This is a genomic window from Phycisphaerae bacterium, assembly GCA_041652575.1.
GTDB lineage: Bacteria > Planctomycetota > Phycisphaerae > Sedimentisphaerales > UBA12454 > UBA12454.
Genome location: JBAZHC010000004.1, coordinates 1 through 115,343 on the forward strand (window position 1 = coordinate 1; position 115,343 = coordinate 115,343).

Here is a 115,343-nt window from a genome sequence, read left to right on the forward strand (position 1 = left end):
TATGATGATTACCAGCAGATATTCGATGCTGCTTCGATGGCATGGAACAAAATCTCATCAAATCAATTCCAAACAATCTGCAATGCCACGTGGTTAAAGCACGAAAATTAAATGGAAAGCGTATTAGACCTGCTTAGTGAGTTTATAAAGAAGGCGGTAGATAAGAATATCGAGAAGAATGGATGAGGAAAATTTGTGGGCAGGTCAGAGAAGTTATTAATGTTAAATAAAATTATATAGATTAACTATTCACAACCTTTCAACTGGTCATTCCATCCAATTCGCTGCCATTTGTGAAAAGTCAATAAAGGTATAATCGTTGAGCCAGTCTTCAGCCAATATCTTTAAATCATTCATATCAACGTGACAGTCCTGGCTAATATCGCCGGCTAAATTACACCTGAACAATTTGTTAACAGGTATTTGCTTTTTGGGGATACTCAAATTTGAATAGCTCACAACTAAATCCCGCAGACCATCGCTATTAAAATAAGTAACAACAATCGTGTGTCTGCCCGCCAGAAGATATTTATAGCCGCTTCTTTCCTGAACCGAATGCTGACCATCGTTGTTAACAACAAGAACGCCATCGACATATAACTTACTGCCATCATCCGAATAGGTATAAAAAGTATAACCGGCATTTGACACCACATCGAGATAGCCTGTAAAACGAAAGGCAAAATTGTCGTCTCGCTGGCGCAGGCCTATGTCAAAGTTATGTGCCGTCCCGACAACTGTCGGCGTAAGCAAATCAAAATCCGGCAGTGAAGTCCACGTACCTTCGTAATACTCGTAATTCAGGCCGTTATCTGCTCTCGTCGCCCAGCCGATACTCTCGAGCATTGGCGATATTTCCGGGTTGGACATAAACAGATTCCAGCAAAGGCCGGTTCGATAGTTTTCAATCATGGGAACAATTGTTCCCTGGTCGATTGCTAAATAATCATCGGCGAACCAATTCGGGTCAGTATCAAGATTGAACGCGTCATAGAAGCCGAGCGACCCCCATAACTGACTGCCGTAAGTATAATAAAAATGCTTCAATGTCGCGATTGATTCTGAAGGGGTGTACGGCATTGAGCTTATTGCAGCGGTCGGAGTAATAGTGCCGTTATCGGAAGCTCCCGGAGCGTGAGCAACATAACCCCATGGACTATAACTGGCCGTTAATCCCCATACTAAATCGCTATAACCTGAAAAACCTTTAGGATTAGCAATGCAATAAGCACGGTCTATCAAAGCAATATTTCGGCTGTTCTCGAAGTAGTTACAGTAATTATCGTTTTTATTACGAGGGTCGAAACCGAGAAACGGATAATGAGTCCAGAACATCGGCGTTTCGAACCCGCTTACCCATTGAATATAATTATAATATCTATTGCCGTTTTTATAACCGCCGCTGTCGCCAAAGCCGTCATAATAACAACTTGCCGGTATAGAATGAGTCGGCGAAGCTATCGCTAAAATGTAGGCATTCATAGATTCACAACCGCCAAAGGCAAAACTATACTGCCAGCTTGAATCCGGCGACCATAACCACCACAGATGTTTGCCGTCAGTATCAGACGCTCTGCGGTACCAATCCCACTCCACATCCTCATAAAGCTGCGTCGCACGGCTGCGAATTTCATTTTCCACAGGGGTGTTGGCGTCAAAGTACTGGCGACAGGTAAGAATGCCGACTATCATATCGGCAGTTTCGATGATATCGCCGGCTATAATAGGGTCGCCATTCGCATCATAATCGGCGGCTTTAGTCGCACCTGTTGTTCCATCCATCCAGTGTGACCAGACGCCATGATAACGCGGCGCAACATCCTGAAGAAAAGTAAGCACCGTCAAAACCCTCTGGGACGCCTGCGCTCTTGTAATAAATCCCCGCTCTGCACCGACTACAATAGTCATCAGCCCCATACCTGAACCGCCCGTAGTAACAGTCTGGCGGTCATATAACGCAAATCTTTCTCTTGCCATTCCGCTTACAGGATGAGCGAAATCCCAGAAATATCTGAATGTCGCCTGCTGAATCGAAGTCAAAAGCTGCTCGTCAGTCATTGCGTAAGGAGTTGCTGTTACTTTACTCGAAGCTTCGCCTTCTGTTCCGTTTATAACCGGTTTGACGTAATACCAGTAAGGTCTGACATTATCGCCGATAAAATTACTATAAACAGATACGGTGTGAACTGAACTGTTTAATTTTTCGTAGGTTCCATTTTCATATCTGCTGCGATAGATATTATACCCATCCAGACCTGAAACCGTAACCGGGGTCCATGTTAAATCTATTCTGCAATCGTGGCCTGAAGCCGCCAGGCCGACAATCAGACTTTGCGCACAAAGGGGTGAAATAACAAATAATACAGCAAACAAAATTATTGAAAGGGGTTTTCGCATTTTATCCTATTATACAAAAAACAAGGGCGCTTAGTCAAATAATCCAAGCGCCCTTTTAAATCACGCAAACTTAATTATTGACAATTTGAATTAGCAACATCGTTGCATTTGAGCCAGTTTTCGGCCATTTGAGCAAAATCTGCAAAGTCGATATAACAATCTTTGTTTATATCTCCGACCAGATATGTCGTGCCGCAGCTATGACTTCCGCCATCAGCTATAAACTGTTCGAGGACCTTATCAGCAGGCAGACCTATTTCATAAAGCCGTACTTCATCGATAAGGCCGTTGAATTCTCGCTGGCCATCGAACTGTTCATCGGAACCAATGCGAACGTTGTAATTATTGAGGTCTATTAAAGCTCCTTCCGGAATTTCTCGAGAAGCTGCCAAAATACCGTCAACATAAACACATTCACTTAAACCATCAAAAGTTCCGACAACCTGATGCCACTGGTTATCCCCTACGGGACCAGTGCTGCCGGAAACAACAGGACCGATGCCGTTAAGAATGAGACTAATGTTATCATCCGGGGTCGGATCGGAGTTCCTGAGCAATCTCCAGCTCGAATCGCCTTTATTGACAATCGCCTGCCACCATTTATCGAAGGTGCCTTTTACCCATGCAGAGACCGTAATCTCATCTCTCAGGTCAGCCCATGTCGGCGGTTCGTGAGTTGTACTTCCGCCGCCGCAATCGATATAATCGCCGTCACCATCAAGAAGAATAGCACCGTTTACCTTACCTGCGGCCCATGTTGCATTACCGACAAGAGTACCATTATGACCGCCTACGCTGTCAACCGCTGTGGTGCCGGATGTCTCATCAAGAGCCCAATGCGCCACAAGACCGGTATAACCTTCGGCATAGACTTTTACCAAAACAGTATCATTGGCATCTTTATCGCTATCATCGACAGTAAGCCGCAATACATAATCCCCTGCTGTATTGAATATAACATCAGGATTCTCAACTGTATTGCTCGGACTGAATGCCGGGGTCGCAGGACCACTGACAACTGTCCATTCGTACGTCAAAGAAGCCGGAGGACTTGGCAAACCATCGTCAGTAACAGTTACATCCATTGCTGCCGTAGCAGTGCCTGAAGAGAGCCAAACCGCCTGCTTTAGACCTGCATCGACTGTCGGCGGAGCATTTTGCGTATTAAAGGTCCAGGTATAGCCTTCGGTTTTGATTTCCGGGCCTGAACCATCCGGGTCGTAACAATCGACTTTCCAATAATAATTCTTATTCCCATCAAGAGCCCCGACAACTACAGAATCGGCATCCTGCTTGTCGAGTATCTTTGTATTTGTTCCGGGCATATTGCCGTCTGCGCCAAACCATACATCGCAAAGGATCGTATCGCCGGTTTGACGTGGAGCGGGACGAGTCCAGCTAAGAGTTGTGGAAACAGTCGGGTCAACCGTACTGTTATTTGCCGGGCTTGGGTCTTCAGCGGCATAAGCAAGACCGACATATGCTTCATCCCAACTAACAACACCGCCGGTGCTCGAACCTCCATTGCCGACCAGGTGCAGAAAAACTCTACAACGGGTGGCGGGTATCGGCGCCACAACATTAGCCGAGATAACTTTCCATGTATCATACGGATCGATTGGTACATCTATATCCATAGCGCCATAAAAACGTCCAATTTCTTCGGCATATATCAAATAATTATCAACGTCATACCACTCAACCTGAAAAACGCCATCCATGCCGTGAAGACCATGGTTATCGCTCACAGGAGAATAAGTACTGACGCTGAAAGTGTACTCCCGGTCCTCAGTAACTGCAAAGTCCTGAATTATACCGGGTGCATCCGACCAAATCAGCATGGCTCTCGTATCAATGTACGCACCGGCATTATTGTGAATCCAGCCGTCTGTACCCCAGAATACCCAGCCGGGAATTGTAAATCCCGGATCGCCGAACCAGCCGATATTACCACCCTCAAAGCCGGGATTCTGCAAATCATTGGCAAGAATATTACTGCTGCCAATCAGGCTTATAATTAAAGCCGTTAATAATAGAAAATTTTTCTTCATAACGTCCATCCTTTCGAAACAACTTATTTTCTTCGCCTGATGAAGAACAAACCGCCAAGTCCCAGCAAGGCCATTGTAGCCGGCTCAGGAACGAGAACTACAGAAGCATTATCGAAACAAACTGAACCGCCGGTATATCCCCAGTCTGCTCCAACTCCATCATGAGTGAGCTGGAAATATATTTTCCCATGCGCTGCGCCTTCAGGTGCAACCGCCGTACCGGAGATAAGTTTCCATGTATCAGTACCGTCTCCGGGGTTTGATTCACTTTTTGCGCCTATGAACCGGCCGATTTCAGAGGAGCCAATCGTTGCCCAATTCTCGGCTGTCCACTCAGCTTTGACCATCAAATCCCAACCTCTGAGTTTGTCAGCAGCTTTGGTAATTGCGGAAACACTGAATTCATATTCCTGTCCCACTACTACACCAAAAACATCCTGATACATACCAACAGAATCCCACCAAACAAGCATACCCTTACTGTCCATTACATAACCTGCATCATTCATATGCCAGCCATCGGTTCCCCAGTAAGTCCAGCCGGGAATAGACGGGCTGTCGCCAAGCCAGGCACAGTCACCATCTTCAAAGCCGCCGTTGGTCAGCAGATTCGCCTGAGCAGTTCCACACAGAACAAGGCCCAGACATACACATAAAACATACTTAGTTAACTTCGACATTTCTTTTCCTCCTAATCTTAAAAAATCTTAACTTTCTCTTTAACAACCAAATACCAGATTTTGGTACTTTTGTCCGATAATGTCATAACGTTTTCACATCTTAATTCTAATCCCATTTCATATCTTAAAGAACACCATTTTGCGGATGTCTTCAACCATTTTGCGACCAATAACTTACAATCTTTAATACCTTTCGAGATTCATAGGATTAAACTTGTTTTTTGCAATAATATACCAGGCACAAACGGAGATAAAACCCCTGTCGCTGCGGACCCAGTTATAACCGCCGGTTTTATTAGCTGTATAAGGCAATGCGTGAGTTTTTACGCCATTTATTGTCTGGTTTATCATAAAATTGTCCATCTGGTCGGCATAGAAATAGCCTCTCGTTCTATCGCCATACGCGATATAAGCACAGGCAATATGTCCGGTGCCATCAAGCCAGACATTATCGATTTCGATATTCGGGCAATGATAAAACCCCATAGCCTCTTTGCCGTTGAAGGTCAGAATCTTTCGATATCTTAAATCATAATCGGGAATATTGAGCAGGTCGGCATCTTTGCCATAGGCAAGAACCCGCCAGGTATATAAATCAAGCGGTAAATCTTTCTTGTCTTTAAGCTGCATATCCAGCCATTGTTTAATCTTTTCAGCAATCTGCAAATCGCCGGTAAGTTTGAAAAGAGCGAAGCAGTCGATATTGCCTTCGTGATGGCCGCCGTCTTCGTGGAGTCTGATATCGCCTTTTCTCCAGCCTGACTGGATAAAGCCTCCGCCTGCCGGGTCATCTTTATACCAGGAAATAAGCAGATTTTTTATAAGAGACGTAATTTCATCGTATCTGTGAGAATTATATTCTTTTTCATAACACTTATACGCGAACATCAGCCATGCCATATCTCCCATCCAGCGGTCGGACTTGCCGGTATGATGCCAGGCTTTTGCTTTTACATTGCCTGAATGTAATTCGCCGTCGCTTGGTCCGTTGTAGTCTCTGATTGAAACCCACTGGAAAAATCCGCGAGCCTGGCCGTTGTAATAAAAGTTTTGAAGTGTCGGGTCAGTATTGCTCTTGTCGGTTGCTTTGGCATAGAAATCCAGTATCCGCTCTGCTCGCTCTCTTTCGCCATGGAGCATAAACGCCATCGCGACCAGTGAATTATTAAATGTCTGCGCCTCGATGTCTTCAAGCCCCATAGAAGGAAGAAGCTGCTTTTCATTTGAGCCGGCATCCTGCAGTTGTTTGAGATATTCCAAAACAAGTTTATCTTCAGGCTGCATCTGCTCATGTCTTCTCTGTGCAAGTCCGAAACCTTCCAGTTCTCTATTTGGGTCAAGCACCGCTCCTGCCAGATAAAAACTCGATTTATCATTAGCTGAACCGAATTTTACATCTTTAATCCAGACCGTACCGCTTCCGCCGCCGGAAACTGCGAGATTAAAACCGGCAAGAGTGTCAAAGGATGAATCTTTGCCGCCCCAGCCGTATTCTGTCGAACTGAGTCTGAGAACAAGTTTTGTCCAGTCTTTGTATTTATCTTTCAGGCTGATTTTGCGCCAAAAGATTGTACCGTCTTTGTCGATGAATTTTATTTCAAGAAAAGCATCCGAATCGGCTTTGACATCAAAGACGACAGGAATATCAGCGGCAGGAAAATCAGAGCAGGCCGTTTCAATCATTACCCAGTCTTCGGGAGCCTTCATATTGTATTCGATTGTCAGCGTGTTGTCTGCCTGACTGAAATTTATACTGCTGCCGCTGCTCTGTGAAGTATGCCACGAATCAAAGCCAGCACCAAAGGTAGTGATACTCAAGCTCAAAACAATCAACAATATTTCGATATTAACAAATTTCATCATTTTTGCTGTCCTGTTGCTAAATAATAACTTTTGCTTGATGAGCGGTTTTTAAGGTCAACATTATCATAAGCTTTCCGCTCGTCCACATGACCATCAACGAAAAGTATATTACTGACACCTTTGTTCAACTTTGAATCGGATGCTTTGTGAAAAGTAGCAATACTATCAGACCTGGTGCCATACATAGCTGTTCCAAAATACATATCATTCCATGCGTGTTCGCTCACCTGGATTCCATCCCTGGTCCTGGTTATAGTCCATATATTCTCTTCGGTCATAAAAAGTGTCGCATAAGGATGTTTCACATCTGTTAGCTTAGGCATCTGCAATTTACCATTTTGGGCCACCAAATTTTCTACTTCGTCTCCTGCGCTAAGAAATCCGTTCATACTATAAGAAAGCCGCGGTCTAATAGGAAGAGTTCTGCAAAGAGCTACATCAGCTCCTATACTGGTTAAATAATCTTCATGAAGACTTCTTTTGCTTCTCGTTATTGTCGAAAAAGTTGGACAGATATGCACACCCTTGGCTAACAAGTAAGGCCAGAAAGGTCCCTGCGGTTCAACACCGGAATCATGCCAGCGACATTCTTTGGGATGCTGCGATAGATATGCAGTCGTAAAAGTTGCTCTACCGTCGATACAAATAATAGGATGAGGAAACGCATTGTTGTTTGCCTGGAGGTACATAGCGCCAGCCAGACCGTAATTCCGTAAATTGCTTTTACATACGATGCAATTAGCCTGTTCCTTCGCTTTTCGCAATGTGGGTATTAAAACCGCAAGCAGCAAGGCGATGATGGAAATAACCACCAGCAGTTCAACTAATGTAAATCCCTTTTTATTTTTCATAATATCACCTGTCAATTATTGCATCCAATTTTCTGCCATTTTTGAAAAATCAACAAAACTATAATTATTAAGCCAATTCGCAGTCAACATCTTTAAATCATACATATCGATGCGGCAGTCCTGATTAAAATCGCCGGCTAAATTGCACCTGAACAATACATTTACAGGAACCCGCTTTTTGGATATGTCCGGCCCTTCATAACTTACCGACAATTCTTCTGAGCCGTCTTTCTCAAAACAGGTAACCGTAATAGAATGTTTACCGGCCAAAAGATAAATATAGCCGCTTTGTTCCTGCATCCCGTGCAGGCCGTCATTACTAACAACAAGATTTTCGTCTATATATAATTTGCTGCCGTCATCTGAACTTGTATAAAAAGTATAGCCGCCATTGGCCGGCACTTCTATGAAACCTGTGAAACGAAACGCGAAATTATCGTCCTGTTGACGCAGCCCGATATCAAAGTTATCAGCCCTGCCTTTAGCTATCGGAGTCAGCGAATCGAAATCGGGCAGAAAATCCCATGTGCCCTGGTAGTATTCGTAATTCAGGCCGTTATCCGCTCTTGTCGCCCAGCCGATATTTTCGAGCATTTGAGGAATTTCTGCATTCGACATAAATAAATTCCAGCAGAGACCTGTGCGGTAATTTTCAATCATAACTATAATCGGTCCCTGGTCGATTGAGATATAGCCGCGGGGATACCAGTTCTCCGTCGGATTAAAGGCGTCAACAAAACCAAAGGCATTCCACACTTTGCTTCCATAATTATGATAGAAATATTTCATAGTTGCGATTGATTCGGCAGGCGTGTAAGGCGTCGAACTCAAAGCGGCAGTCGGAGAAATAGTGCCGTTGTCAGCGGCACCGGGCGCGTGAGCTCCATAACCCCACGGATTCCAGCTTGCCGTCAGACCCCAGACCATTTCATTGTAGTCAGCAAAACCTTTAGGATTGTCGCTGCAATATGCACGGTCGATAAGAGAGATGCTTCTGCTGTTATCGAAGTAATTGCAGAAGTTGTCATACTTATTGCGAGGGTCAAATCCGAGATGAGTATAATGAACGAAGAACATCGGCGAATCAAATCCGCCTGCCCATTGTTTAATGCCGTAATAAGTATTGCCGTTTCTGTACCATCCGCCTGCCCAGCCGTTGTAATAACAGGACGCCGGTATCGGATGAGTCGGCGAAGCAATAGCCAACAGATATGTAATCATACATTCATTATAGCCGTAAATAGGCATATTCATAATCCAGCCGTAATTGGACGACCAGTGCCAGAAAAGCGATTCGTTATTTTCGTATCCGGATTCTGAACGGCGAAGGAACCAATACCAATCAATTTCTTCCCATAAAGTCGTGGCCTTACTGCGAATCGCCGTCTCTACAGGGTCGTTAGAATCAAAATACTGCCGAACTGTGAGAAGTCCCTGTGCCACATAAGAAGTTTCAACAAGGTCTGCTCCGTCATCATATTGATTAATGACCGGAAGAGCCTGGCCGGTAGTGCCGTCGGCAAAATGCGACCACGCCCCATGGAAACGAACAGCTTTATCCTGAAGGAAAGTCAGGATTTTCAAAATTCGTTTTGCGGCGTCTTCTCTGCCGACAAATTCGCGTTCGGCGCCGACACAAATCGCCATTAAACCCATACCGGTACCACCGATGGCGCAGGTATTGGTAACATCGCCGGGATTATAGTAATCTCTTGTCAATCCGCCAACCGGATGTGCAAAATCCCAGAAATATCTGAATGTCGCCTGCTCTACAGAATTCAAAAGCTGCTCGTCCGTCATAGCGAAAGTCGCAGCAGTAACAACTTCAGAGCCGGAAGATTCCTGACTATCGACAATCGAAGTTACATAATAATATTTCGTTTGACCATTTGTCCCGATAAAATCGCTATAGGCACTTAAGTCATAAACAGAAGCGTTCATCTTTGCGAAAGGACCGGTTGCAGAATTACTGCGATATATATTGTAACTCTGTGCTCCTGCAATAGGATTCCAGCATAAATCTATCCTGCTGTCATGGCCGACGGCGGAAACCTGCGGAATATTATTAACAAGCCTTATGTTGTCAACGTATATTGTGCCGCTGCTGCCGCCGTAATTTTCAAAAACAAGAGCAGATATATAATTTAATAATCCGGGATTAAATGAGCTTACATTCATTTCAATAGTAAACCACTTGTTATTTTCAGTCGGAACGATATTGCCGCCGGCCCAGTTGCCGGGCAGCCAGTTATTGCTCCAGATTCCTATAATGCCGCCTGACTGAAATAAAGCCGCTCCGTCAGGTATAAACACGTCGACAAGAACTTTGTTAAAACCTGCCAAATCATAGTCCAGGCCGTATTGGGATATTTCTACTTTATAATCGCTTTGTCCTGTCCATTGAAGTTTGAGCACATATTGTCCGTCCGTGGCAAATGGTACACTTTCGACTCCGCCGAGAACTTTTTCTATGGTCTGGATGTCCGGCGATGAAACAATAAGGTTTGTTTCTGACGGTTCATAACTGACAATGGCAACCTCAGAGGCCGATACCATCGCGACAGCCGTTAACATAACCACAGCAAACAGATATTTTTTCATTAAACGGTACACAAATTTTTCTTTCTGTACTCAACCGGGCTGATACCTTCAATATCCCTGAAATACCGCCCGATATGATTTACATCCACAAAACCCAGCTTTGCCGCAATTTCCGAAATACTATCCGATGTTTCCAGAAGCATTTTTGTAATTAACTGCACCCTGGCCAATTTAATTTCCTGATGAATAGAACTGTTCAGACGTTTCTTAAATCTTCTTTCAAGCTCTCTTCTGGAGACCGAAACCGATTCAGCGACATCGTTTACCTGAATCTGTATTTTTACGTTGTTCCTTATAAAATCGAGGGCCTTTGCCACTATAATGTCGGACACGGCGAGAACGTTTGTCGACTGACGCGGCACTATGTGAGTAGGCTCTACTATTACTTTTTCATATCCGCAACATACACCTTTCCGCATCATCCGGTCCAGAATTCTGGCAGCTTCGAAGCCCGCCTTAACGGTATTCAGAGCGATACTCGAAAGCGGCGGCATCGCAAGCTCGCAGTTTGCAATATCATTATCCACACCAAGCACAGCAACCTGACCGGGAACATCAACTCCCAAAGCCTTGCAGGCTTCCAAAACCGCAAATCCCCTGTCGTCGTTACTTGCCATTATTCCGATTGGTTTCGGCAGCGATTCAATCCACTGTGCCATTGTTGTTAATTCTCTTGCAAAATCAGTCTTTGATTTGTCCGGGCAGGAGTAATAATTGACATTAAAACCGGCATCCTGAATAGCCATAGTAAAACTTTCCGCTCTTTCACACGACCAGACAGCGTGATTGGTTCCGCAGAACCCAAAATCCTTAAATCCTAAAGAGAGAAGATACTCAGCCGCCATTTGTCCCATTTTTTCGAAATTTCCTATAACGTTTATACGACCGTCGCAAACACTGCCCGAACCTAAAACAATACACGGCAGAAAATCCGGTATTTTCTCCAGAACTCTTCCATTTTTTGAAATACGCACAACTATGCCGTCAGGCTTAATTTTTTCGATATCGGACAAAGACTTGAAGACATCGTCAGTCTCATGGAAAAGCAGCCATGGGCCGTTCTGCTTGGCATATTGGGAAATGCCTTTCAGAAGTTCTCTGTCGTAAGCACGATAGCTTTCAATTGCCAGAATTATTTTCGGTAAATTGCTCATATCAAAATTTCTACATATTACTCCGCATTCACAGAGGCGACTTCAGCCGCTGCGAGCTTTCGCTCTTCAAGCAATTTTTTAATTTCGTACGCCCGTTCCTCAGTAAGAGGATATTTAATCAGCAGTAAGACGCTGAAAAGACACATAACCGATGGCAGACCTATTTCCCATACCCTGAGCCAAAACAGCGTGGAATCAGACTGCGCCGCAAGTTTTTCATTAAAGCCGGTCGCCCTAAGAAGAAGACCCGATACAAGAAGGCCGGCAGATATTCCGATTTTCCACCACCATCCATAAACAGCCTGGTAGCTTCCTTCTCTGCGTTTGCCCGTTTTCAATTCGTCTTCATCGCAAATATCGGCAAGCATAGAATATACAAGCGAAAACAGAACGAGCATTCCCAAAGACAAAGATGCCGTAGGAATCAATATCAGCCATGGATGTGTTTTGCTGTAACAGACGACTTTGAGAGAATTTCCGACAGCCATAACTATAAGAAATATCATAACAGTTTTTGATTTGCCGAGCCGTGTCGCCACATAAGTCATCAGGAAAACGCCTGGCAGAGACAGTGTCGCCCATAATGTTCCGACCCATCCCATAAGAATCGAAGCGGTGGACTTGTCGCCGTCATAAACATAATACAGCATTATGTATTGGCTGAAACCGTTGACGAAATAAAAACCTATTGTTACCGGCAGAACTATCGCCAGCAGCCAGACAAACGTTCGGTTCTTACAGGTCATAGCAAAACCATCCCAGAAATTTACCCTGACCTGATGTTTAACCTGCTCGCCCTTGCGTTCCTTGCAAACCAGCGCACAGATAATGCCTCCTAAAAGCATCAGGCCTCCCATAATAAAACCGACATACTTCATACCTTCTATCTCATCTTTGAACATTTTCCTTGTCGCAAAAAAGTAGAGCCATGGAGTAGTCAGGGCACCGACATTAATCAAAAAGCTGCAATAGGCAAAAAGCCGGGTCCGCTCATGATAATCGTCGGTCATTTCAAAACCTAACGCACCGCGCGGAACATCATATATAGTAGTGGCGGTGAAGAAAAATAAAGACACTGCCAGGATAGCGCCGAATGTAACATACTCATTCCAGCCTTTGGGTATCATCCATAACAGCGCAAAAGCAAGACCAAGTGCAAAAGCTCCGACAAATATAAACGGTATTCTTCTGCCAAATCTCGAACGTGTATTATCCGAATAATTGCCTATCAGAGGATCGGTAAAAGCATCCCAGAGTCTGGGAACAAATTGGGCAACACCCAGAAGAATTGGACTGACGCCGAGACCGGAGTTATAAATAAGCAGAGTCATATTACTGAACGAATTTACCGCTACGTTGGTTGACATCGCTCCAAGACCGTAAGCTACTTTCTGCTTGACAGGAATCCTGTCTTTTTCAGCAGTAATGTGATGTTTCTTTTCAGTCATATTTTCTCGCTATTAATCCTTTAAAGGCTAATCTGTATCGTATTGCTGTTTTTATTAAGAACCGTTTTAAATTTGGCATCCTCAATGACGGCGCCTCCCAAACGGTACGGATTCGGCTCTCTGCCGAATTCAAATTCGACATCGTTAATTTCAATTCTTCTTACTCCTCTTTCATTACCGCTAACGCTGTAAATAAACTTAACGTCGCAGCCGCGGAATTCCATCTGCGCGGTAAAACCGTCAAGCTCTTTCGGCATCACAGGGTCAAAAATAGTATGCCCGTCACGATGACGAACTCCGAGGAGATGTGATATTACATACCTGACAAACATTCCCGGACCGCTCGAATAAATTCTCCAGCCGCCCTTCAAGGCGATTCTGCCGGATATTAATTCGTCATATCGTTTATTGGCTTCGTAACGGCTCGCGAATCCCGCGTCCGAACTGCTGTAGTAGCAATTGGACTGCCGTATGTCCGCCTGGGGAATTATTTTCTGTATGTCAATCGGCACCACTTGTCGTAACGCTTTGACAAATGCTTCTGCATTACCTAATAGCGCCATCGCTTCTGCATAACGTAAATGAGCGTGCGTATACATAAGACCTATTTCGCGTCCGAAGAATGGACAGCTTTCCGCCCGTTTGAATAAACACTGCAGACCGCCGTTATATTCAGGACTACGGTCCATTAATCGCGCGCCATCGGGACCTTTTAATTGCTGTTCGATTATTTCAGAATGTATTTTCGCCTGGGCAGGAGTGAATATCCCGCTTATTATCCCGCGAGTCATCGGTAAAAGGCTGTAATAAATTCCGGTTGTTAAATCTGATGGATGAAGCAGCAGTTCAATCCCGTCTTTTCTATTTACAAAACCGAATCCTGCAACAACATCGTCTTTAATCAGGTAACGATTAAAATCGTTCTGAATTGACACGTAAAGTTTTTCAAGTTCATCGGCTGTTTTGATATGCCCTGCCTTGCGGCAGATATCCGCAAATTCTCTGAAAGACTGATAACTTAAGACTGCCGTCCATGAACTAATCAACTGTTTTTTCAGTTCATTACCGGCAGGCTGCATCGCATCATTCCAGTCGCCTCCATCATAGTTCACCAGTTTTGTTCCGCCGGCAAAACGATTATTTTTAACGTGTTCAATTGCCCGAAGAATATGTCCTAAAACAGAAACACTTTCCTGCTCACCATAGAAAGGCAAATTTTCGTTCAGGAAATCGTAATCGCCGCTGCTGTTAATATACTCGCTGACTGCCAGAATCGGCCAAAAAACAATATCGCCGTGCGATTCGGGATATCGGATATGTTTATATCTGTCATGCATCCACCACTGCGGCCAATTACCATCTATATTTTGATTTGAAAAAACGATAGAAAGAATATTTCTCACTGAAGAATACTGCTCCATACTCAGCAGCATCTCTAACGGCCCCTGGCATATATCGCGTGTGCCCCAGGCCGCCCCGCCGTACTGTTCGAGACCGCGAGGCGTAAGATAATGGATTTGCGAATTATGAATAAACCACGGCAAAATCTCGGTTATTTCACTTATTTTCGAATTTCCACTATTCGACAGGAGTTTTATATTGTGGTTTATCTTTTGTGATTTAGTCTGCTCGACAAGCCCGCCGCGAATTCTCATCACAAATTCTTTTGCCGCTGTCAGTTCGATTGTTAAAAAGTTCAGTCCCCTGCTTTTGCCATCGGCAAAAAGCAATTCGTCTGAACCTGTTTGTTTAATAACCGCCGTATTCTCCAGTCTGACCTCGTAATAACCTTCGGGATACATACGGGCCAGTTTGGTTTTTTTGCCCGGAACGAATTTCAGGATTTTCTGGCCGTTACTCTGCTGCTGCTCGATACTCCATTTATGTTCGTCCGCAAGCTGATTTGAGATAATCCAGTCCGCCGGATTGCCATTAAGAACTCGAATGTTTAATGTAATTTCCGCTTTATCAACTGCAGCTTCGGAAATAATTTCAAAAATATAATCGCCCTGTTTGTAAATCCATCTGCATCCGTTAATCGACATTTCAAAAGCTGATGGTATTCCCAGTTGATAATACTCGCCATTCTGCCGAATAAAAATCCGCTGGCCTGTATGACGCGGAATATTCAATGAGTTCGTGTTTAGACTTAAAAAACGATTAAAATTAACATTACCCTGGGCAACATGCGACAGGAAAACGCCGAACATATAAGTCGAAAAGCTCATCATCGCCTCGTCAGGCGTCAAACCGGTGCCGGTTTTCATAATATGGCCGTGAGGACGTTCGGTCAGAAGTTCTTTGGCCCGCAATACTACATGCCGGTTTTCACCATAAAAGAAAGAAAGCAGCCGGTCTTTGGAAAATTCACTGTGCCTTCGATTATTGCCGAACAAATTATTCAATTCATTTTCTGTAAGGTCTTCGGAAACAAATAATCCGGATTCGGAGAACAAACTCTTTGTCGGCTCATCATAATCATATCCATCGACCCATGGCGTATCGGAAAGCTCTTTAAGCTGTGCAATTCCTGAATCAATTAACTCTATATCGTCCTGACTCGTAGGAACGGTATGGTTTTCGCAGAAAATGCCGAAGAATCCGAGATTACTGATTTGCCCCGGCTCTAAAACAAACGGCTCTTCCTGCAATGCGACAACCGCAAACTCCTGCTGGCGCAGGCCCGGCAATTCCGATGCCGACAGGCATTGAGCGATTCCTGTTCCTTTGCAGGCCGGAGCGAAAAACTGCATTCCGTCCGTTGAAAAACTATTTGTTTTGGAAATCGAACCCAATGCCAGCCATGGAAAACTATCCGGCCCATGTTCATTCTGCCTGCAGCAGATAATATGGCCGTGCTCGCTATGCAAAAGCGGCGTATAATCAATGTACTGGCTTATATATAATTCGTTCTTTTCGTTCCCATCGGCACAGGATAAACCGACATCCTGCACATATAACAGGTCGAGTTCCAGTTGTTTTCCGCTTGTATTCGTCAGTTGTACATCCCACAGCCACGAAGTGTCATTTTTTGCAAGCAGCAACCTGCAGGAAAATAATATACCTTCGAATTTACCCTTAATTTCATAAATATTTTTATTAATAATATGATTTCCGCAGGTTTTTGGCCCTGACAGCGGAACAGCAATAATTTTATTTCCTCTGATTCTCAGGTATAAATTGCTGCATGCCGGTTCGAGCGAACTGCCGTCGATAAGATTGATTTGCACTTTCCCCTGCTCGATACTTTTTATACTGCCGTTTTCGAGTATGGAAAATTTCAAGCCTGCGGAATTTCTCACGCTGTAAATCTGCGGCTTGTCAATCAATATGTTTTCTTTTAAATCCATCTAAATCCCTGTTTTGAAATCACCTTTGAAGCCGGCTCTGGCAAGACCCTGCCGGACATTGTTGTTTTTCATCATCAGTTTCCAGATAAGCCCGCTTCGGGCATTTTCTATCAATAAAAGCATAGGTCCCTGTGCGATACCTATCACATTGTCCGAAACCCAATGCTTATCAATATTAAAACCGTCCCAAAAACCATAGCCGCCGTCTTCGGGAGATTGCCATACAGCTTTGCCGTCAACTTTAAGATTACGCATTTCTCGTAACGCATTCATTGCATCGGCGGCTGCGAAAGGCACCGACATTCCGGCACCGTAAGGATGCAAAGTGCCATATTGACCCTGATTATCTTTCGCACCGCGGGGTTCATGTCCGAGTACAACATAGGTATCTTTGGGGCCGGAACCTGCCGTAATTCCCCAAAGATTTTCGCCGTAACCTGCATATTCAGAAGAATGGTCGCGGCACCAGTCGCGGTTGGCAATAACTGCCCTGCGGGTGTTTTCGAACCAGTCAACGCCAAGCGAATCTTTGCCTGTTTGTTTAAAATCATAAAAGCAATGCGCGAACATATATGTAAATAACGTTCCGGGATACGAATAAATATATGGCTCACCGTTTTTATATGTTCCAACAGGACGATTCCAGTTGGTCATGGTCTCAGGAGATAATCGATATTCGGAATTTGGAGCGGCCTGACCCAGCAGCGATATTAAAAGAGTTTCGTCCGTGTACCAGTCCCAGGTTTGTTTTTCGAATTTTCCCGGCTCGCCCATATCATAAGCCATATACACCTGTCCATTTTCGGGATTAACATAAGCAGCCCAGTTCACACGGGCAAAAATTCGTTCTGCCGACGATTTAACCTCGCCGCCGAAATATTCACCCGCGACAATCGTACCGGCAATCATTAAAGCGGTATCTATCGTGGAAGTAACACCTTCATAGCCAAGTTTAGTCGTATTTCCAGTGGCCAAATCGATAAAATGACAAAATACTCCTTTGTAATGAGCATTGGAATTTTCGAGGGTACGCAGAGCATTTAATGCACGACTCTTCGCCTCATCGTAAGATACATATCCCCGCTCGACACCTATTGGAAGCGCAGCCAGTCCAAAGCCCAAAGACGCAACACTGCAAACATTTTTACCTGTCCTGTCCCGCACAAGACCTGAAACAGGATTAGCTTCTTTCCAGAAAAACTGAAAAGACGCTCGGCTGATTTCCTCAAGCAGACGTTCATCATCTGCCGTAAAAGCGCCGCGGCAAAATCCGCAGGGCAGCAAAGCGGCCATAGTAATAAAAATAATACTATTTTTTCTACCGTTCACCCTTCTCTCCGAAAATTCAGCTATCTGCTCTGCCGCAGCCGCACGAATCACGAACTATAAGCCGTGCTTTCAAAACGACTTTCGCCGGCTCTGTAGTCTGGCCGGATATACGGTTCAAAATCATTCTGACCGCAACACGGCCGATTTCTTTTGTCGGGATACGCATTGTGGTTAGTTTCAATCTGCGATGTATTGCTATATCGGAATCGTCAAAACCGGCCACTCCAACCTGCTGGGGAACCTTAATTCCTTTATCCATAAGGGCATCAATGACGCCGCATGCGATATCGTCATTACCGGCAACAATACCGTAACGTTCCTGGGGTTTAATCAGGGGAAATATCTTTTCCTGCGTAAGACGATAACCTTCGTCATAGCTGTAATTATTGCCGAAAAACTTTTTGTCATCAGCGGTTACCTTTATTGATGCAAGAGCATCGGTAAAACCGCGGGCTCGTGCCGTAGTATCGACATTGTGTTCTGAACCGCCGACAAAAAATACATTTGTGATTCCATGTACATCAATAAAGTGCCGAGTCACCTCAAAAGCACCAAGATGGTTATCCAGAAGTATATTATCGAGCCGCCAGAGATTCACATCCTTGTCCAGAATTACCAAAGGCCCGTTGATGTTTCCAACGCCTTCGAGCACCTCATCGTATAATTCCGAAAGCATAAGTATTACGCCGTCAGTTCGGCCTTCCGAACACAGTCTGCTGACAGCTTCTATTTGAGATTCCGCCCCTTTTGCTTTGAGTACCATTATATGGACGCCATTGGCCTGTGCCTCTTCATGTGCACCTTCCATTAACATCGCAAAATACTGGCCTTCAAAATCCGGAACAATCAGACCTATCGTATCGGTTCGTCTTCTGCTCAATGCCTGTGCCCTGCTGTTGGGATGAAAATCCAAATGACGAATGGCAGTTTCGACTTTACGCCGTGTGTCCGGAGCGACTCGACCCAAACCATTTACTACACGGGAAACTGTGGAAATGGAAACGCCGGCAACCCTGGCAACATTATGAATCGTTATGCTCCCTGTTTCTGTAACCATTTATATACCCTCAACAAAAAACTACGACTGTAAAAGCCTTTTTACAATATTTACGCATTTTTGTCAATAAAATTATTTCAGTTCCGCACAAAACACTCTTTTTAGTATTTTTTTCTTGACTTTTTATGGGAATTATAGAAAATTATGCAGTGAAAACGCTTTTACATATTTAACTCTTTTAACCTTGAAAATTATCAAAAATCTGTTAAAAAACGCAAAAAATTGGAGAAATTTGCCATGAAATCAGCTTTTTTACTCATATTTCTTGTCTTCTTTACAGCTTCCACACTCGCAGAACAGTGGTATATTTTTGAAGACTTTGACAGCAATCAATGTCTTGCAAAATGGAAACCTGCTAATATTAATGGCTCTTCGCAAGTTATTATGGTCAAACAGGCATTATCCCTAAAATGGCAAGGAGACCGCGATGGTGTAGAACTGAAATACTTCCCCGCAACACCTATCGATATAACATCATGGCAAAAAATTCGAGTATACGCATCAATCGACACCAATAATAGCGATGGCAAACTAAACCTTTGGCTCCATGACGGCGGCAAAGGCTCTTTTGTAACAGGCACCAATATCAGCCAGACTAATATAGAATTCAACCTCGAAGATGCAAAAAAACAAATAGATGCTCAGGCTGTTAGAGAGTTTGCTCTGGTCGTCAACGGCTATCCTAACGATAACGGCACTATCTCATTTAGCAAAATTGAAGTATTCAGTGATAATGAAATTACCAAAGCAACTCTAACTCCTCTACCATCAGCGACAATCTCTGCCAGTTCAGAACAAAAAGAAATGACCGCGGCTATGGCAATGGACGGAAAAATGGACACACGCTGGTCAAGCAGTTCAAATGATAATGAATGGCTGCAAATCGATTTCAATACACCAACAGAACTGGTCGGCCTGAAACTTCACTGGGAAACCGCATACGGCAGAAATTATGAGATTGAAACACTCGCAGATAACGGTAAATGGGAAACCGCAAGCAAAATACAATACGGCGACGGCGGAGTCGATGAAATATATTTCGGCCTGCGAAAAACCAGGGCGGTCCGTTTTGTCGGTCATAAACGCGGTACAGGCTGGGGTTATTCTCTCTGGGAAATAGAAATATTAGGAAAAGAAAACCAAATACTCGCAAACGCCTCGTCATCGGCCAATGGTACTGATGCTCTGGCAGTATTAGACGGAAAAGCAGATACTTACTGGCAATCGGGACCTGATAACGGCGAAAACACAACTCTTGAACTAACCTTCCCGCATAAATTCGGTATCGGAGGTCTGCAAATCAACTGGGCACAACAAAATTCACCAGCCTGCAAAATCGAGGCACTTGCCGAAGACAGCGACCAATGGCAAATCATTATGAATAAAAAGGCCGGTGTTAATAATACGGAAGATTTGTTTTTCTCGGCTGTTAATACCAAAAAACTGCGGCTTGTATTCGAAGCAGAACCTGTCCGCATCTCAGACATACAAATTAAAGGAACAAGCGAAGCGTGGACGCCGGTAAGACATTTTGAAATGCTCGCACAGCGACTGCCTGATGGAATGTTTCCCGGCTGGCTGCGGAGAGAGCAGGCATTCTGGACAGTTACAGGACTTTCCGGAAGTTTCAACGAATCGCTGCTGGATGAATACGGAAAAGTAGAATCGGGACTTAGAAATTTCAGCGTAACACCTGCCCTGATAATCGACGGCAAACTGCTCAGTGCCAAAAATTTCAAACTCACTCAATCTCTTGCAGATGACTGGGCACCTATCCCATCTGTAAAATGGCAAGGTAATGACATATCACTAAATATAACTGCAAACACAATCGAACCAGACACTACGATTGTGCTTTATACCTTAAAAAATACAAGTAAAAAAGCTCGTGACATTTCTCTTCTGCTGGCGGCAAGGCCATTACAAATAAACCCGCCATGGCAATTCGGCGGCTATTCTTCCATTAAACAAGCCAATTGGCAGGATAATGAAAACACCTTAATACTCAATGACACACAGGCTTTGCGGCTTTATCCGAAGCCATCCTTTCAATCACTTTACAGTCAAAAACCTACGGCAGATTCAATCGATATAATCGAATGTCTTACAGATAAAAAATCTGACGGCAATTCTGTTTCTTCGCCGGAAGGTATTATTTCAGCGGGCGCACGATACAATTACCATCTGGCCGGCGGCGAAACGAAAACAATACTGGCAATTTATCCAAATACCGACAAGACAAATATTTCAGTCAGCGGCAGCTATGAAGAGTTCTTCAGCAGCGAAATGAAAAAATCCCTGAAATACTGGCGGCAACTGACCGGCGACTGGGACATCAATATTCCTGACAAAAAATTAGCCAATCTCATCCGCTCCAATCTCGCTTATCTTCTTATCAATGCCGATGGGCCTGCAACTCAGCCCGGCTCGCGAAACTATAACAATTCGTGGATACGCGACGGCGCAATCAGCGCAACGGCGATGATGAGATTCGGAATGCTCGATTTCGGCAAAAAATACCTGCAATGGTTCACAGGACTAATCAAAGATGACGGATTTATTCCGTTCATTGTCGAAACCAAAACAGGCAATCCGGTCGGTTTTGCCGATACCTGGGGCGAATACGATTCGTTTGGAGAATATGCGTTCCTTGTCCGGGAAGTTACAGAAATTACCGATGACAATAGTATCGCCCAGATGAGCTGGCCGAAATTAAAAGCGGCTATGAAATATATGGAGAACCTGCGTAACCAGCGTCTGACAGAACAGTATAAAGGAACAGAATACGAAGGAATCTTACCGCAATCCAACAGCCATGAAGGATATTTCCCCGCAAAGCACAGCTATTGGGACGATTTTTTTGCACTTAAAGGCCTGCAGGATGCACAGACCATCGCCCTGCGGCTCGGATATAAAGATGACGCCGTGTGGCTTAATGGTTTTGAAAAAGAACTTCGCAAATCACTGTTCGAATCTATGGAAAAAGTTCGACAACGCGATAATCTCAAAACACTTCCTGCCTGCGCGGAGCTTGGCGATTTCGACCCGACATCGACATCTATCGGAATTATGATAGCCGATGAACGTGACAATCTGCCAGAAGACGCTCTTGAAGCAACTTACGACAAATATATGCAGGATTGCATCCAAAGAGCAGCGCAGCCGGCAGACAAACGCAGTTCATATACGCCTTATGAAGTTCGAAATATCGGCGCTATGATTCGGATGGGCAGAAGCGCAGACGCCAGAACGCTGCTCGATTTCTTTGTAAATGACGGCGTAAGACCTGCCGCGTGGAACCATCTGGCCGAAGTTGTGCACGGCGATCTTCGAACTCCAAGTTATATTGGCGATATGCCGCATACATGGGTCGGTGCGGAGTTAATCAATTCGATTCGGGATATGCTCGTTTATGAAGACCGGGGCAGGCTTGTGCTCGCAGCAGCGATACCGGACAAATGGCTCGATAAGGGCATATCGGTCAGAAATTTGCAAACATTATGGGGTCCTATTAGTTATAATATCAAACGAGATACGAACGGCAAAGTTACACTTAAATTGAATTATACTAAAAAACCGCCGAATGGCTTTGCAGTCCCAGCAGGAACAGAGCTAATTGTTCAGGAGACAAAAATGATACCTCAGGCATTAAAACAAAAACAACAGCAGACTTGCGGATTATCTTTTAACGACCAGGCATTCCAACGAAATGGCGAAAGTTATTTTATTTTGAGCGGCGAAATGCATTATTTTCGCGTCGATGCCGACCTGTGGCCAAAACATCTTCAAATGATAAAAGAGGCTGGTTTGAATACGGTCTCATCTTATGTGCCATGGTCTCTGCACGAACAAATCGAAGGCGAGCCGGACTTTAGCGGTAAATACGGTGCAAATCTTAATCTTGAACGATTTATCAAACTGTGTAAAAAATTAGAATTGAATCTCATTCTAAAGCCCGGGCCATATATTCTCGCTGAATTGACTATGCATGGGATTCCGAAATGGTTTTTTGAAAAATACCCGGCGACATTAGCCTGTGATTTTAACGGCAGGCCTTATCCTGTCAAATACACCTGCCTTGTTCATCCGGATTATAAAAGAAAAGTTATGCAATGGTATGACGCGGTAATGCCGCTAATTGCGAAAAACCAGAACTCAAATGGCGGACCTGTCATAATGGTGCAGGTTTGCAATGAAGCTGGTTTGTTCCAATGGCTCGGCGGCAGCGGTGATTACAGCCCGGAATCTCTGATGGAATACCGTAAATATCTGGAAAATCATTACACAGATATTGGCGAATTGAATAAACACTATGGCAGCAACTATTCAACTTTCGAAGATGTTGAAGCACCGGCAGGCAGAGCAGTTTCAAGAGCTGACCATTTCGCATACAGGGACTGGGAAAGTTTTCATCGGGATTTTTATGCCGAGTATATCGGATGGCTCATTAAAGAAATTCGTGAACACAATGTAAATGTTCCGCTATTTCATAATGTGCCGGGTTGGGTTTATGGACGAGCCAAAAGTATGCCGGTTTGTCTGTCGATGTATCATAAGTTATCACGGCTTTATCCCGATATCCTGCTCGGAGTCGACCATATCCCTGAAAATCCGTCATATCGCAATTTTCACGATGACCGGCTTATCAATGCTTTTACGAAAGCGATTCAGGGTAATCGCGGGCCGACGTATATCGCAGAACTTCAGGCTGGCACACGCGAGGCGTGTGTTTGCGTTTATCCAAACGAAATGGAACTATTCTATAAAGCATGCCTTGCGAATGGCGCAGTCGCGATGAATTATTATATGTTCAGCCAGGGGCAAAATCCGCCCGGCTGGGGAATTTACGATTCGTCGTTTTATCTGCAAACACCTTTAAATGTCAAAGGAGAACCATCAGAAAACTATCCTGTAACAAAAAATATAAATGAATTTATCAATACGCACGGCCAAAGACTTTGCGAAAGTCAAAACAAAGCTTTACAGGCTTTGGCATTTTATCCGCCTTATTATTACCGCGAATTCACCAGTCCACTGTTTACAGGGGAAAATCTTGATGAATTTTTGCTCGCTGACTGCAAGCTCGATACGCGAATGGTTACGGATGAATTGCTTTTTGAAAGTCTCGGCAAACTTATTGCGATGGACAATCAGGAATATGATGCTGTCGATATTACAAATGCTGATTCTCAACTTGACCGGTATAAACAGATTTGGATGGCCTGCACGGAACAGATGGATGAAAATACTCAACATTTATTATTAGATTATGTTCGGCGAGGCGGACACTTGATTTGTTTTCCGACACTGCCAAAATTCGACCTTAACGCCAATCCATGTTCAATTCTCGCAGATGGTCTCGGCATAAACAGTGAGGAAGTAAAAACAGACAGCGATGGAATGATTCGCTGGGTCAAAACAAATGAAGATATACACGCAATCAGTTATATTGAAACATTCAACGCACCGCATGGAGAGGTTATCGCATCAACGCGCAACGGCAAATCGTGCGGTATTAAAGTCAAATGCGGCAAAGGTTCGGCATCGATTCTTGGAACAGGATTTATCTATCAGGCTACGGCACACAAAAAAGCATGGCAGCATTTAAGTCTCGATATGAATTTCAAAGGTCCTGTTACCTGTGATAATCCGATGATTATAACACGGACGCGTTTCAATAAAACAGGCGGCGGATACTTTTTTATGCTGAATTATCACAATCAGACTCTTGAGGGAAAAATATCATTCAATAATAAAAAGGTTAATTTGCCGCCATTTAGCGGTTTGATAGTACCATTCGATAACCCTTAATCTTTTAAAGGATTATTCCAGTGATGAAAAAGTTTTATTTTTCAGGATTGATTATGATACTCATTGTCGCTAATGTATCCGGCAATTGTTCAAAGCAGGACGAAATATATCTTCGTGAAATCCTTAAGCAAACATGGGTTTATCTTGACAGTCATCTCGCCAAAGAAACAGGATTCCCAACCGATTCACAAACACCCGGCGGCAATACCAACACCACAAATATCGGATTATATCTTTCCGCCATAGGCCCTGCCGAGAAAATGGGGTTTATTTCAAGAGCAGATGCTTTGGCGCGAATAACCAAAATAATCGAATCTATTGAAAAAATCGAATCACGCAACGGATTCATTTACAACTGGATTGATGTCGGCGGCGATACGAAAATGGCTGACGGCGTTATGGCAGTATCGGATTTTAATAAACTTATCACGGGGCTGATACTTGTCCGGCAATTCTTTCCGGAACTGGCCGACAAGGCCTCGCCATTGATTGAACGGGTAAAATGGAGCACACTTTATGATGCCGCCACCGGCAATACGTATTGGGGATATGATATTAAAAACGACAGGCCCATAGGACTGGGAAATTTCTGGCTGGCTTCCGACTGCAGGCTGGTTATGTTTTATATGATTGCAAGCGGAAACGGACCAGTGAAAATATGGGACGATGCGAAACGCCAAAAAATTCAAGCTGACGGACTGACATTTTACGAGCCGGGCTACTGGTTCGGCGGAATTTTTATGGCGGCAATGGATGCGATATTTTTAGACCCGCCGGACAGAACTGAAATAGGAAGTTCTATAGGCGACTTCGCATGGCATCAGATTCAGCAGGCACAGAACCGCGGATTGAAAGTATGGGGATGGTCAAACTGCAATATACCCGGCAAAGGTTATACCGAAGGAGGATTTTTGCCGTGGTGGGTTGTAACGCCGCACGCTTCGGTACTGGTGATAGAATATTATCCACGTCACGTAATCGAAAATTTACACCGGCTTGACGCGATGGGAATGCGAAAACCTTTGACAGCAGACAAACATTTCGGATTTTGTGATTCTATCGACATTCGAAATGGTAAAGTCGACGACAGATACCTGTCGCTGGACCAGGCGATGCTGTTTTTGTCTTTAACGAATTTTCTCGAAGATGGTATGGTGCGCAAATATTTCGCACAAGACAGGTTAGTCAAAAATGGTTTCAAATTATTAGAAACTCGCCTTGCGAAGGACCCGAATCTCCTGAAAAAATGGGCAGAAAGAGACACTTCACCGCCTCAGTCTTCGCCTGCGGGAAAAACTTCTAAAAATATTGCTTTAGATATGAAACAGCCGGAAGGAATTATTTTAAATACCGCCGCCTTGGGAGGCAGTAAAGTTGACGCAAAATTCACTGCTGAAGGTTTAGTTGCCGATTTTACGGCAGGCGATGAGCAAGCCAGTGAAATCAATATTGATATAATCTTTCCACAAATAGACGGAAGAAATCTCGACGGGATTCAAATTGTATGCAGCGGAAGCTCAAAAGAAGCTTTTGGCGGAGTCAGGATTTATCTATACGACGACCAGGGGCAATCACAATATACTTTTATAGATGGCATAACGCCTGAACTGAAGCAGCATAATATTCCGGACTCCTCTATATTTGGAATGCTGTCAAAACCTTATGCGGTTAATAAACTGACTATAAAACTTTGGGCCAAGCCGTGGTACTATACAAATCAGTGCACAAAGGCAAAATCCGGAAGGCTTATTATTGATAAAATCATATTCAAACAAAAAGGGTGAGAACCGCAAAGGTCCCACCCTTTTAAACATTCATACTCTTCTATAACTAATCTGTTACTTGCGGCAGGAAAGCATTTTTGCCTTTATGCGATCTGAATTCCTTGCCTTTTTTACCTTCGAACCGTTTCAAATAACCGGCATCAGGTGTTTTACTGTAAGAAGCCTGTCTGAATGTGCCATCCGCGGCATCTACAATTACTGCCACTGAACAGCCGTTATTCTTTACAAACGGAACAATGAAATAGCTGCCGGAATCGTCTTTAATTTGAACCGGCTTGCCCGGATACGAGCCGATATAAGCTGTCTCGAACCCTTTGTCTGATTTCAGAACATTATCCTGCAGACCTTTAACAGCGGCATCTATAATATCCTTCTTCGAATTGAGCTTCTCTTTGTATTTAACAGGTTGAGCTATGGTTACCTGTGCCTGCTTAGCAGGAGGCTCGCATACTGTGACATATTTGCCATCCCAGGTATCGGTGGTATCGAGCATAATATAATCATTGGCCAGTTCAGCGGCGGTTTTATAAACGTTTTCGCCAATACCGCTTGCGCTCGGGTCGGTAATCCAGAACCCGTAAACTGTATAGTTCGAAGTTGCCCATGGATTTGCGCTTGCGCTGAAGCCGTTAACAAGAACCCAGTTTTCATAATTGCCGCCGAGCGGAATGATTGTCGGCATATTCTGCGGAGTTGCTCCTGCTATATCGTACTCAATCCAGTAACAAATGCTATGATAAGCATCATTTAATGTCGTAGCGCTCATAGCAGAATAATTATAATTTGCGTTCAATTCATAATGATTCAACGTTATATACATTCCGTGCGGGTCTACGTAATTGCCGTCCTGATTATAATTATTCGCAACACCGTAGCTATGCAGGTCGGCTTGTGTATACGCGTTTATACCTTCATAATCGAGTGCCATTTTCATACAGGCAGCCCCACTGTAATTGGCCTGCTGTCGCTGGGAATAAGGCATACTAAAATGTACAATATTCCGCCGTTCGATTTTAAATACATCCAATCCCAAACCATAGCTGCCGCCTGTTGCGACTTTCAACTTAATAGAATGCTGGCCCTCTGTTATAGCACCGAGTGATATCGGCTCTGTCCATTCAAAATCATTCCAGGTGCCGGTATCCAATGTGGTAAATTGTCCTTTCTCAACATCATCCAAATAGATTTTAATAACATTGCCCGCAACGTCATCGGCATACCTGACCTTTATTGAAGCGTAATTATAATCCTGCAAATCAACCATATATGTCGCTTCGTCATTTACACCATAACTATTGTCCGGAGACCAGTCGGGACCGATATGAAGGACCTGGCAGCTGGAGGCATTTGTTTTGGCTTCCAGCCTAATTCCACTGGTTCCTACACCGCCAAAAGTAACGGAGTTATAATCTTCACATTCGCAAAAATCAAAACTTATTGTGGCATATTCCTTACCTGGCGCACAGGAATTGAAATTCCAGTAAGAAAACAGCATATATGCCGTAGAGTCTATTATAGGCATAGAATACGCATAATCAAAACCACTGTCTGTCACATAATAAGGAAGCCCGCAGGAATTAGGTTCAACTGTTCCATTCAGCCATGTTTTTTCGAGTTCTTCTTTAAGGCCGGATAAATCTATCGCCAAATCCGAACTCCATATACCCCATACGTTTAGTAACTGCGCGCTTATTTCGATGTTAATAAAGTCCTCACTATCAAATGCACTGTATCCTGAAACGGTTGTAATATTGTCGTAATCCCATGTTTCAGTTCGTTCAAAATTGTCCAGATAATTGAATCCATCAAGGTCGCCAAAGATTAGAGAAGCACGTGTCGTGTGGTCTAAAATACCGGCATAGGATACTTCATCATAAAATCTGGCCTTAAGTTTAATTAAAGCCATATCCACATCTTCATCGCCTTCAAAAGGAGCCAGAGCTGCATACATATCTGCTACGCCTTCGCCTATAATCGAGCTGCAATCATTTCCTTCCTCGGTAAGCCATTCAACGAGTGCATCGGACAGGTCTGCATAATCGCCAAGACCATTATTAACCTGATTATAGTAATTCAAGGCAATCAGCAGAAACGCGTTATCACCAACCCAGTAATCCGACTCAATCGGTTGGCCGGTACCCGCATCCCACCATTGTACGAATCCATGGAAATCATTAGGGTCAGCATCATAAACTGACTTAAAAAAGTTAAAAATCCCATTTGCAGAATTGGTATCACCCTGATGGATAAACGCCATTGCGGAAAGTGCGTTTTTGTAAACAGTTGTACCATTATACTCTTCTCCTTCGCGAGATTTTACCAGGCCTGTGTTAGCGTTTATAGAGCTTTTGAGATACGATACCATATCCTCCATAGAGTTGCGAATTTCGAAAACATCCAAAACAGCGCCATAACTGCCGCCTGTTGAGACTTTCAGCTTGATTGTGTGCTGGCCGGCAGATATGGAACCCAATGATATGGAATTTGTCCATTCAAATACATTCCAGCCGCCGGTAAAAAATGTTATAAACTGCCCTTTTTCCACATCATCCAAATAAACTTTAATAACATTGCCTGCCACGTCATCGGAATATTTGATTTTGATTGAAGCATTATCACATTCCTGTAAATTAACGGTATAAACAGCTTCATCGTTTACACCATAACTATCGTCAGGAGACCAGTCAGGACCGATATGAAGAGCTTCTTCGCCGGAAGCGGCTGAATGGGACTCAAGTCTGATTTGCTCCGGAGTTCCTGTCCCGCCCCAGGTAACAGAATTATAATCCTCACATTCTCTTGGATAGTTGGCAGCATTTGCGTTTTCAATTGCCGGCACAATTATGCCAAACATTAAAACAACAATAGAAACTGGAAAAAATAACTTTTTGCACATTTACATATCTCCTTAATAAAAGTAATTCTATCTGCCGTGGTTTTACTTTTATCGGAGAGATTAAAAAACACCATTTTGCGGATGATTTCAACCATCTTGCGACCTATATAATATTTGTCGCAAAATGGTGTTTGTAGTTTACGACATATTGATATAATCATTGATACGTTCAAATGATTAGAAATAATAAATATTTACTGTATGCGATAGTTTTGTGTATTTCAGTCTGCACGTCAGCTCAGATACCTGCCGACTTCACAAATGACAAAATCGTCAATATTAAAGACCTGGCGGTAATGTGCGGGCATTGGCTCGACGATGTTCAGCCCTTTACTGACGGCGACGTCAACGGCAGCGGCAATGTAAATATTCTGGATTTCAACGGGCTTGCCAAACAATGGTACTACAAGGACTGTAATTCTCTTACAGCAACCTCATCAAGTCAGGAGAATTCCGATTTAGTACCGCAAAGAGCCGTCGATGGCAATTTTACGACGCGATGGTCAAGTGATTTTCAGGATGGGCAATGGCTGCTTATCGATATGGGCCAAATCAGGCAGTTGCAGGGATTAAAAATTTATTGGGAAACAGCTTACGCGTCTGCATACCAGATTTTGCTGTCGCAGGACACGAATCAATGGGCCGCCGTCTTTTCTACAGGCAGCGGAGACGGCGCGGTGGATGATATTTCTTTTCCGCCGGCTTTCGCACGCTATATCAAAATATACTGTACTACACGTGCGACAGAATGGGGAAGTTCGATATGGGAAATGCAAATCAATTCGACTGATAGATGTTACGAAGACACTTCAGATTCTGTTATAGACGGACAAATCGAATTTCTCATAAGCCAAATGACGCTCGAAGAAAAAATAGAACTTATCCATGGCGAAACTTCGATGGACCTGCCTGCCATCAGCCGATTGGGAATCCCGGCCCTGCATATGGCAGATGGTCCTGTCGGTGTCAGAGAAGGAACTGCGACAGCATTTCCGGCGAGTATCGCACTTTCAGCGAGCTGGGATATCAGCCTTGCAAACCAGGTCGGCCGGGCAATCGCAAAAGAATTGCGCAACAAGGGTAGGAACATCATCCTGGCGCCCTGTATGAATATAGTCAGAATCCCTCAGGGCGGCCGAAATTTCGAAACATTCGGCGAAGACCCCTTTCTTAACTCCAGAATGGCTGTCGCATATATCGAAGGAGTGCAGTCGCAAAAAGCAATCGCCTGCGCGAAACATTATGCCTGCAATAATCAGGAATACCAGCGAGGCACAATAGATATTCAGGTTGACCAGCGTGCCTTGCAGGAAATATATTTGCCTGCGTTCAAGGCTTCTGTAACCGAAGCCGGCGTGTGGTCTGTTATGACAGCATATAATAAATTAAACGGCTATCATTGCACCGAGAACAGTTTTCTTCAGCAAACCATATTAAAAGACGAATGGAATTTTAAAGGCTTTATCGTATCAGACTGGGGCGCTGTTCACAGTACCGCAGAATCCGCAAATAACGGACTTGACGTTGAGATGCCATCACAAGGTTACTGGGATAATGGACAACTGCTTGCGGCAGTAAATAACGGCCAGGTAAGCATAAATACTATCGATGATAAAGTCCGCAGGGTGCTGCGGGCGATATACAAAAGCGGAATGACCAAAGATGTCTGGCAAGGCACCGATGGAGAAACAGCGGAGCATAATAAACTTGTACTGGATACGGCAACTGCCGGGATAGTACTGCTGAAAAACAAAAATTCCGTATTGCCTTTGGACAGTAATGCCAATATTACTATCGCGGCAATCGGCCCGAGTCTTTACAAAGCAAGAACCGGCGGCGGAGGAAGCTCATTAGTCAGTCCGTATTATTCTGTATCGCCTCTGCAGGGACTGCAAAATACAGCAGGAGCTAACCTTACAATAGAACATTGTGCCGGTTCGATTCTCAACGAAAACGACTCGCCCCCTGTCGAACCTTCGTATTTATTTGTTCAGGATATGAGCCGAAACGGTATGAACGCCGAATATTTCAATAATATAAACCTGCAGGGTACGCCTGTTTTAACCCGTGTCGATACAACTATAAACTTTAACTGGGGGCTCGGTTCCCCGGGCAGCAATATAAATGCCGACAACTTCAGCGTAAGATGGATAGGCAAACTTATCGTCCCATCAAGCGGCACTTATAAATTAGGCATGACAACAGACGATGGATTCAGGCTCTATATCAACGGCCAATTATTAATCAACGACTGGACAGACCACAGCGTAAAATTCACTTCAACCAATATTTCACTGAATGCCAATCAGCAGTATAATCTCGTAATTGAATATTATGAAAACACCGGTGCTGCCGTCGCGGAACTGGCCTGTTTCAATCCCAGTTCTTTGCTCAATGAGGCAATCAATAAAGCTGCCACTGCCGATGTAGCTGTATTATTTGTCGGACTTTCGAGTGATATCGAAGGAGAAGGTAATGACAAAGCCACGATGGATCTGCCTGTAGAACAGATTCAGTTAATACAATCTGTCGCTGCGGTTAATCCCAACACAATCGTTGTCGTCTTCAGCGGACCGCAAGTTGGTATGAGCGGCTGGATAGACAATGTATCAGCTGTAATACAGGCGTGGTACCCGGGTCAGGAATGCGGCAACGCGGCGGCGAACATACTTTTCGGCAGGGAAAATCCATCAGGCAAATTGCCTGTTACGTTTATTAAAAACTGGGAGGATAGCCCCTGCTATTCAAATTATCCGGGCAATGTCTACACCGAAGGCATCTTTGTCGGCTACCGCTACTTCGACCACGCAAACGTCGAACCTCTATTCCCCTTCGGCTTCGGGTTATCATATACGACTTTCGCGTACAGCGACCTTGTTATCGACACAAGCTCATTGGCATCGAATGGAACCTTTACAGTATCTTTGAATGTTCAGAACATCGGTCAAAAAGCAGGCAGCGAAGTCGTACAGCTTTACGTTTCTGATATTGTCAGTTCAGTACCCAGACCTCCTAAAGAACTCAAGTCGTTTGAAAAGGTTTATTTGCAGCCGGGCGAAAGTAAACCCGTCACATTTACTCTCGATAAAAACGCATTATCTTTTTACGACGTTGCCAATAGTCGATGGTATGCCGAACCGGGAACGTTTGAAGTGCAGATAGGAAGCAGTTCAAGAGATATCAGGCTTTCCGGCACTTTCGAATTGTTCTAACAATTGAAACTACGGAACTCGAACCTGTTCGTCGCCATGCTTCATTGGAATATATAAGTCCTGTGGAATATGAGAAAATAAGCGAAAATGAGCGGAAACAGGTAGCATAAATTCAAACATCGAGTGTCTGCCATTCGTTTAGCACCTCAGGGTATATCCCAATGGGTTTGCAGCATCCGCACCTTACTTGTAATTGCTTGCAAAATAAAGAGTTATATTAATTTTAAATATCTAAAACCACCCCTATTTTACACCCTACTGTGTAATAATTACGGTTTCAATTGTTTATCATAAAAGTGCAGGATTTTGAAGAATATTTTAACATGTAAGAGGAAAAGCGAAAAATATTGATGTTTTTAAACGGTACTGATATTCTATGTGGCCATATTCGAAATGTAAGATATAATCTGGCAAAGGATTTTAGAATTTTTTTGAAGGAAGTTGAAAATGAAACAAATAATCGTACTGGTCGTTATCGCAATAGTCGGACTCGGAGCCGGAGCTACAGGCGGTATAATGATAACAAACGCAAAGAGCAAAGCAGTAATCGCAGATATGCAGGCAAAGATGCAGCAGTCAGAAACAGCGTCACAGGAAAAAATGCGTAATTACGAACGCATTGTAATTAGTTTAAATAACCAGCTCCAACAGGCCAATGTTGAGATTGAAAAACTTAAAACCCCTGCCCCGGCCGCGGAGGAAACAATAATCGCCACAGCAGAGAATGAAAATACAGCCGCTGCACCGGCCGAGAGTTCCATCCCGGGGACTACAACACTATACACCATAAAAAGCGGCGACAGTCTTTGGAGCATCGCCCAAAAGCAGCTCGGTAACGGCGACCGCTTCAAAGAAATACTCAAACTGAATCCCAAGATTTCAGCCAAGAGCAATCTTACTATTGGTACCCAGTTGAAGATTCCCGCCAAATAAAATCCAAAGGTACAAAAGGGAACAGCTATGATAAAAGCAATGGCACATATCTGCGTCTCGACAAAGGACCTGGACAAGACAGAAGAGTTTTACTGTTCCTGTCTTGGACTGACAAAGAAATTCAGCTTTATTCGAGACGGTAAAGTCTTCGGTTTCTATCTCCAAATCAATAAGAATAATTTTATCGAAATTTTCCATGCCGACTCTGTTTCTTCCGACAAAGACCCCGTAATCAAACATTTTTGCCTCGAAGTAGATGATATCGACAAGGCAATCGAGAAAATAAGAAGTTGCGGCGTTACCATTTCTGACAAAAAAACCGGCAGCGATAATTCATGGCAGGCCTGGCTTACCGACCCCAACGGCATTAATATAGAACTCCATCAATACACAGATAAAAGCAGCCAGCTAACCGGAAACGATTGTATCGTAAAAGAAAAATGGTAGCAGGATTTTATATCTGAAAAGACGTGGAAGTTCCGCTGCAAGGTATCTTTCGAATGTTTTCCCCGCTTGCATTTTTTTTGCAAATACTCACGTAAACTTCCTTTCTTAACAATCTTTCCTAAAATACCCCTGTTGTAAAAATTTTTACTGACTTCTCATCCTGTAATCATAAAAGCAAGACAGGTAAAAATATTTGTGGATTTTTGGAAATAAAACCATTGCCAGTGACAACTGTATGGCACCGGGGAGAAAAATAATTTTAGAATAATCTTGAAAATAAATATCAATAGCAGTTAAATTTATTTCGAGAAGAGTCGGATGAGAGTGTTGGATTCATCCGGCAAACGTATATTTAGAGAATAAAGAGAACAAGGATGTTTTGTGTGCGTTTAGAATAAATAGTTTACACAACTATGTTTGGAGGAGATTATGCGTTCAGTTCTTTTGTCGCCAATTAAAAGATTGCTCAATATTTTATTTTTAGACGTATTCTTAATTTCTCAATTCTATTTACACAATCACAATAGGAGATTTTTGCAATGAATAAGAAATTTGTCTTTAAATTCGCAGTTATTGTTTTTTTGTTGTCTTTGCAGGCTTTCGTACACGCCGGGGAACCAGCGGTATCCTTAATAACGAGCAGAGATAAAATCTATAATTTTATCGATTCCGGTAAATTCTCCGAAGCTGCGACAGTGACGGAGAAGCTTATCGCAGACAACTCAAACGAGCCGTCTTTGCCAAAAACAATCTCCAATGTCGCAGATTACCATGCCAAACGATACGACTATGTCAGAGCCAGGGGATTGTATAATCGGCTGATTCAATTATATCCGCAGGACAAATGCGCAGAAGAAGCCGAGCTTAAAATGATAAAGCTCGACATTTTGGCAATGAAAGACGCCGGCAAGGAGGAAATGGCGAATGATGCTATAGAACAGTTGATAGCAAATAATTCAGGGAAACCTTATTTCGCCGGGGCCATTTATGATATTGCCCGTGAATACAGCAGGAGTCGTCAGTTCGATAAATCAAAAGATTTATACCAGAGAATGATTAAGCTCTGCCCGCAGGACAAGTTCGCAAATAAAGCAAAGACCGAACTGATGAAAGACGAGATTTACACAAAATTCGAAGATGGGAATTATTACAACATCAGTGATTTGCTACAAAATACAGCAAATTCGGACAGCGATAGTATGGCGGAAGTGCTTTATACGGCGGCCAAGAAATATACAGAAAAGTCCGAATATGAAAAATCCAAAGTTTTATGCAGCCAAATTATTCAAACCTATCCTGATAATAAATACAGCCGAAGAGCGGAATTCTGGCTTACGAAAAACAATATTTTGGAAAAGATTTGCATCAGCGATTTAGTTCCAGCAGATGACCTGACAGATAAACTCATAACAGAATATTCGCAGGATGCAGAAACACCTGAGGTTTTATATGATGCCGCAGAATATTATGTTAAATGCCGTAATTATGAACGTGCAAAGAAATTATATTCACGCCTGGCATCTCTTTATCCCGAGAACTCATATTCGTTTAACGCCTATAAGGAAGTTTCGGCAATCGATATCAGAGCGAAAATAAATGCGGGAGAATACGAGTCGGCCTACAAGGAACTCGAACAATTCATAGATAAGTACGGGAAGGATTCAACTACAGCCAGAATATTATACTCTCTTGATAATTACTGCTGGGAAAAATGTTTGGGCAGCAACAACTACAACCAAGTAATTCCAATTTTAGAGCTGATTTGCGATAAGCTTGGCGAATGCAATCACTACGATACAAGCGTAAATCCAAAGCTGATTTGTGACACTGCAAAAATATGCGGAAAGATTGCGGAAGGTAAATTAGAACAAGCTCAAAACGATACAGCAAAACTCAAATTGAACTACACCAACAAAGATAATCTTCCTTTGGCATTTTACTTTATCACCAAAGAATTTTTTAAACGGGGATATGCAGAGCATGCCGAGGTAATGTGCGGAGAAATCATAAAACTTGGCGCAAATAGATATGTTATATATTGCGACCTAATAAAATACAGTTTAAACGTCAGGTCGTGTCTGGAGAAAAATGATTTGGCCGGCGCAAAACAGGTATTTAATCAATTCAAAACAAAGTACTCAAATTCGCCATTCGCGGAAAAAGGTCTTATCGACTTAGTCGCTGAGTTTTACGATAAAGGGTTGCGATGTGAAGGAGAAAACGGAGATGCTTATTTTAAGGAAGCAATAAAATTGTGCCAGGCAGAAAAGCTGACCGAATCTGTCGATCCGGCCGGGAAGATTCGAATTTATAAAATGCTCGGTGACAGTTTCCTGAGAACAGGCGAATATGTTAAATCGGCGGACTACTTTCAAAGGATTTTGGAATTGTATCCTGACAGCGGTTATGCCTGGAATACACAATTTATGACAGCCCAGGTTTATGAAAATATGCGCCGGGCAAAAATTATATCCGGAAATGAGGCTGACGGCAAAATCAGAATTGCCTATCAGCGGCTGCTCGAACGGTATCCAAATTGCAAGGCTGCGCCAATAGCCCGGAAATGGCTGGAAAATCATAATTAAAAAAAGGAACGCTCAAATGAAAATTTATAGAGGATTATTAAAATTTTTCCCGGTTTTCATCATTTTAATTTTATTGCCTGTAAGTCTGCTTGCGTGCGGGGACGGAGACAGCGGCGGCGGCAGCAGCGGTAATCCGCCTGCAGCCGACAGTCCGGACCAGCAACAGGACAACAGTGAGGACCCGAATTCAAAAACGGAAGACCCCGCAATGAGTCAAAATAAGAAGGCCGACCCCGTCAATGTCTCGACAGGAAGATTTGTCTATTCAGCAACTGATTTGGTTGTTAAAGGCAGAAAGCTCGATGTTGTGATTCAGAGGTCTTATCAGAATGATTTTACAATTTCAGGAACGGTCTATTTTACAGGAAATGCTTATGACCCAGATGGCGGCAGTATTGTTGAATATTCCTGGTATTTACCCGATGAAGCTTATGATATCAACGGTGCAACAACAGTTGCGCTAAGCTGTAAATTCACGGTACCCGGCACATATCACTGCGCATATAGAGCAAAAAACAATAATAACATCTGGTCAACAACCACACATTTCGATGCCATAGTCAGTCCGGACGTTAAAACGTCCCGTTTCGGATACAACTGGGATATGAATTACAATTTGAGAGCAGCCGAGGTCAATGAAACATCCATTACCTTTTTCAACGGCCAGCTATGCCGATTAATTTATAATAAAATTAACGGTTCGAATCCCGCCAAATATATCAATACAACAAACATTTCAAATTACTTTCTAAAAGAAGCCGGCTTATTTACATTATATGAAAAATACGGGATGAAATATAAATTCGATTCCGACGGCTGTCTTTGGCGAATAGAAGACGCTTTGGGCAACGCTATCAGTTTTTCCTACACCGGAACCGGCCCATTAAAACAATTAACCACGATAACAGATGATTTAAACCGAAATATCAACTTAAACTATAACTCAGATGGTCTGCTTTGGAAGATAACAGCTTTTGACGGAATAGTATGGGAGTACGGCTATAACGACAATACCCATAATCTGACCTCGGTAAAAAATCCCGCTGATTTTGTAACGGCATATAATTATGACAGCAGGCACAATCTTACATCAATTACTGACCCCAACGGCCAAACATGGCTCGTAAATACTTATGATTCCAATGACAGAGTTATTCATCAGAAATACGGTGACGGTTATTATGATTTTACCTATGAACCCCAGTACAATCTTACTATGGTAAAAGACCGCACGGATGTTAACAGCCTTAATTTTTATGATGACAGCAACAACATAATCAGCAATATCATATACAATGAAAACAAACAAGGCTGTTCCGCTTACTCTGCAAGAGAGTCTAAACTTATTTCTTACTGGGCGTTAGATGAGGATTTGACTTCTTCCGACTGCGGCTGTGAAAATCCCGCCATAATCACAAACGTAACCCAACTGCAGAATATAAAAAATAATCTTAGCGGCTGTTATGTCCTCGGCTGCGATATCGACGCATCTTCGACCGCAGGCGGCGCAGGTTTTGAGCCAATCGGAACTGCTTCCAATCCTTTTACAGGCTGCTTTGATGGAAGAGGCCATACGATAGACGGTCTTTTTATCAACAGGCCGACTACTGATTATGTCGGATTATTCGGCAAAATAAGTACCGGAGCAATTAAAAATCTTGATTTGACAAACATCGATATTACCGGACAAAATTACGTCGGAGGACTGGTTGGCTATTGTAATTCAGGTGCCATTGTTAAATGTTCCACATCAGGAACAGTATCAGGTTCGACCGATGTAAACCCGCCGAGCTACACCTTAAACCCGCAATATGGCGTATGGACGGTTGTACCCTATGCCTGGCATGAGCCTCCTCCATATGATTTTTATTGGCACCATACTATGACGGCGGTTACGGCTTCGGATCAAAGCGGGCCGGTTGAGTATCGTTTCATATCCGTTTCCGGCGGCGGAAAAAACAGCGGTTGGATTACAAGCCCAACCTATACGACTTCGGCAATGCTGGCGGCAGAACATAGTGTTTACAAGGCTGAAATACGAGACCAGGCAGGAAATTATGTAGAATCTTCCTTAGTGTTTACATATCATACTTTGTACCCTCCATACGGGTGCGTTACACCCTGCAACTGCTTTAGCGGCTGTCTACATTCGGCGGGAAAAGCTGTTTGCGGCGGACTTGCGGGTTATAACAAAGGCAATTTGTCACAATGTTATTCACTTGCGGATGTTTTAGGAAACGATGGGGTTGGCGGACTGGTCGGCAAAAATGACAGCGGCGGTTCGGCGGAAAATTGTTACTCAGCCAGTTCAGTATCAGGCACAAATAATGTCGGCGGTTTTTGCGGAACAAACAGCGGAACTATAACTTCCTGCTATTACGATTCCCAGATTTCCGGCCAATCTGATACCGGCAAAGGCACTGGAAAAACCACAGCCGAGATGATGCAGAAATCCACTTTCAGTAATTGGGATTTTGAATACATCTGGGACATCGATGAAAACAACAGTTATCCATATTTAGCTCCGGGAATATCGATAACCGATTCAGTCGGGCAAAATAACGGCAAGGCATATCAGCCCATTTCGGCAGCAGGCAAAGTTGGCGGAGCTTTGAGGTTTAACGGCGACGGCGACAGCATACGCGTTAAAGATGACGACATCCTTGATTTGAACAAATTTTCCATCTCTGTATGGATATATAAAGAAGCCGATACAGATTACGCAGGAATAGTTTCCAAATGCGATACCAGTTCAACAGATGGCTATAATTTTGATTTACGAGAAAACACAAGCGGCAAAATCGAGATTCGATTCTATACAGGTTCGACATTAGAAAGTGTTATCAGTGATAATGCAGTCTCAACGGGACAATGGCACTACATAGCCGCAACCTGCAACAGCAATACCTTGCAGTTGTTCATCGACGGACAGGAAGCAGGGTCCGCCGATTTTATCGCAGGGCCGCCAAACACCGGCACAAAAGATTTTTATATCGGTGCTGCCTTTAACAACGGCGATATCGATATAAACAGGAGCTTTGACGGCATAATCGATGAAGTAAAAATTTACGGCAGGACTCTGACCGAATATGAAATACAAAGACTTTATGAATTTGACGGCTGTTACGTTACAGATTACGAGCTTGACTCCAATAGAAATATTATAAGAATAATAAATCCTGCCGGCAATTGCACCGACCTGAAATACGATTCAAAAGGCAATGTTCTAAGTACCTGCCTGAAATCAAATCCCAGCATCAATGAACCGAATATTACCGCTCGTTATACTTATGATGAAAACTTCAGTCTTGTAAATACTATTACGGACGCCAGGGGAAATGTAACAATCTTTAATTACAACCAGTCAAACGGCAATCTCGAAAGCATCGCCCTGCCGCAGGTCCCAACGCCGGACGGCAACCAAAGCCCTGTTATCAGCTTTACATATAACAGCTTCGGCCAGGTTGAAACCGCTGCCGCTCCGGATGGAATTGTTACAAGATATGTTTACTATCCCGCAATGGACATCAATGACCCGAATTGCGGCAGACTCTGGAAAGCGATTGTCGATACGGATGAAACCGAAGGTCTTAATATAACGACCGAATATAAATACGATAAACAGGGAAACGTTATTGAAATAAAAGATGCCAATAATCAGATTACCAAATTCGCATATAATCAGCTTAACCTGCTGACGCAAATTACCGCACCATTAAATACTGTTACTAATTACGCCTATACCTCGAATAAAATGCTTACACAGGTAACAAACGTCAGAGCAGACGCCAACGACCAGATTGAAAACTATCATTATAATATTCTCGATGACCTTGCATACACCGTCAATCCTTTGGGCAATCGCACCGATTTCAGTTACGACAAAGGGCAAAATTTAAAATCTGTTACCGATGCGGAAGACAATATTACACGATACAAATATGATATCAGGGGACTTGTATGGGAGGCAAATGATGCGAACAATAATATCACCGAATACTGCTACAACGCAAACGGTTTGCAATCGGCCATAACGGACGCCAACGGCAATACTACCGAATACGAATACGACGGCTTCGACAGGCTTATAATGATAACTTACCCTGATGGTTCAAATGAAACATTCACTTACGATGCGACTTCAAATATAACAAGCTTCAAAAACCGCGGCAATCAGACCATTACTTATACTTACGATGCGCTGAATCGGGTGCGTACAAAAACCCGGCCGGGCGAACAAACACTAACATACACCTACGATATCGCAGGCAGACTCCGCGATGTAAAGCAAGGAACAACTACCCTTGCAGGCTATGCCTATGACCGTATCGGGAGGCTTAAACAGATTGACAAAGACAATCGAACTGTAAAATATGATTATGATATCATCGGCAGACGAACAAAACTTGTCTATCCGGATGATACGAATGTAACTTATGAATACGATGCCCTGTCCCGCCTGACAAAAATCAATTATCAGGGCGATACGATAGCTGAATACAACTATGATGAATTATCGAGAAGAACACTGCTGGCCTACGGCAACGACGCAAATATTGTATATCAGTACGATATCGGCGACAGGCTCACAAGAATAACCAATAATACAAACTCAGGCACAATCGATATCGAATACAGCCAGTACGACAACGTTGATAACAGTTTGAATATGATAGTCAACGGCAACGAAAGCGAGTACTTCTACGACAAACTATATCAACTCATCGGCGCAGATTACGCGGCCGGCTTTGGAACGGATGCCAATTATTATTACGATGCCGTCGGAAATTGGAACCGGGTTACAGCAGGCTCGACGACGTATTATTCGCACAACAGTCTTAATCAATACACGGCAGTCGGCGTAACTTCTTACAGTTACGACAGTAAGGGAAATTTAATAAATGACGGCACGTATAAGTATTACTATGACTGCGAAAACCGGCTGACGGATGTAAATAGCATTGCCAACGAAAGGGTTGCTCATTATAATTATGACTTCGCAGGGAGGCGAACTGAAAAAACAACTTTCAGCGGCACAACTGTAATAATCAAATACGCCTATGACGGCGATGATTTGATTGCAGAATACAGCGAAACCGGCACGCTCATTAAAAAGTATATATACGGCCCCGGGATTGACGAGCCGGTTTGTATGATAGATGCCGCCGGCGGCGGCAGCAAATATTACTACCACTTCGACGGCCTTGGCAGTGTAGTTGCTCTTTCAAATAATAGTGGAAACACAATTGAGAAATACAGCTACGATGTATTCGGAGCGGTAACAATTCGTGATGAATATGGCTCTGTGGTCTCTGTGAGCTCTGTGGCTAATCGTTTTATGTTTACCGGCAGAGAGTACGATTCAGAAACAGGGAACTATTGTTACCGCGCCCGCTACTACAAACCGAGTATCGGCAGATTCCTGCAAACCGACCCCATCGGCTACGCAGATGGATTAAATCTTTATGCCTATTGCAACAATAATCCTTTAAACTTTGTCGATCCGTTTGGGTTATGTAAAGAGACATTAGATAAAATTCAAACGGCTCTTGATATAGCTGGCATTTTTGACCCGACAGGTATTGTTGATTTAGTTAATGCGGTGATTTATGGGGCGCGAGGGCAGATTACTAATGCAGCCGTAGCTGGAATCGCGATTATGCCATATGTTGGTGATACTGCCAAGGCTGGTAAATATGGTACAAAAGGCGCAAAAGCCACTAAAGCTGTTAAGGAGGGAATTTATGAATTTACTTCAAAAAGCGGCAAACCATATGTAGGTCAATCTAAACGTCTTTTAACAAGGATAAAAGAACATTTAATGAAGAAGCTTAAACCATCTCAAATAGATAATGTTAAAGTAAAACCTATGCCCGGAAGTACAAGTTTAGAGCGAAGAATTGCAGAACAAACGAGAATTAACAAATTGGGGGGAGTGGACAAATTAGAAAACATCAGAAATCCTATTAGAAAAGAAAATTGGCCGAAGTATGGTATTGATCCACCTAAATAAAAAGTGAAGGTTTATGAAAAAATTTGACGTCAAACAAGGTAAATATGGCAAGAAATTGGTTTTGACTACTGGATGGTCGAAGCAGATAACAGAATACTTTCTATCTAATAAAATAAAAGAACTTGATTTGAACATTGCTTTTGGTTGGAACGATAGAGATCTAGAATTTTTAAAAGAACTAAAAGGTTTATTGTCACTAGATATTCTGGCGGGCATAAGAGAGGACATATCACCGATTCATTATTTGTCCGATTTGAAGGAGCTGACACTTCAAGTTATCCATAAAACTAAAATAGATTTTTCGTGTTTTCCAAAATTAGAGAAAGTAGGCTTAGATTGGAGTCCCAAGATAAAATCGGTATTGGAATGTAAATCCTTGAAAAGGATACTTATGTGCAAGTACAAGTCGGATAAAAGAGATTTATCGGCTTTCTCTAATCTGCCAAATCTTGAAGAACTCTGTTTTAAAATTTGCAATATAGAAAGGATTGGTGATATATCAAATCTCAAAAATCTACAGACTCTTGAGCTGCATTGGGCCTCAAAGCTGACTTCATTAAAAGGTCTTGAAGTTCTTAAAGGACTTCAAATTTTGCACATAGATACTTGCCGCCGCGTAAACAGAATTGATGCAGTTGGAAAACTTGAGAAATTAGAAGAGTTTTATCTGCCCAATTGCAAGGATATTGAGAGCTTAAAACCAATGGCTAATCTTAAAAATCTTCGTATTTTTGAATTTCCTGACTCGACAAATATTGTAGATGGTGATTTAACTGTTTTAAAAAAATTACCAAAGCTTTCGCAAGTATGTTTTGTGGATAGACGACACTACAACCTTAAAGAAAGTGATATGCCTGGCTACCAGGAGCCGGATTGGGATGCAATGAGAAAGTCATTACTCAAAAGCGGTCTCCCGCCTGCTGCTGTGGATTATATTTTAAAATAATATAAATTAATTTCAAGATAGAATTCGCTCATTAAAAAGTATATATACGGCCCCGGCATAGATGAGCCGGTTTGTATGATAGATGTCGCCGGCGGCGGCAGCAAATATTACTACCACTTCGACGCATTTTTTCACTATAGATGACGAATTAATACTTGAAAGAAATGATTTTAAGGGTAAGCTACCGGCTAAAGGAATTGAAATCGTCTCTTAGTCAGAGCCGTTTTTCGCTCTATTCCTATTGATAACGCACACTCTAAAATAAGGGCACAAAATGGCGGATAACACTGCTGAAGCCGGAGATCTCGAGCATGCCAGTTGCAGGAAAACTGATCGGCTGGTCGAAAGACAGGATTTTGTCTATATGGCAATCCTGGTTACGATTGCTCTTTTGATTGGCCTGTACCTGATTGCCGCAACCATTCTCATTAACAAAGACGCTGTTGTATACATTGAGCAAGCCAAGAATTTTTCAAGTAATCCTTCCTTATTCGTACGAGGGACATATCCACTCGGATACCCATTCCTCATTTATTCCGCGCATCGAATAGCAACTTTGATTAGCGATATTGTATCTGTCGAGAGCTGGATATATTCCGCTCAAAGCGTAAGCCTGTTATGCAGAGTGCTTTCCCTGATACCGCTTTATTTTATCGGCAAATTACTTGTCGGGGCCCGCAACAGCTATTTAGCATTATTGATATTGATATTTTTACCTTATCCGGCGGAATACGGCAGCGAGGTCGTCCGCGAATGGCCCCATCTTTTCTTTCTGGCGACAGCCTTTTTCTTTCTGACCAGAGCAAGTTGCAGCGGGGATTGGCGAATGTTCGCAGCCGCCGGGCTGTTTGCAGGAATCGGATATACGATAAGATCCGAATGCGCCCAGATTGTGTTATATGGAATGCTCTGGTTATTAGTCACCTTATTTGTCCCAAGGACCGGTATTAACAGATTAAAAGCCGTCTGCCTGACATTTATTCTTATTATTGGATTTTTGATACCCGCTGTTCCCTATTCTATAATAAGAGGTGAAATTTTACCTCCCAAACTGCAAGAAGTTGTAACCTCAAACAATATTCAATCTGAAAGAATTGAAGAGCCGGCAAACATAGCATCTGTAATGCCGAAGGACATACTAATGGCCATTGGAAAACTTACAGAACGAATCGGCGAAAATCTGATGTATTTTTTTATGCTGCCGCTGATAATCGGGCTTTATCATCATTTCCGAAGGCCAAAGGAACTTTTGGCAGACGGCAGGTTATTTATCTGGGCTTTGATAATTATATATGTAACGATGATGCTGCTGCTGCACATTAATTTCGGATACATTAGCAGAAGACACTTTATGCCGATGATTGTCTTTACCGCTTTTTATATACCTACAGGGCTGCTTATAATTGCGGACTGGATAAGCGGAATTAATATAAAAGGAAATGCGAATAAACAGAAAAACACGCAAAAATGGTTTTCCATTCTGCTGACAACGGGGATACTGATTTGTTTTGTGAAGCTATCCGGTCTTATGGGCGCAGAAAAGACAGACTACAGAGAAGCAGCAAAATGGTTAAAAGAAAACACTGCACCTGCGGATATTATCGCTGTTTCCGACCTTCGTATTAGTTTTTATGCTGAACGCAAGGGAGTGAAAAATGAGAGCGGTTGTTTCCCCTCTGATATAAAGTATGCTGTACAAATAGTAAAAGAAGGGAAAGATTTAAAGGATGTGCCATCAGAAATGTCAGAGGTTTGGTCTTCCTCTGCAAATAAGAAGAAAACCAAGACAGTGATATATGCAAGGAAATAAAATACTACCGGTTTTACCCATAGTATTGCGGTAAAAGATAAAGATTACTTTTATGAACAGTGAAATCTCCAAAGAAATAAAACAGCACGGACCAAACTGGGATAAACTGCATAACGGTTATTTTTCCGACCCGGCCATAGCCGCCTGCCTTATCAAAAAAATAAAATCCGCTATTGCCATTTCAAAGCCAGAAGTTCTGATTGACCTGGGCGGAGGAACAGGCTTTATACTTTCAGAATTAATCAAAAATAATATCCCCTCGGCAATACGTCTGGTTAATATTGACCTTTCCGGCAAACAAGTGGAAAATCTTAAAGACAGCCGAATTAAAATAGCTTGCGGTTGTATTTCCGATTCCAAGCGAAGCGATGCCGACAATGAGTCAAAACAATTCCTTTTCATAATGCGGTCAGCCCTTCATTATTTCGGCGAAGCCGGCCTGATGCCAATATTGCAACACCTGCGGTCACAAACAAAAACGGGAGAGTTTTTTATTCATCAGACAGCTTGTTTTAAAAATGAAAGAGACGCTGAATGTCTCAATGATATTTACAAACTGATGGGAACCGGCAAATGGTACCCGACCGTTAATCATTTAAGTAATGTTCTGGAGAATACCGGCTGGGCAATAAAATCAGTTTCGCCTGCGCCTAAACTGCAATTGGCATCTGACGATTTAATCAAACGTTATGGCTTAAGCAAGAAAATCGTTTCTCAAATTCATAGCGAAATAATCAAACGATACGGTCAAATAGAAGATGTTATCAGTACAACATCTAATGGATTCTGTGCGTATTTACACTACAAAATCTATACCTGTGCCGCGGTTTAGGCCATAATATCCGTATGAGATATGGTTCAAGACGTGAAATAGTTTTTATACAAACAAGAAAAAGTTACTGACCGCCTTTACGGGCGGCTCTGCGTCTGTCTTCTTCTTTAAGAAATCGTTTTCTAATTCGAATTGAATTAGGACAAATCTCAACAAGTTCACTGGCCTGGATGTACTCCATCGCAATTTCAAGACTCATTTTCCGTGCAGCCTTGACCCTTGCGGCTTCGTCTTTGCCGGACGCCCGCATATTGCTCATCTGTTTTGCTTTCACCGGATTAACAGGAATGTCGTTATCCTTGCAGTGTTCTCCGACAACCTGGCCGTCATATACCGTTTCGCCCGGTTCGACAAAAAAAGTTCCCCTGTCGTATAAAGCATCAAGCGCGTAAGCTGTAACGATTCCGGTATTGGTCGAAATCATAACGCCCGCTTTCCGCTGAGGAATAGAACCTCTCATCGGTTCGTATCTCTCAAACGAATGGTGCATAATAGCCTTGCCCTGCGTGGCATTGAGCATTCTTGCGTGAAGACCGAACAGACCGCGGGACGGTATAAGGAATTCCATGTGGATAAAACCGCTTGCCCCGCTTTTGGCGTCCATTTTAATAACTTCGCTCCGTCTCTCGCCCAGAAGGCTCATCACGGCACTTTGGCAATCCATAGGACAATCTATCACAAGCAACTCTATCGGCTCGTGGTGTATGCCATCGACTACTTTCAAAATTACTTCCGGTTTGCCGACACAAATTTCATAACCTTCACGCCGCATATTCTCAAGAAGTATCCCAAGGTGCATCAGCCCCCTGCCGGAAACATTAAATTCCTCGGGTGTTATCCCAGGCTCTACTCGCAGCGCAACATTGTGCTGAAGCTCTTTTTCGAGCCTGTCGCCAATCTGCCTGCTGGTTACATATTTCCCGTCTCTGCCGGCAAAAGGCCCATCGTTGACCCTGAATGTCATCGACATCGTCGGCTCATCGACAGCTATAACGGCAAGTTTCGAAGGATTGTCCGGACAGGCTATGGTATTAGCTATATCTACAGGGTCAAGACCTGATACCGCACATATATCGCCGGCCAAAACTGTTTCAACCTGCTTTCGGCCAAGACCGTCAAATATATGAACCTGCATAACCTTTTGCCGGGTATGCACATTATCAGTATCGATTACCGTAACAGCCTGACCTTCACTTATCTGGCCTGCGAAAACCCTGCCTACCGCGATTTTCCCGACATAATCAGAATATTCAAGACTGGTTACAAGCATTTGCAGCGGAGCGTCAGGAATAACCTTCGGCGCGGGAACCTCTTTTATAATGGTTTCAAATACGAGTTGCATATTAGTGGTCTTCTTTTCAGGGTCAGTGGACGCCCAGCCCTGTCTTGCGGATGCGTAAATAACCGGGAAATCGAGAGCGTCGTCTTCGGCACCAAGCTGAACAAGCAAATCGAATATCTCGTTGACAACCTCATGAGGCCTGCTGTTTTCGCGGTCCACTTTATTGATTACCACTATTGGTTTTAATTTATTCTCAAGAGCTTTGGTTAACACAAATCTTGTCTGCGGCATAGAGCCTTCAAACGCGTCAACCAACAGCAGAACGCCATCGGCCATTTTCAAGACACGTTCGACTTCGCCGCCGAAATCGGCGTGGCCCGGCGTATCGATTATATTAATTTTGTATTCATCGCCCTTATCGTCAATATAGAAAACCGCGCAGTTTTTACTGAGAATCGTTATGCCTCGTTCCCGCTCGATGGGATTGGAGTCCATAATCAAACCTTCAACACCGCCGGCTAATTTATCAAGGTCTTCGCTGCGAAACATACCTGACTGGTACAGCAGCCTGTCCACCAGCGTGGTCTTGCCATGGTCAACGTGAGCGATTATCGCTACATTACGAATAAAATCTGAATACATAAACACATCTCAAAAAGGATTCTTAGCAAATGAACTATCAGGATTTGTCTTTATTCCTGCCATTAAAGCCCATTATTTTACATTGTTTTATCCGGATGTCAATGTAAAATAGGTAGTTTATCTCTTAAAATAACGAATTATAAAATGAGCAAAAAAGTCATAATCAGCTTAAAAAATGTTACCGTGGTACGCAGCGATTTGCAAATCCTCAATAACGTAAATTTGCAGGTACTGGAAGGTCAATGCTGCGCCGTAATAGGGCCAAATGGGGCTGGAAAATCGGCCCTTGTCGCTGTTTTAAGCGGGTATTTATGGCCCCAGAGCGGTTCTGTCCGCATTCTGGGCAAAACTTACGGCCAAGTGGATTTGCAAAATGTACGGCGTAAAATCGGCCTTATTGAGCCGTCCAGAATGCCGCGTTTTGATGAAACAATGCCGGTCAGAGACGTAATCGCAACAGGACTTTTCGGTACTGTAATGCTTCCCCTGAACAGGAAAATTTCAAAACAACAATGGAGAAAAGTCGATTCGCAGATTTCGTTTTTCAAGCTTGGAAAACAAAAATCAATCGGCATAGGAACCCTGTCAACCGGCGAACAGACCAAAACCCTGATTGCCCGCGCGATGATTTCTCAGCCGCAAATGCTGATTCTCGATGAACCGACAAGCGGACTGGATATGGGCAACAGGGCAATTGTTGTCAAAATATTAAACAAGCTGCGTAAACATAAAAATCCGCCTGCTATTATTATTATCTCGCATCATCTGGACGAATTGCCGAAATCTATGGACCAGGCGGTTCTGCTGAAAAAAGGAAAGATTGTGGAACAGGGAAAACCGAAAAAGGTATTAACTTCCGCTAATCTCAGTAAAACATTCGGCTGCAAAGTAGAAGTATTGAAAAATAAGGTAGTTTACCTGGCGTCAGTCAGGATTTAACCGCGATTCTATCCACCGCATTATAACGGCAGCAACATAATCAATTTCAGAATCACTTAACGATTTGATATATTCTATTTTATGCCATTTAAAAAGGCACTTGCGGCAGCAGGTCGCGGTTGCGTGCTGGGCTATAAAAACAGGATGACCCTTCATCGGCGTTTGTTTGCCATCGTTTTTCGGCTCCGCCGGTGCAAGGCGTTTGGTTATAAAATCTCTGGCGTGCCGTTCAATTGCCTGCAATCCTTTTTTGTGAATATACTCAATATCCGCAGGCTTGAGCTTAAACCTGCTTCGGAACTTCGATTTTGAAAGTCTTTCGAAAAGCTCTGCAAAATCCTTCATTGCTATTTTACCAGCATCGCTTTGGCTAATTCCTGACTTTTTCCGATTCCGAATAAAAGTTCGACAAGCTTAATCGAAAATTCAAGTGCCGTTCCCGGCCCCTGCGAAGTAATACAATTGCCGTCAACAACTACCCGCTGATTCACGGCCTGTTGATTTTTCAGTTTTCCAGCCATTGCGGTATAGCAGGTCGCTTTTTTGTCCGCCAACAAGCCGTGATGCTCGAATACAACTACCGGTGATGCGCAAATCGCAGCATACAGCCTGCCGGAAGATTTTTGTTTTTTCAACATCTCCACAAGTTCCTTACTATCGCGAAGGTGTTCTGCACCCGGCAGACCGCCGGGCAAAGCTATAAGGTCGTAAGTATTGCTTGCACAATCAGTTATCAAACAATCGGCAGTTATTTTAACTTTTCTGGCAGTAGTAATTTGCTTGTTTTGCACCGAAGCGATTGTCAAATCGGCCCCAGTTCGCCTGAGACAATCGATGATTGCGATTGCCTCTAATTCCTCTATTCCATCGGCAACGGCTAAAAGTACTTTTTTACTCATAATTAATCTCCTTAAAATCATAAACGCAAATCACATTTTAAACGATATTTTTTCTTGATTACCACAAAAAAATCCTGAAAATACGCTGCAGTAAAACTTCTTAAAGGAGTAAGAATATGCTGAACAGACTCTTCGACCTGCAGGCAAGAAGCACTTCCGTCAAAACTGAAATAGTCGCAGGGACTACAACTTTTCTTACAATGGCTTATATTATCTTTGTAAACCCTGCCATTCTGTCCCAGGCCGGTATGGACAAATCCGCTCTTATAGCAGTTACCTGTCTCGTAACCGCAATAGCAACAATAGTAACAGGACTTTTCGCCAATACCCCGATAGCAATGGCGCCGGGAATGGGCCTTAACGCATTTTTCGCATATACTCTTGTAATTACTCAAAAAATAAGCTGGCAGACTGCGCTCGGTGTGGTTTTTCTGTCAGGGGTATTCTTTCTGATTCTCACACTTATCGGCCTGCGGAAAAAACTTGTCGAGGCAATCCCCGTTTCGCTGATATCAGCCATTTCAGTCGGCATCGGCCTTTTTATAACTTTCATAGGACTGCAAAACCTCGGTATTGTTGTCGCTCATCCTGTTACTCTCGTTCAGGCCGGGAAACTTACTCCAACACTGATGATAGGCCTGACAGGATTGATTATAATGATTTATCTTGAAATGAGAAAAATCAAAGGTTCGCTTCTGATAGGAATACTCTTTGCGACAGTCCTGGCGGTTTTGCTCGGCAAAGTAAGCAGACCAGAATCTTTCGTCTCTGCCGATATAAGTATCGCTGCGGTTGCATTCAAGCTCGATATCATCGGCGCTTTGAAATGGAGCTTTTTCGGCAGCATCTTCTCCCTGATGTTTATGGATATGTTCGACAGTATTGGAACACTGGTCGCCTGCTGCAGCGAGGCGAAAATGGCCGATGAAACAGGCAAAGTAAAAGAACTCGACAGACTCCTTGCAATCGACGCCGGCGCAACAATGCTCGGAGCGGTATTCGGAACATCGACTACAACATCTTATATCGAATCAGCGGCGGGAATCGAACAAGGCGGCAGAACAGGCCTTACCTCGGTTGTAACGGGAATATTGTTTTTAATCGCAATTATTTTCGTGCCTGTTGTGGGAATCGTACCGAACTACGCAACGGCGCCGGCGCTGATAATGGTCGGGATTTTTATGATAAAGGAAATCAAAAAAATTGATTTTACGCAGATGGAAAACGCCTTCCCCGCTTTTATCATAATAATTATGATAGCCTTAAGCTACAGCATAAGCACGGGACTTGCTTTTGGTTTTATATCTTTTGCGATTCTTAAAACTATGGCGGGCAAAGGCAGAGAAATCAAACTGACAATGTGGCTGATAGCAGGACTATCTGTGTTATATTTTCTGATTCCATTGTTTGTTAAAGGTTCCTGATAAACGCCCCGGCCATAAAAGATACGAGAATCAGATAATCGAGGTCGTTCTGGCCGTAATGTTCGTGGTCGAGCGAATTATCGGCATAAATCACACCGTAACAGGCTTTTTCACTCATCACGGGGACAATTATCGCGGAGTTGACTTTGCTGTCGTTCTCGGCCCGCAAAGGAAGACGGGGCACAAGAATATAACGATGAGTTTTTAAGGCTTCGCTGACTCTCGACTCAAGACAAAGTTCTTCAAATTTGACTGTCTTGCCGCTGATTTCCCTGCCCTTTGAAACATCCATTTCCCCGGACGAATTTTTCCGCAATCCGACCCATGCGTGAAAAGGTTTGAGTTGGCGAAACACCAAATCCAGCAGGGTAACAAGCAATTCGTGAGTATCGAGACATTTACAGATGGAACTTGCGGCAAAAGAAAAATCCCTGCCGCGTTTGGCCTGCATTTTTATAAGCGGAGCATCGGCTCCGTCCAGATAACGAAAAACAACCTGCGCTTCATGTAAAGTGGCATGAAGCGTATCTTCAAGGCTTATGCTCGGGCTCTTTTTTTCAGATTCATCTATTTGAATTTCTATCTGAAAGTCGGAGATTTTTATTATATCGCCGGTTTTTATTTCAACCTTATGGATTGCTTCGTTATTCAAATATGTCTTATTGGCGGAATCGAGATCTTCAACAACCCATTTGCCTTCGGTAGTGGTATAAAGAACTGTATGCTGACGTGAAACAGATTTATCCGGAAGGAAAATCTGGCTTCCTATTTGTCTGCCTATATAAATCGGCCCCCTTGAAAAATGCAATTCATTTATAAGGCTGTCCCCGCGTTTTACAGTAAGCCGCATTAGCATTCTCCGCTAAATATTGGACCGGCACAGTCCACAAGGCCGCAATCATCTTATCTTTGTCGTCCCCTGCCTGTCAAGACTTTATGCGGTAAATAAAAAAGGCAGGACTCAAAAATCCTGCCTTTTGGCTCATTAAATTTTAAATTTTTTATTCGGCTTTCTTATAATCCCGTTTTACAGGCTTTTCTACAAGTCCCATACGTATCGCCTTGGCGGATACCCTTATTCTGCATGGTTTACCGTCAATAATCGCACGAACCTTGTGGATATTCGCTTTGAACTTGCGTTTTGTTATGCCGGTGGTTTTTACGCCAACTCCGCCGAGATATTTAGCCTTGCCGCGTCTGGCAATTGTACGGCCGGACGTCGTTTTTTTACCTAAAAAATAACAAACTCGTGACATAAACCTGTACTCCGTTTTAATTAAACTTACTTAAAACCTTTAAAGTCTTACAAGTATAAGAACCTTCGGAAATATTGCAAGACTAAAATCCTGCCATTTAGCATTAATGAAGCATTAATGATTAGCCACTTGTCAAAAGCTCTTTTTTGGCTTATAGTTATGCCAAGATAGCCACAAAGACACAAAGGCACCAGGAAATGATATATTAAAAAGATTTTGTGTCTTAGTGCCTTGGTGGCTATAAACTTAAGAAAGGATGAAAAATGAATCCAAAATTGATAATCGTTGGCGCCGCCGGCAGAATGGGCCGAAGAATCACCGCCCTTGCCGTCGAATCAAAACAATTTGATATAATCAGCACAATTGAAGACAAAAGCTGTCCCGAAATTGGCAAAGATGCGGGAATATTGGCCGGCATCGGCCCAATTAATGTCAAAATCAGTTCGGATTTTCCGCCAAAAGCAGACCTCGTTATAGATTTTTCACTGCCCGCAGGCTTTGACGGCTCGCTCAATTATTGCCTAACAAATAATTGTGCGATTGTGATGGGAACAACGGGTTTATCAGCCGAGCAAATTAAAAAAATTGATGATGCCGCGAAAAAAATTCCCGTCATTCAGGCGACGAATATGAGCGTCGGAATGAATCTTCTGTTCGAAACCGTCGGGAAGGTCGCTAAAAAACTGGGCGATGAATATGATATTGAAATCATCGAAGCTCATCACCGTTTCAAAAAAGATGCGCCAAGCGGTTCCGCGATGACACTGGCCGAAAAAATCGCAGCGGCAACGAATAAAAAAATTCCCGATTGTCTCGAAACAGGCAGAAAAGGCAAAGATGTTCTGCGAAAAAAAGGCACAATCGGAATGCAGGCAATCAGATTAGGCGATACGGTCGGCGAACATTCAGTTATGTTCGGCACTTTAGGCGAAACCGTAACCATTTCGCACAGTGCTCACAGTAGAGATACGTTTGCTGTCGGCGCTGTCAGAGCGGCAGGCTGGCTTATAGGGAAAAAACCGGGACGATATTCAATGGCTGACGTACTCGGCCTTAAATAGCCTAATTGCCCAGCAGCGCAAATGCTATTGTCGAAGCGTTAAAGAATATATGTATGAAAATCGAGCGGACTAACGAGCCGCTCTTTTCATAGGCATAACCCATCGAAACCGACAAAACAAAAATTGCCGGAAAATGCATTACCGGATGAAGTACTGCAAAAAGAGCTGAAGCGATAAAGATACTTGCCCAGGGACCATAAGCAATATTTCGCAGATAGCTTTGCAAAAGACCGCGGAAAACAAGCTCTTCAAAAATCGGCGTCAAAATCGTCGCAAAGAAAATCATCAGAAATCTTAAGCTCCACTGCTGATATTCGAGAATGACAGTCAATCCTTCGTTTCGCTCCATCTGGAAATCCGGGCCGACAAAAAATCTACCGAGATGCAGGACAATCAAAAGAGCAATAAACACCAGCGGCCAGGCTGCCGCGAAAATTGCCGCCGCCGAGGCGATATCGCGAAAGATTCCTTTGAACCGAAGACCGAAACCATACAAACCGTTTTCAAAATATTTTCGCACCGAGAAAATAATAAACACAATAACAATCATCTCAATCGCGACGAAAAATGCATAAGTGGCAAGTTTCTGCTGCCAGCCGAGCATTTCCGAAGTAATACTGTCAGCCAGATTCGAAGAAACAACATAAAGCGACAGCCAGCAGAAAATGACCACAAAAGGCAGGTAATAAGGCATAAAATTACGTCTTTGCTCTACTCTGTCGAGCGCCTTTGTCCCGAACCCAGTCATGGCAAGCCACCCGACAAGCAAAACAATGCCTGCCACATTCATAACCGATATAAAAATATAATATCCTGTCATAAAACCCGCCTTACTATTGCATAAACCGCCTGTTTGTATTAGATTATCTCTTTCTTTTCAAGGAATTAATGGCTATGGATATATTTAAAATCACAGGGCCTGTAAGGCTTGACGGCACAATTACAATCGGCGGCTCGAAAAACGCCGCTTTACCGATAATGGCAGCGACAATTCTCGCACCGGGCAAGAGCACCCTGCTCGGCATTCCGAATCTCAGCGATATAGAAGTAATGTGCAGACTGATGGAAGCTCTCGGCTGCAAAACAGAAAGTGTTAATGGGAAAATCACCATAGACTCGACAGTAATCGACAAACCTTTCGGCGATTATGAAATTGTGCGTAAGATGCGTGCCGGCATTTGCATTCTCGGCCCACTGCTCGCCCGATGCGGCAAAGCCGAAGTCTCAATGCCCGGCGGCTGCGCTATCGGATACAGGCCTGTAGATATTCATATCAGAGGCCTGCAGGAACTTGGCGCAAAAATCGAACTTAAAAACGGCTACATCGTCGCTCACTCAAACGGCGGTCTCAAAGGAGCGAATATATTTCTCGGCGGAGCATTCGGCTCAAGCGTACTTGCGACTGCGAATGTACTTTGCGCCGCGGTTCTTGCCAAAGGCAAAACCGTTATAGAATACGCCGCATGCGAGCCTGAAGTAACCGACCTTGCAAATTACCTTGTGAAAATGGGCGCAAAAATCATCGGCATCGGCTCACCTCAACTGACAATCCACGGCGTTAAAGAATTAAAACCAATAGAACACTCCGTCATACCCGACAGGATTGAGGCGGGCACTTTCCTTGCCGCCGCGGCGATAACAAAAGGCAGATTAAAACTGAAAAACTGCCGGCTCGACCATCTTATGGCGGCCGTTGACAAACTCAGAAGCATGAATGTCGCCATTGAAGAATTCTCTGACGGCTGCGAAGTTTCATCGAACGGCCACCTCGAAGCGACTGATATCACGACGCTTCCATATCCCGGATTTCCAACAGATTTGCAGGCGCAATTTATGGCTTGTCTGTGTCTGGCTAAGGGAAACAGCGTAATAACTGAAAAAATTTTTCCGGACAGATTTATGCATGTCGCCGAACTTGGGAGAATGGCCGCGAACCTCAGAAAAGAAGGGCCGCACGTTATAGTCTGCGGCGTTGAAAAACTTATTGCCGCTCCTGTTATGGCTTCCGACCTGCGGGCGTCTGCCGCTCTTGTCGTTGCCGCTCTGGCCGCTCACGGCGAAACAATCGTAAACCGCGTCTATCACATTGATAGAGGTTATGAAAGAATAGAGGAAAAGCTCAACGCCGTTGGAGCGAAAATAGAACGCCAGGCTACTTAAAACAGTGTTTTACACCAGTGCCAGAGTGACTTGAAAAAAGTTATAGCCTCATAGTCGCAAGTCGCAGCGCTGAAAACAAATTTGCCCGCCGCAAATTGCCCGAGTACATAAAAACCTGCCGCAAACTGCCCTATCGCGATTGCTGCCACTGCCGCTTGTCCCGCTGAAAACAATCCGGCGATACTAAATTGCCCCAGGGCAAAAATTATGGCGATTGAAAGCTGCCCGATGGCGATAATGCCCACCGAAAGCTGACCAATAGCAATTACGCCGATTGCTTTTCTGCCGACAGCGATAAACCCCTTTGCCCAGAGTCTTTCGCCTGTTTGAGGATTTATCCCGATTGTGATATGAACCAGCGGAAGAACACCTATTTTCAAATGGCTCGTGAATTCCCGAAACAGCATCCCGCTTTCATAGAGATATTTGCGCGTTACTCCCCACGTATTTTGAGAAATAACATAATCAGGCTGTTGATTCAGTAAATTACCCATAATCGCTGCCTCGGACTAAGCCTTTTTCTTACAAGTGCCATACAGATGACACTTGAATCAGTGTTCTGTAGGTTTTTTTAACTTTTATACCGATATTATAAGTGAAATTGGCAGCAGAGTCGAGAAAATTTGTTTCTCGAATCAGCCCGTTTGCAGACTGGACGAGCCTGTGAAACGAAACAAATGCTGCATTTTTAGCCCAGTCGGGCTGCTTAAAGGGGGCCGGCCCGACAGGTTTTTTTAACACACTAATCAACAAGCTTTTTTCTGTAAAGTTTCGAATCGAGCGATTTTACAAAGCTTGTCCAGTTGGAGTCGCCCGGCTCGCTATCAATCTTGTCGGTTACCTGATTCATTTTAGCGTCTATATTGTCAAGGTAGCTTATCAAAAACGCCTCGGCCGTCATAGGCAGTTTCGGCGAACCGAATTCATACTGGCCGTGATGAGAAAGAATTATATGTTCAAGACTTTCGAGAATCTGCCTGTCAATGGCAACGCCGGTCTTTTCGAGCGCATCCGCTTTTTTCTCGACCATTGTAACAGTCAGCACAATGTGCCCTATCAATTGGCCGCTGTCGGTATATCCGAACGCCATCCCGTACGAAAGCTCTTCGGTCTTGCCCATATCGTGCAGAAATATCCCCGCCAGCACAAGGTCACTCTGAAGCTGGGGATAAAACGGCATCATCGCCTTTGCGACATTCAGCATATTATTGGTATGTTCGAGCAGGCCGCCGATATAGCTGTGATGATTCGCGGTTCCGCCCGGTGCTGTACAGAAATTTTTCATCAGTTCTTTATCTGAAATGAATGCGTTTACGAGCGATTTCAAAAAAGGATTTTTTATTTCGGAAACAATTTTTACAGTATCATCGAACATTTGTTCGATATTTTTTTCGGTCCTCGGCAGATAATCGTTGATGTCCACCTTCTCGGCGGGCACAGTGGATATACGGTCCCCTACAATCTGCATCGCGTTCTGATAGATTTCGCTTCTGCCCCTTATATGAGCGAATCCTTCTTTCGGCAGTGAATTATAAAGTTCTTCCGTTGCCTGCCAGATTCTGCCGTTGACTCTGCCGGTCTTATCGCTGACAAACATCGCGATATACAAATCTCCCCGCGTAGTACTGCGAAGGATAGGCTGACTAATCATATAAACGTCATCGATTGTAGTGCCGGGCTGCAGTTGTTCTATAAAAATATGCGCCATATCATCTCCAAAAAAGGTGAAATTAATATAGCCGGAGTATTGCTATAAGGCAAGTAAAAGATTTGAAATAGAGTTATAGCCTATCTGGCCGGGGTCTGCTGAATCCTCGTGGTGATTTCAGCTATCTGTTCGTTAAGCTTTTTTAATGTTTCCACATTATACTGCTGTGTAGCTGAAAGGCTTTTTTGGGTCTGTAAAAGTTTTTCTCTTGTCTGCTGAAATTCTGTCTGCAAATCGGCAAAAGCCTTTTGATTTCTCTGTGCTTCCGACTGCCAGTTCATACTGTCAAGTTCGTACAGTTTTGCCTTTTGACGAGAGCTTTCATATTCACTTAGAAGATTATTAATATTTGCGTATGCCAGATTGAGTTTTTGCTGCTGCAGTTTTCTGTCCATGCTCGACCATGTATACGCCGCGATACTTATAACCAGCGCGATAGTCGCAGCTACCGAGACTATCTTCCATGCAGATGTGGTCTTCACCGCATCGGTAAATTTTCTGCCAGTTGATATTCTGAACTGGCTGATCTCCGGGGCGACCTTATTAACTCTGCTGGTCGCAGCGGCTCGACTTTCCTCCTGAGCGAAAAAATTCAAATCAGGTATGGCAACAGGTTTGGCAACAATATTTTCCTTATTTACCTGCCGCTCAGAGGGCAAAAGCGGTATCTGAGGCTGAAAGATTTTATTTACCAGTCCTGAAATCCTCTGGACCTGAGCGGCTGTATCTATCGGCTCGGGCTTATGGTCGTCATCCTGACGTGCGTTCTTGTAAACATCCAGCGGCAAATCAACTATGTATGTCCTGTCTTTATGTTTTCTAACCTGAACTACACCAAGCTTGGCGCATTCCTGCACAACGCCGGTTGATACTCCCTGACTGGTTGCATATTGCTGCACTGTAAGAAGTGATTTTTTTCTGCTGAAAATCGGCCCGCTGAACGAACTTTTTTCACTGTCTGAAGACATAGATTCTTTCCACAAAAAAGCCCTAAACTACATATATTTTCGGACTTTTTATGTAAATTCTTGAATTTAAAGGCTTAAAAACCTTTGTCGGTAAAAATTCTTCCTGCCGATTTCAAATCAAAACAAACTTTTGCAGGGCGGATATCGCTTTTGTTCCTATAAAATCGCATAATTTCGCTTAAAAACCGGGGTTTGGTATCTGAGACAAGGGAAAAAGCATCAAAAAGTCCCCTCCATATTGTGCCGATGAAAAGATAAAGGCCTTATGGGGTAAAAATTAAATTTGTGAAGACACTATGAAAGTACTTATTGCAGAAGATGATACTGCCTCAAGGATTGTCCTGAAAAACCACCTTCAAAAGTGGGGGTATCAGGTTTTTGCGGCAGAGGATGGCAACAAAGCCTGGGAAATGATTCAGACCTGCCGGCCGGAAATCGCCCTGGTAGACTGGATGATGCCCGGCATTGACGGTCTTGAACTCTGTAAAAAAATACGTTCTCATACCAAAGATAACTACCTTTATATAATTTTTCTGACATCGAAAAATGATAATCAGGATATCGTAACGGCACTGGATACCGGGGCAGATGATTTTCTAAGCAAGCCGTTCGATAAAAATATACTCTGCAGCAAAATGGCTGTCGGCGTAAGAATCGTCAACTATGAAAACGAAATGAAAATCGCCAGACAAAAGGCCGAAGAAGCCCAGATAAAACTTGAAAGGCTTAATCTTCAGCTTGAACTTACGTATAAGAAACTTGTGGACGCCGCACATTCCGCCGGAATGGCGGAAGTCGCCGTTAATGTGCTGCACAATGTCGGCAACGCGTTAAACAGCGTCAACGTATCGGCAGGCCTCATCAGTGAAAAAATTTCCAAATCAGAAATCACTAACCTCCAGAAACTATCGAATATGCTCAAGCATATTGATAATCTCGCTGATTTTTTAACGAACGACCCTCAGGGCAGACATGTTCCGGAATATCTTGCCGAGGCAAGCGAACATCTCGCCTGTCAGCGAAATGAGATTATCGAAAATTTGCGTTCGCTCATAGAAAATGTCGATCATATCAAGGATATTGTCCATACGCAGCAACTCTATACCGGAATCGAACACCAGCAGGATTATGTGTCTCTGCCCGAGCTTATCGAAAACGCAATCGAGATAAATAACGCCGGACTTGAAAGAAATAATATTGAGGTCATCCGCGAGCATGAGGATTTCGGAAAAATCCTTATCGACAAACAGCGGGTTCTCCAAATACTCGTAAGCCTTATTGACAACGCCGAATATGCACTTGCCGAAAGTCAGAATAAGCCCAGGCTGCTGAAAATTCGTGTCGTCAAACCCGGCCGTCGCAGGGTGAGAATAGAAATTTCTGACAATGGAACCGGCATAAAAGCGGAAAATTTGAACAAAATTTTCGAACGGGGCTTTACAACAAAACCATCCGGGCATGGTTTCGGACTGCATAGCTGCCTGCTTGCGGCAAAAGGTATGCAGGGCGCCATAACCGTAAAAAGTTCAGGCCAAAATCAGGGGGCAACATTTATATTCGAACTTCCCTTAAAAAAAGCTGAGGTAAAAAATGAAAAATGCAACTGAAATAAAAAACCGGAGAATTCTCGTAATCGACGACAAAGAATCCATACATGAAGACTTCAGACAGATACTTTCCGATGTTACGCACAATGATTCGCTCGACCGCGCAAGGACCGCTGTCTTCGGTAAGGAGTCAAACGATTATTCCGTCACCTTCGACGTTGATTGCGCATTTGACGGCCACGAAGGTCTTGAAAAAATCATAGAGGCCAATCGGCAGGGAAATCCCTACGCCGTGGCTTTTGTCGATATGAGGATGGATTCCAACCTGGACGGCATTGAAACGATAGAAAGGCTGTGGAAAGTTCAGCCCAAGCTTCAGATTGTTATCTGCACTGCATATTCCGACTATTCCTGGTCGGAGATTATTGACAGGCTCGGCGAAGCAGAAAGATTTTTAATCCTTAAGAAGCCTTTCGATAATATTGAAGTCCGCCAGATGGCCTGTGCCCTTACGGAAAAATGGGAACTTCTGAACAATCTCGACAGTCTCGTACAGGAAAGAACGTCTCAGATTACCGAAACACGCGACATCGCCGTCTTTGTGCTCGCTTCACTGGCCGAATCGAGGGACCCGGAAACCGGCGAACACCTCGAAAGAATAAGAAGTTACTGTCACATTCTCGCTGAAGAACTGCGAAAAAACAGTCCTTATGCCGAATGGATTGACGACAGATTTATGGAAGACCTTTATCGTTCGAGTCCTCTGCATGATATCGGCAAAATTGGAATTCCAGACAGTATCCTGCTCAAGCCGGGCACTCTCACTGATGACGAGTTTGAAATAATGAAACAACATTCTCTTATCGGCGCCGAGGCTCTCGGCAACACCATAAAAACCGCTACCGGCGCAAGTTTTCTGCAAATGGCCGCCGACATCGCCAGGTATCATCACGAAAGATTTGACGGCACCGGTTATCCTGACGGTTTAAAGAGTCAGGAAATTCCTCTTGCCGCGCGTATAGTTGCCCTTGCTGATGTTTACGATGCCCTGACCAGTTCGAGGGTTTATAAGCCGGCGTTTCGTTCGGAGATTGCTTACACGATGATTAAGGAAGAACGGGGCAAACATTTTGACCCGTTAATCGTTGACGCGTTCCTCGCCAGATATGAAGACTTTACGCAGGTACACACTCTGACAGAAGCAGAAAAAGTCGATTCCCTCGTATAACAACTAAAACAGGCGCCTTTGAAAAAAGGCGCCTGTTTCATTCACTTAGCCCCAAGGGGATTTGAAACCCTTTTGCTAACGGCAGTACACCGGACAATCTCGAACAGCAAACAGATATATGAAGAAATGTATGAAATGAAACAGGAACAGGCAGTATAATTAGCAAGCCAAGTACCCTCATCTGTTCAGCACCTGACCATTCAGAGGTCTCATCAGTATAATATATTAGTTTTTTCGATATTATATTGCTAATGTGCATTTTCCCCCCTGATGACCTGCCATGGCGTCAATAGCAGAATCCCTATATCAAAAGCAAAAGACCAGTTTTTAACATAATACAGGTCGTAAATCAATCTTTTCCTTAGAGATGTATTACCTCTAAAACCATTCACTTGTGCCCATCCTGTTATTCCTGCCTTGACTTTATGTCTTAGCATATACCTTCTATACTCTTCAGAAAATTGTTTTACAAAACAGGGGCGTTCCGGCCGGGGACCAACCAAACTCAAATCTCCTTTTAGCACATTTATAAGTTGTGGTAATTCATCAAGGCTTGTTCTCCGCAGCCACCTGCCGACTGAAGTACATCTATTATCATTTTGAATGGACCACTGCGGCCCATTTTTTTCTTCTGCATTAGTTATCATTGTACGAAATTTTATGATTTCAAATTCTTTTTGATCCAAACCCATCCGAACTTGTTTATAGAAGACCGGTCCTTTGCTTGTTAGTTTGATTAGCAATGCAATAATAATCATAGGAAATGAAAATAAAATAATTAATAGAGTTGCTATTAACGTATCAAAAATTTGTTTAAGGATAACCATATGGCCGCTCAATGGCGAATCGGCCGCAGAAAACAAAATTTGTGAACCAATAGAAAAAACTACAGGTTGGTTGATTGAAATTAAATTACCCCAATCAGGAATAATTCTTATCGTTATGCCGGCACTTTGCAGGGATTCAAGATAAGGAAACATTTTTAATGCTTCGCCGCCATCCAGCGTAAGATAAACCTCATCTACTCTATTGGATTTGACGAGATCTATAATTTTTTCAATTGGTCCATATACATCCGTCCCTAATATTTGAGTGCCGATAACTTCAGGGTCATTATCTATGAAGAAAGCACATTTCAAACCAGTCCAATTCATTTGCTGGATATCCTCTACAAGCTGTATTCCTTTTCTGCCGGCTCCTATTACAGCATAATATCTGAGATTATAGCCTCTTTTTCTAAAAAATCTTAAAATGCTCATTATAAGAAGATGTGAAAAGAAAAAACCTAAAAGCAGCATAAATACAAATACAGTCAAAAGTTTTCTTGAGTAAGGAACATCCTTTATGTAGTAAAAAAAAGCCAAAAGAAGCATCCAGCCGAGTAAAGTCGCTTTCAATACTTCAATGAATTGCTTTAAGATATTTTGAATTCGCTTAGGTTTGTAAAGTCCTCCCCATAGACAGCCTATATAACAAATACATACAACAGGAATAAGCAATAACAAATGGTTTTTGAAGGAAGGTATTCCTTTGGTGGATACAAATAGCCCGGAATAGAATCTCAGAAAATAAACAATAATCCAGCAAAAACAAATAATCGCTATATCAATAATAGAACGAAGGAACGAGAGAAAAGTTGTATGCATCCTCAACATAAAAATAAATCCATTCTGCTAAAAATAAGACCAAATACACAGGTTTATTGCTATAAACTCAATATTTTTCAATTGCCAGATTGTTTTTTACCAAAAGATTTTTAATCAGTCCAGAAAAATTTTACTTAGTCTTATTTGAGAATAATGGGGATTTTTTTGGGGGGAAGGTCATATACAAACTTAAGAATTAAGACTTTATTGCATTGTGAATGAATTTTTGAAATGCTTCTTTGTAGAGTTGTCGGCCAAACCGCAGAATGTTATTTCTGCAATTAATAGATTTAATTTTGTTTCTGTTTTGCTCAAAAAACAAAATTGCTTCTCGCAAACTCTCAGGGGTTTGTTTGTAAAAAAATATTCCGGTGGCTATATCCTGATTGGAATCGGTACTATTTAATCCAATTACAGTTTCCAGAGCACCTCCCCTGCCAAAAGCTATAACAGGTTTGCCGCAAGCTTGTGCCTCCAGTGGTACAATTCCAAAATCCTCTTCGCCAGGAAACAGCAAAGCAGTACATTTTTGCATATAATCAGCTACTTCATTATCGCTGGCATTTTCTATAAAAGATATATTGGCTGAGGCAGAACATTTAAGTTTCTGCAATTGTGGACCATTGCCAATTACCAGAAGTTTTGCGGCTAAATTGTTGAAAGCATCAATAGCTATATCTACCCGTTTATATGGAACCAATGCAGAAACGATAAGAAAATAACCCTCATCCACGTTAGACAAAGTGAAACGTTCATAATCAACCGGCGGATAAATAACAACTGAATCTCTTTTATAGGCCTGATAGATTCTATTTTGAACATATTTGCTGTTTGCTATGAAATGAGTCACTCTCGCTGCGGTATTTCTGTCATATTTTTTGAGATAGTCAAGCATAAAACCAGCAGGTATCTTCTTTATAAAATTCAAACTCTTAAGATACTCATTTCGCATCTGCCACGCATATCGCATCGGTGTATGGCAATAACATATGTGTGGTATATTTTTAGGAACTCTAACATTTTTCGCGACGCAATGACTAAAACTGATTACAAGATTATAATCAGTTAAATCAAACTGTTGTATTGCATGGCTAAAAAGAGGTAAATATCTTCTGAAACTTTTGATATTACAGGGTAATTTCTGAATATATGACGTGCGGATTCTATGCGATTCGATGGTTGTTGATACAGTTCCAGGGAAATAAATTAATGTAAAAATGTCCGCTTGCGGATATATTTCGCAAACTGCCTCAAGGCATCTTTCGCCCCCTCTCATACCTGTCAGCCAGTCACAGATTAAGGCTATCTTCATTCCTTATAACACTTTCTCTTATGATGAGAAGCTTGTTCCAGAATTTTTTGTATTTTAGCGGCTGTCTGATTCCACGAAAACCTGCCGGCTTGTTTTATACCTTGGGCCCGAAGACTTTTCCTAAGTGATAAATTTCTGACTATTTCATTTATTGCCTCGGCAATTGCGTCTGTGTTTTCCGAATTTATTAACATACAAGCGGTGCCGGCTACCTCGGGTAATGCAGTGCAATTTGAAGTAATTACCGGTGTACCGCATGCCATTGCCTCCAATACAGGCAGGCCAAAGCCTTCATATAAAGATGGAAATACAAATGCTTCTGCGCCACGGTAGTACGAAGGCATCTTTTCTTCCGATATCAGCCCCGCAAAGACAACGTCATTTGCCAATTTTTTTTCTTTAACTAAAGCTGTCGATGATGCATCTAATTCACCTGCCAGAAGCAATTTCACATCTTTTTTCACACCCGAGCACAGGAATGCATCAAGTAATCTCGACAGGTTCTTATGAGGTTTATAATTGCCGACCCAAAAAATGTACGGATAACCGGGAGTATATCTTTTGCCGTCAGGACAATATTCTTTCGATACACCATTACCGACATTGACAACTCTGTCCTCTGATACATTGCTCCACTCGATAATGCTGCGTCGCGAAAATTCCGATACAGTTACGACTTTAAAAGCCCTGTGACAGGCCGGTTTTAAAATCAGGTCATAGTAAGTCCGTTTAAATACGCCCGGATTGGAGACAAACTGTATATGATTCAAATCATGAATTGTAAAAACAAAAGGTACGCTGCTATACAAGGGCGGATTAAAGCCGGGAGTGTAAAATACAGAAGGATTAGTTTTTTTTATTAACCAGCTTATATAAAAAGGATTAAGAGGATGGAGAGGCGGAAGTTTTCCTTGTATCGGCAGAACATTCGGCAATCGTTTAATCACCTCTTCTGCAAAGCGGCCAATACCGTGAGAGCCTATCCATCTGGCGTCAAACAGAATCATTATTGTCAGACTTTTGTTTAATTATCTGAAGTTCGTAATGAATTTCCCTGGCAGGGAAAATGTGCGCAAAGAACACCTCGTAGAACTTTGTGAACTTATTTGCGAGCAACCCCAAACCGAGCCAATTTTGCAACCTAAACCATTTAAACCTTTTCCACTCCCAAAATCTTATTTCAACCTTTAGTTTGCGGAATTTCACATCGGAATAGTAGCCAAACGACTCAAAATCTCCGGTAAAATAATCAAAGCTTCTGGCTGTAAAAAAGTGTTTGTGAGTAGGGTCGGTAAAAGCATCGACGCTTGTAAAATATGGAGCGTTAATCAGAACATGAGCGTCTGGTTTTGCAATCCTGTGCACTTCTTCCATTACCCTGACGACATCATCTAAATGCTCAATGCTATGATTAATGACTATTGTATCAAACTCGTTATTTCCAAAAGGATAAGGGAATATATCTAAATTGTGAATAATGTCAGCGTTGGTATTTTTGTTAAAATCTATCCCAATAGCGCCGGGATATTTATTTTTACCGCAGCCAAGGTCAAGAATTTTATTGGTTGAATTCTTATTCATCTTCAACTATATTTCCGATGTATCTATTACGAAAGGTTTATTCTCTAATATACCTGCGCATATCAAATCAAGATATTTATTTCTGCCGGAACGGAGTTCATCTAAGTTTTTGATATTGATTCCAACAACATTGTTCCATGTTCGATTAATAGTGTAATTAAATGGGATAAATCTTCTGAAGAAATAATAATAAGCATATTTTCTTGCTTTTTCGATTAGCTCAGGAGAATTTTTCTTGAGGTTTGAAAGATTATCCAGCAGGGAAAAATATTCTGCTTTGGAATCAGCATCATACGTAAATCCTTTGCCTCTGTAAAATGCTTCTCCCCCAACAATCACCGGAATGCCTTTAATGGCAAATTCAAGGCCCACTTTTGTAGTATAAACTAAAGCCGTACTAACTAACTCACTTAAAGTATAAGTGCTTATATCACTTCGTGAATCAACAACTTTTATGTTGTCGGGTAAATCAGGGAATTTATCGCGTATTAGCGGGTAAAGCTTTTGCTGCGTTTCGACAGTACTTTTTACTTCCGCAGGATGTATGCGGATGACAAGCTGCAAGTCGGGCCGTTTAATAAAAAAGCTAATAGTTTCCATAATCCACTCTACCATACTACTAAAGGCGGTATCATGAAAAACGACCTGGCCGTCCCAGGAAAGATTTGTAAACAGGCCTACGGTTTTTTTGGATACGTTTAACCCCAATTCTTTTATTATTTTTAACTTACTCTCCAAAGGATTGGGGTGATAAGAAATAAAATCCTGAGAGCCCCATCTTCTTGAATCCAAATAGCCATCCAACATTTTTCTGTGCTGCTCTGAGAAACTCAAATTCTCCCAGTTATCGATCGACTCATCCTGCAAAGTCCTATGATAGGTATCATTATGGCTGAAAAGATAGGTATTTTTTCTGTACGCCGGCGTAAAAACAACTATATGAATACCTTGCTTCTTGGCATATTCTGCAAAAATTCCTGTCGTACAATAAATTCCATGATGCATCACTACCGAGTCAGGCCTTAATTCTTCGATGATTTTCTTGCTGATTTGGGCCATTATAATGGCGCTTTTCATATATTCCCGGCAAATACTTTTCGTAAAATTATCGTTCCCTATAGACCCCTTCAGTAAATAACGTAACACAGAAGAATAAACATGTTTGCCGATATCGACGCCGAGATATTCGAAGCCAAAGTAATCTTCAAATTTTATAGAATCAACTATTTCTTCAGCTTTGTTGATTTGATGCTGATTAATAAATTGACTAAAAAAATGATATGGCAGTTTGAAACTGCTATAGATTCTTTTAGCCGCAGTACCGCAAGCTTTACACAGCAATTCAGCATCAGATGTTGTGACAAAAGGCAAATCGCAAACAGGTAAAATCCTGTCACAAATAATCATTTCAGAATATGCGCCTCGGGAATTTAAGCTATGTGCCAAAAGACCTTCAATGACAGGAAGCATATTTGGTCTACCCTGTACTGTAAAAAAGAGCACTTTTTTATTATGACTATTATTGTTTGAATACGGCAGGTTATTTTTTTTAGAAACTATACTTTTAATCTGAGCACACAAACGCATGTCTAAAAGTTCGGCAACGTAAAACTTCGTAATTCCCTTAATGTCCATCCAGTCAAGTAATTTAATAATAGCATTTGTCATTCAGACGCCTTTTGTCTTTTGCTCAAGAGTAGTTCGGCAAATTCAAAATCAATCAAATCATCTATATCCACAGAATCGACTTTATTCATTAAATAAGGTCTGCAATCATCGCCAAAAAAAGAGTTCTTTTTCATCAAAGTTTCATATTTAAAGGCGTAAATCGCCGCTCCGTTTCTGACATAAAACGCCGGTTTTGCCTGCCTTTGAGTATATTTTTCGCTGTTGGCTATAAAGGGAACAAGTTTGCCATCTCTAATTTCCATTACCGAATATGGATTACACTGATGATGTATATGCATCACACTGACCACAGAATCGGTGCCTGTTTCAATTAAAATTTTAAGTGCCTCATCGATATGCAGGGCTTTTCTTAACGGCGAAGTTGGCTGCAATATAACAATGTAATCCGGTTTGTAATTTTCTTTCTCTTCTAAAAAACTAACAGCGTGTTTTATGACTGGTAAAGAAGGGGTATCGTCCTGAGCCAATTCTTTAGGCCTGAAAAAAGGGACTTCTATTTTATTATCTCCGGCGATTTCAGCGATTTTCTCATCATCCGTAGATATGATGATGCGATTCAAAAGTTTGCTGGCCTTTGCCGCTTCAAAAGTATATTCGACCAACGGTCTGCCGAGCAAAAGTTTGATGTTTTTGTAAGGAACAGCTTTTGAGCCGCCGCGGGCCGGTATAACAGCCAGTATTTTTGATTTCATTTTTGTTTCAATATCAATAAAAATTCTGCTTTTGAATGTTTATATTACATTTAGATAATATATCAGCTATCCTTTCTCCTGCATTTCCATTTCCATAGATGTGTTCTGAATTATATTTTCCATGTTTTATCTGTTTTTTTATCGCGTTGACAATTTGCTTACGGTCACAATCCACATCAATAACATTTTTGCCTCTCTGTCTTCCATTCTGCCTGGAGCCTATATTTACTGCGGGGGTACCAATAAAGGCGCCTTCACGTATCGCACTGCTGGTATTGCCGATGACACATTTACAGGTATCCATCAGCCTTATATATACTTCAGGAGGCAGATTTTTAAATAAATGTAAATAATTAGCATTGTTACGCTCTCTGAATGTTCTTATTCCCTTTGCTATATCTTCAGAGCCGGCGTCAACATTCGGCCAAAGCATTATAGTGGGCATCTTAAGAGTGTCTAATGCAAAGAGAGTTTCCTCGATTTGCTTCCTGCCTTGACCGTATTCTGTGGTTACAGGATGTTGCACAACCAGCAAAAAAGGCTTACTGAAACTGAATGTCTCACCGACACCTTTAAACTCTTTAAATATATTCCTGTTTAATTTATTTTTCCGTTTTAGAACACTTTTAACCAAATCTATCCTTGGGCAACCCACTACATGGACATTTTCAGGTCTTTCACCCATTTTGATAATCCTATCCGCACTTTCCTGATTTGCAGGAAAATGGATGTGTGCCAACTTTGTAACTGCATGTCTTATACTTTCATCTATCGTTCCTGAGATTTCTCCTCCCATAGTATGAGCCAGAGTAATATTCATTAATATCGCAGCTACTGCAACAGTAATTATCTCAAAACGGTCGCCGACAGTAATAACAATATCCGGTTTCAGGTTTAAAAACAATGTAGACAACTCCAGCAAGCCAAGTCCTGCAGATTTTGCCATAGTTGCCGGCGTTTCACCTTCTACAATCATATGAAAAACAGCATCTGGAATAAACCCGTCTTTTTTAATCAAATTTACCACTGAACCAAAACGGTCGAGCACGGCTGATGAGCCTACAATCAACTGATGCTCTAATCGAGGATGTTTGCCAATCGCCTCTATTACAGATTTAATGCTGCTATAATTTGCACGGTTGGCAATGACTATGCAAATCTTCTTTTTTTTCATCAACAGGTCCTTTCTTATTTCTTGCTATAAAAATACTTTAATTCAAAAACCATAAATTCTTGCCCATATTTTTTTAGCATAAAAAACTGGGTCGTTAATAAATTTTACAAACCTGCGTATAAAAGTATAAATAGAATTCATCAATTCAGCATAAAGGTGCCTAATAAAAAGCGACGGGTGTTTCATTAAATGCCGTCGATAATTCCTTTCCATTTCCATTTCAGCTTTTCTCTTCAGTTTATAAATCTGCTCGGTCGTTAAATCTGTAAAATTAATAAACACGGGATATCTATCACTTCCATACCCATCAAATATTTGAGTCAGATATTTTTCTTCGTCTTTAATCAAGGCTTTATTAACTGCTTCATTATAAAGGGCCGAGCCCGGTAAAGGAAGTATTAATGAAAATCTTCTGGCAGGATGTTTCACTTTTTGGAAAAAGTTTACTGTTTCTGCAACTGTTTCCTCCGATTCGCCCGGATAACCAAGTATCAACTGTACCTTTATATGCAAACCGGCTTTCCCGGCATCTTCCATTGCCTGGGCGGATTGTTCGGCAGTAATATGTTTATTCATATTCGCCAATATCCTGTTACTGCCGGATTCGACACCAAAGCCTACGGCCACACAACCTGCCTTTTTCATCTCACACAGCAAATCATAATCGATTGTATTAACTCGGCCCTGAGCATCCCACTTTATGTTTAAAGAACCAAGCCTTTTTGCCAATTCACAGGCTCTTCTTTTGTTAACTACAAACAATTCATCAATAAAATGAATACCTTCTACTCCATACTTTTCCTGCAGGTATTTAATCTCATCGATAATACAATCGATTGATTTTAATCTCAGGCCTTTGAAGCTTTTTGAACAGAAATTGCAATTATATGGACATCCTCTGCCGGTAAGAACTCCCATAGTTTTGAGTGTCAATCTTCGTTTGAAAATTTTGGTAGTTGGGTCATGTATATAAAATTTAGTTTTTGTATAAATATCCATTGGAAACAGATGATACGCCGGCCGCGGAAGAGTATCGAGGTCTTCAATGTATTCCCGCGGCTGATTTTCTATTATTCTGCCATTATCCCTGTAAGCTATCCCGCTTACCTTCTTCAAGTCATCTATATTGTCCAGCAACTCCACTATAGTAGTTTCACCTTCTCCGACAACACAAACATCTATTTGAGTATTTTTTAATACTATGGGGCTGCTGTATGTTGCCAATAAGCCGCCAAGAACAATCCTGGTATTAATTTGTTTTTTGAGTTCGCCGGCAAGCCATTTAACATAGGAATATTGAGTTGACATGGCGGTAATGCCAATAACGTCACAATGAATGTTTTTGATTTTTCCCAAAACCTGGTTTCTGTTCCAGCGATTAGCATAAATATCGAAGATTTCTACTTCATAACCACTGTTCAACAAAGAAGTTGCAACATAAGCGAGGCCGTAAGGGAATATGGGCTGAAAAAGCTCCTTCGTCATTCCCCTGCCCAATGGCGGCTGTATCAAAAGTACTTTTTTAATTGGCATAACAAAATGCTACAAATTTTTTAAAAGAAAGATTACTTCACTTTATAAACAACAATTTCACCATAGGTTGAATGTTCTAATTTAGGCTGAACATGAATCTCCTCTAATATTGCAGAATCAACGGAATCTAAAAAATCAGGACAACAATTAGCAATTCTCGATTTGTCAATTACAATATAATCTATACTATGGCTGCGGCCTGAATTATAATTATAGCTGCCTTCATTAGGCGTTTTTGCAAATTTAATCAAATCTTCATATTTGTCGATGTTGAGTCTATTTTGAAGCGGTACAAAATAGCCTCCTGCGTAAAAAGCTGCACGACTCATATCCGTTAAGATGTAAGAATTCTCTCCACAATTTTCTTTCATCCATTCCCCAACTTTTCTTTGCCCTATTTTATCTCTATCCTGCGGCCTGAACGTATAAGGCAATAAAGTAAGAATTACTGCCGTCAGTAAAATCCAAAATATTTTCCCCTGATTTTTTTTTACCCTTTCCCTGGCCCATACAACTTTTGTTATAATCAGATTATGTAATTCATTAAAACCAATGGCTGCCCAAAACAGACTTGCAGCGGCCAATGGCATAAGCTGTCGTTCAGAGAGATAAAACAATGAAAAAACAAGGATATGAAATAGAATAATTATGCCTATAAAAATTTCGTATCCAAGACTCCACGGAATTATTTTTCTACTCATCAGTCCGAACAACATCAGCAGAAACAAGACAGGGATATAAATACGGACAAATAAAATTGACATCTCGATCAGCATTTTTATATAACCACCTTCCAGTTTTGAATAACAAGGTATTCTTAAATAATAAGACCCTGTGTTATCTGGTGTTGTTACGTCTTCACTGCCGGTTATCGCAGTAATGATGCTTTTCTTTTTACTTAGCCGCCATTCTCCTGTTTCACCTTTGACATATAAAACATAGGGAGCAACAAAAATGAAAACTCCCATGCACATAATAGTAATTAAAATTATCTTTTTTTTATAGGTATTTTTAAACGAAGAAAACCCAGTAGAAAAAGTATAAAGAGCCATCACTATAACTATTCCCAATCCTTCCGGCCTGGCAAGATAATTCAGCCCTGATAAAAGGCCCGTAAGAAAATACATCCGCTTACTGTTGTTAGTTATCGCTTTCCAGCCCAGCCAGACTGTCATCATAAACAGAAATACATAGACAGATTGCGAAAGAACTACTACAGAATATTGTGATAAAGCCGGATAAAAGGCGGACAAAACAGCCGTGACTTCCGCAACTTTTTCACCAAATACATCTCTGGCAAGATAATAAATCGGTAAAATTGTCAGAATTCCACAGACAAACGAAACCAGCCAGCCGGCAACAACCCAATCGCGAGTTATACTATAGACCCCCGTAATTAAAAGCGGATAAAGCGGCGGATAGTCCCGTGCCAACCCTGCTTTTAAATTACCAACATAAAAATTTCTTGCCATTTCGATATAAACTGGGCCATCACCAGATATAGCAAAAACAGTAAAAAGCTGAAATAGCCTGACTATAAAAGCCGCACATAATATAAGTAATAATTTTTGTTTTCCACTTCTTATCATTTACGCCAGCATCTCCATTGTAATTTTCATATCTGCAGCTATGCTTAATTTAGCGATTCTGCCGATTATCTCTTTGTATTTGTCGGGTTTTATGCCATCCCCTGGTTTTTTAAATGCAATCATGTCGAGAGTTATTTTAGTTCCTTTAGGAATAAGGTTTTTTGTTACAATGCTTTTTTCAAATGTAACTTTCATATCCTTCAATTCCTCGGCCAATTTGTCCTTTCCAGCTTTTGATGAAATAATCTTCTCTATTTCTCTGATTTCTTTAATCAATTGCTTAAACTCGTCAGGTTCGAGGGAATGTTTGGCATCGGAACCATACATTTCCTTGGAGAGGGTAAAGTGCCTTTCAATCACTTCAGCACCCAACATTACAGCTCCTATAGAGGCCGATATCCCAAGTGAATGGTCTGAAAAACCCACGGCAAGATTGTATCTGTTTTTCATCTCAGTCAGAATATTTAATCCAGCTTTTTCAGGGGGGCAAGGATAAAAAGAAGAACATTGCAATACCGTAATATCCCTGCAGCCATCGGCTTTCAGCGTCTCTATTGCTTTATCCAATTCGGACCACGTGCTCATTCCTGAAGACAGCAAAACCGGCTTGCCGATAGACGCTACTTTCTCCAGCAAAGGAATATTAGTAACTTCACCTGATGGTATCTTATGTCTTTTCACTCCTGCATGTTCCAATAAATCCACCGCCTCCAGAGAAAAAACCGACGAGATAAACTCTATGCCGCACTCTTCCTCAGTATATCTTTTTAATTCTTTGTATTGTTTCAAATCAAAAGCGGTTCTTTCAAAATACTCTTTTCTGCTTTCATCCTTAAAATAGGATGGTGTCGGTGCGTTAGGCAGACTTTCCGCGTCAAATATATGAGTCTGGAACTTGGCTGCATCCGCACCACAATCAGCGGCTGTCTTTATAAAACGCTTTGCAAGTCCAACCGAACCCTCGTGAGAGTTGCCTATTTCAGCAATAATAAATACCTTTTCCATATCCCATACACCCTTTAAATTATTTCTTTTTAACTGCCACAAGGTATTTTGTGTAATATTTTTTATCCCGGTTCTTAGAAAATTTATCGAATACGGTTTTTAGATGAAGCCTAAAATACAGAATATTGAGCAGCTTGTATAAAATTTTCTTAAGTATCCTTATCCATCTATTACCATTATTTCTCCAGTGCAGAATAAACCTGTTATCATATAAGTCGTGAAGTTCTATTTCTATTACCTTACAGTTAAGACTCTCAAAAAACTCTATTATTTCCTCTCTTGTTAATGCCGATTTATAAGGATACTGCCCGCATTTTAGGTTACTTGCTTCAATATGGCTACGATTAACAATATCTGCAATCAATATACCGTCTTTTTTCAAGGCTGATACAAGCTCTTTTAATATCTGCCTAAATTCATCGAATGCAAAAAGAGTATGCAGGCAGGTAATAAGGCCAAACCTTTCATTAAAAGGCATATTAAACAAATCCCCTTCAATGGTTTTCCTGCCTTTTGAGTTATTATAACTGACAAAAGCAGGACTCTTGTCGAATCCAAGCATATTTCTGCAGCTCAGTTCATCCATCAATCTGCCTGAACCTATCGGAGCATCCAGCCATTCCATATCGTATTTAAGATACTTTCTAATAAATTCTATCTGTTGGTAATGTTTTATGTTCTTTTCAAAGTTTTTGTAAAATTTATTGTGATATGAAATTAGTTTTTTTTCATTAAATCCGGTGATCCATGAATCGGTATAATCTTTATTCATATGAATTAAAACCCTTTCTTCTGCTGCCTTTTTTCAGCGGCCATCCTGCATAACAAGCTCAGATATTCGTTCACAAGCTTTACCGTCTAAAACCATATACCTTTTTTTCGCCGCCTGGTACTGTTGGTAAACTTTATTACTTAATCCGTTTTCTGCGATATCCTTAACTTTCTCAGCCAGGATTTCAGGGGTATCCACCTTTATGATTCCTTCCCTGTTTCGAAAATAATGCCAGCCCTGCTGATTGTTGAAATCGTAACTGATAACAGACTTGTCAAGAGTGATCGCCCACATCATAGTGCTCGATATTTGGGAGATATACAGGTCGCAAACAGCGATCAATTTATACAAATCACATTCATGAATAATAATCACATGAGGAAATTTTTCTTTAACAAATTCATAATACCCCAACACGTCACGCGGATGAAGTTTCAAGACTATCTGTACATCGGGATGATATCGCGAAAGTATCTCAAGTACTGTGCATATATCCTGTTTATCTTTTTCCTCCGGCACTAATTTAAAATAAACAACCGCCTCCCTCGCTACTATCCATAGCGGCATGGTACCATCAAGACCGAAACCTTCCAGCGTTGTTCGCTTAAACTCCGGACTTTTAGTTTTAAGCGATAGTTTGTATAAGTAATCATGTTCAGGATGTCCCGTTAAAACCAGCTTGTCTGCAGAAACCCCCTGCTCACAAAACATAGCCATATAATACTCACCCATCACAGCAAAAAATTTCGCGTCACCGGTACCGTAAGTTCCGGCATATTTTATCCTCAGCGTCTTTTTAACAAGCCAACTCATAAAACCTTTAAGATAATTCCATGCCATCGCTACAAGGCCTTTCTTGCTGCTCCTATTAGAGTAATACCCATTTCCCCCAGGCATTGTTTGCGCCCATTGCAAAACAATTGTATTGATATTTTTTCTGTTTAATATAGATATTAAGGCATACTCCAGCCTGTTACTCTCAACAACGCATACCATTGCCTGCACAGGTGACAAGCGATTCACCAACCTGGCAGCATAAATCAAATCGATGACAAGCTTAACGGCCTTATTGATTATTGATATTCTTGTGAACGATTTAATTTTATATATTGTAAAATCAATTCCTTGTTCTTTCAGCGTTTGCTGTATCCCCATGTTATCTTCAAAATATATAATAAAATAAGGAATGCCTAACATATTGCTCCTGACGTATTGAGCAAGGAGCAAAAGCGTTTCGAATGACCCTTTGTAGTGAGGAACAAATATTATTCGTTTTTCCATTTATTTTTCGATTTCACGTCCCTGGCGATTCCATCAACTGGTTTTAATCGTCCAAAATATTTTTATCCCTTTATTAAACACTCCCCTCAGATATTTTTTCTCTCTGAGATAGCCATGGATTGTCAAAATGACTATCAGGACAAAAAACACGGTCATGGGAATATCCGTATTAAAAAATACTTTCAAAACAACCAACAGGTGAAATATTAAAACATAAGGCCACGTAATTTTCTCTATAAAGGGTTCAGGACACAATTTTCTTTTCAGTAAAAAATTTATAAAAAAATAAACAAATGTTCCCGCCCATATTGCAACAACACCTCCCTTGGCGCCATATAGCTTAACCAGAATGACACAAAGAAAAATAGACAAAATACCATGAATTAAAGTAGCAAAAAATATGTATTTGGTTTTTTGATAGTATACCAGCACCAACGGAGTTCCTGCAAAAGTTGCCCTCACGAACACTACACACAAAATCAGCAGAAGCAGCGGATATGAATTCCCAAAAACGCCATGCGTAAATAATATGATTAGTTGCCGACCAAACACAAATAGCACACTCGAAAGTAAAAAAGTAACATAAAACCAGAAGAATAAAACTCTTCTTAAATTAGATATTAAGAGTCCCCTCTCGGATAATTGTTTATATATAAATGGTTCATAACTCTTGTCATAGTTTGCAGTTATACCAGCGAACATACTGTCAAATCTCTTGGGGAAATCATATAAGGCCAGTTGGCCGGCACCAAATAATTTGGCAACATAAAACGTATCTACCTGCTTGCGTATCTGGTTAAATATTGACCTTAAAAAAATAGGGCCTCCTACCTCATAGGCCAATTTAAAATACTCATACCTGAACCTAAATTCAATCGAAGAAAACATTACCATTATTTGTATAAGGCTTACAACAATAAAAACGGCAACATTACCAAGAATAACATATTTATAACTGCCGGTTAATATCACAGCCAAAATAGTAACCCCGGCAGTTAAAATTATATTAATAATCTGAATAATCGAACTCAGCTTCGCTTTTTGTTCAATAATCACCCAACTCATAAATACTCCCGTAGGAATGCCAAATAGAACCTTTAGAATCAATACCCAATAAAGGCTTTTAATCGCTTCCCAGTTTCCACCTACGAGGATTGGAAAAATTCTGTTATAGAAGGCAGTAACAATTATGACTGCTAAAAAATTCATCAGGGCCGATATTGCTAATAAATTGAACAGCAGTTCTCTCTGCTGTTTCCTGCTGAATTTAAACCATGTGGAATTTATTATATAACCTGCACCGAACTCAACCAAAATAGTAAATGGAACCGAACATAATGTAAATAATGTTATATAACCAAAATCCTCCGTAGTTAAATACAGAGTTGTAATCGGCATAGTTAAAAAGAAAATACATTTAGCCAGAATGTCGGGCAGAGAATATATGATGAAATTTTTTGCAACTCGTTTTTCCATAAATATCTTAATCTATTTACAGGTTAAGTCTTTCTAAAAAAACATGTGAAATAAAGAAAAAGGAACCCCCTTAATCTGAAACAGTCCTTACTTTGTTTTTCTGCAATTAGTTCCGTTGACAACCGAGGATATAATTGCGTCAGCCAAATTATTCACCAGCCGCTCATAACTTTTCTCAGATTTTGTAGCAAAGTAATCACTGTTTGAGGAAACAATAAATTTATGCTGAGAATATGATAAAAACTTTAATAAATCCATTTCCACATCCGATTTTGTCTTCCTCAATATTTGTTCGATCGCCTGCTTGCAGATTTCAACCGAATTAACAAAATAACAACTGCGGCATTCCTTATACCATGGACCGCCAAAAACAACACACCCCTTGCCGGATAAGATACTTTCCCAGCCTGCACTGCCGGTTAGGGTCGCAGTAACCTGTGCATTTTTTATCAGCTCTTTTGTATCCTGTTCAATGTCTATTATTACGACTTTTGGGATGGCTTTGATTGTTTCATAGTATTCCTTATTTCTGTAATGTAAGCAATTTATTCGCGGACTTTTTAACTGCCTTGGATGCTCTTTGACATAAATCTTCCAGTCGGCCTGGGTTGATCTCGAAAGTATTTGCAAAGCCAGAAGCTGATTTTCAAAGACTCCTCCTAAAGGTATAGAAGACCTTTCCGGCTGAAAATGCAACGGGAAAAATACGTATTTATCTTCAAGGTCGGCTTTTCGGGATAACTTTGTGTAATACTTATATAAATTTTTGTCTCGTACTCTCTTGATTTTTGCTATAAGTTTAAAAAACAAATTCCTTACAGGAAAATTCAAGGAAAAAGCTGTGGAGAATTGTTGCTCAAAATAATTTCCCACCGTCAATATTTTTTTAAGAAAATTCAGGTTGTTTTTTACTGACGCCAAAAACCTTTTTGTTAATTTTCCCGAAGACATCTCCTGTAAACCGGGGGCAAAAGGCTGTTTGATCCAGTAACTCGTTTTAAAAACCTTTTCATAAAGATCCCCATTAAGAAGTGCCACAATTTCATCTTTTGTTTTATCTTTCAGGTAATCAGAAGGAACTTTTTCTGTTTTAGTGTAATCTTCTACAAGAAACACCGTGTCGTCTATACCGGTTCTTTCCAGACAATAGGTTTTTATTCCCAGACTTCCCGCTACGAAATACAAGACAATGTCCCACCCCATATGCGGTGTCGACACAAAAAAAATACAATCAATTTGGTGCATCTTAAAAAAAGTATGCCAGTATAATAATATGTCATAGTATATAATTTTTCTTTTCCGGACACTGATATTGAAAAAAGCTAATCTGTCCGAGTTCGAGAGAAATATATTTTCACACTCCCCGAATTGTTCAATCATTGCCGCAGAAAGTGCGTATGGTGAGCTTATATTGGCCTGTGCATAATATTCAGGGCACATCAAATCCATATAATTAAGTACAGGGGTGCCCTCGAAATCCTCCTTGTTGATGCCCAGACCTATTATAAAGTCTATATGGAGGTTTTTAGTCCTTAGCTGTTTGGCTACTTGTAAAAGAAAAGTATCAGTAATGTTTACAAGCATTATTCCCATTTTTATCCTTTTTTTAACTTTTCTATCAGCTTATCAACTATAAATTCTTCTGTTTTTCGCATCGATTCATACGTTGCGCCACCGATATGCGGCGTCAAAATCAGATGCTTATCTTCGGCAAGTTTAAGAAGTACCTGCAGATTATTATCTGAGTTTTCGCTTTCAATAACATCAAGAGCTACTCCTTTGAAAAAGTTCTTTTTTATCTTCTCAATAAGGTATTTTTCGTCAACAAGTTCGCCTCGGGAGATATTGACAAAGTATTTACCTTTCAACAAATCAATATATCTTTTGCCCAAAAATTGCCTGTTACTTTCTGAATATGATGCCGCCAGGACAACAATATTAACCAAAGCAAGCATTTGGTCCAGAGCATCTATCCTTTGAGCATGCTCTGTTTTCAGGATAGACGGCTTGGTATCATAAAAATACACCTTCGCTCCAAAACAATGAAACCAATTTGCCAGGATATTCCCAATACGTCCAAAACCTATAATGCCTACAATATTGCCAAATAACTCTTCACCTTTGTATTTATCCCTGTTCCATTCAGACCTGCCGGAGGTTAAAAAGGCATATTTGTATCTTCGCAAAAGCGCCAGCACCAGCCCAAATGCATGTTCGGGAGTCGCTCTTATTTGAGACAGAAAAGCATCTTCTCCTTTTAGAGAAACAACAATTATATTTCTCTTAAGCACGGAATTCATATCGATGTGATTAAAACCTGTTGTGGGCGTACAAAGATATTGCAGTTTTTCGGTTTTGCTCAAAAAGTTATTATTAATATGATGCCCCAGACGAATAAAAAGAATCTCCTTATCGTGTAAAAACGTGTCCAGATTGCCGCCGTCAAAACAGCTCACATTGCCGATGTTTTTAAGCTTATTAACGGCTTTCTGCGAAAAATCTGACGGTTCAAGAATTCCTATTTGCACAATATATTCCTTGCAGTCTCCAGGTCTTCATATGAATCAATATTTACCGACCTGGACTTAGGCATTTCATAAAGCAGCGGAAGATCGCTAATCAGTTTTTTCATTTTTCTGACAAATTCGGCAGTTGCAATATAAATCGCGCCATTTCTCACATAGATATTATTTTGGTCCTGCCGTCTAATTGCCTTGTTATGGTCTTTATTTAATGCGATTCCAAAGTTATTCCGGCAATGATACATAATCAGGTCGCTTAGTTTTTCTTCTTTGTAAGCCGATATCAATGTGTCACAGGAATGATTGCTGAAAAGCTTAACGGAATTTTTCATATCCTCATATGTCCTCAGAGGAGCTGTCGGCTGTAAAATCAAAACCGTATCGAATACAATCCCCTGCTGCTGGTAGAAATCAAGTGCATGCAAAACATACTCTACAGACGGCGATTTATCCCCGGCTAATTCTTTGGGACGCAAAAACGGCACTTTAACCCCTGATTTTTGTGCAATACCTGCGATTTCAGCACAGTCAGTAGATACGATAACTTCCGATATGATATTGTCGCGAAGAACTTCAAGGGCGGGCTTAATGGTATAATCTAAAAGCGGACGGCCGCAAAGGTCGATAATGTTTTTCTTTTCGATTCCTTTTGAGCCGCCTCGAGCAGGAATAATCGCCAGTATTTTCATTACTATTTATATCCCCAGACAATAAAGGCCTGTCCATACCCTTCATCACAAAGCCAGGGATGTTTGCCGGTCTTATGGCCGTTTTCTGTCAGCATCTTCTGCAATTGTTTAACTAAAGCTTTTTCGCTTTCTTCCGGCATCAGCGTAAACGGAAACTTTATGGAATGAGAAATCATCGGCAAGGGATAGACACCGCTCGATTGAATATTTTTCAATTTGTATTTTTTTAAAATAGGCAAATAACTCTCAGTACCAGCATCTGAACGATAAACATCTTCCTTTGCTATGGCGGAATTTTCGAAATTCTCAGCATAACCTTTCAAAATGTCGTTTATCCACTCATAATCTTTTTGAATATTGTCTGAATAGTTTGGTACGACGTACCCCAAAAACAAACCTCCATCAGCCAGTACGCGAATCTGCTCTTTAATTGAAATCTCAATATCCCTGAGGTGTTCCAATAAACCTATGGAGAAAACAACGTCAAAGGATGCATCTTTGAAAGGCAAGGCATTAACATCGCCGACCATGAATTCTGCCTTTAGATTATTAGCTCTAAAGATTTCCTGTGCGATATTAATGACACTCTCAGAAATATCCAGCAGCGTACAATCATAATCTGCATCACTAAAATAACATGAAAGACTGCCCCTGCCGCAGCCGACTTCCAGCACTCGCCTGCCCCGATTGAAGCGGGAGTCCTTCATTAATTCTCCTAAAAGGCTCCAGTGGTTTCTGAAAGCTAACTGAACCTGATTGAGTATTTCACCTTTCGTCCAATGGGTGTAATACGATTCCTTTCTCTGCTGCCAATTTCTCTCGAATGGATTAATTTCGCTGTGTTTATGGTTTTTCATTGCAGTTTATTGTTTTATAATTCAGAGTGTTTTGCAGTTTTTGCTGCACCGCTCCCCGTTTTTTTCATTGTTTTTTTCGAACTTTGCCAGTACTCTAAGTCTCAGCCCTAAATTATATTGTAATATCAAATCTTCAACTTCGCCGCTTTCCAAAAAATGTCTGATTTCTTCCGGTATATACTTTGTACCGTCAATACTTTCATAAGGGTCAAGCCATTGAATTTGCCTTTTTATATTAGTAAGTCCGGTTAACACCGTATCCAGATGGATAATTTCGAAGCCGTTGTCCTGAAACAGGCTGTGAAGTGTTTTCCCTGAAAAATATAACAGATGGTTTCTTCCATCAAAACTTACACTTTTGCTCTGCAGGAACATACAATACAAGGAATAAGCGTTCGGAACTATAGCCAGAACGTATGAAGTGTCTTTTGAGTGGTCTTTCATGTCTTTTAAAATCGTCAACGGGTCGGATAAATGCTCAAGAACACCAAATAAGGTAAAAACATCGAATTTTTGATTTTCGTCGAGTTCGCTTAATAATTTCTGTTCGACATCCAGATTTTTCTGAGTTGCATAATAGCAGGCTTTGGAGTTTAATTCGACACCCTTTACGGACCATTCCGGCTGATGCTTCTTCGAAATCTCCAAAAAATGCCCGGATGAACACCCTATATCAATTAAATTCAGGGTTGGCTTGTCAATATACTTTTTCAACAACTGAATTTGTTCTGCATAATAACCTTTTTTCCACGCCTGCTCCTTTGCCGACTCCTGTATTTCAACCCATAAGTTATTCGCTCTGGAATCGTCATAGCGTTCCCTCGAAGATTCCGGAACAACCTGAGGATTAACAAAAATCATCCCACAGTTTTCACACCTTACAAAAGTGAACCCTCTTTTCACAAACAATTCTCTTTGTTTCCCAACTGGCGATTTACACAAAGGACAATCGATAATTTTTGAATATTTTGCATTTAACATCCCTGTCCTTGAGTCCGTCAATTCAGCCAACTCTTCCTCAAGTATCTGAAAATATAGTTCTCTCAGTTCCAAATCCATAAGTTTTAATCTTTTGGTATATTAATTTTATTCAGGTCTATTTTTAGATTAGTATGTCAATATTTTGTTATTATCAATTTTAATCGTCGCTATTTTCTCCACTATTCTTTGGCCAGCGTTGCCATCGCCAAATAATTTATTCGGAGAGTATCTGCCGTGTTTCAACTGATTCGCAACAGCATTGGCAATTTCATTGCTATCATAGTTAGCGAAAACTACATTTTTCCCACACTCTCTGCCCTGCTGTCTGTCTCCAATTATAACAACCGGCGTTCCCAAAAATGCGCCTTCCCTTATGAAGGACGACGAATTTCCAACGCAGCAAACTGCATTATTTAATACAGCGGCATAATGTTCAGGCGAAAACCCTCTAAAGTAGTGAAAATCCTCTTCCTTGTTAGCTTCCCTAAATACTCTGATGCCCTTTGAAACATCATCTGTACCCGCATCGACATTGGGCCAAAGTACGACTTTTTTAATATTTTTAAATTTCCCCAAAGCCTCTAATGTCTGACTTATCTGTTTGAATCCCTGCCCGTAACTGGTTGTTACAGGATGCTGTACAATAAGAATATAAGGTTCCGACCAATCTATCGTTTTGCCTGTACCGCCATAACTCTTCATTATATCGTTGCTGATACTCAGGTTTTCATTTGCCAATAAGTCCATAGCCGGACAGCCGTAGTTGAATATGCGGTCCGGGTTTTCCCCCATTTTAATTATTCTTTCTCTGGCTTTTTCTGTCGCGACAAAATGAATGTCTGACAATTTTGTGATTGCATGCCTGACCCGCTCATCAATGTTGCCCGTTACTTCGCCGCCCTGGATATGCACAAGTGTAATATTAAGATATGCCGCAGCAACCGCCGTAGCCATTGTTTCAAACCTGTCTGCTACGGTTATTACCATGTCCGGCTGCAAATCCTCAAAAGCAGTAGATAATTCCACAATGCCATAGCCTGTCGACTTTGCCTGTGTAGCTAATGTTTCACCTTCAAGAACATAATAGATTTTCCTGACAGGTTTGAATCCGTCTTTTAGTATAATTTCTACTGCTTTGCCGAATCTATAAAGTAAAGTAGATGCTCCGACAATAAGCTGCAGTTCCAAACGAGTGTCTTTTTCAATAGCCATTAGGACAGACTTTACCCTGCCATAATTCGCCCTGCTTGCCACTACCACACATATTTTTCTTTTTTTCATTCAAATAAACCTAATTTATCTATTGCTTCTCTGTACTCTTTCCATTGGCCGATATCTACGTATGATTTCTCAGATACAGGATATACTCCTACATTTTTTTTACTATCCAAAAGAACTGCGACAAGATCTGTCATATCGAAATTCTTATCTTTGGGAATGAATTCCAGAACCTTTGATGACATAACATACATTCCGGTATTCACAGTAAAATCAAATTCCGGTTTTTCCTTAATGTGCTTAATCTTGCCCTCTTTTTCAAAATTAATGACGCCATAAGGAATTTGGTGATGATATATTGCACCAACAACAGTCAAAAGATTTCTACTGTCATTGTGAAATCTAAGTAAATCTGAGTAATCTGCTTTCACTATCACGTCACAGTTGGAGACTATAAAAGTATCCCCTATTGTTAAAGGCAGAAGTTTAAGACCGCCTGCAGTACCAAGAAACTGTTCTTCCCAGATGTAATCTACATCGAAATCGTTCTGTGCACTTTCAAGATAAACCTTTATCATCTCGCCTTTATGATTCAGTGTCACATAAAAGTGATTTACGCCGTATCGGTTGAATCTGTCTATTATTATTCTTATGGCCGGTTTCTCGCCTATGGGCATAAGCGGCTTGGGCAGTATTTTCGTAAAAGGCTCCAATCTCGTACCCTTGCCTCCCGCCATTATCACTACCGGCACATCTATCTTTTTAATGTGTTTCGACTCGTCCTCAAAGAGGTCTCTCCAGAAAAGCAAATCTACAATATAATTATTTTCGTCCAAAACAGGGATTACTTCGATTGTCTTTTCCAGCATAGTTTTCCTGGCCTGTTCCAGAGTATATTTGCCTTTTTTAAATACTACCGGCGAGCGATTGCAGCATATCTCAATCTTTTGCGTCAGGTCTCCATCCTTCAATATTTGGCGTCTTATGTCGCCATCTGTAATAACGCCTTCCAATTTGTCTTCTTTGTCGCAGACAAATAAAATAGCCAGACCGGCCTGGTCTATTTTTTTCAGTGCCGATTTAATACTCGCATCTGATGATATTTTAACCTTTAAGAGAATTTCTTTTTTTTGCTGATTATCCCTGGAAATCATTTGCCTAACAATCCTGTCTTACAATAAAATATAATATCCAAATAAAAACTTTATAATGACTTTCCCGCCTTTTTTTCCATAAATATTAATTCCGCCAGCTTAAAATCAACAATATCATCTATATCAATGGAACGGTCTTTAGGCATAATATAACCCAACGTCTTTTCAGGCAGAAAGATTTTACTTTGCAATAATACATCCGTCCTGCAAATATATATCGCTCCATTTAATTTATAAACAGCCGGCTCATCCTGCCTTCGATGATATTCTTTCCCGTGCGTTATGAAATTATTAATAAATCCCTGGTTCGTTAACATCTTCATGCTGTATGGATTTTCCGAAACTTCAGCAACACTCACTACTGCATTGGCGGATTTATTCGCCAATAACATTTCAAAAGCCGCATCGATATCTGCAGAAGTTCTGAGTGGAGAAGTCGGCTGAAGTAAAACTACAAAATCGGGCAGATTTTTCTCTGTCTGTTCAAGTTGCTTAAGCAGATTTATCACAACGTCAATACTTGGAGTATCATCCTGTGCAAGCGATTCAGGTCTTAAAAACGGCACACGTCCCCCAAATTTTTCTGCAACAGCGGCAATTTCCCTGGCATCGGTCGACACCACAATATCATCTATATAACTGCTTCCTTTTGCCTGCTCCACTGTCCAACCAATTAAAGGCTTGCCTCCGAAAGATTTGATGTTTTTCCCAGGCAGTCCCTTGCTGCCGCCCCTGGCAGTAATTATCGATATCACTTTCATAGCTTTATACCTAACTGCTTACAACCCTCGGTAATTATATAATATTATGGAACTTCTTTTTAATAAGATTGCTCAAGTCAATATTTTTAATCTTATCTTTTATACTCTTAGCCGCGTTACCATCCCCCTCATAAGGATTTTTTACCTTTTTAAGCAGTGATTGAAACTCCCGTGAATACAATCTCTCAAAGGCTTTTAAGATAGTTCTCTGTTTGCATTGACAGTCAATTACACTTTCAGCTCTTACGCGTCCCTTCTGTCTGTCGCCTATATTAATTGTTCCAACATTTAAACTTGGTGCTTCTACAATTCCACTCGATGAATTACCTACAACTGCATCTGCATACCGCATCAAAGAAAGATATCTCTGGCCGCCTAATGACGTAAATGCTGCTGCCTTAGAACTATTTTTCGAAATGTATTTATCAATCATTTTATTAATCAATCTTCCACCCGGGTCGGCATTTGACTTCGTGAAAATTATGCCCGTATCTTCTAATCTATCCAAAACATTAAGCAGGACTTGAAAGTGTTTTTCTGATGTGTTATTTTCCAATGTTACCGGATGAAAAGTAACTAACAGGTTATGCTTCTTGAACTTAAACCTTAGTTCTCTTTCTAATACATTCATGGACAACATCTCCATTCTCTTTATATTTTCAACTCCTAATGCTCCAACATTGAATACCCTGCCAGGCGATTCGCCAAGCTGAATTACTCTCTTTCTATATTCTTTTGTAGATGCAAAATGAAGATGGCTCATCTTGGTAATACAATGCCTCATAGCATCATCAAACGCGCCTTCCGTTATTTCTCCGCCATGAATATGGGCTACAGGAATTCTGCTGACAAGTGCTGCTGCAACAGCGCCGAAAATCTCGAATCTGTCACCAAGCACAACAATAATAACTGGTTTCAGCCTTTCATAAGCCTTTGCAAAACCTGTTATCGCCAACCCCATCGATTTTGAAATCCCGACCGGCGTATCAACCTTAGAAAGAATTTTTATCTTTTTATCAATAGCAAATCCATCTGCTTCTATTGCCTTATAGGTTGACCCGAACTCAAGAGATAAGTGCATACCCGTTACTATCAACTGAAGCCGCAACTCAGTGTCTTTTTCAATCTCTTTCATCAAGGGTCTTAAAAGACTGTATTCTGCCCTTGAGCCGGTAATAACACAAACTTTTCTCATTACGGTTCTATCAGTTCGTCCTTTTTAAAAAACTTTTTTGCAGTTTTACCTATCACACTGTCCCATTTCATTGGAGACATTCCCGCCGCAGGTCTCTTGGCAGCGAGGTTTCTTTCTGTGAACATTTCCTTTGGCTTTATATCTTTTGCTGCAACTATACTTTTTCTTGCTATCGGCTTATTTTTCAACTCTGATGGAGATGGTTTTTTGACACCATCCCCCAACGCTTTTTCAATATTTCTTATCGCACTTACCATTATTTTCAATTCATCCGGCTCTAAAGATGCTTTATGGTCAGGGCCATTCATATTTCTATCAAGCGTAAAATGCTTTTCAATAACAGTTGCGCCAAGCGCAACTGCTGCTATTGGAACTTCTATTCCGGGGGTGTGGTCCGAATATCCGACTTTGACTTTCAGCTTTTCCTTTATAGTAAGCATCGCGAGAAGATTTACATCCTCAAAAGGAGTCGGGTATTCAGTATTACAATGCAGAATAGTTATATTTTCTTTTTTTGTGCCCCCTTTTATTAAAACACTTAGTGCTTCTTTAATTTCCCTTAGATCTGCCATGCCCGTTGAAAGTATTATTTTCTTTTTTAGGACTGCTATTTTTCTCAAAAAAGGAAGGTTTGTAATCTCTCCTGATGGAATTTTGAATATTTCGAGCCTTAATTTATTAAGCAAATCTATACTCTTCAAATCAAAGGGAGAAGACATAAAAATTATTTTCTTTTTTTTACAATATTTGATGAGTTTTTTATGTGCATTCTCATCTAATTCCAGTTTTTTTATCATATCGAACTGTGATTCAGAATTTCCGGTTGTTTTTTTCTGGTACTTTGCCTTGGGGGCAAATTTGCTTACAAAACTTTCTGCTTTGAAAGTCTGGAATTTTACAGCATCAGCACCGGCATCTGCAGCCGCATTTATCATTTTTCTGGCTATCTCAACACAGCCATTATGATTAACACCGGCCTCTGCTATGACAAAAACTTTATGCATAGTTACAATCTTCTTGCCGTATTTCCGACGTAAGTTCCACGCTTCGTAATTGATTTTACAACAATGGCGCCCGCACCTATTACTACTCCCCCTGTTATTTGAATGTTATTTGCTATTACACTGTTACCGCCAACAAATGTTCCTTCCTCTATAGTACAATTACCGCCTACAACGCTTCCCACTGAAATATGACAATGATCGTTTACTATGGAATCGTGCTCTATAATTGCTCCCGTATTAATTATACAATTTTTCCTAATGGCCGCTCCGGCATTTAGAAATGCCTTATGCATAATAATCGTTCCTTCGCCAATAAAACTGTTTTTTGAAACATAAGCAAAAGGAGATACGACAACAGGTAATTCTATTTTTAACTTTTTAAGATATTTAAACATATCTCTTCTTTTATCGGGATTCTTTATCTGCCCGATCGTAATAAGAAAATATTTTTGTTCTTTTGACAATAAAGGCAGGTCTTTATCGCAAGCAATAATTTTGTATCCCGAAATTTTCTCGCCTAATTTTTGCTGTACGTCAACGATTCCCGCTATCTCAAATTTATCTTCCGCTTCAATAACATCAATACACGACCTGCAATGCCCTCCGCCGCCTATTAGTATAATCTTTCTCTTCTTCATATTTGATATGTTTTAAATTAACTCTCTTAATATTTTACAGACGTAATATATGTCATCCTCTGAATTCAGTGTCGAACTCGGAAAGCAGAGTCCCCTTTCATATATACTGTACGCATTTTCATAATCACTGTTCCTGTATGTCTTGTAGGGAGGGAATTCAACAACCGGCATAAATATTCTTCTCGTAGGAATGCTTTTGTCCGTTAGTTTCTTTTGCAGCTCAGTTATATTTATATCATCCTTAAAAATAACACATGTAAGCCAACAGGAACTTTCAGCGCCTTCATATTCTCCCTGAAAAACAATGCCATCAATATCTTCCAACTCCTGGCGGTATATGCGATTGAATTCCTTCTTTTGAGCCAAAAAACCGTTCAATCTTTCCATTTGGCCCAGCCCCAATGATGCCGCTATATTGGTCATCCTGTAGTTAAATCCAACCTCAGGGTGATAGTACCCCTTTGATTCCTGTCTCGCCTGGTTTACCAGAAATTTTATATGGTCCAGCTTTTTAATATCCCTGCCGGTTACCATTCCGCCCCCGCCGGTGGTGATTAACTTATTCCCATTAAAACTAAAACAGCCAAAATCCCCAAAAGTACCGGTCTGTCGTCCTTTGTAAATTGCACCCAGGCTCTCTGTCGCGTCTTCAATGACATGCAAATTGTACCTGTCGGCAATATCACATATTTCATCCATATTACACGGATTACCATAAAGATGAACAGGAATGATAGCTTTTGTTTTCGGCGTTATAGCTTTTTTTACAGCATTTAAGTCAATAGTCCATGTTACAGGGTCAACGTCAACAATTACAGGTTTTGCGCCTACATACAGTACAGGGTTGACGGTGGCGACAAAGGTAAGAGCCGGCACAATTACTTCGTCATCTTTCCCAATATTCAGTTCGTAAAGTGCTATGTGCAAAGCTGCCGTACCGCTTTGAGTTGAAACGGCTTTTTCTACATTCAGATATTCGGCAAATTTGTTTTCAAACTCTGAAACGAAAGGCCCTACAGTAGAAACAAAACCGCTATCAATAACTTTGGCAATATATTGTTTTTCTATATCGCTTAAGTTGGGAGCATCCAAAAATATGGATTTAGACATTGTATATGTTTGCCTTATACAATCGCAGATTTTCTTCATTTCTAAACCAGTCGATGGTTTCCTTTAAACCTCTTGGAAGGTCGTATTCAGGGTTCCAATTAGTTGTTTTCTTTATTTTTTCATTACTGCCTAACAGCCTTTTGACTTCGCTGTTATCAGGCCGTATTCTATCCGGTTCACTAATTATCTTCGCCTTTGGATTTATCATATCAACTATTTTCTGGGCCAACTCTCCGATGGATATTTCGCTCTGAGTCGCTATATTTACTTCCTCTCCGATAGTTTTTTCTGAGCTGGCTGCTTCTATAAAACCATTTACGGTATCTTTCACAAACAACAAATCTCTCGTTGGAGAAAGTCCGCCAAGTTTTATTTCTTTTGCACCAGATAAAAGCTGAGTGATAATTGCAGGAATGATTGCCCTTGCTGATTGCCGCGGCCCATATGTATTAAAAGGCCTTACAATCTTTACGGGCAGGTGAAATGACCTGTAATAGCTGATTGCCAACATGTCGGCCGCTGCTTTTGAAGCTGCATACGGCGATTGGGTAACTTTCGGATGAATTTCATCAATTGGAACATACTGAGCTGTACCGTAAGTTTCACTCGTAGATGTGATTATAACATTTTTTAACTGACATTCCCGAGAGGCCTGAAGGATATTATATGAACCGAGGATATTAGTTTCAATATAAGCAATGGGGGATATATATGAATAGGGAATACCGATTAGGGCAGCAAGATGAAAAACACTATCGCATCCTCTAACAGCTTTAAAGACGAAATCATAATCTCTAATATCTCCACAGAGAACTTCTATTTCATCCTTATATTTTGATTGCTCCAGCCAGCCCCAGTTATTTTTTGAATTATATCTTACAAAAGCTTTTACAGAAAAACCATTTTCTACGAGTGCCTCAGTAAGATGAGAACCAATAAATCCGCCTGCTCCTGTTACTAAAACTTTCATAATTCATCCTGAATTCTTGGATTTTTTATTTTAGCTGAAAATGTCTAAACTCCGTCTCCGTCGGTACCATCCGATTTTTTAAAGAACCAGATAACTTCATTTCTAAAATATAATAGACTCTTTAATGTCCGGCGTCAATTACAATACCGCTGACAGACGGGGACGGAAACGAAATCTGTTTTCACAGCTTGCGAAATTCCTATATCTCCTGGTTTGCGAACAGTCAGACCTCCGCTAAGGCAGTCCGGAAACTTGCTCGTCATTCAGATTTTCGTATGACTTATGATGTTTATGCAAGGGCCTTGCCATGAACAGAGCAAAAAGCAATTAGTTTTCTGCCGGACTTTGGCAATATTTTCAGCGGAAAAAGTTTGTGTGCCAGCTTGTGTAATGACAGTAGAAACTCAGATATTTCAGTAGACAACTATAAACAAAAAAAACGGCTATAACACGTATAAAACCGCATTATTAGCCGTTTCAAATGTAGCCCCAAGGGGATTTGAACCCCTGTCGCCGGGTTGAAAACCCGGTGTCCTGGACCGGCCTAGACGATGGGGCCTGTACTCAAATTAATCCTTTCTGAACTTATATTCCGGCCGCAGCCGGGAGATTATTCCATCTCTATCGCTTCTACAGGGCACTCGTCAACACAAACACCACAGTCAACGCAAGTGTCCGCATCTACTACTGCCTTGCCATCAACCATCTTTATCGCTTCCGCTGGGCAGGCATCTATACACGCTTCGCAGCCTGTGCATTTTTCTTCACTTACTTTTGCCGGCATAAATAAACCCTTTCAAAAATATTGCAACCGGTAAGTCTTACATTAAAATCCATTTGAGGCGGAAATCGTACAAAAGTAAAGTCTGTTTGACAACAAAATTTTCCCTAAAATAACCGTCAAAAAAATAAAAATTTAGAGTTTATAACTCCAGTAAAGCAAAGGTTTAAAGACAAAAACTGAATTTAAGGGCTATATCGGATAAACAAGTGCGTGATTGACCAGTAAAAATCAACCCTGTTTTACCGGCTATTACAAGGAAGTTTCGGGCATATTTGCGTCTGCGGTCTTCTTATTAACGGTTATTTCGCCCCCTGATAGTGCCGTTGCCATATCCGTTACTATAGGGCTATTGTCATTCTCGACGATCCACTTCAAAACAGGTAAAAAATCCTTCCCCTGATTTTCAGAAAGAATAAAAGCCGCCGTAAGCCTGACCGGCCAATAACGATTGTCTAATTGAGCCGAGACAGTCTCAATAAGTCTGTAATCAAGCTTAACCTGCATCAGTACAGCCATAGTCTGTACTTTCAGAATCCAGTCATCTTCTGCCAGGCACTTTGCGAGAGCCGAAGTGAGCAGTTCCGGCTCGGCATATACAAACTTGTATTTCGTGCCAATCTGGGACAGCCTCTGCTGTTCGGCAAGGAGTCCGGCAAAAAGCTGAGCAGACTTGATTTTCTGGCCCTGCTGGCCCCTCTTCATCGAATCAAATCTCTGCTGCAAATACTCAGTATTCAGGTCGAGCTTGCGCCTTTTTAAAACCACCTTTGCCGGTTGTGTACCATAAAAGTTTTGAACTTGTCCGTCTGATCCGACCTGGGGGTCTATATATACGGTTATTTCCAGATTCAAATCCGCCTGCGGGTGACAATCCATAATGGACTTTAATCTGCCCGTTATAAGCTGCAATGGAACAAGCAAAGCCTGGCCGGGTTTGATTTCATTTGATGGACGAACCGTCTTTACGATAAAATTATCAATCTTATCGGATAAATCGCCGCTTACGCGGATATCTGCACGAATATTGCCCTTAAATATCCCATCCGGACAAATAACCAGCGATTCCGAACTATTATTAACTATTGCAAGCTGGCTGTTTATCGGGCTGCCGTACGCAAAAGCGGTACCTCCTGTTTTAAGTTCTGTCGTTATCATTTTTTCAGGCGGAACAAAATCCGCGAAAAATGTCGGACCAAAATCATTTCTCAACACCGTTACAATCGCATCCAGGTCGACTGACGGCACATATTCGGAACCGAGTTCTTTAAGCCTGGCCTTTGCTTTTTGCGCCTCGAAATTACCGGAGGCTACATTCACCGCGGATTTGAACATATTTATCGCTGACTCAGTGTTTTTCTCGGCGGCAAATATTTCCGCTCGTGCGATTAGCGAAGTCTGTGTATCTGTACCGATTTTTTCAAGCACCGGTTTGGCAAGTTCTATTTGATTATTTTTTACAAGGGCATAGGCAAAAAATGAACCCGCACTGACAGAATTACTATCAGCGTCATAAGCCTTTGTCGCCCATGTCAGCATGTCTTGGGAATTTGCATCCACGGCGAAACTAAAAAGCCACGCGAAATCCTGAAGTTCGCCGGCTGACGCCTTAATCTGTCCCGTAAGAATTTTGTCGGCCCGTTTTTCGAGACTGTCAAGAATGGTCTGGCTGCCTTGTATATCGCCGCCCTGCTTTGCGGAAGCCGCCGCAATCGCCTCGACCATTATATCAAACACACCATAACCGCGGACTTGTTCCAGAATCTCCTGGCAGAGACGGTAATCACGTTTATTATAACAATTCAGCATCCATGGCCTGTAAAACTCCGCTGGCAGCGGACCGGCAGGGTTGAAATATTTATATAATTGAGTGCAGTATCGATACCCTGCCGCAGCAGGCTCATACACGCCAATTGACTCGGACAGCCGCGCAAAATCAAAAGCCGACTTTAAATCAACAGGATTGGCCTTTACAGCAGAACGAAGACTCTGAAGATAAACAATATCAGGGAGTTGTCCACCGCCGGTTCCGATAAGTTCTACAAGTTTGTTGAATGCTAAACGGTTGTACCCGTTAGCGATATATGCCTGCATAAAATATCTTTGGGCTTCATTAATATCAGCGGTTTCTGCCTTAAAAAAACCAAGTTGAGTCAACAGTTCCGAAGCAAAAAACAGATTTTTTTGGCCATATCTATCGAGCATATCCTGCAAAAGCTGTTCGCGCTCTTCCCGACTGCTAACTTTTTCAAGAAGATATTGAACCGCTCTTGATACAATCTCAAGGTCGCTGGTACTATCTATATAATTATTAAGCGAGAACTGTACTGCATCGGCAAAATCTCCCGCAGGGTACTGCCATGCGATATTAATTATATCAGGCAGAACATAATTCGCTCGCCCGTCTAAGTTAATCGCAGCGTTGAAAAAAATCATCGCCTGATTTGCCTCAGGAAAACCGGCATCCTTGTTCGTATAAAGTTCATAACCCGTATCGTACAACGCCTGGGCCGTCTGAGATGAAAACAATTGTTCCCCCTGCCGCTGGGCAAAACCCGCAACAGCCGCCGCTGTGATTATAAAAATCACCAGAATTCTCGTCTTTTTACTATTCATCTTGCCTGTGTAGTCAGTTTTTTTAGTATTTAATTCTTATATCGGCATATCGGCTCTAAACATCTACAAATTAAGCGTTTAAGCATAAAAAAACGACAGGTATTTAATATATTTAGGCCGTAAACCTTTTATTTAATAGACTTACGACCGGTTATAAGTGAAAGCATCTCGATTTTCAATGCTGCCGCTCCGCCGAGGTACAACCCAGATGCCACGGCAACAACAATTATTATTTGAATAAGCTGCGGCAGATGCCCGGTCAGTTTCATTGCAAAAATAGTGGCAAAACACATAATCACCGTATTGACTGTAATTTTTATAATCTCAATATCCACGCCGTCGAATAATTGCCTGCCGAATTTTTTCGCAAGACCCTTTAAAAGAATACCCACCTGCAGATACGAACACAGACTCGTCGAAAGCGCAAGTCCGGCGGCACCCATCGGCCATATAAATATAAGATTAAGTATCAAATTCAATGCCACCGTCAGCAGAGTGGTTCGCATAGGCTTTCGTGAATCCTGTGTCGAATAATAGGCCTTGGAACAAATCTGCTGCATAAAAAATCCGGTCAGTCCTATCGAATAACATACGAGAATAGAAGCGGTAAAAATAGTATCTTCAGAGGTAAATCTGCCCCGCTCAAATAAAATACCAATCAGGGGCTTACGAACCAGAATCAGACCGACAGTCGCCGGAAAAGCAACAAAGATTGCTCCTTTAATGCCCCTTGCGATTGTTACGCAAAGCGAAGCCGAATCTTTTCTGGCCGCAGCTGCGCTCATAACCGGAAATACGACCGTAGCGAGACTGATACCGAAAACCCCGAATGGAAACTGATAAAGCCTTTGGGCATAGAATAATCGTGAAACCGCTCCGGCATGCATGGGATATGCGATTTCTCTGCCGAAAAGAATAAAGCTCATACCCTTTTCCGCCGAGCTTGAAAACCATAGCGCGATAAATTTATCCATCAGCGTATTTAGCTGTGTCGCGACAAGACCGAGAATCATCGGCCCCATAAGCAGCATTACTTTTTTAAAGGCCTCGGTTTGTATATGCCAGGCCGGTTTTATTTGAACGCCCATGAATTTAAGAGGTACCAGCTGAGTGAAAAGCTGTAAAAATCCTGACACGATAACCGAACAGGCGAGAAAATATGCCTGTCCGTTGAGATTATTGGTAAGCAGCCAGCTGCCGAAATACAATGATACTATCATAACAACGTTCAGGATTATCGGTGCAAATGCCGGCGCCATAAAATGCCGATGCGAATTCAATACTCCCCCTGCAATCGCCTCGAGACATATCAGCGTCATATAGGGCAGCATTATGCCGGTCAGCATAAGCTTAAGCGTAGTCGCAGGCATCGGAGAAAAGAAACCGTACCAAATCCAGATAATTATTTCGCCGGCCAGAACAATGCCCGAAAGTATCACAAAAACAACTGTCAATGCCGTTGAAGCAAGCCTGTCCGATGATTGGCGGTCTTTGGCAAGTTCCTCGCTGTAAACAGGGATAAGAGAACTCGACGCGGCGCCTTCACCGAAAAGACTGCGGGCGAGATTGGGAATTGTAAAAGCAATCACCCAACTGTCCATCAGTTCGGTCGCACCGAGAAAGAATGCGAAAACCATATCACGCAGCAAACCGGTTATGCGGCTGATTATCGTAAGAATAACTGTTTGTCTGAATCCTTTAAACATTTAGAAAGGTTATATCCGCAGGAAACAATTTTTGCAACGGCTAATGAGCATCAACTATTAAATTCCTTCTGCCCCGCAACAGCCAGCACAAACGCAAAAACCTTTTCGGCACCGGCTTCTTTTAAAACCTTTGCGCATTCGTTCAGTGTCGCACCGGTGGTTTTGACATCATCGATAAGGCAAACATTTTTACCCTTGAAATTGTGTCCTTTTCTGACGGCAAACGCTCCCCGCAAATTCTTTTTTCTTGCCGCAAACGTAACTGCGGTCTGGTCATCGGTATGGCGAATTTTAACAATATCAGTATTAAATTTCGCATCGCCGAGTTTTAAACTTTTAGCGATAAGTGCGGACTGATTGAACCCCCGCTGAAATCTTCTCCGCCAGTGAAGCGGCACAGGAACAATGTAATCGGCCGATTGAAAAAAATCCGCTTTATATACGGCACTCTGAGCGAAATCCGTCAATACCGGCAAAAGATGTGTCTTGTCGGCAAGTTTAAATCTCACAATCAGGCCGTTCAAAGGCTGTTTATAAATCCCTGCGCAGGCGATGGAATCGAAATGAAATTTTTCTTCCTGGCATTTTGCGCAGCCGTCGGGCAAATGTCCGAACGGTCCGAGTTCTCTGCCGCATCGCCGGCAGAAACTGTCAACGAAGCAAGGGGCCATTTGCGACCAGCAGTCGGAGCAGAAATGTTTATCGTCCTCAGAAATAATCTGATTGCAGCATCGGCAGTAATTATGCCAGAAAAGCTGCCGGGCGTTTTTAAGATAACTCGCTGTCGCATGTATCAGCTTATTCACATAAGAGATTATAAAAAACAGGCATGGAAAAATAAAGAAAATTTAGAATCGTATTTCTTTATCAAACCTGCCTATGTTAAGCTCCGGCATTCTCCTGTCAATGCTGTCTTTTTCAGGTTTCGATGCCGAGACATGCCCATCCCCGAAAAGAATATTAGCCTTCTGGTTGTGCCTGAAATGAATAAATGGTTTACCAGATTCAACATAATGCCATTCCTCGACCATCGGGTTGGATGGACTGGCCGGAGACTGAAAAGTATTTACCTGTGCGCTGTCTGCAAAAATCAAAAGATTTTGAGGTGATTTGACCTGATTATCCAAATCTATGTACTTCGGCGTTTCTCCCCTTCTATCAAGGCTTAAATTGGCATTGATTCCATAAGTCATCCATTTCGTATTATATTTGGGTTTGTACATGCCGCTGCCATAGGGAAAAGCCGGACATATTTCAATCGAATCATACTGCTCTATATAAGGATACAGTTTTGCGTATTTCCTAAAAAGCGGGCGTTCGCCTTCCGGCAGGCTGGAAGCGTATGTCGGCTCAAATCCATAATACCAGAAAGTTCCTAATTCACCCTGTTCGTTTTTGCCGATGTATGCCTGCATAAAAACATTTCCGCTGTAATCTGCCAGATACATACCAAACGCCTGCCCAAACTGTTTAAGATTTGAGGTACAAATAACCGTTTTAGCCTGTTGTCTTGCGCCGCCGAGCGCAGGAATAATCATTGCAAGCAGAATCGCGATTATCGAAATAACAACCAGCAGTTCAACAAGCGTAAATGCTTTTTTTTGTTTTCTGATTTTATACATAGCTAATTTTCTTTATACCACGGCGCCTTATTTTGCCATTGTCGTGCAAAAATCACAAAATCCTGAAAATCAACAAAATCATTATCGTCAAGGTCACCCTTTAAATATTGTCCGGAACAAAGGTACTCTGCCTGCAGCAGATATAAATCATAAAAATTCACAATCCCATCGCCATCTAAATCTGCCGACCAGTTCACAGCGGGGGCCGATTGAAAATTCTGCAATAGATAAGGGTCGTAAATATAGGTCCCTTCATTCAGTTCACTTTTGCCGTAATATATTTTGCCTGTTTTTATATCGGCGGTTATCCCGCAAAAACGAAAATGCGGCCATGGAAAACCATAAGGCGGAGCATATATATCGCCGTCAATTGTGCTGACATCAAAATTATCAGGCTCATTGGTTGGTACTATTTTAGCAATTCCTACATAGCTGCTCATATAAATATTATAATTGGCATCGACAATCATCGAATCTGAACCGGCAAGGACAACATTATTCACAATAAGCTGTGGAACAACGACAAAATTACTGTCTTCAATAAAACTATCGAGTTGCCCTCTTGAAATCCTGTAAATATCCACCTGCCCAAGTTTGCTGTCGTCACCCAGCGGCTTAAAATCCGCAAGATAAAGATTATCCGCAAAATCAAAAGTTATCGCGCCGGAATTATTATGCGAGACTCTTGCAACTTCCTTTTCTACCCAGCTGGAATCCATATCGAGCAGATAAACCGTGTTATTTACAACACCGACACCATTTGTGAAAAGCTGATTATCCCTGTACCTCGATGCCGTCGAATAATAGTTTTTTATCAGGCCGGTTTTCTCGGTTGCGGTGCCTGTTTGCCTGTCCACATAAACAAGTTTCATGGATTGACCTGTCGGCAAAACCGCGTTATTACAATCGGTTAAAAAAGCAAAATCAGCAGGGTCCCACGTATCGCTTATTGCGGAGCCTGCACCGGCAAAAGCAATATCGAAACTATCCGTCAATACTGAATAACGGTAAAGGTCTCTGCCGTTAAACGCATACAGCAGCCCATCCGCATTGCAAAAATCTATTTTTGTAAATCCCTTGCTGGTGACATTGCCGGCAGTTGGTGGTATTTCCGCTGCTGTTACATCTGCGACAACAGCGGAAAATACAACCAGGATTAGTAAATAAATTTTCATACTATTTTCTTCTTAGAAAAGCTGCTCCTGCAAGCAGCACAAAAATAGTCGCAGGCTCCGGCACAACATCCGCAAATCCTACAACATCTGCGATCCCGCTATCACCGGCGATATCCGTAACGCGAACGTACATAATCCAGTCCAGTGATGCACCTATTGCATTGCTTATGTCAACCTGTGTTCCGCCGCAGCCGCCGAGATAATCGGCCTCGACATCACCAGGCTGTCTGCCCATATACTCGATACCAGCAGGCGTGGCGTGAATAAAATTCCCCGCTGAAGCCGTATAAGGATATAATGAGTCGGCGAATGTGTTCGCGATTTCATAAAAAATAATTCCGTCCTGACTGACTTCGATTTTCGCAGGTTCAAAATACGCATAGTTTATGCTGCCATCACCCTCGTAATCTGTCCCAAAGAAAGAATTACCGAAAACCAGAAAATCGGTTCCATATTCGACATCAACAGGATTATTAAGCACCTGATGGTCAAAAGCTATTGTTATTGAACCGCCATTACCGAGACTTACAACATCGGTTGCTTCCCACGGCGCTGCCGCAATTGAAACCGGCCAGCCGCCGCTGTCTGCGACAGGCGGCGCACCAAGGACAACATTTGGATTATTATATCCGGGGTCAGCGGCAATACCCTGACTAAACGAAATTACCGAACTTGCAAAAGGCGAAGCATTTAACATCGAACCGAAAACCAAAACAAACAATAAAATTGTTACATTACGTTTCATCTTCTTCTCCCAAAGAATTAAGGTTTTTAACTTTTTTACATTTTCACACAGCGGGTCTATTGCGGCCGCTGCAAAGCGGCCGCAACTGGCAGACCCAAAAGCATTAAGCTTCTGTGGAATTGGACTAAACAAAAATAATCAAAGAACCAATAAAAAAAGCCGCCGTTCCCGAAAAAGGAACGGCGGCTTTAATATCCAAAACAAAGACACCCCATAAGGGATGTATCCGTTGGCGTTCCTTACGCGAGAACTCTCAACAAATTTTTCGATTCCAGCAAGGTTTTCTGACTTGCGTTTTCCGAAAGAACCCTTCCCGCTCATCTCAGAGCAGTGGTACATCTTCTTTCGGCCTTCCGACTTATCCGGAAAAAACGCTTACAGCGGCGCGACCGTCACGGATTTCAACCGTGTTCCCTTTTCTGTAATCAAATATTTCTTTTCAAAAGAACAGGCGTAGTCTAATACACGCCGGAATACATGTAAACAAAAAAATTTATCCCGCACCAATTTTTTTTTAGCCGCCTGATTTCCTTTAAATCCCTATTCTTCTTGAATACTTTGCCGTTATTGGAGAATTTAGGAATTGGTGCGCGGATTATTTTAGCAGAAAAATTACAATCAGCAGCGATATAATTGCAAGGGTGCAAACGCCCAATGCGGCGGCAAAAACCCATATAAACCGTTTATGCTGCGTATTCAGGATGTATTTCAGGTATCTGTCGCTTGCGGAAAACGCCCTGCTCATCTGGTTCAAACTGTCGGTCTGTCCTTCGACATTATCATTCAATTTATCGGTTATATTGTTAAATCTTCTGAAACCATCGGCAAGCTGAGCGTCGACATCGGCTGAAGCGGCAAGCTGAACCGCCATTTCTGAAATCGCGTGGCTCTGTTTTTCGGCGGCAACGGGAATTTTTTCAACCGCTTCGGTAAACTGCTGATTCTTCAGTGCCTGCGACTTCAACTGCTCAACCAGCGAGTCAACGACAATCCTCTGGTTTTTCATGCTTTCCGGAAAATTCTGCAGAAGCTGCGGTATTTCATCTATCCGTTTTAAAAGTTCGGCGTTCTGTTCCACCTGCCGGCCGAGATGTTCATTTATTCCGCCAAGCTTTTCGACAAGCTGCTCGAACGAATTCTGAATCATCTGAAGGGCTTCTGTTTTGTCAGTGATTGGCTCATTTCTGCGGGTGATAATATTGGAAGGATTGTTTGGCTTGTCGACGGTCGGGGGCTTTCTCAACGGCTCGTAACGGCCATCTATTTTCTCTGACAGCCACCTGCCCGTCCTCGATATTAATTCCCGTATCGCCATAACTCGCTCCGTCGCCATAGCTTTCCGCATGGGCTTTGGCTATTTCCACAAATACACCCGCCGCAATAACTTAGCCCCATCCCAATAACTTTGGAGCGTCGGCGACTTCCATTAAGCTAATATATATGTATAATTAAGGCCAAAGTCTCATAAAAGCAAGAAAAAATCATTAAATTGAGGTAAGTTTAAAAAATGAAACTGGTTACATTCACAAAAAATTCTTACATTTCCTGCGGCGTACTGACTGACAGGGGCATTGTGAATTTGACTCCGCAATTACTTCAGACCGATTCACCCGTAAGTATAAAACAGATAATCGCCCAAGGGCCTGAATGCCTGAAAAAAGTCCATACTATTACCGCTAAAAGCACGGCATTTATTAATCCTGCCGCGGTAGAGTTTTTGGCTCCGATACCTGCCCCCGGCAAAATTCTCGCTCTTGCAGGCAATTACGCAAAACACATCATAGAAGCCGGACTTAAACTCGGCCTGACCGCTTCCCCCCGGAAAAACACCGTTCCTCGTCCTTTTCTCAAACCCAATACTGTCATAAATAATCCTGACGGCATAATTCCCTGGCCTGCCTACAGCAAAGAAATCGACTATGAAATCGAGCTTGCAGTGGTCATCGGCAAAGAAGCAAAATGTATAAGTCCGCAGAACGCGAAAGAATATATCGCAGGCTACACAATCGCAAACGATGTCTCGGCTCGCAGCGTAACATTTAAACAGGGAAGAGAAAAAAGACCGTGGGATGAATTTTACGACTGGCTCAACGGCAAATGGGCCGATGGCTTCCTGCCTCTTGGGCCCTGCATCGTTACCGCCGACGAGATTGAAGACCCACAGAATTTACAGATGGTTCTGAAAGTCAACGGCGAAATCCGCCAGAACGCCAACACTGCCGATATGATTTTCGGTGTTTATGAAATAGTATCGTTTTTAAGCTACATAACGACGCTTGAGCCCGGAGATATCATCGCAACGGGAACGCCGGAAGGCGTGGCCATGGCGACAGGAAATTTCCTAAAGGCCGGCGACGAAATCGAATGCGCCATCGAAAAAATCGGCACACTCACAAACACACTCGGCAAAAAACCTGAAAAATTCTACGAACCGTTAATATAGAATAATTCCTGATTTTCCTTACGTGCTTCTCTGGTCGACAAAACCCTCAAGCCGTCTGCATCTTACCGGATGCTGAAGTTTTCTTATCGCTTTTGCCTCGACTTGTCTTACTCGCTCGCGGGTAACTTTGAAAATCCTGCCGACCTCTTCGAGCGTATATGTATAGCCGTCGCCCAGACCGTATCGCAGCTTGATAATCTCCCGCTCACGATAGGTCAGTGTCTTTAATATCTCATCGATTCGCTCTTTAAGCATTTCGTGCGTGGCCGACTGCACCGGCGATTCAGCGGATTCGTCTTCGATGAAATCGCCGAAATAGCTGTCTTCGCTTTCGCCTATAGGCCTGTCAAGGCTTATCGGATGTTTCGAAATCTTCAGAACACGCCGAGCCTCTGAAACGCTCAATGCCGTTTCGGTCGCGATTTCTTCGATTGTAGGCTCTCTGCCGAGCTTTTGCAGAAGTTCTTTACTTACCATCCGCAGCCTGCTCATCGTTTCAATCATATGAACAGGAATTCTGATTGTCCTTGCATGGTCGGCAATGGCTCTTGTAATAGCCTGTCTTATCCACCACGTCGCGTAAGTGCTGAACTTGTAGCCTCTGCGGTATTCGTATTTATCGACGGCACGCATAAGGCCGGTATTGCCTTCCTGGATTATGTCGAGAAAACTCAAACCTCTGTTGCGGTATTTTTTGGCGATTGATACGACAAGTCTCAAATTACCGCTTGACAGCTGTCTCTTTGCGAGTTCATACTGCGAAAAGACCGCCCGTACGGCACGCAGTCGTTTCTCGAGCTGCTCAGGCGTCTCAAGCACCATGTCCTGCATACCATTGAATTCCTGCTTCATCGCGTCAATATCTTCCTGCATATAATCGGCAGTCGGCCCTGCCGCTATATACTGCTGAAGCTGACGCATCTTGGACAAAACACCTTCCAGTTTTTTCATCATAGGCTGTATCCTGCTCGTCCGCAGGCTCAGTTCCTCAAGCAAAGTCGCAACCTTGCGGCGATTACGCCTTAACTGCCTGGCAACCTTTTTCTTTCCCGTTTCGTCCTGTGTCTGCAGATATTCGCTGAACAGCTTTACATTTTTATCGAGCAGTTTATTGGCTGTTTTCATGTTTTCAGGCAGCCTGGTCTTGACTACCGACCGTACAAGATTTTCAGCGGTGCTCATCTTCATCGTCCTGTCGAACGGCAGTGTTCCTTCGCTTACCTGCCGCAGAATCTCTATCGCTGATATTGCCGAGTAATCACTTTCCAGAACCTTCCGTCTGAACGCCATTCGCGTTAACTCTATCTTACGGGCAAGTGATATTTCCTGTTCGCGCGTAAGCAACGGTATCTCGCCCATCTGCGTAAGATACATCCTGACAGGGTCGTCAATCCTGCCCGTATCAACTTCCACCAGTTCGGTCTCAAGCAGGGTATCTTCGCTTTCTTCGGCTTCGGCCTCCTCCTCAGCAAAAACTTCATCACTAACCTCGAAGTCGTCCTCTTCGTCCTGCCGTTTTTCCATTTCCGACTCATCGAGCAGACTTATTCCCATCTCATCAAGGGTCATAATCAGGCTTTCGAGCCGGCTGGCCGATATCGACTCGTCCGGCAGCTCGTTATTCATCTCTTCATAGGTTATATAACCCTTCTTTTTGGCCTTTTCGATGATAAGCTTTATTTTATTTTCAACAGTATCGCTCTTCGAAGCCTGCGTCTCTGCCGGTTGTTGCGGCTCCTGCTGGTTCTCTGTGGCTTCGGCGATTACCGGAGCTTCGATTTTCTTTTCGGTTCGACCGTGCTCACCGCCGACAGCTTTTTTGGCCTTTATTTTTTTGTCTTTTTCCGCTTTATTTTCCGTCTTCTTTTTTGCCACAATAATTTTTCCTGAAATATCCTGATTATTTTTATTTTATATCGACATAAGGCCGGGATTTCTCCTGTCCGGCTTTGCTTTTATATTCGAAATTCTTTGAAGCATATCGTCATCGCTTGTTTTTTTACCGCCCTGAGTTTTTTTATTCTTATGCTCCTCCATCGCGTTTATCGCCCCGCTAAGCCGCCTCCTGAGCGTATCGCCGTCCTGACCGTTATCGCTTAGCTTCACAATAAGACTTGATACGTCTTTCGACTCTGTTTGTGCGAGCAAATCGGTCAGCGAATACTCCATTCCGCCTGCTGACGCCTGTTCGATAAGATGCCATATTTCCCTCAAAACCGGCATATCGAAATCATCCGCCTTGATTCTCTTGGCAGCCGACTCGAATAGCCGCGGTTCGTTAAGCAGAACCTCGATTATCTCCGCCTGCGCCTTTTCTCCGAACCCGCTAAGCTCAACACTCGAAACTTTTGAGTTATCAATCGTATTTATCACAGCCTGTCTTGACGGCCCGCCGCGGCGAGTCAGTTCCCTTCTTATATCTTCGGCCGGTATCTGTAATATTCGGCTCAATCTATTGACTATCAGGCCCTGCATTATCGCATCGAGCGTTCCGCCCCTTGTGGCTGTCGCTACGGACTTCAAATATTCTTCAGTCGCCGCCCGCCTGTCGGCAAGATTATCGCTGCTGCCGAATTTTTCGGTCAGCCTGTCCCAGCGGTACTTCATTACATCCGTCGCCGTTTCAATTATATTTTTAAAGGCCTCTCCGCCGGCCGCCAGTACGAAATCGCACGGGTCCTTACCCTGCGGCACAGATGCGAGCTTAATATCTATCCGTTCGGCAAGACATATTTCCAGCGCTCTTTCAGCAGCCGAAGCCCCGGCGATATCGCTGTCAAAAATCAGAACTATATTTTTAGTAAAACGCCTCAGCAGTCTTGCGTGCCCTGCCGTAAAACTTGTGCCGAGCGTGGCGACCACATTTTTACAGCCGCCCTGATGCGCCATAATCACATCGGTATAGCCTTCGACTACGGCTACTATCCCGCTTGAAACGATTTCATGCCGTGCTTTGTCAAGGCCGTAAACGCAGTTGCTCTTATCGAAAATCAAAGTTGTCGGCGAATTCATATATTTCGCCGGGTCGTCGCCCAGTGTCCTGCCGCCAAATCCGATTATTCTCGACGAGGCGTCGATTATCGGAAACATAAGCCGATTACGGAACTTGTCGTAAAAATGCCCCTGGTCGCCAGCCACTATAAAACCGGCCGCGAGCATAAGTTTTTCAGGTATTCGCTGTTTTTGGGCGGCGTTCAAAAAATCGTCCCATTTTTCAGCGGCGAATCCCAATGAATATTCTTCTGATGTTTTTTCTGTTATCTGCCGGCTGTTTATATATTCTCTGCACTTATCTCCTGTAGGTTTGCTGAGCAGATTTTTCCGCCAGTATTTTAATGCCCAGCGGTTGACTTTTTCTATATCGGCCGGGTCCGCGTCCGACCGCGGCTCGGAAGACCTTTCAGGAATCGTAATTTTTATTCCTGCCCGTTCAGCAAGTCTTTCGATTGCCCGCATAAAGGTCAGGCCTTCTCGCATCTGAACGAATTTGATTACATCTCCGCCGGCGCTGCACGCAAAGCACTTGAAGATTTGCTTGTCAGGATTAACATTCATGCTCGGCTTATGGTCGTCGTGAAACGGACAGAGGCCCACCATCTCCCTGCCCTTGCGGGTCAATTTGACATGCTCTGAAATAACATCGATTATATCGTTAGCCGCCTGGATTCGGCTTATTTGGCTATGGTCCAATTTCATTTATAAAACAACCAATCCTTTGAAAGTATAAGAAGTTTCCCCTTCCTGTAGCGGGGTTCGATTAAAATAAAAGACAATAAGTATAGGTATCGGGGTACCCAAAAGTCAAGTTGCTCTCATAAACCCCCTTCTCAGCATCACTAACGCAGGTTTGACAACAATACGACAGTTGGTCAAACAGTAAAACGTACCGCTTTTGTGTCCCAACAAAAAAAGTCTCCTGACTCTATTTCTGTCTAAAACTTTGTGCCCCTTTTAAATCTTCAATCTTAAATCTTAAATTTTAAATGGTTTCGTCCTATATAACCTGCGGAGGTTTCAAAATATCGGCAATTTAAAGAATTTTTCGGAAATTTATAATTTTGTTCGGTTTTTGTTAGGGTAAACAGAGGCCCTCTGCCGATATGACTTTTACTAAAGAATAAAGAAAGAAGGATGTGAAAATGGACAAAAACAAAAGATTTCAAAGTGATGACAACCTGCCTCTCTGCCGTTTCGGTCCCGGCGGAGAATTTGTAACCAATTGGTCCGGCAAAAAAGTATCGAAAGTGTCTCATCGGCCGATTGGCTCTCTTCTCAAGACAATTGCGCAGATGCTTGACGCGGTAATAACGGAGGAATTGTTACAAAATTCCACCATAGAAAAAATTAATCTGGCGATACAAAACTCAGACTCAACAATCAATACGGAGAATAAAATTGATTTCTACAAGCCAAATGAATCTAACGCCCCGGCAGCTCCAGGTCCTGAAACTGATAAACAACTTCAGGAAGAACCGATGTTATTCGATCACGCTGCAGGAACTTGCAGACCTGTTGGGCACAAGCCGAACCACAGTTTTCGAACACGTCGCGGGGCTAAAAGAAAAAGGACTGCTTTCAGCCAATCCTGGCAAGGCTCGCTCTTTGAGCATTACGACCAAAGCGCAAAGGTTGCTTGAGCAGACCTCGGCCTTAGACGAGTCGGATGAACAGCAGACAGCCTGCCTTGAGCGTAATCGAAAGGACGGCATACCGCTATTGGGCACAATCGCGGCAGGAGCGCCGATTGAAGCGATTGAAAATATCGAGCAAATTTCTTTGCAATCCGAATTCGGCTCAAATGAAGATACATTCGCTCTGAAAGTTCAGGGCGATAGTATGACCGGCGATGGAATTTTCGACGGCGATTATGTCGTCTGCAAAAAAGCACAAACCGCGTCAAACGGCAAAATCATTGCCGCTATCGTCGATAATGAAAATGCCACCGTAAAAAGGATTTATAAGGAAACCAACAGAATCCGCCTTGAGCCTTCAAATCCCAATTACGAGCCGATTTATACACAGAACTGTACTATCGCCGGCGTTGTCGTGGGATTGATGAGAAAGATTTAAATCATCTGCAGCGAATAAGCTGGGCGGGATTATATTCGATATGAGGGGCGATTACTTTCAAGTCATTTAAAAACCGTTTGCCGTCAGTCCAGTAGCCCGCTGTCGGTTTCAATTGACTGCACTTTTCCAGAAAATAGCCGTTAAGAGAAGCCATCAATTGTTCACGAAGATACTTACTGGTCATTGACGCAAGAGCGGTCGGAAGATAAAACCCGTCGGCGTTAACCGCAAAATCCAGTTTCACTGTTTTATACGATGTGCTAAGTTCATAACTGCTGGCGGTATCGGTTTCGTCCAATACCTTAAGGGTCATATCGGGAAACATTGTCCGCAGCGGCTGGCCGTATCGCATCCTGCCGCCCTGACGGTCGATTCTGAACTGATAATTCCTGTGCTGCGAGCCCTTAATTACCTCGTCGATGAGTCTGCATACAATCTGAAAAACCACGTTTGACTTATTTCTGATTTTTCCAATCAGCTCATTATAGTAGGCCGCCTCGAGGCAGACGCTATTCAAGGTAATCAGTGCCATAGCGTTTTTTTCAAGACTTCTTTCGAATGCCCCCGCCGAGATGGAAATTTCATCGGCATTATAATTCATCTTTTGCAGACCTATATTTTTGTACCAGGGACAATCGAGAAGTTTTTGTTTGCTGTCAGGACTGAGCGAATCGACAAGCTGTGCCACAGAATCAGGAGTTTTGGAAAGGCATTTCAGGCAGGAAAGAACCGTTTTTTCGAGGAAACCGGTACCAATTGTTGAATTGTAGGCTTTTTTGCTGTCGCAAATCAGGAGCCTGCCGGCAAGGTGTTTTTTGTTCGATGAAACGCCATCGGCAAGAAGCTGCCACATATCGGCCCCTATTTTCTCGGCCGGTACGCTGAAACAGGCTGACGAAACAACCAGCGGCCCGAGAATCGGACCCAGACCCGCCTCGTCAATACCAGCCACTACCGTATCGGTTAAAATCCCTTTCATCGCTCCCTTTAAACAGCCATAAATATATACAAATAAACACTAATCCAAAAAATTTAAAATTCAAAAACAAAATTAAAAAATTCATGGTTTATTATTCAATATTCACACTCCCTATACCCTATCTCCTATACCCTGTCCGGTATTTAATTTCTTGACTATATCCCCTATCGGCAATATCATTTTAGGAAACATAAAACCTTTTATTGACAGGATTAAGATTATGGAAAATCAAATTACCCGAAGAAAACACATATTTTCGGTTTTTCTTCTTTTAGCCATTCTATTGTGCATACTGCCGTCTGAAAGCTTCGCCAAAAAGCAGAAAAAGAGCAAAGATAAAAAAATTGAAACCCCTCCGCCTGCCCAGCTCGACAAAACCATCGGCGACCTTGCCGAGGTTGTGGCTTTTAATCCTATACCTGTCAAAGGCATAGGACTGGTAGTCGGCCTGCCCAACACCGGCTCATCCGAATGTCCGACCGATATAAGAAATTATCTGCGTCAATACATTCTCACGCAGGTCGGAAAGAAAAATTCGGTGAACCCCGATATGATGATTAACAACAAGGATACCGCTGTTGTTATAGTTGAAGGCTTTATTCCGAAGGGAGCGGCAAAACGCCAAGCCTTTGATGTTGTCGTAAAGACGCTGGCGAATACCCAGACCACATCTCTGGCCGGCGGCAGACTTTACACTACGGACCTTAAATTCGTTGCGCGTATAGAGGATGTAGTTCAATCGTCCAAAACCATCGCCTTGGCCGCGGGACCTGTTTATATTGACAATCTTTCCGACCCAAAACCGGACCCTCGCGGCGGAATCGTCCTCGGCGGCGGAAGGTCCATGCAGGATTATCAGATTACCCTGGCTCTTTTCAAACCGGATTTTAAGGCAATTGCGCTTATAAGAAACCGCATAAATCAGCGTTTCGGCAAAGATGTCGCTTCTGCTTCTTCGCCTGAACTAATTTCATTGTCTATACCCCGGGACTTCAGAGACAAAAAAGAAAGATTTATAGAACTCGTAAAATCGCTTTATATTACTGCCGCTGCAGTATCAGAAGATGAGCATACAGCCTGGCTGATTAAAAATCTCCAGACCGCAGCCGACAAATCGAAATATCAGACCGCTCTCGAAGCCGTTGGAAGGCCGGCCGCTGACGGGCTTCTGCCGCTTCTGGATGCCGCCGACGACCAGACGAAATTCGCCGCGGCTAAATGTCTGCTTGTTATCGGCGATTACAGGGCGCTGAAAACGCTCCGGGATTATGCGCAGGACACGGGTTCGTCTTTTCGTATTGCCGCGATTCAGGCCATAGGCGATTACGCCTCAACAAACGATGTAACCGCCCTGATGAACAGGCTTGTCAACGATGAAAATTTCGATGTCAAATATAACGCTTACAGGTATCTGCGGAAATACAACGATACCTCTGTTATTCGCACTAATATTTCGGAAGATTTCTATATAGACCAGGTTATTGCTTCGGCCAGTGCCAAAACCATTTACGTTTCAAGAAGTCAGGAGGCGGGCATTGTGCTTTTCGGCGCACCGGTTGACTGCGAAAAGGGCATATATGTAGAGTCTGACGACGGCAGGATTATTATTAATGCTCAGCCGACCGAAGACCGACTTTCGGTAATGCGCAAACATCCACTTACAGGCGAATTGATGGGGCCTTTGAAATGTTCACTCAGAGTAGCTGATATTATAAAGCTTCTTGGTGATGAACCTGCTCCCGAGGACAAGAAAAAACGGCCCGGCTTAGGCGTTCCATATTCTGATATAATAGCCCTGCTCAAAAAGATGGTTGATAAGGGAGCGGTCAAGGCGGATTTCATCGCCGGCAAATTATCGGCACGTTAAAAACTGTAACGCACAGAGGTATATATATTCGTGTTATCTGTGAACTGGCCGAAAAAGGTATTCGGATAATCGCCGAAGAAAATATTAGCGCCTGCTTCGAGAGCTATATTGTCTGTGGCCTTGTAATTAATGCTCGGCCTGAAATAACAATCCTTATCCGACGGCGAATAATACGCAAATAAATTCAAACGCAAATTCTGGTTCATCAACAGCTTCGTAAGTCTTACCGTAACTAAATGGCGAAATTCGTCTTTCGCCGGTCCTTTGGGCAGGTTGTCAAGATAGTCTTGATAACTGAGAATCTGCTCAATGTAATACTGCAGGCCGAGCGTTAAATCTTTGCCGATTTCCTGTTTGTAGCCGGCAAGATAACGCATCTGCGAATTATCAACTGAAGATTTTTTGCCGCTCTGGTCGTCGGCGGACTCATAATAGCCCAATTCAAGATTGCCGATGCCTTTTGCAACCTTTCCCCTGACGCTTGCGCCATAAACGTTTAAATCCGGAAATATCGCCTTGCCGTCGGCGTTTTGACCGGCCGGAATTTTCCAAAAGCCTCTATACGCATACAGTGCATATTCATATTCGTTGACGTTTTTATACAGCCGAGCGGCAAGCTCGTAATCTCTGAACCATCTGTCCGGCTTATCCACGCTGGTCTCGATATTTTTACCTTCAATCCTCAATGTGTTCTGGTTCCAGTAAGAAATCCTCTGGCCGCTGACAAATATATCGGGATCGAACCGGGGAGTAAAAACCACATCAAGATTCGCAAAATCTCCGAACATGCTCAATTTGGCGGCATCGGATGGGGCCTTCAAATATTCATCGTCCCTGCCGATAAAAAAAGACTGCCAGTCTTTGGGAAATAAATCGTTAATAAAAACAAGGTCGCCTGTGCCCCATGTCAGAATCTGTCTTCCGACAATTAAATCCATATTGTCCGACGGACGGGTGAAGATATAAGCCTCGCGGGTTTTGAAATCGAATCTTTCAAGCACCAAATCGCCGACAGCATCGCCCTTAAATCTTAACTCACCCCATTCCGGATAGCTGCCGAAATCGAGCTGAAAACGATTTTCCATAATGCTCATATCTTTTTCGTGCTTGTCGTTGCGAAGCCGGTAGCCGGCACGGAGTTCATAAAAGCCGTGCATTTCTACCGGTGAATTGGAAATTTTAAGGCCGGTATCGACCGCAAGCGCCGCGGCAGCCGGCAAAAATATGATTAACAACGCCTGTTTTAATTTCAAACTTTATCTCCGTACCTGGGTCGGCGGTTTTCGCAAATATCTCTCGGTGAAAATATCTCCGATACCGATATTGTACTGAACCCCACCAAATTCCATCAGCGTAGTGCTGCCTGTATTCAATTCAGAAACTTTCGCTTTGGTCACTGTGGGAAAACCGGATATTTCTTTCACCTCCAGTGAGTCTATCGTGCGGTAAAGTTTATTTTGCCTGTCAAAATATTCCATCTTCATCGGCATATAGGTTTTGCGGTCGATATATACCAGATAATAACTGAATTCCACGGTCTCAGGTTTTTTAGGAATGTTTTTCAGAACAAACATCGACTGGTTAACATCGGCAATTTCGTGATTATCCTCAACAGGATTTCTGCCGGAGACGTCCTCGTAAAGAAAATCCGAGCCGACGAAACTTGTGCGTTTGTCGCCCGCTGCGATTCTTCTTACAAGGTCAAGCGCGGGCATATACAGCCAGCGGTCGTCATCGACATTTCCAGAAGCGTGTTTATTTACCATAAAGACCATTCTATAAACATCGGCAGGTCTGAGGAAATAAACGTAATAATTCTGGTCACCGCCGTCGGTAATATCTTTTCTAAGAATAACAAACTCACGGTTGCGTACATCGCCTTTTTTGTCGGTGATAGTCATAGTAACTTTGGCCCTGCCGTCGTCGGCCTGATAATACGCTGCCAGGTTGGCTTTGGCGACAATCTCGCCAACCGGAGGAACATTCGGTTCAGCGGCAAAGCTGTAACAGGATAAAGTTAAAACTTCTATTATAATAATTATGGATTTTTTCATTTCTGAACCTCACTTTTCATACCAAGTTTCTTTAAAATTGTTATCATCGGGCACCAATTCGTAAATGCCGACTGGAACAGATTTACGCCTACAAAAGCCGTAAAAATGAGCCAGTACAAACTGTGAAAATACGCCAGTAAAACACTTAAAACAATAAAAAAACCGGCTACGCCTCGTAAAACTCTTTCTATTGTCATTTTTCACCTCTTTGATTCTTTAAGATTCTGCAATTTCTTCTGCGTGAAAAAATCCCGCAGAAAAGCGAAGAAATAGCTATTATAATAATACCGACAACGGTCAAAAATTTGATATCTATCTGCCAATACTGATGAATGTTCAGGGCAATAAGCACAACCGCCGAAACTGAAACAACCAAACAAAGCCCGCAATTGCAGCCGGCCGGCATCGGCTCTTTAAGCTGTGTAAATAAACTTTTTTCAAATACATTCATCAGTGACGGGAGGACAAACAGGGTAACCAAACCTGAGATGCCCATAATCATACACATAAATATACCGACGGTTTTGTACGGCACAAGCGGCGCGGCAAGCAGCGGTAAAAATCCAATGGCAATTACCAGAACATTTCTTGTTATCGCCCGAGCCGGCTCACAAAACATTTCAGAAGCACAGGCTTTCCATGTGCCAGTCGAACTGTAGGCCCATCGCCCGCGTTCGAGAAAATGTATCGCGAAATCGACAGCCATGCCGAGAGTAAGCGCACTCAAAACCGCTACCGGCATATCGTAGTCTTTGCCCATAAAACCAATCACGCCGTAGATAAACGATATTGTTATCGTCAGCGGAACCATACTGACAAGCCCCCAAAGAACAGAACGGAACAGTATCGCCATCATAATAAAAACCACTAAAAAGCTGCCGAGAAACGATTGCAGCATACCCCATACCATCTTGTCCTGCCATACAACATTAATATAAGTCAGTCCCGCCCAGCGATGTTCAAGTGAAATCGGCGGCGGATTATCCTTGAAGAATTTATCCACGATTTTGATAACTTTTGACATATCCTTGTTGTCGCCGCTTTTGAGCTGGAACCAGATATTCGCGGACGAATAATCGTTCGTTACAAGATGCCACAAATTGTTCGGCTTGTGGCTGGACTGATACTGCAAAAGACACTGGGCGATTTTCTCGGTACTGTCCGGAACAATAGAATTTTCCTCTCTGCCGTCGACAAGCTCTTTATAAACCTTCTTGACCACATCAGCAATAGATGTTGTTTTGCCAACGAGCCCGCTTTGCTGCAGATACTGCTGCAGAAAATCTATATATTTTAAAACCGCCGGGTTCTTGAATGGTTTTAGCCGTTCCGCTTCCAGCGCAAAAAACCCGCTGATGTCATACCACTTATCAACATCATCAGTATTTGAAGAAGCATTTGACCTGGTCTCGGCAAGTTTGCTCAGCTTCAAAAGAAATGCTTCGGCGTCAGCATTATTAGATTCATTGACAGTTATCATCTCTTCGGCCTGCCGAACAATCGGCTCATGCGAAGAAAACTCTTTGAGTCTTTCCTTTAAGTCATCAACAAAAACATCCGTAACCTGCTGCTTTTGCGGCTGGTCGAGAACCAAATATGCCATATATGTTCCGGCAAAATGCTTGTTCAGCTCTATATCAGCCTGCCTGATTGGATGTGATTTTGAAAACCATTTTACTGGATTATCATTTATGCTTATCCTGGTTATTCCATAAATTGAAATAGCAGTAACTATCAGGAACAAAACGAGTATTGACCTCGAATAATCATACGTAAATTTGCCGGTACGATGGAGAAAACGGGTAAGCAATGATTCGGTCTCCTGCATCCGCTCCTTTTTCGCGGCCATTCCGAAACTCTCAAGCGATTTTTCCTTAATAAACATTACTGACGCCGGAACAAACGTTACCGTTATGACCCAGGCAATCATCACACCGATAGCGACAAAAATTCCGAAAACCTGTACCGGCGGTATCGGGGTAAGCGCAAGCGAAGCGAAACCTGCCGCCGATGTCAATGAAGTATAAAGCATCGGTGTAAACAATGTGCCCATAACTTCCTTTATTGTTTCGCCTCTGCCTTTTTTCTTGGTGTACCTGTCGAAAAATTCGCTCAAAATATGAATCGAATCTACAACCGATATCGGCATAAGAAATATCGGTATCATCGAACTCATAATATGAACCGGAAAACCCAACCCGATTAAAAGCCCCATCGTTGTTATAACCGTAACCATCGCCACCATCATCGGAGGAATAATAAGCGTCAGCTTGCGGAAAAAAATCAGCATCAAAATAAAAATCGTCAGCATCGCCAGCGGCGCCGAAATCGCCATCTGGATAAACATCTCAACGCCGAAAGTATCTTCCGCAACAGGCAGGCCTGTTATATAATATTTTTCATCGCCGTTCAGTGTGGCTATTTGAGCTTTAAGGGCCTTATAAACCTTATAGCTCAAATCCTTGCTCGTCAGCGGCAGATACAAACACATCGCCTTGCCGTCGGCAGATACGAGTGTATTTTTTAATAGTGGGTTCGATAGCGCCTTTTCTTTTATCTCTACAGCCTGCTGCTGCGTCACAGGCGGCTCGGCCATAAGCCATTCGAATTTTACAAATCCCGGCCCGCCCTGCCCGATATAATCAACGACCGACGGCGCAATAATATCAGCCTCGACAATGCCGGTTTCTTCGCCTGTTTTTTTGTCCGGCCATTTGAGTGTCTTTGCGAAATCTGTGAGTTCATAGATTTTTTTCAGCGACTGAGGATTAAAAACGCCGTTAGGGTCTTTTTCATTAATCACACCCAGAACGACCATATCGTAGAGCGAGAATTTCTGCTTATTCAGATTGTGAAAAACGCGTACCGCCTCTTTGGCGTCGAGCATATTTTCAGGGTCGGTATCAACTTTGATTAAACTGATTAGCGAACCAAGCAGCAATGTAGCCGCGATAGTGACGGCCATTATAAGTTTATAATGTTTTAATGAAAAAGATGTGATGTTGCTCCGTATCCTGGCTTCAACCATTTACCATTCCCTTCTGCTCTAATATTATCCGATATCTTTGTATCCAACAAATTATACTTGTCAATCCTATACGCTGCCAATCGCAGTTTTTCTCTCCTCTATGATAAAATTACTGTAAAAAATTAATATTGCAAATTAAAAACATATTAAACCCTCAATATCCTTATATGTAAGGTTTTTGCATTAAATATTATATTTTGCCTATTTTTTGCAAAATATCCTGTTTAAACTTACTGGGAAATTTGGTATTTTTATGGCTTATATCAAAGAATTATCGGGCTAAAGACCGATAATATAGTATATTATTTATTCTTTGGAAGACGGTTTTGCTATTTTATATCCCTTTATACTAAATATACTTATGGAACACGGAGGCATCTTTTGAGACTTGAGAAGATCGTTCTGGATGGCTTTAAGAGCTTTGCAGACAAGACAGAATTCAATTTTAATCAGCAGATAACTGCCATAGTGGGGCCAAACGGATGCGGTAAAAGTAATGTAGTTGATGCGCTAAAATGGGTACTTGGCGAACAAAGCACCAAGAGCCTGCGGTCGGGACAGATGTCCGATGTTATATTCAGCGGCTCGGCTTCGAGAAAGCCAATAGGTATGGCTGAAGTGAGCCTGCACTTCTCTCAGGCAGCATCGCTCGGTGTCGAACAGGACGAACTTGTTATAACCCGCAGGCTGTACCGCAGCGGAGACAGCGAATATCTTATCAATAATAAAGCCAGCCGATTAAAAGACGTCCGTGAACTCTTTATGGATACCGGAGTCGGAGTCAGGGCATATTCAATTATCGAACAGGGTCAAATCGCACAAATCCTGACCAGTTCGAAGACCGACAGAAGATTTATCTTTGAAGAAGCGGCGGGAATAAGCAAATATAAAGCACAGAAAAAAGAAGCGCTTCGACGGCTCGAACATGCCGACCAAAACCTGCTGAGACTGGCTGATATCGTCGGCGAAGTACAAAAACAACTGAGAAGCATAAAACTCCAGGCAGGCAAGGCAAGAAGCTACCTGCAATACAACCAAAGACTGAAAGAGCTGCGGGTAACATTCTCGCTGGCTCAATACCACCAGATAACAAACGAAACCACACAGAAAACCGCTCAGGCAGACGAACTGCAGAATCAATTGGCCGCAGTTTCCGCACAGGTTTCGCAAAATGAAGCGAAATTGAGCACACTTGCCGCGGCAATCATCGAAAAAGAAAATGAAATCAACCGCTGCGATAACAA

82 protein-coding genes, 1 tRNA gene and 1 riboswitch (1 of these 84 running past the window's edge) are annotated in these 115,343 nt (G+C 42.3%); of the genes, 20 read left to right on the forward strand and 63 right to left on the reverse strand.

The window, feature by feature from the left end; genetic code table 11:
• Positions 1-267: 267 nt before the first annotated feature.
• The 11 genes from WC496_04015 to WC496_04065 all read right to left on the reverse strand — a co-directional run bounded on the left by WC496_04015 (position 268) and on the right by WC496_04065 (position 18,781).
• Positions 268-2,397, reverse strand: a complete 2,130-nt coding sequence (locus WC496_04015) for a glucoamylase family protein (GenBank protein ID MFA5292182.1) — start codon at positions 2,395-2,397, stop codon at positions 268-270.
• Between the two features lie 74 nt (positions 2,398-2,471).
• The gene (locus WC496_04020) at positions 2,472-4,448 is read right to left on the reverse strand and encodes a LamG-like jellyroll fold domain-containing protein (protein MFA5292183.1); all 1,977 of its coding nucleotides are present in this window, start codon (positions 4,446-4,448) and stop codon (positions 2,472-2,474) included.
• A 23-nt stretch (positions 4,449-4,471) separates the two neighbouring features.
• Complete coding sequence (locus WC496_04025) at positions 4,472-5,128, reverse strand: PEP-CTERM sorting domain-containing protein (GenBank protein ID MFA5292184.1); 657 nt, start codon at positions 5,126-5,128, stop codon at positions 4,472-4,474.
• Between the two features lie 183 nt (positions 5,129-5,311).
• Positions 5,312-6,991 (reverse strand): hypothetical protein, encoded by a 1,680-nt coding sequence (locus WC496_04030; GenBank protein MFA5292185.1) that lies wholly within the window; start codon positions 6,989-6,991, stop codon positions 5,312-5,314.
• Complete coding sequence (locus WC496_04035) at positions 6,988-7,842, reverse strand: type II secretion system protein (GenBank protein ID MFA5292186.1); 855 nt, start codon at positions 7,840-7,842, stop codon at positions 6,988-6,990. The genes WC496_04030 and WC496_04035 overlap by 4 nt, the downstream gene beginning before the upstream one ends.
• A 15-nt stretch (positions 7,843-7,857) precedes the next feature.
• Positions 7,858-10,443 carry a glucoamylase family protein gene (locus WC496_04040; protein MFA5292187.1) on the reverse strand — a complete coding sequence of 862 codons (2,586 nt, stop codon included), beginning with the start codon at positions 10,441-10,443 and terminating at the stop codon, positions 7,858-7,860.
• Positions 10,443-11,597 carry a DNA-binding transcriptional regulator gene (locus WC496_04045; protein MFA5292188.1) on the reverse strand — a complete coding sequence of 385 codons (1,155 nt, stop codon included), beginning with the start codon at positions 11,595-11,597 and terminating at the stop codon, positions 10,443-10,445. The genes WC496_04040 and WC496_04045 overlap by 1 nt, the downstream gene beginning before the upstream one ends.
• Positions 11,598-11,614: 17 nt before the next feature.
• Entirely contained in the window at positions 11,615-13,045 is a 1,431-nt protein-coding gene (locus tag WC496_04050; protein MFA5292189.1) for an MFS transporter, read from the reverse strand.
• Between the two features lie 20 nt (positions 13,046-13,065).
• Positions 13,066-16,395 (reverse strand): hypothetical protein, encoded by a 3,330-nt coding sequence (locus tag WC496_04055; GenBank protein MFA5292190.1) that lies wholly within the window; start codon positions 16,393-16,395, stop codon positions 13,066-13,068.
• Complete coding sequence (locus tag WC496_04060; GenBank protein ID MFA5292191.1) at positions 16,396-17,724, reverse strand: glucoamylase family protein; 1,329 nt, start codon at positions 17,722-17,724, stop codon at positions 16,396-16,398.
• Between the two features lie 16 nt (positions 17,725-17,740).
• Positions 17,741-18,781, reverse strand: a complete 1,041-nt coding sequence (locus tag WC496_04065) for a LacI family DNA-binding transcriptional regulator (protein ID MFA5292192.1) — start codon at positions 18,779-18,781, stop codon at positions 17,741-17,743.
• Between the two features lie 237 nt (positions 18,782-19,018).
• Between WC496_04065 and WC496_04070 the strand changes: the two genes are divergently transcribed.
• On the forward strand, positions 19,019-24,592 hold the full coding sequence (locus tag WC496_04070) for a beta-galactosidase (protein MFA5292193.1): 5,574 nt from the start codon (positions 19,019-19,021) through the stop codon (positions 24,590-24,592).
• Between the two features lie 23 nt (positions 24,593-24,615).
• Entirely contained in the window at positions 24,616-26,376 is a 1,761-nt protein-coding gene (locus WC496_04075) for a glucoamylase family protein (GenBank protein ID MFA5292194.1), read from the forward strand.
• A 46-nt stretch (positions 26,377-26,422) separates the two neighbouring features.
• Here the strand turns inward: WC496_04075 and WC496_04080 are convergent, their stop codons facing one another.
• Complete coding sequence (locus WC496_04080) at positions 26,423-29,272, reverse strand: carbohydrate-binding protein (GenBank protein ID MFA5292195.1); 2,850 nt, start codon at positions 29,270-29,272, stop codon at positions 26,423-26,425.
• Positions 29,273-29,445: 173 nt separating this feature from the next.
• Between WC496_04080 and WC496_04085 the strand changes: the two genes are divergently transcribed.
• From WC496_04085 to WC496_04120, 8 genes are all read left to right on the forward strand, one after another.
• Positions 29,446-32,484: a glycoside hydrolase family 3 C-terminal domain-containing protein gene (locus WC496_04085; protein MFA5292196.1), complete on the forward strand. Its 3,039-nt coding sequence runs from the start codon at positions 29,446-29,448 to the stop codon at positions 32,482-32,484.
• Positions 32,485-32,931: 447 nt separating this feature from the next.
• A complete protein-coding gene (locus WC496_04090) occupies positions 32,932-33,417 on the forward strand; it encodes a LysM domain-containing protein (protein ID MFA5292197.1) in 486 nt (161 codons plus the stop codon).
• A 27-nt stretch (positions 33,418-33,444) separates the two neighbouring features.
• Positions 33,445-33,864 carry a VOC family protein gene (locus WC496_04095; protein MFA5292198.1) on the forward strand — a complete coding sequence of 140 codons (420 nt, stop codon included), beginning with the start codon at positions 33,445-33,447 and terminating at the stop codon, positions 33,862-33,864.
• A 539-nt stretch (positions 33,865-34,403) separates the two neighbouring features.
• Positions 34,404-36,449 carry a tetratricopeptide repeat protein gene (locus WC496_04100; protein ID MFA5292199.1) on the forward strand — a complete coding sequence of 682 codons (2,046 nt, stop codon included), beginning with the start codon at positions 34,404-34,406 and terminating at the stop codon, positions 36,447-36,449.
• Positions 36,450-36,465: 16 nt separating this feature from the next.
• Complete coding sequence (locus WC496_04105) at positions 36,466-42,462, forward strand: LamG-like jellyroll fold domain-containing protein (GenBank protein ID MFA5292200.1); 5,997 nt, start codon at positions 36,466-36,468, stop codon at positions 42,460-42,462.
• Between the two features lie 13 nt (positions 42,463-42,475).
• Positions 42,476-43,408: a hypothetical protein gene (locus WC496_04110; GenBank protein MFA5292201.1), complete on the forward strand. Its 933-nt coding sequence runs from the start codon at positions 42,476-42,478 to the stop codon at positions 43,406-43,408.
• 274 nt (positions 43,409-43,682) lie between these two features.
• Positions 43,683-45,218, forward strand: a complete 1,536-nt coding sequence (locus tag WC496_04115; protein MFA5292202.1) for a glycosyltransferase family 39 protein — start codon at positions 43,683-43,685, stop codon at positions 45,216-45,218.
• A 52-nt stretch (positions 45,219-45,270) separates the two neighbouring features.
• A complete protein-coding gene (locus WC496_04120; GenBank protein ID MFA5292203.1) occupies positions 45,271-46,050 on the forward strand; it encodes a class I SAM-dependent methyltransferase in 780 nt (259 codons plus the stop codon).
• A gap of 64 nt (positions 46,051-46,114) precedes the next feature.
• Here the strand turns inward: WC496_04120 and typA are convergent, their stop codons facing one another.
• The gene (typA, locus tag WC496_04125; GenBank protein ID MFA5292204.1) at positions 46,115-47,974 is read right to left on the reverse strand and encodes a translational GTPase TypA; all 1,860 of its coding nucleotides are present in this window, start codon (positions 47,972-47,974) and stop codon (positions 46,115-46,117) included.
• A 144-nt stretch (positions 47,975-48,118) separates the two neighbouring features.
• Here typA and WC496_04130 point away from each other — a divergent pair, with 144 nt between their 5' ends.
• Complete coding sequence (locus WC496_04130; protein MFA5292205.1) at positions 48,119-48,913, forward strand: ATP-binding cassette domain-containing protein; 795 nt, start codon at positions 48,119-48,121, stop codon at positions 48,911-48,913.
• Here WC496_04130 and WC496_04135 read toward each other — a convergent pair.
• Entirely contained in the window at positions 48,899-49,258 is a 360-nt protein-coding gene (locus WC496_04135) for a DUF4186 domain-containing protein (GenBank protein ID MFA5292206.1), read from the reverse strand. The genes WC496_04130 and WC496_04135 overlap by 15 nt on opposite strands.
• 2 nt (positions 49,259-49,260) lie before the next feature.
• The gene (locus tag WC496_04140) at positions 49,261-49,812 is read right to left on the reverse strand and encodes a DJ-1 family glyoxalase III (protein MFA5292207.1); all 552 of its coding nucleotides are present in this window, start codon (positions 49,810-49,812) and stop codon (positions 49,261-49,263) included.
• A 116-nt stretch (positions 49,813-49,928) separates the two neighbouring features.
• Here WC496_04140 and WC496_04145 point away from each other — a divergent pair, with 116 nt between their 5' ends.
• Positions 49,929-51,236, forward strand: coding sequence for an NCS2 family permease (locus tag WC496_04145; GenBank protein MFA5292208.1), 1,308 nt, complete (start codon positions 49,929-49,931; stop codon positions 51,234-51,236).
• Here the strand turns inward: WC496_04145 and WC496_04150 are convergent.
• Positions 51,223-52,086 (reverse strand): FHA domain-containing protein, encoded by an 864-nt coding sequence (locus tag WC496_04150; GenBank protein ID MFA5292209.1) that lies wholly within the window; start codon positions 52,084-52,086, stop codon positions 51,223-51,225. The two genes, WC496_04145 and WC496_04150, sit on opposite strands and share 14 nt — an antisense overlap.
• A 151-nt stretch (positions 52,087-52,237) precedes the next feature.
• Positions 52,238-52,492, reverse strand: a complete 255-nt coding sequence (gene rpmB, locus WC496_04155; GenBank protein MFA5292210.1) for a 50S ribosomal protein L28 — start codon at positions 52,490-52,492, stop codon at positions 52,238-52,240.
• 263 nt (positions 52,493-52,755) lie between these two features.
• On the opposite strand from rpmB, the gene dapB reads away from it, so the two are divergent.
• A complete protein-coding gene (gene dapB / locus WC496_04160) occupies positions 52,756-53,553 on the forward strand; it encodes a 4-hydroxy-tetrahydrodipicolinate reductase (GenBank protein MFA5292211.1) in 798 nt (265 codons plus the stop codon).
• A gap of 1 nt (position 53,554) precedes the next feature.
• Here the strand turns inward: dapB and WC496_04165 are convergent, their stop codons facing one another.
• On the reverse strand, positions 53,555-54,373 hold the full coding sequence (locus WC496_04165) for a CPBP family intramembrane glutamic endopeptidase (protein ID MFA5292212.1): 819 nt from the start codon (positions 54,371-54,373) through the stop codon (positions 53,555-53,557).
• Between the two features lie 74 nt (positions 54,374-54,447).
• On the opposite strand from WC496_04165, the gene murA reads away from it, so the two are divergent.
• On the forward strand, positions 54,448-55,713 hold the full coding sequence (gene murA / locus WC496_04170) for a UDP-N-acetylglucosamine 1-carboxyvinyltransferase (GenBank protein ID MFA5292213.1): 1,266 nt from the start codon (positions 54,448-54,450) through the stop codon (positions 55,711-55,713).
• Here the strand turns inward: murA and WC496_04175 are convergent.
• The 3 genes from WC496_04175 to WC496_04185 form a co-directional block, all read right to left on the reverse strand.
• Positions 55,710-56,207, reverse strand: coding sequence for a hypothetical protein (locus WC496_04175; GenBank protein MFA5292214.1), 498 nt, complete (start codon positions 56,205-56,207; stop codon positions 55,710-55,712). The genes murA and WC496_04175 overlap by 4 nt on opposite strands.
• A gap of 248 nt (positions 56,208-56,455) precedes the next feature.
• Positions 56,456-57,421: an HD domain-containing protein gene (locus tag WC496_04180; protein ID MFA5292215.1), complete on the reverse strand. Its 966-nt coding sequence runs from the start codon at positions 57,419-57,421 to the stop codon at positions 56,456-56,458.
• An 80-nt stretch (positions 57,422-57,501) separates the two neighbouring features.
• On the reverse strand, positions 57,502-58,389 hold the full coding sequence (locus tag WC496_04185; GenBank protein MFA5292216.1) for a hypothetical protein: 888 nt from the start codon (positions 58,387-58,389) through the stop codon (positions 57,502-57,504).
• Between the two features lie 296 nt (positions 58,390-58,685).
• Between WC496_04185 and WC496_04190 the strand changes: the two genes are divergently transcribed.
• Both WC496_04190 and WC496_04195 read left to right on the forward strand, forming a co-directional pair.
• A complete protein-coding gene (locus WC496_04190; protein ID MFA5292217.1) occupies positions 58,686-59,996 on the forward strand; it encodes a response regulator in 1,311 nt (436 codons plus the stop codon).
• Positions 59,980-61,164: an HD domain-containing phosphohydrolase gene (locus tag WC496_04195; protein ID MFA5292218.1), complete on the forward strand. Its 1,185-nt coding sequence runs from the start codon at positions 59,980-59,982 to the stop codon at positions 61,162-61,164. Before WC496_04190 ends, WC496_04195 begins: the two co-directional genes overlap by 17 nt.
• Before the next feature lie 248 nt (positions 61,165-61,412).
• Here the strand turns inward: WC496_04195 and WC496_04200 are convergent, their stop codons facing one another.
• The 35 genes from WC496_04200 to WC496_04370 all read right to left on the reverse strand — a co-directional run bounded on the left by WC496_04200 (position 61,413) and on the right by WC496_04370 (position 99,991).
• Positions 61,413-62,819: an undecaprenyl-phosphate glucose phosphotransferase gene (locus tag WC496_04200; GenBank protein MFA5292219.1), complete on the reverse strand. Its 1,407-nt coding sequence runs from the start codon at positions 62,817-62,819 to the stop codon at positions 61,413-61,415.
• Between the two features lie 187 nt (positions 62,820-63,006).
• The gene (locus tag WC496_04205) at positions 63,007-64,122 is read right to left on the reverse strand and encodes a glycosyltransferase (GenBank protein ID MFA5292220.1); all 1,116 of its coding nucleotides are present in this window, start codon (positions 64,120-64,122) and stop codon (positions 63,007-63,009) included.
• The gene (locus WC496_04210; GenBank protein ID MFA5292221.1) at positions 64,119-65,129 is read right to left on the reverse strand and encodes a glycosyltransferase family 1 protein; all 1,011 of its coding nucleotides are present in this window, start codon (positions 65,127-65,129) and stop codon (positions 64,119-64,121) included. Before WC496_04210 ends, WC496_04205 begins: the two co-directional genes overlap by 4 nt.
• Entirely contained in the window at positions 65,116-65,703 is a 588-nt protein-coding gene (locus tag WC496_04215) for a class I SAM-dependent methyltransferase (protein ID MFA5292222.1), read from the reverse strand. The genes WC496_04210 and WC496_04215 overlap by 14 nt, the downstream gene beginning before the upstream one ends.
• Positions 65,704-65,709: 6 nt before the next feature.
• Entirely contained in the window at positions 65,710-67,371 is a 1,662-nt protein-coding gene (locus WC496_04220; GenBank protein MFA5292223.1) for a hypothetical protein, read from the reverse strand.
• Positions 67,368-68,084, reverse strand: coding sequence for an acylneuraminate cytidylyltransferase family protein (locus WC496_04225; protein MFA5292224.1), 717 nt, complete (start codon positions 68,082-68,084; stop codon positions 67,368-67,370). The genes WC496_04220 and WC496_04225 overlap by 4 nt, the downstream gene beginning before the upstream one ends.
• 13 nt (positions 68,085-68,097) lie before the next feature.
• Positions 68,098-69,258 (reverse strand): UDP-N-acetylglucosamine 2-epimerase, encoded by a 1,161-nt coding sequence (gene neuC, locus WC496_04230; GenBank protein ID MFA5292225.1) that lies wholly within the window; start codon positions 69,256-69,258, stop codon positions 68,098-68,100.
• 42 nt (positions 69,259-69,300) lie between these two features.
• A complete protein-coding gene (locus tag WC496_04235; GenBank protein MFA5292226.1) occupies positions 69,301-70,791 on the reverse strand; it encodes a radical SAM protein in 1,491 nt (496 codons plus the stop codon).
• Positions 70,792-70,823: 32 nt separating this feature from the next.
• Entirely contained in the window at positions 70,824-72,380 is a 1,557-nt protein-coding gene (locus WC496_04240; GenBank protein ID MFA5292227.1) for a glycosyltransferase family 39 protein, read from the reverse strand.
• Positions 72,381-73,385, reverse strand: coding sequence for an N-acetylneuraminate synthase family protein (locus tag WC496_04245; GenBank protein MFA5292228.1), 1,005 nt, complete (start codon positions 73,383-73,385; stop codon positions 72,381-72,383).
• Positions 73,386-73,404: 19 nt separating this feature from the next.
• Positions 73,405-74,157 (reverse strand): methyltransferase domain-containing protein, encoded by a 753-nt coding sequence (locus tag WC496_04250; protein MFA5292229.1) that lies wholly within the window; start codon positions 74,155-74,157, stop codon positions 73,405-73,407.
• 33 nt (positions 74,158-74,190) lie between these two features.
• Positions 74,191-75,354 carry a hypothetical protein gene (locus WC496_04255; GenBank protein ID MFA5292230.1) on the reverse strand — a complete coding sequence of 388 codons (1,164 nt, stop codon included), beginning with the start codon at positions 75,352-75,354 and terminating at the stop codon, positions 74,191-74,193.
• Between the two features lie 117 nt (positions 75,355-75,471).
• Positions 75,472-76,914 (reverse strand): oligosaccharide flippase family protein, encoded by a 1,443-nt coding sequence (locus tag WC496_04260; GenBank protein ID MFA5292231.1) that lies wholly within the window; start codon positions 76,912-76,914, stop codon positions 75,472-75,474.
• Positions 76,915-77,001: 87 nt separating this feature from the next.
• Complete coding sequence (locus WC496_04265; protein ID MFA5292232.1) at positions 77,002-78,507, reverse strand: hypothetical protein; 1,506 nt, start codon at positions 78,505-78,507, stop codon at positions 77,002-77,004.
• A gap of 2 nt (positions 78,508-78,509) precedes the next feature.
• A complete protein-coding gene (locus WC496_04270; protein MFA5292233.1) occupies positions 78,510-79,442 on the reverse strand; it encodes an NAD(P)-dependent oxidoreductase in 933 nt (310 codons plus the stop codon).
• Positions 79,433-80,125 carry an acylneuraminate cytidylyltransferase family protein gene (locus WC496_04275; protein MFA5292234.1) on the reverse strand — a complete coding sequence of 231 codons (693 nt, stop codon included), beginning with the start codon at positions 80,123-80,125 and terminating at the stop codon, positions 79,433-79,435. Before WC496_04275 ends, WC496_04270 begins: the two co-directional genes overlap by 10 nt.
• Positions 80,126-80,127: 2 nt before the next feature.
• The gene (locus tag WC496_04280; GenBank protein ID MFA5292235.1) at positions 80,128-80,982 is read right to left on the reverse strand and encodes a class I SAM-dependent methyltransferase; all 855 of its coding nucleotides are present in this window, start codon (positions 80,980-80,982) and stop codon (positions 80,128-80,130) included.
• 21 nt (positions 80,983-81,003) lie between these two features.
• Positions 81,004-82,041, reverse strand: coding sequence for a class I SAM-dependent methyltransferase (locus WC496_04285; GenBank protein ID MFA5292236.1), 1,038 nt, complete (start codon positions 82,039-82,041; stop codon positions 81,004-81,006).
• 48 nt (positions 82,042-82,089) lie between these two features.
• Positions 82,090-83,244 carry a UDP-N-acetylglucosamine 2-epimerase gene (gene neuC, locus WC496_04290; GenBank protein ID MFA5292237.1) on the reverse strand — a complete coding sequence of 385 codons (1,155 nt, stop codon included), beginning with the start codon at positions 83,242-83,244 and terminating at the stop codon, positions 82,090-82,092.
• Positions 83,241-84,335: a nucleotidyltransferase family protein gene (locus tag WC496_04295; protein MFA5292238.1), complete on the reverse strand. Its 1,095-nt coding sequence runs from the start codon at positions 84,333-84,335 to the stop codon at positions 83,241-83,243. Before WC496_04295 ends, neuC (WC496_04290) begins: the two co-directional genes overlap by 4 nt.
• 50 nt (positions 84,336-84,385) lie before the next feature.
• A complete protein-coding gene (locus WC496_04300) occupies positions 84,386-85,096 on the reverse strand; it encodes an acylneuraminate cytidylyltransferase family protein (GenBank protein ID MFA5292239.1) in 711 nt (236 codons plus the stop codon).
• A 34-nt stretch (positions 85,097-85,130) separates the two neighbouring features.
• Entirely contained in the window at positions 85,131-86,291 is a 1,161-nt protein-coding gene (gene neuC / locus WC496_04305; protein MFA5292240.1) for a UDP-N-acetylglucosamine 2-epimerase, read from the reverse strand.
• Positions 86,291-87,295 carry an N-acetylneuraminate synthase gene (neuB, locus tag WC496_04310; GenBank protein ID MFA5292241.1) on the reverse strand — a complete coding sequence of 335 codons (1,005 nt, stop codon included), beginning with the start codon at positions 87,293-87,295 and terminating at the stop codon, positions 86,291-86,293. Before neuB ends, neuC (WC496_04305) begins: the two co-directional genes overlap by 1 nt.
• 2 nt (positions 87,296-87,297) lie before the next feature.
• Positions 87,298-87,933 (reverse strand): acetyltransferase, encoded by a 636-nt coding sequence (locus WC496_04315; GenBank protein ID MFA5292242.1) that lies wholly within the window; start codon positions 87,931-87,933, stop codon positions 87,298-87,300.
• Positions 87,934-87,945: 12 nt separating this feature from the next.
• Positions 87,946-89,043 carry a LegC family aminotransferase gene (locus WC496_04320; protein ID MFA5292243.1) on the reverse strand — a complete coding sequence of 366 codons (1,098 nt, stop codon included), beginning with the start codon at positions 89,041-89,043 and terminating at the stop codon, positions 87,946-87,948.
• Entirely contained in the window at positions 89,036-90,013 is a 978-nt protein-coding gene (locus tag WC496_04325; protein MFA5292244.1) for an NAD-dependent 4,6-dehydratase LegB, read from the reverse strand. Before WC496_04325 ends, WC496_04320 begins: the two co-directional genes overlap by 8 nt.
• A gap of 484 nt (positions 90,014-90,497) precedes the next feature.
• Positions 90,498-90,572, reverse strand: a tRNA-Glu gene (locus WC496_04330).
• A 51-nt stretch (positions 90,573-90,623) separates the two neighbouring features.
• Positions 90,624-90,797, reverse strand: coding sequence for a 4Fe-4S binding protein (locus tag WC496_04335; GenBank protein ID MFA5292245.1), 174 nt, complete (start codon positions 90,795-90,797; stop codon positions 90,624-90,626).
• 249 nt (positions 90,798-91,046) lie between these two features.
• Positions 91,047-93,410, reverse strand: coding sequence for a hypothetical protein (locus WC496_04340; GenBank protein MFA5292246.1), 2,364 nt, complete (start codon positions 93,408-93,410; stop codon positions 91,047-91,049).
• 128 nt (positions 93,411-93,538) lie between these two features.
• On the reverse strand, positions 93,539-95,116 hold the full coding sequence (murJ, locus tag WC496_04345; protein ID MFA5292247.1) for a murein biosynthesis integral membrane protein MurJ: 1,578 nt from the start codon (positions 95,114-95,116) through the stop codon (positions 93,539-93,541).
• A gap of 50 nt (positions 95,117-95,166) precedes the next feature.
• Positions 95,167-95,922 (reverse strand): ComF family protein, encoded by a 756-nt coding sequence (locus WC496_04350; GenBank protein MFA5292248.1) that lies wholly within the window; start codon positions 95,920-95,922, stop codon positions 95,167-95,169.
• 42 nt (positions 95,923-95,964) lie between these two features.
• Positions 95,965-96,738 carry a prepilin-type N-terminal cleavage/methylation domain-containing protein gene (locus WC496_04355; GenBank protein MFA5292249.1) on the reverse strand — a complete coding sequence of 258 codons (774 nt, stop codon included), beginning with the start codon at positions 96,736-96,738 and terminating at the stop codon, positions 95,965-95,967.
• Between the two features lie 2 nt (positions 96,739-96,740).
• Positions 96,741-97,913 (reverse strand): hypothetical protein, encoded by a 1,173-nt coding sequence (locus WC496_04360; GenBank protein ID MFA5292250.1) that lies wholly within the window; start codon positions 97,911-97,913, stop codon positions 96,741-96,743.
• A gap of 1 nt (position 97,914) precedes the next feature.
• Positions 97,915-98,658 (reverse strand): PEP-CTERM sorting domain-containing protein, encoded by a 744-nt coding sequence (locus tag WC496_04365; protein MFA5292251.1) that lies wholly within the window; start codon positions 98,656-98,658, stop codon positions 97,915-97,917.
• A gap of 256 nt (positions 98,659-98,914) precedes the next feature.
• Positions 98,915-99,145, reverse strand: a riboswitch (cobalamin riboswitch).
• Positions 99,146-99,253: 108 nt separating this feature from the next.
• Positions 99,254-99,991: a hypothetical protein gene (locus WC496_04370; protein ID MFA5292252.1), complete on the reverse strand. Its 738-nt coding sequence runs from the start codon at positions 99,989-99,991 to the stop codon at positions 99,254-99,256.
• A gap of 174 nt (positions 99,992-100,165) precedes the next feature.
• Between WC496_04370 and WC496_04375 the strand changes: the two genes are divergently transcribed.
• Positions 100,166-101,101 (forward strand): fumarylacetoacetate hydrolase family protein, encoded by a 936-nt coding sequence (locus tag WC496_04375; GenBank protein MFA5292253.1) that lies wholly within the window; start codon positions 100,166-100,168, stop codon positions 101,099-101,101.
• A gap of 18 nt (positions 101,102-101,119) precedes the next feature.
• Here WC496_04375 and rpoD read toward each other — a convergent pair whose 3' ends face one another.
• Both rpoD and dnaG read right to left on the reverse strand, forming a co-directional pair.
• The gene (gene rpoD, locus WC496_04380) at positions 101,120-102,976 is read right to left on the reverse strand and encodes an RNA polymerase sigma factor RpoD (GenBank protein ID MFA5292254.1); all 1,857 of its coding nucleotides are present in this window, start codon (positions 102,974-102,976) and stop codon (positions 101,120-101,122) included.
• A gap of 36 nt (positions 102,977-103,012) precedes the next feature.
• A complete protein-coding gene (gene dnaG, locus WC496_04385) occupies positions 103,013-104,797 on the reverse strand; it encodes a DNA primase (protein MFA5292255.1) in 1,785 nt (594 codons plus the stop codon).
• A gap of 717 nt (positions 104,798-105,514) precedes the next feature.
• Here dnaG and lexA point away from each other — a divergent pair.
• On the forward strand, positions 105,515-106,171 hold the full coding sequence (gene lexA, locus WC496_04390; protein ID MFA5292256.1) for a transcriptional repressor LexA: 657 nt from the start codon (positions 105,515-105,517) through the stop codon (positions 106,169-106,171).
• Position 106,172: 1 nt separating this feature from the next.
• On the opposite strand, the gene WC496_04395 is transcribed toward lexA, so the two are convergent.
• A complete protein-coding gene (locus tag WC496_04395) occupies positions 106,173-107,150 on the reverse strand; it encodes a hypothetical protein (GenBank protein ID MFA5292257.1) in 978 nt (325 codons plus the stop codon).
• Between the two features lie 220 nt (positions 107,151-107,370).
• Here WC496_04395 and WC496_04400 point away from each other — a divergent pair, with 220 nt between their 5' ends.
• A complete protein-coding gene (locus WC496_04400; protein MFA5292258.1) occupies positions 107,371-109,017 on the forward strand; it encodes a flagellar basal body P-ring protein FlgI in 1,647 nt (548 codons plus the stop codon).
• Here the strand turns inward: WC496_04400 and WC496_04405 are convergent.
• Genes WC496_04405 through WC496_04420 form a run of 4 tightly spaced genes read right to left on the reverse strand, consistent with a single transcriptional unit; the run spans position 109,014 to position 114,099 of the window.
• Entirely contained in the window at positions 109,014-110,270 is a 1,257-nt protein-coding gene (locus tag WC496_04405; GenBank protein MFA5292259.1) for a hypothetical protein, read from the reverse strand. The genes WC496_04400 and WC496_04405 overlap by 4 nt on opposite strands.
• A gap of 3 nt (positions 110,271-110,273) precedes the next feature.
• Complete coding sequence (locus WC496_04410; protein ID MFA5292260.1) at positions 110,274-111,071, reverse strand: outer membrane lipoprotein-sorting protein; 798 nt, start codon at positions 111,069-111,071, stop codon at positions 110,274-110,276.
• A complete protein-coding gene (locus WC496_04415; protein ID MFA5292261.1) occupies positions 111,068-111,268 on the reverse strand; it encodes a DUF2892 domain-containing protein in 201 nt (66 codons plus the stop codon). Before WC496_04415 ends, WC496_04410 begins: the two co-directional genes overlap by 4 nt.
• Positions 111,265-114,099, reverse strand: coding sequence for an MMPL family transporter (locus WC496_04420; GenBank protein ID MFA5292262.1), 2,835 nt, complete (start codon positions 114,097-114,099; stop codon positions 111,265-111,267). Before WC496_04420 ends, WC496_04415 begins: the two co-directional genes overlap by 4 nt.
• 381 nt (positions 114,100-114,480) lie before the next feature.
• Between WC496_04420 and smc the strand changes: the two genes are divergently transcribed.
• Positions 114,481-115,343, forward strand: partial view of a chromosome segregation protein SMC gene (smc, locus tag WC496_04425; GenBank protein MFA5292263.1) — the beginning only. It continues 2,707 nt past the right edge of the window; only the first 863 of its 3,570 coding nucleotides appear in the window; it begins with the start codon at positions 114,481-114,483; its stop codon lies off the right edge, out of view.

Bases quoted from the DNA above. Each gene is read 5' to 3' on its own strand.
- WC496_04095 (MFA5292198.1), top strand. From the start codon at position 33,445: ATGATAAAAGCAATGGCACATATCTGCGTCTCGACAAAGGACCTGGAC.
- WC496_04100 (MFA5292199.1), top strand. From the start codon at position 34,404: ATGAATAAGAAATTTGTCTTTAAATTCGCAGTTATTGTTTTTTTGTTG.
- murA (MFA5292213.1), top strand. From the start codon at position 54,448: ATGGATATATTTAAAATCACAGGGCCTGTAAGGCTTGACGGCACAATT.
- WC496_04420 (MFA5292262.1), bottom strand. From the start codon at position 114,099: ATGGTTGAAGCCAGGATACGGAGCAACATCACATCTTTTTCATTAAAA.
- WC496_04020 (MFA5292183.1), bottom strand. From the start codon at position 4,448: ATGAAGAAAAATTTTCTATTATTAACGGCTTTAATTATAAGCCTGATT.
- WC496_04140 (MFA5292207.1), bottom strand. From the start codon at position 49,812: ATGAGTAAAAAAGTACTTTTAGCCGTTGCCGATGGAATAGAGGAATTA.
- WC496_04355 (MFA5292249.1), bottom strand. From the start codon at position 96,738: ATGTATAAAATCAGAAAACAAAAAAAAGCATTTACGCTTGTTGAACTG.
- WC496_04210 (MFA5292221.1), bottom strand. From the start codon at position 65,129: ATGATTCTGTTTGACGCCAGATGGATAGGCTCTCACGGTATTGGCCGC.
- WC496_04120 (MFA5292203.1), top strand. From the start codon at position 45,271: ATGAACAGTGAAATCTCCAAAGAAATAAAACAGCACGGACCAAACTGG.
- WC496_04070 (MFA5292193.1), top strand. From the start codon at position 19,019: ATGAAATCAGCTTTTTTACTCATATTTCTTGTCTTCTTTACAGCTTCC.
- WC496_04115 (MFA5292202.1), top strand. From the start codon at position 43,683: ATGGCGGATAACACTGCTGAAGCCGGAGATCTCGAGCATGCCAGTTGC.
- WC496_04360 (MFA5292250.1), bottom strand. From the start codon at position 97,913: ATGAAAATTTATTTACTAATCCTGGTTGTATTTTCCGCTGTTGTCGCA.
- WC496_04045 (MFA5292188.1), bottom strand. From the start codon at position 11,597: ATGAGCAATTTACCGAAAATAATTCTGGCAATTGAAAGCTATCGTGCT.
- WC496_04365 (MFA5292251.1), bottom strand. From the start codon at position 98,658: ATGAAACGTAATGTAACAATTTTATTGTTTGTTTTGGTTTTCGGTTCG.
- WC496_04075 (MFA5292194.1), top strand. From the start codon at position 24,616: ATGAAAAAGTTTTATTTTTCAGGATTGATTATGATACTCATTGTCGCT.
- WC496_04110 (MFA5292201.1), top strand. From the start codon at position 42,476: ATGAAAAAATTTGACGTCAAACAAGGTAAATATGGCAAGAAATTGGTT.
- WC496_04065 (MFA5292192.1), bottom strand. From the start codon at position 18,781: ATGGTTACAGAAACAGGGAGCATAACGATTCATAATGTTGCCAGGGTT.
- WC496_04085 (MFA5292196.1), top strand. From the start codon at position 29,446: ATGATTAGAAATAATAAATATTTACTGTATGCGATAGTTTTGTGTATT.
- WC496_04235 (MFA5292226.1), bottom strand. From the start codon at position 70,791: ATGCCAATTAAAAAAGTACTTTTGATACAGCCGCCATTGGGCAGGGGA.
- dapB (MFA5292211.1), top strand. From the start codon at position 52,756: ATGAATCCAAAATTGATAATCGTTGGCGCCGCCGGCAGAATGGGCCGA.
- WC496_04185 (MFA5292216.1), bottom strand. From the start codon at position 58,389: ATGTCTTCAGACAGTGAAAAAAGTTCGTTCAGCGGGCCGATTTTCAGC.
- WC496_04145 (MFA5292208.1), top strand. From the start codon at position 49,929: ATGCTGAACAGACTCTTCGACCTGCAGGCAAGAAGCACTTCCGTCAAA.
- WC496_04265 (MFA5292232.1), bottom strand. From the start codon at position 78,507: ATGGGAATAATGCTTGTAAACATTACTGATACTTTTCTTTTACAAGTA.
- WC496_04250 (MFA5292229.1), bottom strand. From the start codon at position 74,157: ATGAATAAAGATTATACCGATTCATGGATCACCGGATTTAATGAAAAA.
- WC496_04410 (MFA5292260.1), bottom strand. From the start codon at position 111,071: ATGAAAAAATCCATAATTATTATAATAGAAGTTTTAACTTTATCCTGT.
- WC496_04375 (MFA5292253.1), top strand. From the start codon at position 100,166: ATGAAACTGGTTACATTCACAAAAAATTCTTACATTTCCTGCGGCGTA.
- WC496_04285 (MFA5292236.1), bottom strand. From the start codon at position 82,041: ATGGATTTGGAACTGAGAGAACTATATTTTCAGATACTTGAGGAAGAG.
- WC496_04035 (MFA5292186.1), bottom strand. From the start codon at position 7,842: ATGAAAAATAAAAAGGGATTTACATTAGTTGAACTGCTGGTGGTTATT.
- WC496_04150 (MFA5292209.1), bottom strand. From the start codon at position 52,086: ATGCGGCTTACTGTAAAACGCGGGGACAGCCTTATAAATGAATTGCAT.
- rpmB (MFA5292210.1), bottom strand. From the start codon at position 52,492: ATGTCACGAGTTTGTTATTTTTTAGGTAAAAAAACGACGTCCGGCCGT.
- WC496_04175 (MFA5292214.1), bottom strand. From the start codon at position 56,207: ATGGGTAATTTACTGAATCAACAGCCTGATTATGTTATTTCTCAAAAT.
- neuC (MFA5292237.1), bottom strand. From the start codon at position 83,244: ATGAAAAAAAGAAAAATATGTGTGGTAGTGGCAAGCAGGGCGAATTAT.
- WC496_04030 (MFA5292185.1), bottom strand. From the start codon at position 6,991: ATGATGAAATTTGTTAATATCGAAATATTGTTGATTGTTTTGAGCTTG.
- WC496_04370 (MFA5292252.1), bottom strand. From the start codon at position 99,991: ATGGCGACGGAGCGAGTTATGGCGATACGGGAATTAATATCGAGGACG.
- murJ (MFA5292247.1), bottom strand. From the start codon at position 95,116: ATGTTTAAAGGATTCAGACAAACAGTTATTCTTACGATAATCAGCCGC.
- WC496_04215 (MFA5292222.1), bottom strand. From the start codon at position 65,703: ATGAATAAGAATTCAACCAATAAAATTCTTGACCTTGGCTGCGGTAAA.
- WC496_04315 (MFA5292242.1), bottom strand. From the start codon at position 87,933: ATGAAGAAGAGAAAGATTATACTAATAGGCGGCGGAGGGCATTGCAGG.
- WC496_04325 (MFA5292244.1), bottom strand. From the start codon at position 90,013: ATGAAAGTTTTAGTAACAGGAGCAGGCGGATTTATTGGTTCTCATCTT.
- lexA (MFA5292256.1), top strand. From the start codon at position 105,515: ATGAATCTAACGCCCCGGCAGCTCCAGGTCCTGAAACTGATAAACAAC.
- WC496_04280 (MFA5292235.1), bottom strand. From the start codon at position 80,982: ATGAAAAACCATAAACACAGCGAAATTAATCCATTCGAGAGAAATTGG.
- WC496_04205 (MFA5292220.1), bottom strand. From the start codon at position 64,122: ATGAAGATAGCCTTAATCTGTGACTGGCTGACAGGTATGAGAGGGGGC.
- WC496_04415 (MFA5292261.1), bottom strand. From the start codon at position 111,268: ATGACAATAGAAAGAGTTTTACGAGGCGTAGCCGGTTTTTTTATTGTT.
- neuC (MFA5292225.1), bottom strand. From the start codon at position 69,258: ATGAAAAAAAAGAAGATTTGCATAGTCATTGCCAACCGTGCAAATTAT.
- WC496_04260 (MFA5292231.1), bottom strand. From the start codon at position 76,914: ATGGAAAAACGAGTTGCAAAAAATTTCATCATATATTCTCTGCCCGAC.
- WC496_04080 (MFA5292195.1), bottom strand. From the start codon at position 29,272: ATGTGCAAAAAGTTATTTTTTCCAGTTTCTATTGTTGTTTTAATGTTT.
- WC496_04295 (MFA5292238.1), bottom strand. From the start codon at position 84,335: ATGATTTCCAGGGATAATCAGCAAAAAAAAGAAATTCTCTTAAAGGTT.
- WC496_04255 (MFA5292230.1), bottom strand. From the start codon at position 75,354: ATGTTAGGCATTCCTTATTTTATTATATATTTTGAAGATAACATGGGG.
- WC496_04400 (MFA5292258.1), top strand. From the start codon at position 107,371: ATGGAAAATCAAATTACCCGAAGAAAACACATATTTTCGGTTTTTCTT.
- WC496_04165 (MFA5292212.1), bottom strand. From the start codon at position 54,373: ATGACAGGATATTATATTTTTATATCGGTTATGAATGTGGCAGGCATT.
- WC496_04130 (MFA5292205.1), top strand. From the start codon at position 48,119: ATGAGCAAAAAAGTCATAATCAGCTTAAAAAATGTTACCGTGGTACGC.
- WC496_04190 (MFA5292217.1), top strand. From the start codon at position 58,686: ATGAAAGTACTTATTGCAGAAGATGATACTGCCTCAAGGATTGTCCTG.
- typA (MFA5292204.1), bottom strand. From the start codon at position 47,974: ATGTATTCAGATTTTATTCGTAATGTAGCGATAATCGCTCACGTTGAC.
- WC496_04225 (MFA5292224.1), bottom strand. From the start codon at position 68,084: ATGAAATCAAAAATACTGGCTGTTATACCGGCCCGCGGCGGCTCAAAA.
- WC496_04200 (MFA5292219.1), bottom strand. From the start codon at position 62,819: ATGTTGAGGATGCATACAACTTTTCTCTCGTTCCTTCGTTCTATTATT.
- WC496_04340 (MFA5292246.1), bottom strand. From the start codon at position 93,410: ATGAATAGTAAAAAGACGAGAATTCTGGTGATTTTTATAATCACAGCG.
- WC496_04040 (MFA5292187.1), bottom strand. From the start codon at position 10,443: ATGAAAAAATATCTGTTTGCTGTGGTTATGTTAACGGCTGTCGCGATG.
- WC496_04055 (MFA5292190.1), bottom strand. From the start codon at position 16,395: ATGGATTTAAAAGAAAACATATTGATTGACAAGCCGCAGATTTACAGC.
- WC496_04220 (MFA5292223.1), bottom strand. From the start codon at position 67,371: ATGACAAATGCTATTATTAAATTACTTGACTGGATGGACATTAAGGGA.
- WC496_04300 (MFA5292239.1), bottom strand. From the start codon at position 85,096: ATGAAAGTGATATCGATAATTACTGCCAGGGGCGGCAGCAAGGGACTG.
- WC496_04105 (MFA5292200.1), top strand. From the start codon at position 36,466: ATGAAAATTTATAGAGGATTATTAAAATTTTTCCCGGTTTTCATCATT.
- WC496_04195 (MFA5292218.1), top strand. From the start codon at position 59,980: ATGAAAAATGCAACTGAAATAAAAAACCGGAGAATTCTCGTAATCGAC.
- neuB (MFA5292241.1), bottom strand. From the start codon at position 87,295: ATGCATAAAGTTTTTGTCATAGCAGAGGCCGGTGTTAATCATAATGGC.
- WC496_04320 (MFA5292243.1), bottom strand. From the start codon at position 89,043: ATGTCTAAATCCATATTTTTGGATGCTCCCAACTTAAGCGATATAGAA.
- dnaG (MFA5292255.1), bottom strand. From the start codon at position 104,797: ATGAAATTGGACCATAGCCAAATAAGCCGAATCCAGGCGGCTAACGAT.
- WC496_04395 (MFA5292257.1), bottom strand. From the start codon at position 107,150: ATGAAAGGGATTTTAACCGATACGGTAGTGGCTGGTATTGACGAGGCG.
- WC496_04335 (MFA5292245.1), bottom strand. From the start codon at position 90,797: ATGCCGGCAAAAGTAAGTGAAGAAAAATGCACAGGCTGCGAAGCGTGT.
- WC496_04090 (MFA5292197.1), top strand. From the start codon at position 32,932: ATGAAACAAATAATCGTACTGGTCGTTATCGCAATAGTCGGACTCGGA.
- WC496_04180 (MFA5292215.1), bottom strand. From the start codon at position 57,421: ATGGCGCATATTTTTATAGAACAACTGCAGCCCGGCACTACAATCGAT.
- neuC (MFA5292240.1), bottom strand. From the start codon at position 86,291: ATGAGAAAAGTTTGTGTTATTACCGGCTCAAGGGCAGAATACAGTCTT.
- WC496_04050 (MFA5292189.1), bottom strand. From the start codon at position 13,045: ATGACTGAAAAGAAACATCACATTACTGCTGAAAAAGACAGGATTCCT.
- WC496_04135 (MFA5292206.1), bottom strand. From the start codon at position 49,258: ATGAAGGATTTTGCAGAGCTTTTCGAAAGACTTTCAAAATCGAAGTTC.
- WC496_04245 (MFA5292228.1), bottom strand. From the start codon at position 73,385: ATGGAAAAGGTATTTATTATTGCTGAAATAGGCAACTCTCACGAGGGT.
- WC496_04240 (MFA5292227.1), bottom strand. From the start codon at position 72,380: ATGATAAGAAGTGGAAAACAAAAATTATTACTTATATTATGTGCGGCT.
- WC496_04015 (MFA5292182.1), bottom strand. From the start codon at position 2,397: ATGCGAAAACCCCTTTCAATAATTTTGTTTGCTGTATTATTTGTTATT.
- WC496_04025 (MFA5292184.1), bottom strand. From the start codon at position 5,128: ATGTCGAAGTTAACTAAGTATGTTTTATGTGTATGTCTGGGCCTTGTT.
- WC496_04275 (MFA5292234.1), bottom strand. From the start codon at position 80,125: ATGAAAATACTGGCGATTATTCCTGCTCGAGGCGGCTCAAAAGGAATC.